This is a genomic window from Nocardioides sp. LHD-245, assembly GCF_030929495.1.
GTDB lineage: Bacteria > Actinomycetota > Actinomycetes > Propionibacteriales > Nocardioidaceae > Nocardioides.
In genome coordinates, this window is the sequence record NZ_JAVFWN010000018.1 from 1 (window position 1) to 115,343 (window position 115,343).

Here is a 115,343-nt window from a genome sequence, read left to right on the forward strand (position 1 = left end):
CATCAAGAACGCGCCCTTGAGGTGCACGCCCATGACCAGGTCCCAGTCGTCCTCGGTCATCTTGAACAGCAGGTTGTCGCGGGTGATGCCCGCGTTGTTGACCAGGATGTGGATGCCGCCCAGCTCGGTCACGACCCGCTCGATCGCGGCCTCGACCGACGCGCCGCCGGAGACGTCGGCGCCCACGCCGACGGCCTTCGCGCCCGCGACCAGCGGCAGCTTCGCTGCGGCCTCGGCCGCGGCGGCCTCGTCGAGGTCGACGATCGCGACCGACGCGCCCTCCTCGGCGTAGCGGGTGGCGGTGCCGAACCCGATCCCGCGCGCGGCTCCGGTGATGACGGCGACTCGCCCGTCGAAACGACCCATCTGCTTACCTCAGCTCTCTCTGCCCGGGTCTGGACCCAGGCGCGCGTCCGATTCGGCCGCAGCCTACGACGCCAGCGCGGCGCGCAGACTGGCGGCGTACTCCGCCGACTCTCCCGCGGCGTACTTCGTGCGCGGCCAGAAGAAGCCGCGCAGACCGTCGCCCTTGGTGCGCGGGACGACGTGCAGGTGCAGGTGCGGCACCGACTGGCTGACCACGTTGTTCATCGCCACGAAGCTGCCCTGGGCGCCCAGTCCCTCGACCACGGCGGTCGCCAGCCGCTGCGCGGCGGCCAGGAAGCCGTCGCGCTGGTCGGCCGGCAGGTCGGGCAGCGTGACGACGTGGGTGCGGGGCACGAGCAGGACGTGGCCCTTGAACACCGGGCGGCGGTCGAGGAAGGCGAGCAGGCCGGGCTCGTCCAGGACGACGTCGGCCTCGGCGTCGCCGGCCACGATCGTGCAGAACACGCAGTCGTCCGTCATCCGTCGTCCCGCCCCACACCGCGCAGGAAGGTGCGCACCGCGACGTCGCCGGCCCGGCTTCGCGGGAGGGTGCCGTGGTTGATGGCCTCGGCCGCCGCGTAGCCGATCGAGTAGAGCGCGGCGATCACCCAGTCCGGGCCGGCCGAGGCGTCGATCGCCCCCTCCTCGGCCGCGCGGACGACGACCTCGCGCAGCTCCGCGCTGTCGTCCTGGTCGTCCGCACCGGAGCCGCCGAAGCGGGCGGGGTCGGCGTAGAGGTAGATGACCGCGTCGCCGACGTCGACGATGGCCCGCAGCAGCGCCGCGAGCTCCTCCGCCGCGCTGGCACAGCCCTGGACCGCCGCGCCCGCGGCCTCGCCGAGCACCAGGAGGGCATGGTCGCGGGCCGCCAGCACCAGGCTCTGCCGGTCCGGGAAGTAGCGGTGCAGGGTGCTGCGGCTGACCTGGGCACCGGTCGCCACCTCGCCCAGGGAGGCGTTCCAGTCCCGGCTCCAGAGCGCCACGGCCGTGTCGACGATCGCGCGGCGGGTGCGCTCGCGGACCCCCGAGAGCGACCCCGTCGCCGCAGCCTGCCCGATCCCGCTCGTCACGATCGCGAACGCTACCAAGATGCCCCATCATGAGACTTAGTTGTTGCAAAATAGTACATCTGTGTCTCATAGTGGTGGACCGTCGTCGCCCGCCCGAGGAGCAGCCGTGGCCTACGCCGTCCCGACCGTCAAGCCCGATCCCGGCGCCACCCCCGAGATGAGCGTGCGCGACAAGCTCACGCTGCTGGGTGGCTACATCGGCCCGCACCGCCGCCTGCTGGCCGTCGGCGTGCTGCTCGGCCTCCTCGGCACCGCGGCCGAGCTCGCCACGCCGATGGTCACCAAGTGGGTGCTGGACGGGCTGTCCGTCGAGGCGTCCCTGCGCACCCCGGTCGTGATCCTCGGCGTGCTGCTGGTGGCGGGCACCTTCGTCGGGCTGGTCCAGGGCATCATGCTCGGCACGCTGGCAGAGCGGATCATCCTCGCCACCCGCACCGGGATGGTGCGCCACCTCCTGGGCGTCCGGGTCCGCGAGCTCGACAACCGCTCCGAGGGCGAGATGGTCGCTCGGGTCACCTCCGACACCCTGCTCATCCGTGAGGCCGCGACGACCAGCGTCGTGTACGGCGTCAACGGGCTGATCAGCGTCGTCGGCTCGCTCGTGCTGATGGCCTATCTCGACTGGAGCCTGCTCCTGGTCACCCTCGCCGTCGTCGTCACGGTCGCGGTGGCCGCGCTGCTGCTCATGCCCAGCCTGGCCCGGGCCTACCAGGAGTCCCAGGCCGAGATCGGCGAGATGGGCGGCCGCCTGTCCGGTGTGCTCCGCGCCCTGCGCACGGTGAAGGCCAGCCGGGCCGAGGAGCGGGAGGCCGAGCGGATCAGCGAGTTCGCCCACCGCTCGGCGGTGTCGGCGGTGCGCGCGGTGCGGCTGGAGACGGTGGCGTGGACCATCACGGGGGCCGGCATCAACCTCGCCGTGATGCTGGTCCTGGGCTTCGGCGCCTACCGGGTCGGCGCGGACGCGCTGGAGGTGAGCGCCCTCATCGCGTTCCTGCTCTACCTCTTCGGGCTGACCTGGCCGGTGATGATGCTGACGATGGCGCTCACCGCGCTGCAGTCGGGCCTGGCGGCGGCGGCCCGGATCGCCGAGGTCACCGGCATGGAGCTGGAGGTGCACCACGCGCGACCCGACGCCGAGCTCCCCACGCCGGACGCCGCCGGCTCCCTGGAGCTGCGTGGGGTCCGGGTCCGGTATGCGCCCGAGGCGCCGTGGGCGCTCGACGGCGTCGACATCGTCATCCCGCGCCGCGGCCACACCGCGATCGTCGGCCCGTCCGGCGCCGGCAAGACCACCGTCCTGTCCGTGCTGCTCCGCTTCCTCGACCCCGACGCCGGGGAGGTGCTGCTCGACGGCGTCCCCTACGACCGGTGGCCGCTGCGCGACCTGCGCCGCCGGATCGCGTACGTCGAGCAGGACACCCCGCTCGTGCCGGGCACGCTGCGCGAGAACCTCTGCTACGCGGCGCCCGAGGCGCCGGAGCCGGAGCTGTGGCGCGCCCTGGAGGTGGTGCGGATGGCCGGCCGCGCGCGGTCCCTGCCCGCGGGGCTGGACACCGAGATCGGCCCGACCACCCTCTCCGGCGGCGAGCGCCAGCGGGTGGCCGTGGCTCGCGCCCTGGTCGCCGACCCCGAGCTGCTGCTGCTCGACGAGGTGACCGCGCAGCTGGACGGGATCACCGAGGCGGCGGTGGCCGAGGGCATCCGGCGCCAGGCGGGGCGCGGCGCGGTGGTCACCATCGCGCACCGGCTCTCGACCGTGCTGGACGCCGACCAGATCGTGGTCCTCGAGGCCGGCCGGGTGCGCTCGGTCGGCAGCCACGCCGCGCTGCTGCAGAGCGACACCCTGTACGCCGAGCTGGTGGCCGCGCTGCGGATCGCCGCCGCCGAGCCGGCGTAGGGCGCAGGCCGGAGATCAGGCCGCGCCCTGCTCCTCGGCCCACGCGTCGCGGGTGGCGACGGCGATGTCGGGGTGGTCGGAGAACAGCGCGTCGACGCCCGCGTCGAGGAACGCGTCGATCTCGCCGGGGAGGTCACCGGGTGCGTTCGGGTCGGTGCCGATGCGGTGGTCGGCCGGCAGGAACTGGTTCTCCAGGCGCATCGTCCAGGTGACGACGCTGAGCCCGGCCGCGTGCGCGTCCGACACGAGGGCGCTCGGCGCGGCCAGGGCGCCGGACGCGTCGCGCGGGACGACCAGGTTCTTGGTCGGCGCCACCCACTCGGCGTACGACGCGATGTCGGCCAGGCCCGCGGGCGTGACGAGGTCGGCGTAGGTGGTGGCGGAGCCGGCGGCTCGCAGGTCGTACGGCGCGCCGCTGCCGTCGACGAGCTGCGCGAGCGGGACCCGGGTCATCGTGTCGAGGCGGCGGAGGTTGCCGGTCTCGAAGGACTGGATGACGACCTTCGCGTTCCTCCGGTCGAGGCCGTTGCGCCGCAGGGTGCGGACGAGCGGCTCCTCGAGCGCGAGCCCGATCGAGTCGAAGTACGTCGGATGCTTGGTCTCCGGTGCGATGCCGATGGTGCGTCCGCTGCGGCCGGACTCGCGCTTGACCAGCTCGATGACCTCGTCGAGGGTGGGCACCTCGAACTGGCCGTCGTAGCGGGTGTTTCCGGGCCGGACCTGCGGCAGCCGCTCCTGGGCGCGCAGCGTCTTGAGCTCTGCGAGCGTGAAGTCCTCGGTGAACCAGCCGGTGACCGTGACGCCGTCGATGGTCTTGGTGGTGCGTCGCCCGGCGAACTCGGGCCGTTGGGCGACGTCGGTCGTGCCGCCGATCTCGTTCTCGTGGCGGGCGACCAGGACGCCGTCCTTGGTCGAGACCAGGTCGGGCTCGACGTAGTCGGCACCCATCCGGATCGCGAGGCGGTACGCCGCCAGGGTGTGCTCGGGCCGGTAGCCGGAGGCGCCGCGGTGGGCGATCACGCTCGGCTCTCCGGCGGCGTGGCGATCGGGGCCGGGTCGGTGGTCGCGGTCCGCGTCCGGAGCCGCGTGGGCGGGGACGGCCGCCACGCCGAGGGCGGCGACGGCGGTGGACGTGACGGTCAGCAGTGCGCGCCGCAGCGCGGGGGTCTTCCGAGAGGTCATGGCCGCCAGCCGACCAGCCGCAGGTGGCCCCGTGGAGAGAGCGGGGTGAACGTCGGTCGGCGAGCAGGAGGATCCCGCCGGGCGACTGTGGCCATGCCCACAAGAGCCTGCCTCCGTTCGGGGGTAGGGCCGCGGGGCGGGCGACCGGGACAATGGGCCGGTGGCGTACTGGCACCGGACTGCACCGCACACCTTCGCCCCCACCGAGCACGTGGGCGGCGCCTGGGACCGCGCGACCCAGCACATCGCACCCGCCCTCGGGGTCCTCGCGCACGAGGTCGAGCGCCACCGCGACGCGCGGCGCTCCGACGGGCTCGTCGTGAGCCGGCTCTCCTACGACATCCTCGGGACGGTGCCGATCGAGCCGATCGACGTCGTGGTTGAGGTGCTGCGCCCGGGCCGCACGATCGAGCTGGTGCAGGCGACCGCGTCGTTCGCCGGACGTCCCGTCGTGCTGCTGCGCGCCTGGCTGGCCGAGCCCTATGACACCACTCCCCTCGCCGGCACCGACCTCCCCTCGATCCCGGGCCCCGACGAGATGGAGCCGTGGGACATGGCGGGCCTGTGGGCCGGCGGGTTCATCGCCTCCCTCGAGGTCCGTCGCACGGCGCTCGGGCCCGGCCGGTCGATGGTCTGGGTCCGCACCCCGCACCCACTCGTCGCCGACGAGCCGGTCAGCCGTCTCGCCTCCGTCGCGGGCCTGGTCGACGTCACCAACGGGATCGCCGTGCGCACCGACCCCGCCGAGGTCGCCTTCCCGAACCTCGACCTGACCGCCCACTTCCTGCACGCCCCCGCCGAGGGGTGGCTCGGGCTCGACACGACCCAGTCGTACGGCGCCGGCGGCATCGGCGTGACCAGCTCGAAGATGCACGACGAGAACGGGCCGCTCGGCACGATCGCGCAGACCCTCACCGTGCGCCCGTAGATTGGTCACATGCGCGTCGCCGTCGTCGGAGGTCACGGACAGATCGCCCGCCTGCTGCATCCACTGCTGGTCGCGGCCGGGCACCAGCCGGTCGCGTTGGTGCGCCGCGAGGACCAGCGGTCCGCGCTCGAGGCGCTGGGCGCCGAGGTCCGGCTGCTCGACATCGAGAACGACGACGTCGACGCCTTCGCCCGCGCCTTCGCCGGCTGTGACGCCGTCGTGTTCAGCGCCGGCGGCGGCCCCGACGGCAACGCCGCGCGCAAGCGGACGGTCGACCTCGAGGGCTCGCTGAAGTCGGCCGCGGCCGCCGCCCTCGCCGGCATCGACCGGTTCGTCCAGATCTCGGCGATCGACGTCGACCGCCCCGTCGCCCCCGACACCGGCGAGGTGTGGGCGGCGTACGTCGCCGCCAAGCGCGACGCCGACGCCGCCCTGCGCGCCGGCCCCCTGGACTGGACGATCCTGCGCCCCGGCCGGCTCACCGACGCCCCCGCGACCGGTCAGGTCGCGCTGGGCCCGGACGTCGCGCGCGGCGACGTGACCCGGGCCGACGTCGCCGCCGTCGTGGCCGCGGTGCTGGACCGCCCCGAGTCCGCCCGGCACCAGTGGAACCTGGTCGGCGGCGACGTACCGGTCGCCGAGGCGGTCGCGGCGGCGCTCGGCTCCTGAGCGGGAACCGGCCCACGGGATTATCCGGTGGGCGGTCCTGGTTGTGGCCCGGTAGACTGGTCGACACAACTCAAGAGGGGCTGATCGGTTTCGACTTGGGACGTTTGTTCCAGGGGAAGCGGGTCGAGAAGCCAGCGTCATCTCGTAAACGATCGCTGGAAACCTATAACTGCCAACACCAATCGCAGTTCCTTCGCTCTCGCTGCCTGAGCAGTGATCGAAGCGTCTGACCGGGCATCCGTCTCCGTCCCGGATCCAGACGTCATCTAGGAGACTTGCTGCGTCGCTCCAGTCGGGAGGGTGACGCGGGACTCAAACCCGGCTGGGCCTGTCGATGACGTGTTCGTGCGAGCATCGGGGCCGAGAAGACGCCACCACGGACTGCACCCGGAGAAGACCTGGCTCGGCGCTCGAGGACCGGGGTTCGATTCCCCGCAGCTCCACGCACGGACGGACCGACGTGGCCCGCGCATCGCGCGGACCACGTCGGTCTCGTCATGTCCGGGCCCGCCCCGGACCTGTCAGTCCAGGAAGCCTGCCAACCAGTCCGCGACCACGGGGATGTCGAGGCGCTGATAGCCGTCGAGGTAGCGGCAGTTCTCCGTGTAGCCGTACGACGTCACGCCGACGACGGCCTCGCCGAGCCACAGTGAGCCACCCGAGTCGCCGAAGCAGGTGCCGCCGGTGCCGAACGGGTCCTTCTCGTTGCCGTTGGTCTGGATGATCTGCGGGGTGATCTTCTGGCCGGGCATGTCGACGTAGCGGCGGATGATCGGATAGCTCATCGGCGTGGGCTTCTGCGGCCCCGTGTCGGCCTGGCGCACCTCGGTGCCGTAGCCCACGGCGCGGAAGAGCGTCTGGCGCGGCTGCCGGATCGCGTCGGCGGTGCCCACCTCGGCGAGAGGTGCGGGCGCGATGTCGGTGACCGGCGCGTCGAGCACCACGACACCGACGTCGTTCCAGTTCCTCAGATCCGTGAAGTCGCTGTAGTCCGGGTGGGTGTGGGCGGTGCCCGACAGGTAGCCGGCCGCGGCCAGCTCGGCGGAGGTGTAGCCGGCCGCCGGATCCGCGGCCACCGGCAGCGGCGACGGCGGCGCCTCCGCGACCACGCTGTCGAAGGTCACCAGCGTCTTGCCGAGCGTGCCCGCCGTGCAGTGGGCCGCGGTGACCAGCACCGTCGGGCTGACCAGCGTGGCCGAGCAGCGGAACCGGCCGTCGGCGTCGTAGAACGCGATCAGGCCGACGTTCGGATGGGTGTCGCCGTCGACGGTGCCACCGGTACTGGCGCCGGCGGGCGAGGCAGGTGCGACGAGACCGAGGCCGGCCAGGGCGGCGACAGCCAGGGTGAGGAGCCGAGTGTGCATTTTCTTCCCCCTTGGATGAGCTCACCGGTGTGAGCTCGACCTCAGTCCAGCACTGCACGGGCCTCGGGGGAAGGCGTCCGGGTCACGAACCTCCGGGGTCCTCGCCGAGCAGCCGGACGGCGTTGTGCCAGCACACGTCCCGCAGCCAGTCGTCGCCGAGACCGAGGCGGGCCAGGCCCTCGAGCTGCGTGACGTACGGGTACGGGATCGTCGGGAAGTCCGAGCCGAGCAGCACCTTGGGCTGCAGGTCCCTCAAGCGGGGCAGCAGCGAGGCCGGGTAGGCGGCGGCCTGGTCGAAGAAGTCGGTGAACACCATCGTGGTGTCGAGGTGGACGTTCTCGTAGCGCTCGGCGAGCTCCAGGAAGTCCTCGTACTCCGGCGCCCCCATGTGCGCGACGAGCAGGCACAGACGCGGGTGGCGGCGCAGGAGACGGGCCACGGAGTCCGGGCCGGTGAACTCGTTGCCGACCGGTCCCGAGCCGGCGTGCACGGTCACCGGCGTCCCGGCCTCCTCCAGGACGCCCCAGACCGGGTCGAGGACCGGGTCGTCGGCGACGAACTCCCCCACCTGCAGGTGGATCTTGAAGATCCGGACGCCGTCCGCGACCAGGCCGGCGACGTACCGCTCCGCCTCGGGCTCGGGGTAGAACGTGGCCGACCACAGCACCTCGGGCACGGTGGCGGCGAACTCGCGCGACCAGTCGTTGAGGTAGGTCGCCACCCCCGGCTTGTGGGCGTAGGGATGGGTGGGGAAGCGGCGGACGCCGAAGGCGCGCAGCTGGGCGATCCGCTCCTCCAACGGGCCGCGGTAGCGGATCGGCCACGGCCGTCCGATCTTCGGGCCAGCGGCGTCGAACACCGCCCAGACCGCGCGCTCGATGTTGGGCGGCAGGAAGTGGGTGTGGAGGTCGAGGAGTCCGGGCAGGTCGAGCCGCTCCCAGAACGCGCGGACCTCGGGAGCCTCGTGGACCAGGTCAGTCACGCATGCCCTTGAGGCGGCGGCCGATGGCCTCCTGCTTCTCCCTGTCGGCGGTGCGCTCGGCGATCGCCTGGCGCTTGTCCCACGACTTCTTGCCCTTGGCGAGCCCGATCTCGATCTTGGCGCGGCCCTTGACGAAGTACAGCGCGAGCGGGATCACGGTGTGCCCCTTCTCGCTGACCTTGCGCTCGATCTTGTCGATCTCGGCCCGGTTGAGGAGCAGCTTGCGCTTGCGGCGCGCGGCGTGGTTGGTCCAGGTGCCCTGGGCGTACTCGGGAATGTGCACGCCGTGCAGCCAGGCCTCGCCGCGCTCGATGTCGACGAAGCCGTCGACCAGGCTGGCCCGGCCGAGCCGCAGCGACTTCACCTCGGTGCCCTGGAGCACCAGTCCGGCCTCGAAGGTGTCCTCGATGTGGTAGTCGTGGCGCGCCTTCTTGTTGGACGCGACGAGCTTGCGCCCGTTCGCGTCCTCCTGCTTCGCACCGGACTTCCCCGACGACTTGGCCATGCCGCCCCCCTTTCCGGCCCAGTCTCTCAGGAGCGCGCAACGCGTTTCCGCGCAGGTGCGCCTCAGAGGTACGGCATCGGGTCCACCGGGTCCCCGTTGCGCATCACGATGAAGTGCAGGTGGCAGCCGGTGGACCAGCCGGTGGCGCCGGAGTAGCCCACGACCTGGCCGCGGGTCACCGTCGCGCCCTTGCTGACGGCGTACTTGCTCATGTGGTTGTAGACGAGGACGATGTCGGCGCCGTTGACCTTGCCGATCGCCAGGTAGAGCCGGTTGCCGTAGACCTCGTCGTAGTAGGCGTCGATCACGGTGCCGGCCTCGCCGGCGCGCAGCGCGGCGCCGCAGCCGGTGCCGAAGTCGGTGCCGTTGTGCAGGCCCCAGTAGCCGTAGATCGGGTGGATCCGGTAGCCGAAGGGCGAGGTGACGGGCCCGGGGCCGGGGCGGGCGAGAAGGCCGGCGGTGTCGCCGTCGTAGCTGCCGCCCTGCTTCTGGGCCAGCTCGATGATCTTCTGCCGGATCCGGGCCTCGCGCTTCTCCAGGCGGCGCAGCGCGGCGCGGTCGGCCTCGCGGGCGGCGACGACCTCGGCGCGCACGCCCTCGGTCTGGGTGACCAGGCCCGCGACCTCGGACTCGGTGGCGGCGGCCTCGTCGACCAGCCCGGAGACGGTGGCGACGTTGTCGTCGGCGGCCTGCTTGGCGTCCGCGACCTGGTCGCGGGCGACGCGCACCTCGGTCCGCTGCTGGGTCATCGCGTCCTCGGCCGCCTTCAGCCGGACCAGGGCGTCGTTCTGACGCCCGACGACCAGCTCGTTGGCCGTCTCCCCCATCAGCACGTCCTCGATGGTGCCGGCCTCGGCGTACGCCGACAGCAGGGCCAGGCGGGCATCCCCCAGCTGGGCGATGCCGATGAGCGTGTCGCGGCTGGCGGCGCGCTGGACGGCGACGTCGGCGCGGGCCTGCGCCAGCGCCACCTTGGCCTCGGCCAGGCGGCCCTGGGCCTCGGTGAGCTGCGTGGCGAGCGTGGCCGCCGCGGCCTGTGCGGTCGCGAGGTCGGCACGAACGGACGCGAGCCGGGTCCGCGCGTCGCCGAGACGGGCCTTGGCCTTCTCGAGCCGCTTGGCGATCTTGGCGACCTGCTGGCTGGCCTCGTGGATGTCGCCCTTGACGCTGGCGATCTCGCCCTTGACGGCGTTCTGCTTGTCCTTGAGGTCGTCGCCGTCGTCGGCATGGGCCAACGGGACGGCCAGCCCGGCCACGGCGATGACGACGGCGACGGCAGTCACCAGCCACTGGGGGTGGGCCCACACAGGCAGTCTGTCGCGCAGATCGGGCAGGGCACGGCGCAGCCACGGGGCGCTGGGGAAGAAGCGCACGGTAAGACCAATCGGTGTTCGGGGAAGAGTTGCTCGGCTTGCTCGCTGACGCTCGCTCACCGAACCCCTCGACCGTATCGGCCGACGATCAGACTTTGACGTATTTGCGGGTCAGCAGGAGTGTCGGGATCAGCGTGAGCGCAGGGCCGAGGATCACGATGCCGGGCGGGAAGAGCCCGATCAGCGCCTGGGTGTAGTCGCCCCAGTCGACCCACGGCAGGAACTGGACGTGGTCGGAGAGCGCCTTCTCCACCCCCCAGTACTGGAAGGCGGCCAGGACACCGGCTGCCAGCGCGACGCCGACGACGGCGGCGACGAGGGCCTCCAGGAGGAAGGGCAGGGCGATGTAGAGGGTCGAGGCGCCGACCAGGCGCATGATCGCGATCTCGCGCCGCCGGGCCAGCGCCGCCAGCCGGATCGTGTTGGTGACCTGGAGCAGCGCCGCGAACAGCAGGAAGCCGGCGCCGATCCACGAGCCGTACTTGAGCACGGTCATGATGCCGAAGATCTGGCCCAGCGCCTTGCGCTGGTCCTTGATGACCGAGACGCCGTCGAGGCCCTCGAGCGCGCTGATGATGCCGTCCGCACGCTCGGGCGTCTTGAGCGTCACCCAGTACGCCGCCGGCCACCGTTCGACGGTCACGACCGGGTCGGGGCCCTCGAAGGCGGCTTGGGTGTTGTTGCGCTGGGCCTGCTCGTAGGCCCGGTCGTAGCCCTCCTGCTTCGACTGGAAGGCGGAGGAGGCGACCTCGTCGCTGTCGGCGATCTCCTTCTCGATCCGCTGCTGCTGGTCGGCGGTGACCTCGCCGCTCGCGCAGTTCGGGCTGTGGGAGGGGTCGTCGTCCGTGCAGAGGTTGACGAGGATCTTGAGCTCGTCGCCCAGGCTGTCGCGGGCGACGGTGGCCTCGCGCTGGACGAGGATGCCGATGCCGGCCAGGGACAGGGAGACGAAGAGGGTGAGGATCACCGCGAGGTGCATCGACAGGTTGCGACGCAGGCCGGTGCGGAGCTCGGTGAAGACGTAGCGCAGCTGCATGAGGAAGGGCTCTCTGGGTCGGGCTGAGTCGATGCCGGGGTCAGTGCTGGAAGCCGTAGCTGCCGGACGCCTCGTCGCGCACGACCTTGCCGTGGTCGAGCTCGATCACCCGCTTGGTGAACTGGTCGACGATGCCGTGGTCGTGGGTGGCCATCACGACCGTCGTACCGGTCTGGTTGATGTCACCCAGGAGGTTCATGATCCCGGCGGACGTGGCCGGGTCGAGGTTGCCGGTCGGCTCGTCGGCGATGAGGATCATCGGCCGGTTGACGAACGCACGCGCGATGGCGACGCGCTGCTGCTCGCCGCCGGACAGCTCGTCGGGCATCCGGTCGCCCTTGTCCTTGAGGCCGACCAGCTCGAGCGTCTCGGGGACCACCTTGCCGATCTCGCGGCGGGACTTCCCGATCACCTGCTGGGCGAACGCGACGTTCTCGGTGACGGTCTTGTTGGGCAGCAATCGGAAGTCCTGGAACACGGTGCCGATCTGGCGCCGCAGCCGCGGCACCTTCCAGCCGGCCATCCGGTTGATCTCCTTGCCGGCGACGTGGACGCGGCCCGTGGTCGGCCGCAGCTCGCGCAGGACCAGGCGCAGCGCGGTCGACTTGCCGGAGCCCGACGTGCCGACGAGATAGACGAACTCGCCCTTGTCGATGTCGAGGGTGACCTGGTCGAGCGCCGGCCGGCCGGGGCCGGGGTAGCGCTTGGTGACCTTCTCGAAGCGAATCACTGACCTGACGGTACGCGACGGCCGATGGCGACCGGCGCACCCGTCCTCGGTGGGTCGCGGCGGCGTCAGGCACGTCACGTCGCCGGGTCCAGACACGGCGTCGGTAGGGTGACGACCGTGCCGACGGTCCTGCGTGCGCTGCTCCTCTCAGCGCTGCTCACGCTCGTGCCCGTCGCCGTCGGGGTGGCCCGTTCGGGGGACGAGACGCTGTCGCGCGATCCCGCCGCCTACCAGGGCACGCCACTGGCCGAGTTCGACACCGCCAAGGCGGTCGTGCAACGGGTGCCGTTCTGCGACCTGGTCCCCGCGGCGGCGGTCGAGGAGGCGCTCGGGCAGGAGGCGGAGCTGACCGCCTACGGCAACGGCGAGACGTCCGACGCCTTCCCCAGCGGTGACGTCGCCCACGAGTACGGCTGCCGCTACTCCCCCGCGGCCACCGACAGCACCGACAGCACCGACAGCACCGGCAGCACCGGCAGCACCGGCAGCACCGGCAGCACCGGCAGCACCGGCAGCACCGACAGCACCGACAGCACCGACAGCACCGGACCCGGCGAGGCCCGTGGCTGGGTGTTCGCCCCGCCCGTGCCCCAGGAGACGGCGCAGCAGCTGGTCGAGACACCGCTCGCCGAGACCTGCACGGCGCTGCCGGCCGCCCCCGCCTACGGCACCCCCTCGGCCGGAGTGCTGTGCCCCGGCGACGGCGCGCAGACGGTGACCTTCCAGGGACTGTTCGGCGACGCCTGGCTCGCGTGCAGCCTGACCCTGCCCGCCGACGTACCCCAGGACGACCTGGTGGACCGCGCCGGGCGCTGGTGCGTGGCGGTCGCGCAGGCGGCCTCGGTTCCACTCACCTGACGGGGCCGAGCCCGCCGATCGGACCGCTCTCCCGGGACCATCGTCCCGACCTGGCCGGCCGCGGCTCAGGGAGGCGTCGCGGAGGCCGATCGGCTCCCCATGCAGCACCTCCTGCGCGCGGGGACCGGCCTCGCCGGCTTGGCCCTCGCGGCCGGGGCGCTGACGCTCCCCCCGGCCGCCGCCGAGTCCGACCCGGGCATCCCCGGGCTGACCGCGGCGGAGCAGCACCTGCTCGCCACCGACGACTCCGTCGACGTCGCCGACGACGGCACGTTGTTCGCGGTCGACGCCTGGGAGCCCCCGGCCGAGGGGACCACCGCTGCCGGCGCGGCCGAGGACGCCGCCGGGCCGGCCGTCGCGGAGGCGCTCGCGGACGTCGCGCTCGCCGACACCTTCGCCCTGCACAGCCGCCCCGGCGCCGCCCGCACGATCTACCTCGACTTCGACGGCGGCGGGCTGCTCGGCTCCAACTCCTGGCTGCTGCAGGGGCTGACCAACCTGCTCTTCGGGGGCTGGTCGCTGGACGGCTCCCCGTTCTTCTCCGACGGCGAGCAGGCCATCATCCGGGAGGTCTGGGCCCGGGTGGCCGAGGACTACTCGCCCTGGGACGTCGACGTCACCACCCAGGAGCCGCCCGCGGGAGCCCTGTGGCGCGGCGCGGTCAGCGACCCGACGTACGGCGCCCGGGTGGCCTTCACCAACGACAGCGCGGTCCAGGCGCAGCTGTGCAGCGGCGGGTGCGGAGGCATCGCCTGGATCGGCACCTTCGACGCGGTGACAGCAGGCGAGACGCGCAGCCCGGCCTGGGTGTTCCCGAACTCGCTGGGCCAGCGGGCCAAGCACATGGCCGAGGCCGCGTCGCACGAGGCCGGGCACACCCTCGGCCTGTCGCACGACGGCGTCGGGAGCAGCGGCTACTACGCCGGCACGACCCTGTGGGGACCGCTGATGGGCAGTCCCTACTCCTCGGCGATCACCCAGTGGTCGAGGGGCGACTACGCCGGCGCCAACAACCGCCAGGACGACCTGGCGGTGATCCGGTCGCACGGCCTGCCGGACCGCACCGACGAGGCCGGCAGCACCCCCGCGACCGCCGCCGCCCTCACGACGCTGCCCGGCAGCCGGGGCGTGATCTCCAGCCCCACCGACAGCGACTGGTACGCGCTGACCGACTGCACGGGCACGCTCACCGCCACTGCGACACCCACGACACTCGGGCCGAACCTCGATGTCGTCCTCGAGCTGCGCGACGCCGGCGGCGGCCGGATGGCGTCCGACGCCCCGGCCACGGTGCGCACGTCCACGGGCACGATCAACGGGATGGGCGCCTCGCTCACCGTCCCGCTCACCGACGGTCCCTACTATCTCGCTGTGTCGGGCGGGGGCTCCGGCCCGGGCGGGAGCAGCGGCTGGGGCAGCGGCGGGTACGACGGCTACGGCAGTGTCGGGTCCTACCAGCTCCTCATGGCGGGCTGCGCGGGCGGCAGCGGCGTGCCCGTGCCGCCGCCCACCGAGATCCCGCTGGACCCGTCCGGCCCCGCGGTGCCGGGCCCGGGGTCCGGAAGCGCCGGGCAGCCGACCTCGCGTCCGGGGACGCCGCACGCCCCCGCCGTACGCAAGGGCGTGCGCGGCGGCCGGCCGAGCATTGGGGTCGCCTGGACTCCGCCGACGGCGGGCGGCGGCGCCATCACGGGCTATGTCGTCAAGGCCTTCCGGGTCGACGCCCGGGGCCGGGTGGTGGCCCGTCGCACGTCCGCCGTGCTGCCCGGCACCCTGACCGGCACCGAGCTGGTCGTGCCGCGCAAGGGGCGCTGGTCGGTGCGGATCAAGGCACGCAACGACCTCGGCTGGGGACGGTTCAGCCCCCGGTCGTCAGCAGCGAAGGCGCGCTGACCACGACATCTCGCGGAGCATCGCCGGTCGCCGGTCGCCGGCTCGGCGACCGGCGACCGGTTGGCCTCACCAGGGCATGAACACTCCGTCGAACCACTGTCCGTGGCCGGTGTTCGAGTAGTCGTCCACGTTGAACGAGTAGGCGCCGTGGTTGCCACCCCAGATGTATCCCGGCACGCCGGAGGGCGCCTGGGTGTCGCAGACATAGTCGTTGGTGCAGATCGACACGACCGGGATGTTGCCGAAGAAGCGATCGACACCCGAGAGCGGTGCTCCCACGAAGTAGGTGAACCACTCACCCGAGACCCCGTTGCCGCGCGGGCCGCCCTGGCGCTTCGGGTCGGCGATCAGCACCGCGTTGACGTTGCCGAAGGTCGTCCAGTTCTCGGTGACCCAGGTGTGGACGACCGCCGCGCCCAGCGAGTACCCCATCATCTTCACGTGCTGCCCCGGACACTGGTTCCGCTGGTTGCGGACCAGGCGGTTGAGCTCGTTGGTGCCCTGCCGAGCACCCCATCCGGTCGGTTCGGCGGGGTAGCCGACGCGCTGGCTGACGTTGCCGTGGAAGACCATCGAGTTGTTGTCGCCGGCACCGCCGACGACGATTGTGTAGGTCCCGGCACACGAGGCCGCCGACGCTGGCTGCGCCAAGGGAAAGACGGCGCCGATCGACGCCAGGAGCACTCCGACGGCGAGTGTTCGTAGGGTTCGCATCATCGTTCTCTTCTTTCGTGGGTGGGTGGGTGGCGCTGTGGCTTGACGCCGGCCACCTCACCTGGTCGAACGGCAGGCAGGACCCGAGGCGAACTGAGGACGCCTCACCACCGGCCAAGCCACATACCGGCGGTCAGGACCATGTCGACATCTCTTCGCGGGTTTCGGGCGCGCCAGGACTGTAACACGCTGTTACGGCATTTGTAACAGCGTGTTACGGACGGGCGCGCCGGACCGCGATGCCGCAAGGGTCGCCAAGCGCGGGCGAGGACGGAACTCCCTGAGCGACGATCCGCGGGTCAGCTCGCGTCGGCGTTCTCCGCGCCGCGGCGCCAGCGGATGCCGGCCTCGAGGAAGCCGTCGATCTCGCCGTCGAACACCGCCTGCGGGTTGCCGGTCTCGTAGCCGGTGCGCAGGTCCTTGACGATCTGGTACGGGTTGAGGACGTAGTTGCGCATCTGGTCGCCCCAGCTGGCGGCGACATCGCCCTTGAGGTCCTTCTTGAGCGCGGCCTCCTCGGCCTTCTTCTTCGCGAGGAGCTTGGCCTTGAGGACGATCATCGCGGCCGCCTTGTTCTGCAGCTGCGACTTCTCGTTCTGGCACGACACCACGATGCCGGTGGGGATGTGCGTCAGGCGCACCGCGGAGTCGGTGGTGTTGACCGACTGTCCGCCGGGTCCGCCGGAGCGGAAGACGTCGGTGCGGATGTCGTTCTCGTCGACCTCGATCTCGTCGGTCTGCTCGAGCTGGGGCACCACCTCGACGGCGGCGAACGACGTCTGGCGCCGGCCCTGGTTGTCGAACGGGCTGATCCGCACCAGGCGGTGGGTGCCGGCGTCGACGGAGAGGGTGCCGTAGGCGTAGGGCGCGTGGATCGCGAACTCGGCCGACTTGATGCCTGCCTCCTCCGCGTAGGAGATGTCGTAGACCTCGACGGGGTACTTGTTGCGCTCGGCCCAGCGGGTGTACATCCGCATCAGCATCTCGGCGAAGTCCGCCGCGTCGACGCCGCCGGCGCCGGAGCGGATGCTGACGATGGCCTCGCGCTCGTCGTACTCGCCGGACAGGAGGGTGCGGACCTCGAGGCCCTCGACGGCCTGCTTGACCTTCCCGAGCTCGGCCTCGGCCTCGGCCAGGGTGTCCTCGTCGCTCTCGTCGGCGGCCAGCTCGGCCAGGACCCCGAGGTCCTCGATGCGCTGCTGGAGGGCACGGAACCGGTCGACCTGGCCCTGCAGCCCGGAGAGGCGGCCGGTGACCCGGGTCGCGTTGGCCTGGTCGTCCCACAGGTCCGGGGCGGCGACCTGGACCCCGAGATCGGCGATCTCCCGCTCCATCTTCGGCAGGTCGAGGACCTGCTCGATGGTGTGCATCGTCGCAGTCAGCTGCTTGATCTCGGAGTCGAAGTCGGGGCCCGCCACAAGGAGCAAGGTTACGGCGCGCGGCGCGAATCACCGAGCCGGGGCGCTCCGGAGGCCGGCGAGAGGACCCGCGCGGCGGGAGCGCGGGTAAAGAAAACGTGAATCCTTCTCACAAAACCTGTATGCGCCCCGTCACAACCTGCTTGAATCCCGGACACTCCCTCCGCCACACGGTCCCCGTGGCCGTCCTTCTCGGGTGGCACCCCTCCTCACGGGACGGTGACGCATGCTCCCTGCGCCGATCGACAGCACACTCCTGCCCGGGGGCCGCCGCCGCGCGGCCCACGCCTTCCGACGACGACTGGCCTGGCTCAGCGTCCTCGCGACCATCGTCGCGAGCCTGGTCGCCGCCGCGCCGCCCGCGCAGGCCGCCCAGGCCAGCGGAGACGACGTCGCCGCCTGGAGCCCCGGCTGGTCGTGGACCTACCAGACGGCCTTCCGCTACACGGGCGAGGCCGCGGACGTCACGATCAACGAGAACGTGACCTACACGGTGGCGGGGGTGGAGACCTTCCAGGGGCAGAGCGCCTACAAGCTCAACATCACCGGCAACATCACCGGTGGCGGGGGCAGCGCCAAGGTCGACGGTGTCGGCAACGCGACCCTCAAGGACTTCTCCGGGTCGGTGAGCGGGACCCGCTACGTACGCCGCTCCGACCTGGCCCTCCTCCAGGAGAAGCAGCACCAGAACCTCAACGCGAAGGCGTCCGTCTCGATCATCACCGTGGGCATCACCGCGGCGGTCGACCTCGAGATGACCCCGCGGGGCGGCTGGCGCGTCATCGACTTTCCGGTGGAGGCAGGACAGACCTGGCAGAACGACGTCGACGTCGACTACACCGGCGGCTTCACCTACGACGCCGGCAGCTACGGCTCGGGGGCCGACACCTTCGAGGGCGTCTTCTCCCTCGACGCGCCCGTCAACGTCACGAACGCGACGATCAACGCCGCGGGCGGCAACGTCGCGACCCGGCGGGTCCACTCGCAGAGCGCGGACGGCGAGCTGGTGAGCACCGACTGGTGGTCGCCGACCCACCGCAACGACGCGCAGCAGTACCTCAAGCTGCCGCTCGACGGAGCCGCGCTGAGCCTGGACCGGAAGCTGACGTCGGCCTCGACGCCGGCCGCGGCCACCACCCTGACCGGCACCATCACCCCGTCGCTGAGCTGTGCCGGCGGTGACGTCACCGTCGCCGGTCGCCTCAGCAGCGGCGCGGCCGGCGTCCCGGTGACCGTCACCCTCGACAAGTCCCCGATCGCACCGGGCCAGGGCGTCACGGTCAACGCCACGACCACCTCCGGCGGCAACTACGCCGCCACCCTGGCTGCTCCGGCACAGGCCGACGGTCTGCAGAAGAACGGTGCCCGCGGGAGCTGGGGCGTCCTGGTGACCGCCGGCGGCGTCACCACGGCCGCCACGCTCGTCGTCACCCCGAAGAACTGCAGCACCCTGACCTACCAGGGCGACGCATCCGCCCCCCAGGGCAGCACGGCGACCGTCCGGGCGGTCCTCGCCGACCTCGCCGGCGGTGGCGTCGGCGGCCGCACGGTCACCTTCACCCTCGGCAGCACCACGGTGAACGCCACCACGAACGCGGCCGGTGTCGCCGAGACCCAGATCGCCGTCGCGGGTCCGCCCCGCACGGCGACCCTCACCGCGTCGTACGCCGGTGACGGCGGGCTCGAGCCGGCCTCGGCCTCGACGCCGTTCACCGTCGGCACGATCGCGACGACGACCACCGTGGTCGCCGACCCGGGCGTCGTCACCATCGGCGACCCGGTCCGGTTCACCGCGACGGTCGCGCCGCAGCACGGCGCCACCCCGGCGGGCACCGTCCGCTTCGTCGTCGACGGCTCCGACTTCGGTGCCCCGGTCGCGCTGAGCGGCGCTCAGGCCACCAGCTCGGCGCTGTCGACGCTCGGCCTCGGCAACCACACCGTCACCGCGGTCTACAGCGGCTCGGCGGACAACACCGGCAGCTCCTCGAGCGCCGTCACCTTCCGGGTCCGCGAGCCGCTGCTGGCCACCAGCACCGCCTCCTCGGTCTCGCCCGCCCAGGCCGTCCACGGCCAGTCGGTGACGCTGTCGGCGACCGTCTCCACGGGCGCCGGGACCCCGACCGGCGACGTCGTCTTCACCGTCGGCGGGACGGAGGTCGGCCGGGCCGGCGTCGACGCCACCGGCCAGGCCGCGGTCGTCGTCGACGACCTGGCCGTGGGCAGCAACCCGGTGGTCGCGACCTACACCGGCGACGACGTGTACGCCGGCAGCGCCGCCTCCCCGCGGACCGTGACCGTCGCCAAGGCATCGGTGGCGGTGTCGCTCGACTCCCCCGCCGGCACCACGGTGAGCGGCGAGGCGATCGGCTACACCGCGACCGTGGCGGTCCAGGCTCCGGGCGGCGGCACGCCGGCCGGCTCGGTCCAGCTGCTGGTCGACGGCGGCGCCGTCGGCGGACCGGTGGCCCTCGACAACGGCGTCGCCGTGTTCCCGCCGCTCACCTCCCTCGGTGCGGGCACCCACACCGTGGAGGCCCAGTACGCCGGCAACGGCCAGTACCAGGGCGGCTCGGACCAGGTCGAGCAGGTCGTCGACCAGGCCGACACCACCACCGTGGTGCAGGCCACCCCGTCGCCGTCCGTTCAGGACCAGAACGTCCAGCTGACCGCGGTCGTCGCCGCCGTCAGCCCCGGCTCGGGCTCCCCGACCGGCACGGTGACCTTCTACGCCGGCTCCGAGTCGCTGGGCGCCGTGCCGCTCGTCGCCGCCCCGTCGGGCAGCGTCGCCACCCTCGACGTCGACGACCTGGCGCCGGGCACCCACCAGATCACCGCACGCTACGCCGGCGACACCGACTACCGCACCAGTGAGGCGGCGGCCGTCGCGCACACGGTGATCCCCGGCGCCGCGGTCGTGGCGACCACGACCACGCTGACCTCGAGCACCAACCCGTCGTCGTACGGACAGCAGGTGAGGTTCCGCGCCACGGTCGCGACCGACGGCGACAGCCCCGTCGGCTCGGTCCAGTTCTCGGTCGACGGCCAGGACCTGGGTGCGCCGGTGGCCGTCGAGGACGGCCTCGCGGTCAGCCCGCCGGTCGACACCGCCGAGCCGGGCGACCACACGGTCATCGCGAGCTTCGAGGCCGCACCGGGCTTCTCCGGCTCGGGCGACATCCTCACCCAGACGGTGACGACCGGCACCGCGGACGTGTCCCTCACGTCCTCGGCACCCTCGTCCGGGCCCGGTGAGGGTGTCCGGTTCACCGTCGAGGTGACCTCGGACGCGGGGATCGGCCCGTCCGGCTTCGTCCAGTTCGCGGTCGACGGCCAGCCCCTCGGTGCTGCCGTCGCCCTCGTCGACGGCGCCGCGACCAGTCCCCAGGTCAGCGGCCTGACGGCCGGCGAGCACACCGTGTCGGTCCTCTACTCCGGCGACCTGCGCTACGGCGCGGGCACCGCGCAGCTGATCCAGACCGTGGTCCAGACCGCGACCACGACCGAGCTGTTCGTCTCGCCGAGCGCGTCGACGTACGGCGACCCGGTGCTCCTGTCGGCGATCGTGAAGCCGGCGCCGGGCGGGCTCCCGCAGCCGACCGGTCCGGTCACCTTCCTCGCCGGCGGCGCTCCGATCGGCACGGTCTCGACCACGCCGGTCGACGGCCCCGGCGACGGCGTCTCCAGTGTCGCGCGGCTGACGGTGGCGCTGCCGGCGGGCACCCACGTGGTGAAGGCGGTGTACGCCGGGAGCGCGCATTTCCAGGGCAGCAGCTCGGCGAACGCCGGTCTCACCGTGGAGAAGCGGGCGACCTCGATCGTGGCGGCACCGGCGGCGGTGAAGCTGCTCCCGCTGATGCTGCCGCTCGGTCAGCTCCGGGCGACGGTGACCGGCACCGGCAGCGGTCCGGTGGCGGGCGTCCCGGTCGAGTTCCGGGCGGGCGCGAAGCTGCTCTGCGTCGCGCCGACGAACGAGTCCGGCATCGCCGTGTGCAACGCGGGCTCGCAGATCCTCGCGCTCACCCTCGCCCTCGGCTACACGGCCACCTTCAACGGTGACGCCAACCACCTCTCCTCCACGGCGCGCGGCGCCCTCCTGAAGTGAGGCCCGCTCCGATGAAAGGAACCTCTGTGCGGCGCATGATCGCGGCCCTCGCGGCCACCACCTTGGGACTCGGGATCCCCGTCGTCCTGGCCTCCTCGGCCGCAGCCGACATCACGGCTCCGGCCAACGGGGCGGCGCTCCGGGGCAATGCCACGCTCTCGGCGAGCGGTGCCTCCGACACGAGCTACTGCAACCTGACCGGGATCGCGGACGATCCGCAGACCACGCTGCAGCTGATCAACGGTGCCGGGACCGTCGTCTTCAGCAATGTCCAGGGGGGCACCGGCGCCAAGAGCGTCGCGGTCGACACCCACGCCTACCCGAACGGCAGCTACACAGCGCGGGCGCTCGAACGGAACCGGAAGTCCAAGAACGTCGTCTCGTGCACCAACGAGACGAAGACGACCAACCGGTCGGTGACGATCGACAACATCACCCAGCTGGCCTACTCCGGTGCCACCGAGGCGCCGCAGAACACGTCGGCGACCGTCAAGGCCACGCTGACCGACCCGCACCTCTCCTCGTCGGTCCTGCCCAACCGGACGGTGACCTTCTCGCTGTCCGGTGGCACGTCGGTCAACGCGATCACCAACGCCAGCGGCGTCGCGACGGCCTCCCTGCCCATCTCCGGGCCGCCCCGGACGGCGACGGTCACGGCGTCGTTCGCGGAGACGCCCTACTATCGGGCGTCGTCGGTCCCGACGCAGTTCGTGGTGCAGAAGAACCCGACGACGACCACGCTGGAGCAGCCCGCTCCTGTCGTCCACGGCCAGGCGGTGTCCTTCACCGCGCAGGTCGCGCCGGTCAACGGCACGAGCACGGCGACCGGCACCGTCCAGTTCACCGTCGACGGTGACGACTTCGGGGCCCCGGTGCCGGTGGCCGCCGGCACGGCGACCTCCGCGTCGACCTCGACCCTCAGCACGGGCGACCACACCATCGGTGCCCGCTACAGCGGCGACGCGAACCTGGTCGACAGCAGCGCGTCGACCAGGCAGCTGAGCGTCGGCAAGGCGCCCACCAGCACCCAGCTGACCAGCACCGGCTCGCCGACGGTCTCCGGCGAGGCGGTCACCTTCACCGCCACCGTCGGCGTCGTCTCCCCCGGTGTCGGCGAGCCCGCGGGCGGCGTCCAGTTCAACGTGGACGGCGAGCCCTACGGCACCGCGGTGCCGCTCGACGGCGACGCCGCCGAGCTGACCATCAGCAACCTGCCGCCCGGCAACCACACCGTGCAGGCGACGTACAACGGCAACACCGACTTCGCCGGCAGCTCGTCGGGCAATGTCACCCACGGCGTCAACCGCGCCGCCACGACAGTCGTGCTGAGCACCTCCAACCCGGACGCCGTCGCGGGCGAGCCGCTCACCTTCACCGCCGACGTCGACGTGGTCGGCCCAGGCGCCGGCGAGCCCGGCGGCTCGGTGCGCTTCTTCGCCGACGGCGAGGCGATCGGCGGACCGGTGCCGCTCAACGGCGGCAGCGCGGTGTCCGCATCGGTCAAGCTGGACGCCGGCGACCACGTGATCACCGTCGACTACGAGGGTGACGACCGGTTCGCCGGCGCCACCGACGCACTCGACCAGGAGGTCGCCGCCGCCGCGACGAAGACCGCGGTGGACGTCTCCCCGAGCCCGTCGGTCGTCGGACAGCAGGTCACCGTCCGCGCGACGGTCACACCGGTCGCGCCCGCCACCGGCGACCCGGAGGGCGCAGTCCAGTTCGAGATCGACGGCCAGCCCGGCACCTTCGTCGACCTGGTCGACGGGGTCGCCGAGCTGTCCACCAGCACGCTGACCCGCGGCGGCCACCAGATCCGGGCCCGCTACTTCAGCGCCGACCCGAACTTCGTCACCAGCACCTCCGCCACCGTGAGCCACACGGTGAACAAGGCCGCGACGAAGACCACCCTCACCAGCAACGCGCCGGTCGCGGTCATCGGCCAGCCGGTCACCTTCACCGCCACGGTCGCCGTCCTGGCGCCCGGTGCCGGGTCGGCGTCGGGCACCGTCACCTTCACCGACGGCGACACCGTGCTCGACACGGCGCCGGTCAGCTCCGCCACCGGAGGGGTCGCCGCGATCACGGTCGACTCGTTGGGCGTCGGCCAGCACGCCGTCGTCGCCACCTACGACGGCGACGACAGCTTCACCGGCAGCAACGGCTCGGTCTCCCAGAAGGTGCAGCGGGCGCAGACCGCGACCCTGGTCACCTCGACGGCCAACCCGTCCCAGCCGGGCGCGGCGGTCCGCTTCACCGCGACCGTCAGCCCGGTGGCGCCCGGCGCCGGCGACCCCGGCGGCACGGTCCAGTTCAAGGTCAACGGAGCCGCCCTCGGCGCCCCGGTGCCGATCGCCGGCGGCACGGCGACCAGCCCCGACTTCGCCAACCTGGCCCCCGGCACCTACCGGATCTCGGCGGTCTACAGCGGCGAGCCGCGGTTCGTGGGCAGCACCGGCCTGCTCGACCAGGGCAACGGCCAGACCGTCGGCAAGGCCGGCACCTCGACCGAGCTCGCCTCCGACGACGCCGAGGCCGACCAGGGCCAGGCGGTGACCTTCACGGCCACGGTCCGCGCGGTCGCCCCGGCCACCGGCAAGCCCACGGGCGTCGTCCAGTTCTGGACGGGCGACACGCTGCTCGGCGCGGTCGGCCTGACGCCGGCGTCGGCGGCCAACACCAGCACCGCGTCGTACACGACGGCGACGCTGGCGGCCGGCACGCACGAGATCCGGGCGATCTACGGCGGCAACGTGACCTTCGAGGGCTCGACCGAGACGACGTCGCAGGTCGTGGGGGCCGGCGTGACCGTGACCGGCCTCGCGTCCAGCGCCAACCCGTCGTCGTACGGCGACCGGGTGACGCTGACCGCGACCGTGACCGACGCGACCCCGACCTCGGGCAGTCCCACCGGCACGGTGACCTTCCGGTCCGGCGACGACGTGCTCGGCACGGCGCCGCTGGCCACGGTCGACGGGAGCCAGCAGGCGACGCTCGACGTCGACGGCCTGGCCACCGGCAGCCACGTGCTGACGGCGACGTACTCGGGGAGCGCGTCGCGGGCCGCCAGCACCTCGCCGGAGCTGACCCAGGTGGTCGACCGGGCCGTCGCACGGCTCGACGACCTGCGCACGGCGCTCGTCCTCGGCTACGTCCGGGACGTCTACGCCACCCTGAACGACGCGCAGGGCCGTCCGCTCGCCGGCCAGCAGCTGGTCTTCCGCACGGCGGCGTCGCTGCCGGGCGGTGACGGTCAGCGGCTGATCTGCGAGACGGTCACCGACCAGAACGGCGTCGGCCACTGCTCCGTCGACTCGCGGTGGCGGTCGATGGTGACGTCGAGCGGGTTCGACGTCTTCTTCGCGGGCAGCACCACCCACCTGCCGACGTCCGACCACGGCGGCCGGTAGCCGAGCAGGAGCGACAGTCACGAGGGGCGGGCCCGATCGGGTCCGCCCCTCGTGGCGGCCCGGGCGCCTCGCCCAGACTCAGCCCCGGCCGGTGATCTCGACGGTCGCGAGCATCTGCTCGATCAGCTGGTCGCCGTCGGGCACCCCGGCCGGCACGACGAACTCGACGCTGAAGAAGCGCCCGCCGGTGACGCCGCCGACGATATAGCGGTGTCCCTCGTCGTTGCGCGCCTCGAGGACGAAGCAGGTGGTGCCGTCGACGACCCGATCCGCCACCCGGGACGGCGGCAGCGGCGTGCCCGCCAGCGAGCGCTCGTAGGAGACCGCCTTGTCCTCCGTGTCCAGTCCCGGCCCGGCCAGGATGTCGGTCACGGTCGCGTTGACGATGCCCGCCCCCTCGACGTAGAGACCTCCGGCGACCGTCGTCCCGAACCGGCTGACCTTCCAGTCCGGGGAAGCCGTGAGTCGCATGCGCACGGACTCGACGCCGATCTCCTTCCCCGTCGCGGGCGCCACCGACGGCGTGACCGGGGTGACCGGGTCCGTCGGCGCCGTGGACGTCGTGGACGTCGCGGTGGAGCCGGCCTCGGGTCCCGGTCGCTCGTCGTCGGAGCAGGCGGCCAGCGCGAGCACCAGCAGCCCGGCCGCCGTCGGTCCGAGGGCCCGACGCACCACCCGAGAGATCATCCGACCATCCTCTCCCACAGCCCGGCGGACGCCCCGACAGTAGCAACCCGGAACGGGGCCGTTTGGCCGGGCGACCCGATGGGTAGCCCCCTGATGTCGCCTGTCCCTCGGGAACCTCAAAGGAACGCGCATGACCATCGGACCGCTCCCCCTACCGCCGATCGCACCGATCTTCCCGTCGCTCTTCAACCCGGCGTTCCTGGCGGGGCTGAAGGACCTCGAGCTGCGGATCATCGAGGCCCAGGTCGCGTCCGTCTACAAGACGCTCGACGAGCAGATCGAGGCCATCAAGGGCCTGAAATTCACCGGCGAGGGCGCGATCCCCGCCGGCTCGTTCGGCCAGGGTGTCGAGTCGACCCGGCTGGCCAACGAGCACACCCGCGCTCACGGCGTGATCGTCGACTCCCTCGTGGAGATGCGCGAGGACCTCGGGGTCTTCCAGGCCGCGATCCTGGCCGCCAAGGGCGTCATCACCGAGGCGGACGAGCAGGCCGAGGCGGACCTCCGGCTGGCCCTGAACCGCACCGTGGGTCTCGACCTCGGCACCGACAACGACGAGGACGGTGAGCTCTGATGGCCGGCGAGCACCTGAAGGACCTGCTCCGCCGCACGACGGGCATGTCCAGCGACGACGTGACCACCGCCCAGACGTCCTGGGCGGCCACGACCACCGCGCTGGGGACGATCTACGAGGCGCTCGACACGGCGAGCACAGCGATCCCGGCCGGCATCGGCGGCCCCGAGACCCGCGACGCGGCGAAGACCGCGTTCACCCAGGCGGCCGCCAAGATCGGCAAGCGGCGCGACCAGATGAGCGGCGTGTCGACCGCGCTCAGTGCCGCCGCGACCGCCATGTCCGAGGCGGAGCTGGCCGCGAAGGGAGCACCCGACGCTCCCCCGAGCTCGAGCCCGACCGCGCCCGAGCTCACCGGCGACCTGGACAAGGACGCCAAGGCCATCGCGAAGTACGCCGACGACGTGACCGACTACAACACCGAGGTCACCACCTACGGCAACGCCGACGAGAAGGCCCGCGAGAAGATCAAGGCCCTCCTCACCCGCTACGACGAGGCGTTCACCGCTCTGGAGAAGATCGAGGGCCAGCCGAAGAAGCCCGGGGAGAACGGCGGCAAGGAGCCCGGCGGACCGGGTATCCCCCACGTCCCGCTAATCCCGGGGCCCAACGGCACCATGCCCGGCCACTGGGTCGGCTCCGACCCGCTGCCCGATGTGCACGGGCCCGACTTCCCGGACCCGACGACCGGCGTGGGAAGCCCGGGCGGCGTCGGCGGCGTACATCCCGCGGGGAGCCCCCCGATCGTGCACACCCTGAACCCCGACCTCCCGCCGCTCGACTACGACCCCGACCTCGGCACCGGCGGCGGTCCCGAGCTCGGGCAGATGGGGCCGGCCGTGCTCGGCGGCGGCCTCGCGGCCGGTGCCTTCGGTGCCCCCGGTCTGATCCGCGGCATCAAGGGCCTCGTCGGCGGCCGGGGGCTCGGCGGCAGCAGCGTCGGCTCGATCGGCGCCAGCTCGCGCGCCGGCGGGCCCGGCTCGCTCGGCCGGGGCAGCGTTGGTGCGGCCGGCAGCCCGGTCAGCCGGGCGGGCGGCCGCGGAGCCGGCGGCCGCGGTGGCGCCGGCGGCCGCGGTGGCGCCGCGGGCGGTGCCGGAGGCCGCGGCCGGCGGCGCGACCAGCGCGAGGGCGAGGACCGGGACCTGTTCGACGACGGGCAGGACTGGGTCGACGACGAGGGCGCCGCGCCCGGCGTCCTGGACTGATCAAGCCGACAGGTCACCCGGCCTCGGGGTCGACCACCGCGGAGCCGACCGCCCGGACCAGCGGCTCGTCCGGGGCGCCCGGCAGGCGCAGAGGCAGGTCCACAGGCGCGGTGAGCTCGACGACGAGCCGATCGCCGTCGACCCGCACCGTGGCGCGGATCCCGGGATGGTCGATCGCCGCGCGACTGTCGCGGAGGTAGGCACGGACGGCCGCCTCGGCCTCCGCGCGCGAGATCGCGAGGCCGCCGGTCGCGAGCCCCCCGTCGTACACGTCGGCGCCCTGGGCGCCGACATCGGCCCCCTGGAGAGCGGCGCCGTCCGCCAGCGCGTCGAGCCGCTGTCGGGCGAGGTAGGCGGCGCTGGCGTCGACGACGACGGCGACGAGCAGCAGGACGAGCGCGGTGAAGGCGATGACGAGCGGCGCGGAGCTGCCACGCTCGCGGCTCATCGAGCCTCACCTGCCTCCTGGTAACGACCGATCGGGACCGTCGCCCGCGCGTCGAGCGCGAAGGTCGGCCGCCCGAGGCCGAACAGGTCGGGCAGCAGGGGCAGGGCGACCGAGGACGTCACCCGGACGGTGACGACCGAGGTGCCGGCGTGACAGCTGCGCGGGTACGGCGAGCAGGTGACCGTGACGTCGACCGGGACGTCGACCAGCCCCTGGTCGGCGAGTGCCTGCCGCGCGACCTCCCGGGCCCGCTGCTCGCCGGCCGCGTCGTTCGGCGCGAGCGCGTAGGCCCGGGCCGCCGCCCGGGCGGCGCCACTGACGCCGAACGAGCCGCGCTGCACCTCGAACACCGACAGGACGATCCACAGCAGGGGCAGCAGGAGCAGGAGTCCGAGCCACACCACCTCAACCAGGCCGCTCCCCCGCTCGCCCATCCGTCGGCGCGGCGTCATCGCGGGCGCTCCTCGACGGCCCGACCGGTGACCGTCAGGCCGATCGCGGGCCCGCCGAGCCCGAGGGCGGGGACCTCCGCGCGCACGACGATCTCGACGCCGGGCGCCCCCTCGACGAGGACCTGCCGCACCTCGACGTCCTCGGCGTAGCGCCCCGCCAGCGCGTCGGCGATCTGCGCCCGGGCCCGGGCCACTCCGTCCCCCGGACCGCGATCCGCGGTGGCCGCCAGCCGGGCACCCTCGGAGGCCGCGGCCGCGAGGGTCGCGCGCACGTGCAGGACGAGCGCGACCTGGAGCAGACCGAGCACCAGCGGCACGAGCACGAGGGTGGCCAGGGTGAAGTCGACCAGCGCCGAACCGCGCTCGCCCCGGCTCACCGCACGGAGTCGAGCGCCGACTGGAGGATGCCGACGAGCTGGGGCTGGGCGATCCCCCACAGCGCCACGCCGATCGAGATCGTCATCAGCGTGATCAGCACCCAGCCGGGCACGTCCCCGCGCTGGTCGGGCCTTCTTCTGGTTCGAGGCGGTCGGTGCACGGTGGTTCCTTCCGAGATTCCGTGGCGGGTCAGTAGCTGAGGGAGAGGCCGATCAGGCCTGGCCAGAAGGCGAAGAGCACCGTCGTGGGCAGGATGAGGAAGACCACCGGCAGCATCATGGCGATCTCCTTGCGCGAGGCCTGCTCGATCAGCTCCCGGCGGCCGGCCTCGCGGACGTCGGCGGCCTGGGCGTGCAGGACGTCGGCCAGCGGGGTGCCGCGCTCCACCGCCACCGCCACCCCGTGGGCGAAGCGGGCCACGACGGTCAGCCCGGTGGTCGCGGCGAGGTCGTCGAAGGCGTCGGCGACCGGCTGGCCGGTGCGGATCCGCGCCAGCAGGTCGCCGAGCTCACGGGACAGCTCGCCGCCGCTGCGCCGCACCACCCGGTCCAGCGCGCCCACCGGCGACTCCCCCGCCGCGACGCTCAGCGCGAGCAGCTCCGCCACGGTCGGGAACTCGGCGAGCATCGCCGCCTCGCGCCGGCGCACCTGGGCGCTGAGCCGGTTGTCGCGCAGCAGGACGCCGCAGGCGAAGGCGCCCAAGCACGCCAGCGCCAGCGGCAGCGGGCTGCCGGGGCTGGTCCAGGTGCGGAGGACGCCGTAGGCGGCGGCGATCGCGAACCCCACCAGCCCCCACTGCACCTGGTGCACGCGGAACTCGTGGAGCGTGAGCGGGCTGCCCGCGCGCGCCAGCCGGCGTCGTACCGACGTGGCTCCGCCGACCACCCGCTCGACCCCGTCGGCCGCCTGGCGCAGGACCGGGGCGAGCACGACGGCGGCCGAGCTGCGGGCGCCGGCCGCGGGCGTCGTACGCCGGGCCGGGGCGAGGTCCCGGACGTAGGGCAGCACCCGGTCCTCCAGCCGCGGGCGGCGGATCGCCACCACCCGCGTCGCGACCAGCCCGAGGCCCAGGGCCGCGGTGAGACCGAGCAGGGCACCCGTGGCCACCGCGCTCACTGAAGGATCCTTCGCTCGGCGGGGAGCCGGCCGAGCCGCATCATCAGTCGGTAGGCGACCGCGCAGGTCCCCGCGCCGACCACCAGGACGACCAGGCCGGCCGCGGACTGGTAGCGCTCGATGACCGTCGGCTGGCTCGACATCACGACCAGTACGATCCACGGCGCGGCGACGGCGACACGGGCGCCGTTGACCGCCCAGGACTGGCGCGCCTCGAGCTCGGCGCGGGTGCGCAGGTCGTCGCGCAGGTAGCCCGACAGGTGGCGCAGCAGCCGGCCGAGCTCGCCTCCGCCGACCTCGCGCGCGATCCGCAGACCCTCCACGACACGGTCACCCACCGGATCGGCGAGCCGGTCCTTGAGCCGGTCGAGGCAGTCGCCGAACCGGCCCGAGACCTGGTAGTCGAGCGCGAACGCGTCGAAGGCCGGGCGCAGCGCGTCGGGACCGCGGACGCCGAGCGCGGCCACCGCGTCCGGCAGCGACATCCCCGCCCGGACCGCCGACGCGAGATCGTCCACCGCCTCGGGCCAGACCTGCGCGAACTCACGGCGGCGCCGGCGTGCCCGACCCGCGACGACCGCCCAGGGCAGGTAGCCCGCACCGACCGCCAGCACCGCCGCGATGGGCACCGTGCGGGTGACGCCGAGGACGACCACGAAGCCGGCCGCGCCCGCGCCGAGCGACAGGAGCGCCAGCGAGCGGGGGGCGACGTCCCGCAGCCCGGCCTCCGCGAGGAGCCGCTGCGTGGGGCCGGCCGCAGCCGCCGGCCGGTCGGCGCGCGGCCATCGGAGGGCCGCCCACACGAGCAGGCTGCCGATCCCGAACCCCAGCCCGACCAGGGCGCCCAACGCTCAGCCCGCCTCGGCGAGCAGCCCGACGACGTCGACGCCGAGCCGCTCGAACCGCTCGAGCCGCGGCGGCAGCCCGATCCCCCGCCGCAGCGCGCCGTCGCGCCACTCGAACACCGGCTCCGTCTCGATGACGTCGCCCTCCATCCGCCCCGGCACCGCGACGATCTCGGTCACCCGGCGCGCACCGCGCGGGTCGAGGGCCAGCTGGACGACGAGGTCGACCGAGGCCGCGACGGTGGGGACGACGAAGCGCGCCGAGATGTTCTCCCCCGCCAGCAGCGGCAGCGTGCAGACCTTCGTCAGCGCCTCCCGGGCACTGTTGGCGTGCAGCGTGCACATCCCCGGCAACCCGGCGTTGAGCGCCAGCAGCAGATCGAGGCACTCCTCCGCCCGCACCTCCCCGACGATGAGCCGCGACGGCCGCATCCGCAGCGACTCCTTGACCAGGTCGCGCAGCCGGATCTCGCCGGTGCCCTCGAGCCCCGCCTGCCGGGTCTGCAGGGCGACCCAGTCAGGATGCGGGAAGCGGACCTCGAAGACCTCCTCGGCCGAGATCACCCGCTCCCCGCCGGGGATCGAGGCGGCCAGGCAGTTGAGCAGGGTCGTCTTCCCGACGTGGGTCCCCCCGGTCACCAAGATGTTGAGCCCGGCCCGCACCGAGGCGTCCAAGAAGCGCGCCGCCGGCGCCGTGAGCGTGCCGAGCTCGACCAGCTCCTCGAGCCGCGACGCACGCACCACGAACTTCCTGATGTTGACCGCCGAGAATCCGCGCGCCACCCCTTGCAGGACGACGTGGAGCCGGTGGCCCGCCGGCAACATGGCATCGACGAACGGCCGGCTCAGGTCGATGCGCCGACCCGTGGACTTCAACATCCGCTCCACCAGCTCGGCCACCTGCGCCTCGCTGAGCACCAGGTTGGTCAGCTCGTGCCGCCCGTGCCGCGCCACGAACACCCGGTCCGGACTGTTGATCCACACCTCCTCGACGGTCGGGTCGTCGAGGAACGGCTGCAGCGGTCCGAAGCCCGCCACGCGCGCCACCAGCTCCGCGACCAGCCCGTCGGGGTCCGCGACCGGCGCCACCACACCCGTCAGGCTGCGCTCGTCGTGCTCGCGCACCAGCGTCGTCGCCAGACGCCGCACGACGGGGACGTCACGCTGCGGATCGATCCCCTCCCGGCGTACGACGGCACGCAGGTCCTCGTCGAGGCGCATCACGACGTCGTCGGACGCCGGCGCGACCACGACCGGTGGCTGCAGCAGGGCCATGACGACTCCCCGAGATAGGACGGCACTGGCTGCCAGCACCGTAGGCCACGGTCGACGAATCGGGAAGGGTGACTTCGCGACCTGTGGAGAACCAGGAAGAGCGGCGAACCAGCGGCGGGGGTGCTCACCGTCAGACCCGGGGTGGGTCGCTCCGGTTCGTCGATGTACCGACGCGGGAGACGCCAGAGCCTCCGCCGAGCACTCCGAGCGGTCGTGAGCCCGCAGCGACTCCTTCGCCACCAGTGCCAGTGAGCTGTCAGCGTCGGGTCATACCGTCGGTGTCTCGAAGTACGTGCTGCGTTCGATGATCAGGTCCTCCTTGACCGTGAAGAAGTCGGCGAAGCCGAGAGTCACACTCGAACCGTCCCGGAGGCGGCCGCTGAAGCGGCCTTCGACGGCGGCTCGATCCGGAGCGCCGACGAGAACACCCAGGAGCTCATGCGTCCCCTCCGCGATGACTCTCCTCCTGTCGTAGAACCCCAGGAGCGCCTCGCGCCCGACCATCGGCTCATAGCCGGGACGGCGGTAGACGGCATCGTTCGCGAACAGGTCCACAACGTCGGCCGGAGTGGGCGAGTCGACGGTCTCGTAGTACCGGCGGACGACCGCCTCGACCTGCTGACGGTTCACCGCGCCGCGCCTCGGGCCTCAATAGCGGAGCACGGACGCGCCGACGCCGGACCGACCCAGCGGGACCGCGCTTCCGGTGCTCTCCGAACCTTCGACATCACAGATGCCCTGGCCGCGACCTCATCGGCAGAGGGGGCGGGCAGTGCGACGCACCCACGTGCACCACCACCGCGGTCAGAGCGCGGCATCGGCTTCCGACGACCGATCGGAGACGAACATGTGCTGGGCGTAGTGCGTGAAGGTGTAGCGCGGTCGCGCCGACTCCACCGCAAGCTGGGGGGTGATACCGCAGCCCCAGAAGACGGGGATATCGCCGTCCTTCATGTTCGGGGCATGACCGAAGTCGACGGCCGACAGGTCGGCGATGCCCAGCGCCGCGGGATCGCCCACGTGCACGGGAGCCCCATGGCCCCAGGGGTAGCGCGACGTCACCTGGACGGCCCGGGCGACCTGGTCGGCCGGGATCGGCCGCATGCTGACGACCATCGGGCCCGAGAACTTGCCGGCCGGCGCACACTGCCGATCCGTGATGTAGACCGGCGCCGGAGTGTCGGCCTCGATATGCCGCAGCGGCAGACCGGCTGCGAGCATGGCCTGCTCGAAGGTGAGGCTGCAGCCGAGCAGGAAGCCGACGGCGTCGTCCTCCCACACGTCCACCAGGTTGAGCGGCTCCGACTCCAGCTCACCGTTGCGGAAGACGCGGTAGCGGGGAAGGTCTGTTCGCACGTCCGCGTCAGCGGCGATCTCCCGCACGATCGGCGAGCCGACGTCGAGCACCTCGAGCAGCGGGACCGGCTTGGGATTGCGCTGGCAGAAGAGGAGGAAGTCGTAGGCGTCCTCCTTCGGGACGATCGCGAGGTTGGCCTGGAGCTGCCCCAGCCCGAGGCCGATCGTCGTGTCCGTCCAGCGCTCCTCGCGGATGACCTGGCGCAGCGCGCCTGCGTCCAGTCGAGCGGCATCGACGCGGCTCAGGCCCAGATCGTCTGATGTGTCGATCAAGTTGTCTGCCATAACGGACAAAATAGGGAAACCCTCGGCCCCGGTCAAGGCCTCCGGAGAAGTGCTCGGGTCGTACCGCGCCGAAGAGCGCGACTGGGCGCCGCTAGTGCTGAACGGCGCTGTGATGGAGATCCATCGTCGCGGGGTACTCCATGATCAGCGCGGCCAGCACGGGGGCCGCGGACAGCGCCTGGTAGCTGTGGGGGACGTCCGCCGGGAAGCTCGCGTAGTCTCCCGGCCCCAGGGTCACCGCCTGGCCGACCGGCCCCGTGCTGAGCTCGCCCTGGATGACGAGCACGTGCTCGTGCACGCCGGAGGGGTGGGTGTGCCCCGGCGTCGCGATGCCGGGCTCCACCGTCAGGTGCAAGAGCTCCAGCACGTTGTGGTTGAGGCGAAAGCGCCTCAACAGGCGCGCGACCAACGTCTCTCCCACGACATTGGGGCCCGACTCCGCCCGGATGACCTGTACCGCCGGGGGCTCGGCCTCGGTGAGGAGCTCGCTCAGGGGCACCTTGAGCGCGTTGCTGACCGACCAGATGGTGTCGATCGTCGGGTTACCGCTGCCGGCCTCCATCTGGTAGAGCGTGGCTCGGGCCAGCCCGGAGGTCCGGGCCAGGGAGGACAGCGAGATGCCGCGGGCGTTGCGGACCCGCTTGAGGTTCCTGGCCAGGACGTCGTCGATGCCCGAAGGCGCCCTCGCCCCCTGCCCCGCGTCGTCACCCGTCACCCGTCGCCCTCCCTGCCCGTTGCCTCGTCACTGATCCGTCTTCGAGTTGGTCATTCTTCCCCAAGGACTCAGAAGAACGTGAAGACACCGTCGACCACGGTGTAACTGTCGTCGACGACCGGGAGGTACGCCCACTTGTCGAAGGCGCCGCACGGGTGGCTGATGCCGCTCACCAACCAGTCACCGACCGCGAGGTCGGACTCAGGCGGCAGCCGCACGAACGCGTGCTGGTCGTTGAGCGCCAACACCTCGAACGCGCCCTCCACCTCCTGCCACCCGTCGACGCCGGGGCGCGAGGTCCGCAGCGGCACCGGGAGCCGGTAGTCGTAGGGGACATCGCGCTTGCCGATGCCGACGATCGCCAAGTCGGGTCGCGGGCGCGACCACACGGTGGCCCAGACCTCCAGCGACTGCGCGAGCAGCCCCTTGCCCACGCCCGGCCGGCCGCCGAGGAAGGAGGTCTCCTCGTACATCTCGACGTCGTGGGTCACATAGCAGCCGCTGCGAAGGATGGTCTGCACCGGGACGTCGAAGGCAGCCGGGCCGACCGTGTCGGTGACGATGTCGAAGTAGGAGCTGCCGCCGGAGGTGACGATGATCCGTTCGCCCTCGCACAGTCCGGCCTCAGCGACCTCCCGCACCAGCCGGTGCAGGTCGTCCATATAGACCTGCACTGCCGCCAGACGCTCCTCGAGGCTGTCGGCGGGCACCAGTCCTTCGAATGCCGAGACACCGCGCAGCGAGACCGCCGGTGACTGCGCCGCTCGCCGCGCGACGGTCAGCGCGTCGGGCACCGACCTGACGCCGCTGCGGCCATTGTCGTATCCCAGTTCGACGAGAACCGGAAGCGGCGTGCGGGAGGCACGCTCGCTCACCACGCCCTCGATGATCTCGATGCCGGCGAGGCTGTCGACGTAGCAGAGGAACTCGAACGGCGCTCCCTCACCGCCGCGCGCGGCATCCAGCTCATCGAGGATCCACGCGATCGCGACCGGGTCGACGAGCTCGTTGGCCATCAGGATCGCCGGCACTCCGAAGGAGCGCATCAGGCGGACCTGCCATGCGGTGGCCGCCGTGATGCCCCAGGCTCCCGCCTCGAGCTGGCGGGCGAAGAGTTGAGGCGCCATGGTCGTCTTGCCGTGCGGCGCCAGGTCGACCCCGTGCTCACGGCAGTAGTCCGCCATCACCTTGATGTTGTGCTCCAGCTCCCGTTCCTTGAGCAGCATCAGCGGGAGGTCGAGGTCCCCCTTGAGCACGTTCCACTTCCGCTCGGCCACCTCGGCCGCGCGCAGCGACTCGCCCGGGTTCAGGAACAGCCCTTTCGTGCGCGCGTCCAGGACCTGGTCGCCCAGCTCCTGGACGCGCTCGCGGACCACGGCGAGCCGCTGCGTCACGCCGGCGCCCCGCTCGCCCTCAACCGGCATTGACGGTATTGAGGGTCTTGATGCTCCCGTCGCTCTGGAACTCCCACTGCTCGTAGGTCGCCTTCGTCGGGTCACCGTTGTCGGCAAGGTCGATCGGGCCGCTGACACCGTCGTAGTCGATGTCCTCGCCCTCGTCGATGAGCTTCTTGCAGTCGGCGAACGTGGTGCACTTCGTGCCGCCCTCGGTCACCGAGACCATGTTGTCTCGGATCTTCTGGGGGTCGGTGCTCTCCGCCTGCTGCGCGGCCAGCGCGACGGTCGTCACGCAGTCGTAGGCCTCACCGGTGAACTGGGTGGCGGAGAGGTCGGGCACCTCGCCGCGGAGCTTGTCGAGGAACGCCGCCTGTGAGGTCGCGGCCGGATTGACCCCGCGCAGGCCCTCGACGGCGGCCTTGTTGCCCGGCTCGACCTGCTCGGCGAGATCGGTCTTCTTCGAACCGGTGCCGACGTAGATCGGGATGTCCTGCGGCCCATAGCCGGCCTCGATGAGGCCGCGCAGGATCGTGGACGTCTCGTCGAAGGCGATCAGCACCATGGCGTCGGGCTTGTACGAGACGATCTTGCGGATCTCGGCGTCGAAGTCCTGCGCGGTGGGATCGTAGAGGATCGGGTCGGACGCATCGGCACCAGCCTTCTCGACCTCCTGCACGGTCAGGTCGCCGAGTCGCTGGGCGTAGTCGTCCGCGCGGCCCACGACCGCGACCCGCTTCCCGCCGTCGTCCACGATGAGCTGAGCGAACACCGGCGCCAGCAGCTCGTCACTCGCGGCCGCGCGGAAGTAGTAGCCGTCGTCGTCGTAGTCGGTGAAGGTCGGACTGGTGTTGGAGGGGGCGCACTGGACGACGCCGGCGGTGACGATCTTGTCGATGATCTTCAACGAGATCCCGGAGCCGGCCGCGCCGATCACCGCCGACACGGTGTCGGTGTTCAGCAGCCGATCGACGGTCTGGGTCGCGACCGAGCCGTCCCCCTCGCCCTCGTCGCCGCCCGTGAGAACGACATCGGAGCCGAGGACGCCGCCGGCGTCATTGATCTCGGCCGTCGCAAGCTTGACTGCACCGATCATCCCGGGCCCGAGGAACGCGATGCCACCGGTCTCCGGGAGCACATAGCCGATACGGAGGGCGTCGGAGTCCCCACCCGCATCATCGGACTGCGCGCAGGCGCTCAGCGCCAGCGCCGCGATGGAGAGCAACGAGCACGCCACCGGCAACCTCTTCGAACTTCTCATGGCCTGACCCTTTCAGATGTGACCGTTATACTAAACTAGTTGTCTTCTTTGGCGGACATCGCAGGGTGCGCCAGTCCCCCGACCCGGGTGACGTCGCGGCCTCGCTACGTGCGGGACGAACGGCTCAGGCTGCCGAGATAGAGCTCGACCACCTTCGGGTCGCCCAGCAGCTCGCGACCGGTTCCCGCGTAGGCGTTGCACCCCTGGTCGAGCACATAGCCCCGGTGGACGATCTCCAGGCAGCGCTGGGCGTTCTGCTCCACCATCACGATGGTCACGCCCTGCGCGTTGATCTGCATGACCCGCTCGAAGGAGTCGCCCTGGTTGATCGGCGAGAGACCCGCGGACGGCTCGTCGAGCAGGAGCACCTTCGGCTCGGTCATCAACGCCCGGCCCAGTGCGACCATCTGCCTCTCGCCACCGGAGAGCAGACCAGCGCGGGTTCGCCGGCGTGCCGCCAGGAAGGGCAGCATCGCGGTGACCGCGTCGAAGCGCTCGGCCCAGCGGTGGCGCTGCTGGTAGAGGCCCATCCGCAGGTTCTCCTCGATCGTCATGCTCGGGAAGACGTTGTTGGTCTGCGGCACATAGGCCACTCCCCTGGCGACGAGGTCACTCGGGGCGCGCCCGACGATGTCCTCGCCGTCGAGACGGATCGAGCCGCCGCGCACGGGCGCCAACCCGAACATGGCCTTCATGAACGTCGACTTGCCCGCACCATTGGGCCCGATCACACCGACCAGCTCGCCGGGGGCCACGGAGAGGGAGGCCCCGCGAATGATGTCGACGCCGCTCACGTAGCCGGCCACGAGCTCATCCACGACGAGAACGTCGGGCCGCGGCTCGGTCATCGCCGTCTCCTTCTTCGTCATCACTGCGCGCCTTCCACATCCGACGGTTCGAGCGGATCGCCGTAGCCGGAGCCGAGGTAGGCCTCCACGACCGCGCCGTCGTTGGCCACGGTGGCCGGGCGTCCCTCCGCGATGACCTTTCCCTGTGCCATGCAGACCACCCAGTCGCTGACGCCCATCACCATGTCCATGTCGTGCTCGACGATCAAGACCGTGGTTCCCTGGGCCGCGAGACTGCGAAGCTGATCCATGATCGTCTCCCGCAGGGCGGGGTTGACCCCGCCCATCGGCTCGTCCAGCATCAGCAGACGCGGCTCCAGCATCAGCGCCCTGGCCAGCTCCAACAGCCGTCGCTGACCACCGGAGAGAGTGCCGGCGTACTCGTCGACCATCCGGCCCAACCCGAACGTCGCCAGCACCGCCCTGGCCCGCTCCTCGATCTCGCGCTCCTGCCGTTTCCACAACGCCGAGATGGGCGCGCACCACAGCCGCTCTCCGACCTGGTGCTGCGCTGCCAGCTTGGCGTTCTCCAAGACGGTCAACCGTGTCATCGACCGGGTCAACTGGAAGGTACGGACCATGCCGGCGCGGGCGCGCTGGTGGGGCTTGGCTCGGCTGATGTCCGAGCCGCCGAAGACGACGGAGCCGGAGTTCGGGATGTCGAAGCCGCTCAACAGGTTGAACAGGGTGGTCTTCCCGGCCCCGTTGGGGCCGATCAGACTCGTCACCAGGCCGGTTTCGATCTCCAGGTGGTCGACGCCGACCGACTGGAGTCCGCCGAACCAGCGCTGCACGTCGTGGGCGACCAGGACGGGGTCGGCTTTGGACGAGCCGGGGGTCTCCTCGAGTGTCGTCATCTCAGTGGTCACCTAGCACCATCTCGTTTCGGTCGCCGAAGATGCCCTGGGGCCGGAAGATCATGAGCGCCATCAGGCCGAAGCCGACGAGCACGAAGCGGTACGCGCCCAGCGCGTCGGCGCTGAACAGCTGGTCCGGCATCGCGCCGGTGTCGGCGAGGGCGCGGATTCCGCTGTCGAAGACGGAGATCAGGAACCAGAACATCACCGCGCCGACAAGCGGGCCCCACGCGCGGCCGACTCCGCCGAGGATCACGGCGGCGTAGGCGAAGAACGTGACCTCGGGGATGAAGGCGTCGGGGGCGACGGCCTGCTGGCTGATGGCCAGCACCGCTCCCGCGCCGGCACCCATGACTCCGCCGAGCACCAGGCTCTGGATCTTGATCGAGACCACGCTCTTGCCCGCGCTGCGCACGACCTCCTCATCCTCGCGGATCGAGAGCGCCACACGACCCCACGGGCTCTTGGCCAGGCGCCAGACGAGAAGCGCGGCCGCAACCGCCAACACCCAGCCGACGATCATGACCCACAACGTCTGGTGGGAGAAGACGAGGTTGCCGAAGCCGTAGCGACCCCGTGGGATCGGGTTGAGCTCGTAGAACTCGTTGGCGAAGCGGGTCAACCCGAAGACGCCGCCGGTGACCTCCTCGGTGGAGTGCGACCGGAAAAGGAGTCTCATCGCCTCGCCGGCAGCCAGCGTCGTGATCGCCAGATAGTCGGCACGGAGCCGCACCGTCGGCAGGCCGAGCAGGAGGGCGTAGCCCACGGCCGCGACGATCGTCAGGATGAGCGCGGCCCACAACGGCCAGCCGAAGGTGCTGACGCCGATCGCTATCCCGTAGGCGCCGACGAGCATGAACCCGACCTGGCCGAAGTTGAGCATCCCGGTGTATCCGTAGTGGAGGTTGAGGCCAACGGCGGCCAGAGCGTACAGCGCGGCTTGGGGGCCCAAGGCCGTGCGCAGGGCATCGATCAGTACGTCCATCGCTTATCCGATCCGCGTCGCGTTGCGAGATCCGAGAATCCCTTGGGGCCGCACCAGCAGCACCACCATCAGGGCGAGGAGAGCCCAGAAGATCCGGAGTTCGGGGGGAGAGAAGAGTGTGCTCAGCTGGCTGACCAGACCGATGGCCAGAGCGCCGACCAGGGCGCCATTGGACTTGCCCAGGCCTCCGAGGATGACGGCCGCGAAGACGACCATCAAGATGGCGAAGCCCATGTCCCAGCTGACGGAGCCGTCAAGTCCGAGCAGCACGCCGCCGACGGCGGCGAGGCCGGAGCCCATCATCCACACCACCAGAATGACCCGCTTGACGCTGATGCCGGACGCCTCCGCGAGGTCGCGGTTGTCGGCGACGGCGCGCATGGCCTGACCGATCGGTGTGCTGTGGATCATCCAGGCGGTCCCTGACACGACCAGCACGGCGGTCACCATGATGCCGAGATCGCGCGGTGTCATCGAGACACCCCAGAAGTTCCAGGAGTCCTGGACGCGGAAGGCCGAGTAGGCCTTGCTCGCGCCGCCGAAGACGATGAGGTAGATGTGCCGCACCGCGAGTGAGAGACCGAGCGAGATTATCAGGAGCTGGAACAGCCCGGTGCGCCGCTTGCGCAGCGGCCGCCACAGGCCGAGCTCGAGCGCGCCGCCGAATCCGGCCCCGGCCACGACGGCGACGAGGGCCGCCAGCCACAGCGGGAGGCCGATGGACTGGAAGTACCAGGCGACGATGGCGCCGAGAGTGATCAGCTCGCCGTGGGCGAAGTTGATCATCTTGGTGGTGCCGAAGATCAGGGAGAGGCCGATGGCGCCGGTCGCGACGATCAGGCCGAACTTGATCCCATCCACGAGGGCCTGCGGGAACTCACTGAGCACCGAGGTCTCGGGGGCGTTGGCACCCACCGCCCACCCCAGCATCAGGAGAGCAGTGGTCCCGCCCAGGACGAGGGGGGCGACACCGAGCCCCGGTCTATTTCGCAAGTCAGGCAAGAGAAAACCCTTCGTTGAACGTGGACGACGTGCTGTCGAGCGACACTCAGTCGAAGCCGTGATCGGCGTGCTCGAGATGGAGAAGGTGTCGCACCAGGGCGATATCGGGAGGAGAGCTCGCCAACTGGCACCGCGCCGGCCCCTCACCCACCGCCGTCAGCGTGACGTCGCCGCCGGGCCTGATCATCGCCGCCTCGTCGACACCGACGCCCCAGGAGCGCTCCCCCTGATCGATGCGAACGGCGCCGGTGTGCACGACGACCATGTGCTCCTGTTGCGGCTCACCGATGGTGACGCACGCACCGGCGTCGAGCTCGGCGAGCCGCACCATCACGGCCTGTCCGACGAGATGCCGGATGACCACCCCGGGGGCCGCCTCGATCGCGGGGACGTCCTCCGCGAGCTTCGCGACCGAGACACCGCCTCGCGTCGCTCCAGACATCGGAGGCCGACCTCAGCTCTCGCCGTACAGGAGTGTCGCCGTCTTGCCCGAGAGCATGAGGTCGATCTCGTCACCGGTCACGCCCTCCTCGAGCAGGAGCTGCACGTAGCTGCGCAGGCCCTCTGCCGGCAGCGGGTTGTGGATCTGGCCCAGGTCGGAGGAGATGACGATGTTCTCCGCGCCGATGATCTTGAGGTTCTCGACCAACTGAGGAACGGCGACCGAGAACCACTTCGGCGTGATCATGCTGAAGGCGTAGTTCAAGATGGCTCCGTGCTCCACCAGCTCCCGCTGCTTCTCCAGGTCGGAGAGCTCGGTGAACGGGAGGTAGGGGTGATCCACCACGACCTTGGTGATCCCGGCCGCTGAGGCGGCCTTGACCAGAGCCAGCGTCTCGGCGGGGCTGACATGACCGACGGCGAGTACGGCGTCGTATTGCTTGATCAGCTTCAAGCAGTGGTTCAAGCCGGGAACGATCTCACCGTTCGAGTCGGTCAGCACGATGGGCTCGGCCTCGCGGTAGAACTCAGGCAGCTCGAAGGACTGCGCCTTCCCGTATCCCCCGATGCCGCCGAAGTGCTTCTCCTGCTGCACGGTGTCGATCGTCGGCATCCAGACCACCTTGGCTCCCATCCGGAGCGCATGGTCGACGGCGAACGGGTTGAGGCCGCCGTGCACCAGATTGAGCGTGATGCTGCCGAACACGTCGATGCCGTCGAACTGCCTCATGGCGTCAGCCGCGCGATCGGTGGTCATCATGTGGTGGCTCTTCAGCACCACCGCGCGCATGCCCTTCTCCTTGGCGTCGCGCACGCACTCCACGAAGCTGTGGCGGTGAAACAGGGAAGGCGCCTGGTGGACGTGGATGTCGATACCGCCGCGCAGCAGGTCCAGATCCAGTCTCCCGCTCATGGTGATCCCCTTGTGTATTGTTTACTGAACAGACATGTCTAGTAAGTCAGACGCTAGTGAGCGCGCCGTTACCAGTCAATAGCAGTCGTGTTACGAGTTTCGTGACCGGTCGAGAAGGTCCGCCACGTCGTCCGCACAGCCCCATGCCGTGGTCATTCCCGCGCCGCCGTGCCCGTAGTTGTGCACCAGCCATCCGGCTTCGGACCTCTCCCGCTCGACCCGCACGCGGGACCGAGCAGGCCTCAGCCCCACCTTCGCCTCGAGCACCTCCGCGCGCTCGAGATCGGGATGGAGCGCACGGCCCCGCAGCAGGATCTGCTCCGACTGAGCAGCGTCCACCACGGTGTCCCAGCTGCACTCCTGGTCGGTGCCGCCCACGATCACATCGGCTCCGCGCGGGATCACATAGGTCAGTCCGTCCGGATGGTGGTAGTCGAGACGGAAGTGCGTGATCCCCGGGTTGGTCAGTCGCAGGACCTGACCGCGCACCGGGTGCACCTCGCCATCAGGCACCAGCTCCCGTGCGGCCAACCCGGTCGCGTTGACCACCCACGGTCGGCTCGCCGTCACCGCGGCCAGGCTCTCCACCCGTCGCCGCACGAGACGGACGCCGCGTTCGGCGAGTCGCTTCAGCAACCAGGGCAGATAGGTCGTCATGACCGCCACCGGCGCTCGGTATGCCAGTGCGTCGACATAGCCCGGCGGCAGGTCAGCGACATCGGCATGTCCGAAGTCGGCGAGCACGCTCCCCCAGGCCGGGTCGACCAGCGGCTCTCTACCCAACTCGAGGCCCGGGACCATCGTGATGCCGGAGCCGGGCATCTCGACCTGCGCCAGGTACACCTCTAGGGTGCGCGCACTCCATCTGACCACGTCCGCCTGGGGCTCCGCGCGATACGGACGCCACAGCGCGGCAGCCACGGCCGAGACCGTGGCGTCGCAGTCCCGGTCCGACCACAGCTCCACGTCCCACCCGTCATCGGCGAGCCGCCAGGCCGTGGTCGCACCGATGATGCCGCCGCCGAGAACGGTCGCCGTGTCGCCCGCCCCGACGGCGACGGACATCAAAGAGCGTCCGCGATCGTGAACGTCACCTGGATCTCGACCGGCGCGTCGAGCGGGAGCACCGGCACCGCGATCGCCGTCCGCGGGTGCCTGCCCGCCTCACCGAGAACCTCTGCCAGCAGGTCGCTGGCGCCATTCGCCACCAGATGCTGGTCGGTGAACTCGGGCGTGCTCGCGACGAACACCTGGACGTGCGCCACCACCAGCCTCTCGAGCGAGCCGGCGGCCCGGGCGCCGGCAGCGAGGGCGTTGAGCGCCGCGACCCCGGCCTGACGCCTGCCCTCCTCCATGCCGACCACACCTCCGAGCTTGCCGGTGACCGGGAGCCTTCCGTCGACGAAAGGCACCTGCCCGGCGACATAGAGAACGTCGCCGACGCGACGCCACGCGATGTAGTTCGCGGCCGGCGCGGCGATGTCCGGCAGCTCGAGGCCGAGCGCCGCCAGGCGCTGCTGCGGGGTCTGAGACTTCTGCGACACGTGGGCCCCCTGGGCTCGATGGACGGGTCGTCTACTGCGCAGGCCCCGACCGGGCCGAGATCCCGACGAGCCCGCTCACTGCCCGGACCGGGCCCGGGAGGGGTGGAGTCACAAGTTGTCTGATTTAGAAGACGATGCGCAGACTAAACCAGACAGTTCGGGTCTGGTCAACGGACCGGTCGAGATCATCTCCCGCTCGTAGCCCGGGGAGACGACGCCGGGCCCGACGCCGTACGGCGTCGGGCCCGGTCATCGACGTAGGCGCTAGCTCTTCGCGGCGGCGACCGCCTGCGCGAGCGCGGCCTTCTGCTTCTTCAGCTTCTTCTTGAGCTTCTTCAGCTTCGTGGCCAGTCGCTTCGCCTTGGCGGGCTGCTTCGCCTTCTTCGCGGCCTTGGCCTTGGCCTTGGCCGAGGCGACCTTCTCCTTCGTGGACGCCACCTTGGCCGCCGCCTGGGCGAGGGCCTGCTCGGCGGCCGTCGGCGGGGTCACGGTGGGCGGGGTGACCGCCGGGGGCGTGACGACGACCGGTACGGCGAAGTCGGCGCGCAGGTGACCCTGACGCAGCGAGAAGCCGTCGGTGTCGCCGTCGTCGGTCCACACGACCTCGACCTTGTCGTCGACGGCGGTGCGCAGCGGCTTGATCGCCATGCCCTCGTTGTTGAGGTTCGGCATCCCGGCCGGGCGGGCCAGGGAGTGCTTGACCACGAAGTCGCCGCCCTCGACCTTCAGCAGGTTCGCGACGCCGCCGCAGCTGTCGTCGCACAGGGCCCAGAGCGCCTGACGGTCGGGGTCGAAGGCGGTGTCCATGGCGAACGGGAAGCCGGAGGACTCCACCTTCACCTCGACCGGTGCCGCGCCGGCGGCGAGCGAGAAGAAGTGCAGGTCGCCGGTGGCCTCGACGGCGGTGACGAACAGGCCGGGGGTCGGGTGGTCGGCGGCGGCGTAGGCCTTGCCGTCGGCCCGCCAGCCGGCGGCGACCAGGAAGCTGTCGGGGACATAGGTGATGCCCTCGAGGCCGAGGTTGGTGCCGGTGGTGACGAAGGAGTTGACGTCCCACTCGTCGGTCGCCGTCAGGTCGGTCGTGGCCGCGGTGACGGCGGAGACGTCGTACCGCTCGATCTTGTTGGCGGAGACGTCCTTGTTGTCGTTGTCGCGCTCGGAGGTGACGTAGATCGAGCCGTCCGGGCCGACCGTCACGCCCTCGGAGTCGACGGCGCCGGCGCCGGTGGCGAAGTGCAGCTTCTTGCCGCCGTCCCAGCCGTCGACGGCGACGTAGGTGGCGCCGACCTTGCGCAGCTTGTGCAGGGTGTTCTTGTTCTGCACGACCCACAGGATGCTCGGGTCGGTCGGGTCGAAGGCCGCGCCGGAGACGTCGCCCTCGCCGTTGCCGTCACCGTCGCCGAAGCCGTTCACATCGTCGACCGTGGTGATCTCCGCCGGGCCGGGCCAGGCCTCCGTGACGACGCCCGGGCACGCGTTGGCCGCACCCCAGGTCGCCGTCGGCGTCTCGACATAGGACACGGTGCCGAAGAGCTCGCAACGGCTGTACGACGCGATGCCGTCCTCGTTCCAGGTGTGCCCGATCGCGCGCGCACCGTCGCTGGGCCGGCGCAGCGTCAGCGAGTCGGCGCTGTCCAGCCCCACGATGCCCTCGGCGACGTAGAACCCGCCCACGGCGAGGCTGGTGCCGGCCGGGACCGTGTGCACCACGGCGTCGCCGGCGTCGAGCAGCTCCCAGCCGGAGATGTCGACCGGCGCGGTGCCGATGTTGAGCAGCTCGGCCTTGCCGGAGACGTTGGAGACCTCGTTGAGGACGACGGTGGTGGCCAGGGGCGGCGCGACCTCGGTCTCGCAGGAGGTCGTGTTGGCGCGGCCGAAGCTGTTGACCGCGACCGAGACGAAGGCGTCCGAGCCGTCGGGGCAGGCGGCATACGACCGCGCGGCGGACTCGAAGCTGTCGGAGACACCGGCCTGTCCGTCGCCGTACGCCTGCTCGTCGACGAGCTGGCGGCCGGCCGGGTCGGCGCCCGGGCCGTAGACCTTGACCGCGTCGCCCTCGCCGGACAGGCCCTTCTTCGAGGAGAACGCGACGTAGCCGCCGGCCGGGATGGTCATCTCGGCGGCGGCCTCGAAGGCGGTGCCGTTCCAGACCTTGAGGTCGGCGAGGGTCAGCGGGGCGGCGCCGGACGCGGCGCCGCTGTCGACCTGGTACCAGCCCTCGATACCGACCGGGCTGCTGCCGGTGTTGTGCAGTTCGACGGCGTCGCCGAAGCCCGGGTTGCCCGGGTCGTCGGCGTTGAGCGAGGCGATCTCGTTGATCTCGACGTCGTCCCAGTTCGGGTCGAGGTCGGGGACCTCCGCGCCACCGCCGAAGGAGTTGGCGGCGCCCGGCGTCGCGGCGGACGACAGCTTCCAGAGCCCGGCGCCCGGGGCGGTGCGCGCCCACGACGGCGACGCGTGGCGGGTCGTCACGCCGTCGGCCTCGTAGCCGACCCACGTGGTGTCGACCAGGGCGCCCTCGTCGTTGCTGAGGTAGAGGTGGTCGTTCTTGTTCAGGCCGTAGCCGCCGCCGGCGTAGGTGAAGCCGTCGACCGGCACCGCGGGCTCGGTCTCGACCACGACGTAGTCACCGGCCGGGATCACCGCGCCGGCACCACCGAGGACGATCTCGTCGCCGACGGCCTTGGTGCCCTCGCCGTCGGCGAGGGTCCAGCCGGTCAGGTCGACGGTGGCCAGGCCGAGGTTGCGGATCTCGACGAAGTCGGTGCCGTCGGAGAAGTACTCGTTGATCGACACACCGGCATCCGCCGCCGAGAGGGCGTTGGAGCCGCCGGGCGTCGCTGCCGAGGCCTGCGCGAAGGCGCCCGTGCCGTCGGTCGTACGCGCATAGCTCGGCGCGGCGTGCGTGTCGGCCGGCAGGTCGACGTACGCGTCGATGACCGTGGCCTGGTCCGGGCTCAGCAGGTGCACCTCGTCGGACTTGCCGAGGCCGAAGCCGTTCGGGTACGACGGGTCGTCGTTGAAGATCACCGCGTAGCCGCCCGCCGGGAGCACGCCGTCGAGGACGATGTCGTCGCCGCCGGCGATGCCCTTGTCGTCGGTCAGGTGGTAGCCGGTCAGGTCGACGTTCGCGGCGCTCTTGTTGTAGAGCTCGATGAAGTCGGTGTTGTCGTTCCAGCCGTTCGTGCTGAACTCGTTGATCACGACGGCTCCGAGTGCGCCGGCGGGGTCAGCGGCGCTGGCGGGAGCAGCGACGGCGAAGAACGAGAGGCCGGAGAGGCCGAGAGCACCGGCGGCAACGACTGCGGCGGCGCGAGAGGGTGATGTCACGACAGGTGTGTCCTCGGGTGAACGGAGATGGGTCGACAAGACCCAACGTCGCGGCACCGGGAGAACGGCCGGTGAACCACGACCGACGACCGGCCGACAGCGGGCCGACCAGTCAGTTGAGGATCACGATCGCGGCGTTGAGGGCCGTCGCGAAGCCCACCCAGAGCAGGTACGGCGCCAACAGCCATGCCGCCGCTCGCGAGACCCGCGCGAACAGCGCGATCACCGCGACGATCGCGACCAGGAGCGCTGCGATGTCGACGAGTGCCCAGCCGTAGCGGTCGGCCGCGAAGAACAGCGGCGTCCAGGCCAGGTTGAGCAGCAGCTGCGCCACCCACGCGGCCAGCCCGGGCACGCCTGCCCCGGCCCGCCAGGCCAGCCAGCCCGCGACGGCGATCATGACGTAGAGGACCGTCCAGACCGGGCCGAAGAGCCACGAGGGTGGCGCGAACGGCGGCAGGTCGAGAGCGCGGTAGGTCTGCGCGGAGGAGCCGGCGGCGAGTCCGCCCAGCACCGCGACGGCCGCCACCGCCGCCACGAACGGCAGCAGGGCGAGCACGTCGCGGGCCGGGCCCGAGGTCGGAGCGCTGGTGGTGCTCATGTCCTCCAGTCTGCGTCGCCGGAGGTCAGCGGGCCTCGCGGCGGGCGGCCTGGCGCCGCAGCTCCGTCTTGGCGAGGGCGTTCTTGTGGACCTCGTCGGGGCCGTCGGCGAAGCGCAGGGTGCGGATGCCGGCGTACATGTTGGCCAGGGGGAAGTCCTGCGAGAGACCGCCGGCGCCGTGGACCTGGATGGCCTTGTCGAGGATCCACTGGACCGTCTCGGGGGTGGCGATCTTGATGGCCTGGATCTCGGTGTGAGCGCCCTTGTTGCCGACGGTGTCCATCAGCCAGGCGGTCTTGAGGACGAGCAGGCGCAGCTGCTCGAGCTTGACCCGCGACTCGGCGATCCAGGTGCGGACGGTGCCCTGGTCGGCGATCGGGCGGCCGAAGGCGACCCGGGACTCGGCGCGCTCGCACATCATCTCGATCGCGCGCTCGGCGATGCCGATCGAGCGCATGCAGTGGTGGATCCGGCCGGGACCGAGACGGGCCTGGGCGACGCCGAAGCCGCCGCCCTCCTCGCCGATCAGGTTCGCGGCCGGCACCCGGACGTCGGTGAAGAGCAGCTCGGCGTGCCCGCCGTGCTCGTGGTCGTCGTAGCCCATGACGTGCATGGCGCGCACGACCTCGAGGCCGGGGGTGTCGCGCGGGACGAGGATCATCGACTGCTGGCGGTGCCGGTCCGCGGTGGGGTCGGTCTTGCCCATGACGATGAAGATCGCGCAGTTGGGGTTCATCGCGCCGGTGATCCACCACTTGCGGCCGTTGAGGACGTACTCGTCGCCATCGCGCACGATGGAGAGCTCGATGTTGGTGGCGTCGGAGGACGCGACGTCGGGCTCGGTCATCGCGAACGCCGAGCGGATGTCGCCGTTGAGCAGCGGCTCCAGCCACTGCTTCTTCTGGGCGTCCGTGCCGAAGAGGTGCAGCACCTCCATGTTGCCGGTGTCGGGGGCCGCGCAGTTCATGGCGGCCGGGGCCAGATGGCCGCTGCGACCGGAGATCTCGGCGAGGGCGGCGTACTGGACGTTGGTCAGGCCGGCACCCTCGACCCCGGGGTGCTCGCCGGGGAGGAAGAGGTTCCACAGGCCGCGCTTGCGGGCCTCGGCCCGCAGCTCCCGGAGGACCGGGGTCGAGTCCCAGGCCCACGGGTCGTCCAGCTCGGCGAGCTGCTCCTCGAAGACCGTCTCGGCGGGGTGCACGAACTCGTCCATGAAGGCGAGCATCGTGGCCCGCAGCTCCTCGGTGCGGGCGTCGAATCCGAAGTCCATCAGTTCTTCCTCCAGGAGTGTGCGTTCAGTGCGGTGAGGCCGGCGTCGAGCAGCGGGTCGATCGCCGCGCCGATGTCCTCGAAGCCCTCCCCGACCGTCTGGCCGGCGAGGAAGCGGTAGTGGATGCCCTCGAGGATCGCGGCGAGCTTGAAGGCCGCCAGCCCGAGGTACCAGCCGAAGCCGGACAGGTCGCGGTCGCTGGCCGCGGCGTATCGGGCCACGATCTCGTCCTCGGCCAGGAAGCCGGGCGCGGTCGAGGCGTCCGCGACGGCGTCGCCGATGGTCTCCGCGAGCCGGTGGTAGGTGAGCATGAGCGCGAGATCGGTGAGCGGGTCGCCGAGGGTCGCCATCTCCCAGTCCAGTACGGCGGTCGCCCGGTCGGGCTCGGTGGCCCCCTCGGCCCCGTCCGCACTGTCGACCAGCACGTTGTCGAGGCGGAAGTCGCCGTGCACGATCCCGGTCGTCGACTCGGCGGGCACCGAGGAGGCCAGCCTGCGGTGCAGCTCGTCGGCCGCCGGGAGGTCCCGGGTGTGCGACGCGTCGAGCTGCTTGCGCCAGCGCGCGACCTGCCGACCGAGGAAGCCCTCGGGCCGGCCGAAGTCCGCCAGCCCCACCTCGGCCGGGCGGACCGCGTGCAGCACGGCGAGGATGTCGACCAGGCGCTCGGAGATCGCCCGGGTCCGCTCGGCGCCGAGCGGGGCCAGCTCACCGGCCCGGCGGTACGGCGTGCCGACGCACCTCTCCATCACGTAGAACTCAGCACCCACGACCGAGGTGTCGGAGCAGAAGGCGTAGGTGCGCGGGACCGGGACCGCGGTGTCCTGGAGCGCCGTCATGACGCGGTACTCGCGGCCCATGTCGTGGGCGGTGGCGAGCACGTGCCCCAGCGGCGGGCGGCGCACGATCCACTCCGAGGTGCCGTCGGAGACGGCGAAGGTCAGGTTGGACTTGCCGCCGGCGACCAGGTCGGCGGTCAGGGTGGTCCCGGCGCCGGGCACCGCGGCGGCCAGCCAGGTGCCGAGCGCGTCGAGGTCGAGGCCAGGCGGGTTCACTCGACCCCTCCGGTCAGCGTGACGCCGCCGTCGACGACGACGGTCTGGCCGGTGAGCCATGCGGCGTCCTCGGACAGCAGGAAGGCGACGACGCCGCCGATGTCGTCGGGCACGCCGAGCCGCTTGAGCGGGTACTGCGCGGCGACCTCGGCCTCGCGGCCCTCGTAGAGCGCGGTCGCGAACTTCGTCTTCACCACCGCGGGGGCCACGGCGTTGACCCGGATGTCCGGGCCGAGCTCGACCGCCAGCAGCTCGGTCATCGAGATGAGCATCGCCTTGCTGGCGCCGTACATGCCGATGCCGGGGGCGGGCTTCACGCCGGAGACCGAGGAGACGTTGACGACCGCGCCGCCGTGCTCCTTCATCCACGCTGCATGCACGCGCTGGGTCCAGCCGAGCGCGGCGAGCACGTTGACGTCGACGACCTTGCGGGCGACGGCGAGGTCGAGGTCGATCATCGGACCGTAGGCCGGATTGATGCCGGCGTTGTTGACCAGCAGGTCGGCGCTGCCGAAGGTCGCGATCGCCCGGCGTACGACGTCGGCCTGGTGCTCCTCGTCGTCAGCCTTGCCCGCGACGCCGAGCGCCCGGTCCGGGCCGCCCAGCGCGGCGACCGCCTCGTCGAGCGCGTCCTTGCCGCGTCCGGTGAGGACGACCCGGGCGCCCTCCGCGACCAGCCGCTCGGCGATCGCGAAGCCGATGCCCCGGCTCGCCCCGGTGACGATCGCGGTCTTGCCGTCGAACCTCGTGCTCACGTGTCTGCCTCGCTCCATCAGGTTACTAAGCGCTTGCTTAGCGTGTAGCCTACCTTGCACGCGCACCGCCCGTGCCGTCAAGGGCGCGGCACCCCAGCACCGGAGGCCCGACGATGAGCACCCCGTCCCGCGCCGAGGCCACCCGCGCCCGGCTGCTCGAGGCCGCCGTGACGGCGTTCGCGGAGAAGGGCTTCCACGGGACGACCACCCGCGACATCGCCGGGGCCGCCGGGATGAGCCCGGCCGCGGTCTACGTGCACCACCGGTCCAAGGAGGAGCTGCTCTTCCTGATCTCCCGCGAGGGCCACCAGCAGGCGCTCGACGTGGTGCGCACCGCCCGGGCGTCCTCGGCCGACCCGGTCGAGCAGGCGGCGGCGGCGGGACGGGCGTTCGCGGAGTTCCACGCGCACCACCACACGGTCGCCCGGATCCTCAACTACGAGCTCGCCGCACTGAGCGAGGAGCACCGCACCGAGATCGACGTCCTGCGCACCGGCATCGACCGCGAGCTGCGCGCCCTCGTCCTCGACGGCGTCGCCGCCGGCGTCTTCGACACCCCCGACCCGGCCCTGGCGGCCACCGCGCTGGCCTCGATGGGCGTCGACATCGCCCGCTGGTACCGCGAGGACGGCGAGTGGTCACCCGCCCAGATCGGCGACTACTACGCCGACCTCGCGCTGCGCCTGGTGGGCGCCGCCCCGGCCCGATAGGCCGAGACGACCGCGCTTCCTCTTGTGGGAAGAGAGTTCTGTTTTAGAATCTGTTCGTGGACCTCGACTCCGGCGCCAGCGCGATCGGCGCGCTCGCCGACGACACCCGGCGCACGCTCTACGCCTATGTCGCCGGCCGACCCGAACCGGTCGGGCGCGACGAGGCCGCCGGCGCCCTGAGCCTGGCCAAGCACACGGTGAGCTTCCACCTCGACCGGCTGGCCGAGGAGGGCCTGCTGGAGGTCGAGTTCCGGCGGCTCAGCGGGCGCTCGGGCCCCGGCGCGGGCCGGCCCAGCAAGCTCTACCGCCGCGCCGACCGCGAGTTCGCGATCACCCTCCCACCGCGACGCTACGACCTCGTCGGCGACATCCTCGCCGCCGCCGTCGGCAGGGCCCGGTCGGCGCAGGACCTCGACGCCGCACTCGCCGCGTCCGCCCACGCGGAGGGGCGCGCGGTGGCCGACGCGGCCGGCGGCGTCCCCGCCCCCGCCGGACTCCCCGAGCTCGCCGCGGTGCTGGCCGGCCAGGGCTACGAGCCTGCCGTCGAGCCGGACGCCGTGCTGCTGTCGAACTGCCCCTTCGACGCGCTCGCGGAGAAGCACACCGAGGTCGTGTGCGGCCTCAACCGCTCGTTCGTCCAGGGTGTCGCCGACGGACTGGGCTGCACCGCGACGACGGCGCACCTGGAGCCGGCCGCGGGTCGCTGCTGCGTCGCCGTACGGCGCGACGTCCCGCGCGGCCATGGACAAGCGCCGCCGGGCGGAGAATGATCGGCGGCGTGGCCATGTTCGAGGTCGCCGCCGACGCCTACGTCCGCTTCATGGGGACCTTCTCCGGTCCCCTCGCGGGGCTGTTCGCCGACGTGGGCCTGGCCGGCGTCGACCCGACTGCGCCCGTCCTCGACGTGGGCTGCGGTCCCGGCATGCTCACCGCCGAGCTGGTACGGCGCCGCGGCGCACCGGACGTCGCGGCGGTCGACCCCGTCGCCTCCTTCGTCGCGGCCACGGCCGCCGCCCACCCCGAGGCCGACGTGCGTGCGGCGTCGGCAGAGGCCCTCCCCTTCGCCGACGCCGCCTTCGGGGCCACCCTCGCCCAACTCGCCGTGAACTTCATGACCGACCCGGCGGCCGGCACGAGCGAGATGCGCCGGGTGACCCGGCCCGGGGGCCGGGTGAGCGCCTGCGTCTGGGACCACGCGGGTGGGCGCGGACCGCTGTCCCCCCTCTGGGGCGCCGCCCGGGCGCTCGACCCTGCCGTCGGCGGCGAGGGCGCGTTGCCGGGCGCCCACGGTGGCGACCTGACGGCCCTGCTCGGTGCCGCCGGGCTGCGCGAGGTCACCGAGGTCGAGCTGACCGTGGCCGTGAGGTTCGCCCGCTTCGCCGACTGGTGGGAGCCCTACACCCTCGGCGTCGGTCCGGCCGGCGCCTACGTCGCCGGCCTCGACGACCCGACGCGCGAGCGCTTGGAGTCCGACCTGCTCCGCGAGCTCGGCCCCGGACCGTTCACGGTCGTCGGCACGGCTTGGGCGGCCTCCGGTGTCGTCTGACGGCCGCGCCGCGCTCGACCGCTGGATCATCTCCGGCGGCCACTGGGAGGTGGTCGGCGAGCGTGACGGCACGGCCACCGTGGCGCTGCTGACCTGCGACGGCGGCCAGGAGATGGACCGGGTGACCGTGCCCGTCGCCGCCCTTCCCGCCGGCTGACGGACCCGCCCATTTGTCCCGCCAGCGGGACACAAATGCCGGAAGTGACCTCCCGCACACCTGCTCCGCGCGCCCAGGATGACTGGCACGAAGCGTCGAGAGCAGGAGTTCCGCATGACAGCCGTGTCCCCCGTCCGCACCCTCCGATCCCCGCATGGCAGCGGGCTCTCCACCCTCGGGTGGGAGCAGGAGGCGGTCTACCGGATGCTCCACAACAACCTCGACCCCGACGTCGCGGAGAACCCCGCCGACCTCGTCGTGTACGGCGGCTCGGGCAAGGCCGCCCGCGACTGGACGTCGTTCGACGCGATCGCGCGACGGCTCACCACCCTGCGCTCCGACCAGACCCTGCTCGTGCAGTCGGGCAAGCCGGTCGGCGTCCTGGACACCACCCCCGAGGCGCCGCGGGTGCTGATCGCCAACGGCAACCTGGTCGGCGACTGGGCCAACTGGGACGAGTTCCGCCGGCTCGACGAGCTCGGGCTGATCATGTTCGGCCAGATGACCGCCGGCTCCTGGCTCTACATCGGCAGCCAGGGCATCGTGCAGGGCACCTACGAGACGTTCTCTGCCGTCGCCCGGCAGCGCTTCGGCGGCGACCTCGCCGGCACGATCACCGTCACCGCAGGACTCGGCGGCATGGGCGGCGCCCAACCGCTCGCCGTGACCATGAACGGTGGCGTCGCGATCTGCCTCGACGTCGACCCGGCCAAGGTCGCCCGCCGGGTCGAGCTGGGCTACCTCGACACCGTCGCCGACAGTCCGGAGGCCGCGCTGCGGATGGCCGAGGAGGCCGCCGCGGCCCGGCGTCCGCTGTCGATCGGAGTCTGTGCCAACGCAGCCGAGGTGCTGCCGGCGTACCTGCGCAGCGGGGCGCCGATCGACATCGTCACCGACCAGACCTCGGCCCACGAGCCGCTCACCTACCTGCCGGCCGGCGAGGACCTCGACGGCTGGGCCGAGAAGGTACGCCGCGACCCGGCCGGCTGCCATACGCAGGCGCTGGCCTCGATGGCCGCGCACGTCGAGGCGATGCTCGGCTTCAAGCGCGGCGGCGCGGTGGTCTTCGACTACGGCAACTCGCTGCGCGCGTTCGCCGCGCAGGGCGGCTGCTCCGACGCCTTCGAGATCCCCGGGTTCGTGCAGGAGTACGTCCGCCCGCTCTTCAGCGAGGGCCGCGGCCCGTTCCGCTGGGTCGCCCTGTCCGGCGACCGGGCCGACATCGCCCGCACCGACCGGGCGGTCGCCGAGCTCTTCCCCGACGACGACGGCCTGCAGCGCTGGCTGCGCCTGGCCGGCGACCGGGTGCCGCAGCAGGGCCTGCCGGCCCGGATCTGCTGGCTCGGCCACGGACAGCGCGACCAGGCGGCGCTCGCCTTCAACGACCTCGTACGACGGGGCGAGGTCGCCGCGCCCATCGTGGTCGGCCGCGACCACTTCGACGGCGGATCGGTCGCCTCGCCGTACCGGGAGACGGAGGGGATGCTCGACGGCTCCGACGCGATCGCCGACTGGCCGCTCCTCAACGCCCTGGTCAACGTCGCCTCCGGCGCCTCGTGGGTCTCGATCCACCACGGCGGCGGCGTCGGCATGGGCAAGTCGATCCACTCCGGCCAGGTCTGCGTGGCCGACGGCACCGACCGGGCCGCCGCCCGCCTGGCCCGGGTGTTCCGCAACGACTCCGCGACGGCCGTGCTGCGCCACGCCGACGCGGGCTACCCGATCGCCCGGGAGTGCGCCGAGCGCACCGGGCTCGAGATCCCGATGGGAGACGCCCGATGAGCGCGCGTGCCGTGGAGGTGTTCGCGCTGAGCTTCGTGCCGGCCACCGAGTTCCCCGACCTCGCCGTCCACTACGAGAAGTCCGGCTGGCACGGCCTCCTCGCCGCCGACAGCCAGAACCTCACCGGTGACCCGTTCGCCGCGATCTCGGTCGCGGCGACCCGCACCGAGCGGATCCGGCTGGGCACCGGCGTCACCAACCCGGTCACCCGGCACGTCGCCGCGCTCGCGTCCGCGGCCGCGACGGCGCACGCCTTCTCCGGCGGGCGGATGGTGCTCGGCATCGGCCGCGGGGACTCCTCGCTGTCCCACATCGGCCGGGGACCTGCGCCGGTGCGCGACTTCGAGCAGGTGCTGACCCGGCTCCGCGGCTACCTCAACGAGGGCCGCACGCAGATCGACGACTTCGAGAGCCGGATGGACTGGGTCGCCGAGACCGGCCTGCCGCCCGTCCCGATCGAGGTCGCGGCGTCCGGGCCGCGGGTGATCAAGCTCGGCGCGTGCCTCGCCGACCGGCTCGTGCTCACCGTCGGCGTCGAGCCGGAGCCGATCGCGCAGGGCCTCGAGACGGCCCGCAAGGCCCGCGCCGACGCGGGTCTCGACCCCGACGGCATCCGGTACGGCGCGTACCTCAACGTCGCCACCCACCGCGACCTCGACGTCGCCAACCAGCTCGTCTCGGGCAGCCTCAGCGTCCTCGCCAGGTTCGCGGATCGCGACCAGCGCTCGAAGCTCCACGGCGACTACCGGATCGACACCCATGCGAACCTCCGCACGACGCCGAGCGAGGAGGACCGGATCCTGCGGGAGCGGTTCGCCATCGTCGGCGACCCCGACCACTGCGTCGCGCGGATCCAGCCCCTCATCGACCTCGGGCTGGACTTCGTGATCGTGGCCGGTCATTCTCGCGACGCACGCCGGCAGGACCTGCTGGACAGCGCCGCGCTCCTGGGCGCGGAGGTCATCCCCGCGCTCCGACCCGCAGCGCACCCCTTCACCAGTGAGGTCCAACCGTCATGACCACAGCACCCGTCCCGTCCGCCGGGCTGCGCCGCACGGCGCCGCGCTCGTCCTGGCGCTCCGTCGTCGCTGCCGGCCTCGGCAACGTCATGGAGTGGTACGACGTCATCATCTACGCCTACATGGCGCCGGTGCTGGCCGTCCTCTTCTTCCCCAAGTCCGACCAGACCGCCGGCCTGATCAGCACGTACGCCGGGCTGCTCATCAGCTACCTCATCCGCCCCGTGGGGGCGATGGTGATCGGCAACCTGGCCGACAAGCACGGGCGCAAGGCCGCCCTCACCCTGACCATCGGACTGATGACGATCGGCGTCGCGATCATCGCCGTCACGCCGACGTACGCGACCATCGGTGTGGCCGCCCCGGCGATCCTCATGGTGTCGCGGCTGATCCAGGGGTTCTCCGCGGGCGGCGAGTTCGGCGCCGCGACGACGTTCATGGCCGAGAGCGCGCAGGTCGGGCGCCGGTTCCTGGCGAGCTGGCAGGCCGCCACGCAGGGCATGGCGATGATCCTCGCCGGCGTCTCCGGCTGGCTGCTGTTCACGACCGTCGACACCGAGACGCTGCACTCGTGGGCGTGGCGGCTCCCGTTCGTGTTCGGCATCCTGATCGGCCCGATCGGCCTGTGGATCCGCAACCGGATCCCCGACACCGAGGAGTTCCGCGCGACCGAGCCGATCGCGAACCCGCTGCGCACCACGTTGCGCGACCACTGGGGACGCGTGCTCGTCGGCACCCTCTGCGTCGGCATGGCGGGCATGGGCGTCTACCTGATCACCTTCCTCGCCGCCTACGCCCTGCGGCTCGACCTCGCGCAGTGGTCCGGGTACGCCGCCGCGGCGACCGCGGGCACCGTGATCGCCGTGCTGGCGCCCTGCTTCGGCCGGCTCGCCGACCGGATCGGCGCCGTACCTATCCTGCTGACCGCGGCCGTCGTCGGCTTCGTCAGCATCTACCCGCTGTTGTCGTTCCTGCTCAGCCACCGCACCACCGGGGCGCTGATCCTGGTCGAGGCGTTCATCGGCGTGATCATCGCCGCCTACTTCGGCACCCTGACCGGGCTGCTGGTCGAGCTGTTCGACACCGAGGTCCGCACCACCGGCATCGCGCTGTCCTACAACGTCGGCATGATCTTCATGGGCAGTCTCGGGCCGCTGCTGCTGACCGCGTGGAGCGACGTGACGCTGCGCGCGCCGGCGTACTACTTCATGATGATCGCGCCGCTGTCGGTCATCGGCGTGGTGCTCGCGCGCAAGCTCTACCGGCAGCCCTGAGCGGCCGATCGCGTCAGTGCCGCACTCGCTCGCTGAGCCGCGCCGCGGCCTGGACGACGAGTGCGGCCAGTGCGGGCAGCGTGTCGAGGTGCTCCTCGGGGAAGGTCAGCGTGAACGAGCCGAGCGGCAGGCCGTTGTCGTCGACCGCGGCAGCCGAGACCGAGGCCAGGTCGGGCATGATCCAGCCCTGCTCGAAGGCGTAGCCGTCGCGTCGTACGGTCGTCAGGGCGCGGCGCAGCTCGGTCGGCGACTGCGGCCCGAGGCCGCGGCGGGTGAAGAACGCCTCCTTCGACGGGAACAGCGCCCGCACCTGCGGCACCGGGAGCCGGGCGAGCAGGGCGAGACCGCTGGCGGTGAGGTGGGCGGGCAGCCGCACGCCCACCTCGCTGATCAGCACCGGGCGTCCCGGCGCCCGCTCCTCGATCAGGTAGACGACGTCGCTGCCGTGCAGGATCGTGAAGTGCCCGTTGTGGCCGGCCTCGTCGACCAGGCGGTTGATGATCGGCTGGGCGATCCGGCGCAGCGGCGCCTGGCGCTGGTACGCCGACCCGAGCTCGTGCGCCGCGATGCCCAGTCCGTAGCGCCGCCGCTCGGCGTGGTGGCGCACGTAGCCGTGCTCGACGAGCACGTCGAGCAGGTAGTAGGTCGTCGACCGGGCCAGTCCCAGCTCGCGCGCGATGTGGCTGGCCGACACCGGCTCGACGCTCCCCGAGATCACCCGCAGCACGTCGAGGGCCTGGGCCGCCGCGGGTGCTCGTCGCTCCATGGTCGCCATCCTTCCAGTCCGTGCGGGTCTTCTCGACGGCGGGAAAATCGACCACGCCCGGAGCATCGGCGTCCTACCCTTGGCCGCGTGCCAGATCGTGGGGATACCGTGCCGCTGCGTCTGCTGGGTCCCCTCGAGGTGTTCGACCAGCGCGGCGCACCGGTCGACATCGGCTCACCGCGGCACCGTGAGACGCTCGCGGCCCTCGCCGTCGACGCCGGTCGGGTCGTGTCCACCGACACTCTGCTGGACCGCGTCTGGGGCGAGAGCGCGCGCGGCGGCACCCTGGCCAACCTGCAGGCCGTCATCTCCCGGCTGCGCTCGCGGCTGCGTGGGGCCGGCGTCCCTGCCGACATCGCTACCGCGCCGCCGGGCTACCGCCTAGACCTCCCTCCCGGCGCACTCGACACGGACCGGCTGGCCGCCGGCATCGAGGCGGCCCGCGTCGCCCTCGCCGCCGCGGACCCGCTCTCCGCGCAGGAACACCTGGACGACGCCCTGGACTGGTGGCGCGGCGAACCGTTGGCCGACATCTCCCAGCCCTTCGCGCGGACCGAGGCCCTGCGGCTCGACGGTCTGCGCCTCACGGGCGAGGAGCTGGCGGCCGGAGTCGACATCGCCCTCGGCGATGCCGGGGCGGCGGTCGCCCGACTGACCGGGCTCGCGCGACAGCATCCCCTGCGCGAGTCCGTCCGTGGACAGTTGATGCGGGCGCTCTACCTCGCGGGCCGCCAGGCCGACGCTCTCGCGGAGTACGCCGCGCTCCGGGGCCAGCTCGTCGAGGAGCTCGGGGTCGACCCGGGGCCTGCCGTCCAGCGGCTGTACCAGCAGATCCTGGAGCAGGACCCGGCCCTGCGTCCGGCGACCGTCGACAGGCCAGCGGCCGCGGCGACCCCGGTGCGGACGATCCGGCCCAGTTCGATCCCGCCGACCGACCTGCTCGGGCCGCTGCTCGGCCGCGAGCGCGACGTGACCCACCTGGTCGACGTACTCCGCTCACCGGCGTCGCGGCTGGTCACGATCACCGGTGTGGGCGGCTGCGGCAAGACCCGGCTCGCGTTGGCAGTCGCCGCGGCCGCCGAGCCCTCCTTCATCGACGGCGTCGCCCTGGTGCCGCTCGCTCCCCTGCACGACCCCTCCGCGGTGATCCCCGCGATCGCCCACGCCGTCGGGGTCGCCGAGGGCGGTGACCCGTTCGCCGCCCTGCTCGACCTGCTCCGCGGCGACACCGCCCGACTGCTCCTGCTCGACAATGCCGAGCACCTCCTCGACGCGTGGCCCGAGGTCGCCACCCTGGCCGCCGCGTGCCCCGCGCTGCGGATCCTGGTGACGAGCCGGATCTCGCTGCGGGTGCGCGGCGAGGTGCTGTTCCCGCTCACGCCGCTCGACCTGCCCGCCGCCACCGAGCTGTTCGTGGCCCGCGCGACCGCGACGGGGGCCGCCGGAGCGCTGTCCGCGGACGACCCCGTGGTCGGCCAGCTGTGCCAGCGACTGGCGGGCATCCCGCTCGCCATTGAGCTGGCTGCCGCCCGGATCCGGCTGATGCCACCGGCCGAGATCCTGACCCGGCTCCGCGACGTGATGGCCGCAGAGGGCGCCCGCGACCTGCCCCCGCGACAGCGCACCATGCGCTCGGCGATCGACTGGAGCTTCGCGCTCCTCTCCCCCGGCGAGCAGGCGGCGTTCCCCCGCCTCGCCGTGTTCAGCGGCGGCTTCGGACTCGACGCGGCGGCCGCCGTACTGGCGGACCTGGTGGCGCCGGCCGACGTCCTCGCGCTCCTCGAGTCGCTCGTCGACCAGTCGCTCGTGGTGGTGGTGCCCGGGCCCCGGTTCCGGCTGCTGGAGCCGGTGGCGCAGTACGCCGTGAGCCGGCTCGATCCCGGCTCCGAACGGGTGGCGCGGGACGCCCACCTGCAGCACTTCGGCGCCCTCGTCGCCCACTACGAGCCCTCGCTTCGCGGCGAGGGCACCGCCGACACGCTGGTCCGGATCGAGCAGGAGCACGCCAACCTGGTCGCCGCCGTCGAGTGGTCACTGGTCTCCGGGCAGGCCGACCTCGGCGGCTGGCTGGGCTGGCACCTGTGGCTGTACTGGTGGATCCGCGGGGCGCTGCGGGAGGGCCGCCGGCTGATGCAGGGGGTCCTCGACGCGGAGGTCGACGACCGGGTGCGGGTGCGTGCCGGGTCGGTCGTCGGCGCGCTCGCCTTCGCGCAGGGCGATCTCGACGGGGCCGCGGTCTGGGAGGAGAGCGCCGCCCTGGCCCGGCGGATCGGAGACACCGAGGGACTGCCCTACGCCTACGGTGGCGTCGGGCTGATCGCCCTGGCCCGCGACGACCTCGACCTGGCTGCGTCGGTCATCGGCGAGACCATCGAGCTGTGCGAGGGCGCCGGGCTCGGCGGCGAGTGGCTGTGGACGCTGTCGCACGTCTGGCTCGGCACGGTCGAGCTGCTCCGCGGTGACGCCGACGGCGCCGGCGCGCTGGTCGACCAGGCCCTCGCTGCCGCGCGCCGCCGCAACGACCCGCTCGCCGTCTACATCGCGCTGTTCACCGCGATCCAGGTCTCCATGGCCCAGGGCGCCCCGGACCGGGCTCGCCGCCAGATCGCCGAAGGGGTGCGGCTCAGCCGCGACACCGGCGACCACGCCAACCTGGCCTACCTCCTCGACGCGCTCAGTGTGGTCGAGTCACTCGGTGGCGACCTCGCCCGGGTCGGCGTCCTCCGCGGCGCCGCCAACGAGCTCCGGGCCGGTGCCGGCGGCAACGTCTACGGTTACTACCGCCCCGACGAGGACCTGATCGCCCGCGCCGGTCAGGTCGCCCGCGACGCGCGCGGGGCGGCGTACGACGCCGACGTCGCCGCGGGGCAGGCCTTGAGCGTGGACGAGATGGCGGCGCTGGCGACCAGCTAGCGCGGAGGCCGGTCGATGCACGGGCGGTGGCCGGGCTGCACGGGTCGACTGACTCCACGGGCCGCGGGGTGCGCGCCCGTGGATTCGGCCGTCCGATGGGATGCTCCCTGCGTGCCGCTCGGAGAGGACGTGCCAGCGTCCCCGCGACCGGTGGTTTCGCGGGGTGCGGGGCGGGGTGGCTACTGGTCCGGTGGGTGCGTGGTGTGGAAGGGGTGGGTGCCGCGGTGGTCGACCCGGAACCGGAACCCTGCCGGGCTGGTCCAGACGTAGGTGGCCGGGGCCGGGGCGTCGTAGCGCCAGGTCGAGTGGGTCTTGGCGCGATGGTGGCGTCGACACAGCGGCACCAGGTTGCACGGACAGGTCGGTCCGCCCTCGCTGTGGGGACGGGCGTGGTCGACATCGCACCGCTGCGCGGGTCGGGTGCAGTGCGGGAACCGACAGGTGTGGTCGCGCAGGATCACGGGGGTCTTGTGGCGGTCGGGGATCTCGTAGGACCCAACGGGGACATGGTCGGCCAGGTCGATCACGGGTCGCACGATCACGGTCGTGTGGTGAGTCCGGAGCCACTCTCGGATCTGGATCGAGGTGATGGGGCAGTGGCCCTCGTCCCACCGACCCACCGGGTTCACGAACGGGTTGTCCCCGGTGGCTGTCGATCCGGCCAGGGTGGTGTCGGTGATGTGGACATTGAGCACGACCTTGCGTCCCGGAACCGTGTCCACGACCTCCCCGGTCTCGGGGTCCGGGATCAACAGGTCCAACGCGAGGTCCTGGCGGGCGAGCTCGGCGGCGGCCTTGGACCGCCGCACGTCGAGCGTCGAGTCGTCTCCGAGCCGACCCAGGACCTCGGCACGCCGTCCGACCGCGAGGTCGAGGTCGTGCCCGTCGGCAGCATCCATCAGCCCGTCGAGGTGGACCAGCCCGTGCTCGTCGACAGCCCCGACATCGAAGTGCCGCTGGTCGGCGGCCTTCACGCGCTCTGCTTCCGCCTTCTCCGGGTCGAACCGCAGCATGGCTTCGGCGACGAGTCGTTCGAGTTGGGCCCACCCGACTCCGGAGGCGTCGAAGAGTTGCCGGTCCACGAAACCCGCCGCCTGCGCGTTGAGAGCCCGGGTGAGGTCGGCGATCCGCTCGGCCCGCCACGGCGCCAACCGCCCCGCCACCACCGCCTCATACACCTGAGGCAGCCGCCACGCGCACTCGATCACCCGCCCGACATACGCCTTCCCGCCATCCGGAGACCGACCCAGCACCGCGACGAGCTCCATCAACGCGAACTCGCTGACCAGTGGTGCACCCGGCCCGGCGATCGGGACCCCGGTGTCGAGGTAGCCCTCGGTGATCGTCGCGACCCCTTCCGGCCCGGCGATCACGTGGTCGCTGGCCCAGGCGGTGATGTCCTCCCACTCCTCGACGATCAACGTCTCGCGGGACCGGATCCGCTCGCCGACACGCGACAGCAGCGAGGCTGTCGAACGGGCGTCGGTGGCGAGATCCATGACTGGATTCTCCCACCGACCCACGACACTTCAAAGTGTCGGAAACCCGCCTGTGGACAGGCGAAACTCTGATCCGGGGGTGTGGAGAATCAACGTCACCGACTGCGACACAAGCACCCGAAAGCCCGTCCGCGAACCGCAACCCGACCACCGAACCCGGCCACCTCCCCAACGCTCTCGTCGCTGCTGCTTGAAACGCAACCGACAACGCAGCCGAAGCCCACGGACAGCCCCCAGCACCACCACCGCTCCCTCACCCGGCCGACGGGCCCCCACCTCCACCACCGACACACTCGTCCATGGAACGACTAGAGGCGCCATCACCGTCCTGACCCGCTAGCGGCCCCGACCCCACCGCAAGCGACCCGCAAGGTCACCACAAGCACGGACGGCGACGCTCACTCCATGAGCACCGCACCCACCCCCTGGCTGCCCACCGCCTGGGCCCACCCGACGCGGGTCGCCGTGACCGACGGGCACCACCTGCGCCCGATGGGACCGGCCGACGTCGACCTCGACCTGCCCGCGGTGCGGGCCTCACGGGACCGCCTGTGGGAGATCTACGGTCAGGCCTGGGGCTGGCCGCCCGCGGAGCTGAGCCGGGAGGCCGACGTCGACGACCTCGCCCACCACGCTGCGGAGATCGAGGCGCACGAGTCCTTCCTGTACGGCCTCTTCGACGCCGACGAGTCCGCGCTCCTCGGCTGTGTGTACGTCGACCCGCCGGCCAAGGTCGGCGCGGACGCGGACATCTCCTGGTGGGTGGTGGAGGGCGCCGTGGGCAGTGCCCTCGAGGCGGCCCTGGACGCCTTCGTCCCCGCCTGGATCGCGGCGGGCTGGCCGCTCGAGCGCCCCCGGTACGTCGGGCGCGACCTGACCTGGCAGCAGTGGCTCGCCCTGCCCGACCTCGTGAAGGAGAACTCATGAGCACCCGCACCCTCGCCCGGATCGCCCTCGGCACCGTCGCCGTCGCGCTCGGCCTGGCTCCTGTCGCCGTACCGACGGCGGCGAACGCCGGTCAGGTCGGCGTGACCATCGCCATCACCGGCGCCGGACGCGTCGAGGTCGTCGAGGGATCGATCGAGGACGGCGGCGCACTGGCCTGCGACCGCACCACCAACCTCGATCACCGGGTCACCCTGAGCTGCGGCCGGATCCGCAACGAGGAGCTCTTCGAGGCCTGGGTCTGGCTGCGCCCCTCGTTCTTCGGGGTGCCGGAGGGATGGGAGTTCGTGGAGTGGCAGGGCTGCGACCAGACCCGCGCCAACAACAACGGCACCCGGGACTGTGCCGTCCACTCGGCCATCACGGGCAGCGTCGAGAAGTTCCCGACCGCCGTCTTCCGCGACGTCCAGCTCCCCACGATCTCCGGCATCAGCGCCACGCAGGTCGTCAACGAGCAGGGCCGGTTCAGGTTCGCCTGGTCCGCCGGCGGCGCCGTGCGCAGCCAGTGCAAGCTGGACAGCGGCGGATGGGAGACGTGCACGTCGCCGCGCACCCTGACCCTGCCGGAGGGGTCGCACAGCTTCGCCCTCCGCTCCGAGGACGCGTCGGGCAACCTGAGCCACAGCTGGTCCACCCAGGTGCACTCGGTCGACACCGCGTTCACCGCGACGCCGCCCCGGCTCACGAACAGCCGGAACGCGAACTTCGCCTTCGCCTCGGTGGGCGGCAACGCCTTCGACTGCACCCTCGACGGCTACCAGTTCACCTGCGACAGCGGAGCGGGGTTCTTCTCCGACCTGGCCGACGGCGAGCACACGCTGACGGTCGCGGCCCGCAACGGTGCCTGGGTCGACCCGGTCCCGGTCCGCTGGGACTGGAGGGTCGACGCGACCGCCCCGGAGACGACACTGACCGGCGGTCCCGCCGAAGGCTCGGCGACCACGGACCCGACGGCCGCGTTCACCCTCGACGCCCCAGGAGCGGTCGACTTCTCCTGCACCATCGACGGCGCGCTCACCCCGTGCGCCCGCGGCGTCGTCCGGCTCGACGGGCTCGCCCCCGGCCTCCACGTCTTCACCGCGGCCGGCCGGGACGATGCGGGCAACAGCGACCCGACCCCCGCCACCCGGACCTGGACCGTGACAGCGCGCGACACCACCGTGCCCGACACGACCGCACCGGACACCACCCTGACGGCAGGCCCGGCCGACGGGTCCATCGTCACCTCGCCGGACGCCTCCTTCGAGGTCGGTACGACGGAGGCCGGCGCGGCTCCGACCTGCACGCTCGACGGCGCGGACCTGCCCTGCGCGGGCGGACCGGTCTCCCTCGTGGCCCTCACGCCCGGCACCCACGTGCTCACAGCCACCTCCACCGACGCCGCCGGCAACACCGACACCACCGCCGCGACCCGGACCTGGACCGTCCCCGCGCCGGCCTCCGCGTTGAAGGGACGCAAGGGCTGGAAGCTCAAGCCCGCCACCGGCACCTACGCAGGCGCGGCCCTCACGGCCAGGCGCAAGGGCGCCGTGGCGACGTACGCCATCACCGACGCCCGGCGGCTCGCGCTCGTCGTCAGCCGGGGCAAGGCGCTCGGCAAGGTCAAGGTGTACGTCGGCAAGCGGCTGCTCCGCACCGTGTCCCTCAAGGGCGGCGCCGCCACCCGGCAGCTCGTCGCGGTGTCGACCTTCGACGCCGGCTTCACCGGCACCGTCCGCATCGTCGCCGCATCGGGCAGGACGGTCCGCATCGAGGGGATCGCGGCCCCCACCCGCTGACCTCCGAGCGCGCGACGCCGCCGATCGTTAGTGGACGACGATCGGCGGCGTCGTCGCGTCCGTGCTGCCGACGCAGGTGATCCGGTAGCTGCCGGGCGGGCCGGCCACCCAGGTGACGTCGGCGACGAAGCGCAGTGCCCGGTCCCGATGCCAGGCGATCGTCGTGGACGGCGAGGCATCGTCGGCGACCGGCAGCCAGGCGTCGCCGTCGCGCCGCTCGACGCGCAGGTAGGTCGCCCGCAGCTCCGTGTTCGGATGGTCGGTGCCGAAGGTCGCGGTGACCACCTCACCGGTGCGGGCGGTGGCCGGGGCGCGCCGCACCCCGAGGCGGCCCGGCCGCGCCAGCAGCGGCGACCCGACGGGCAGGGTCCACCGCAGCCGCCGTGGCCGCGGCGGGCGTCCCGGATCGATCGCGCGTCCGCCGCGCAGAGCGGCGGCGAGCTCGACGACCGCGTCCTGGAGCACGGCCAGCTGGTGACGGCCGAAGACGGTCGAACCCGCCTCGTAGAGCTGCTCGTCGTACTCCTCCGGCGTGGTGACGTAGTGCCCGTAGCCGTTGGCGTAGCCCTGCAGGACGACGTCCTCGACGTCGACGCCCAGCTCCGTCGCGACGGCCCGCCGCAGCCGCCAGCCGGCGACGACGGTCACCTCGAACGGCAGGCAGACCAGATGGAGGTGCCCCCAGCGGACCAGCTGGAGCAGATAGGTCTCCTGCACCCACCGCAGGCTGCCGACCGGCAGGAACAGGTCCTTCGGCGCGTGCGCCGCCGCGAGCGCGGGGCGATGCCGGTAGAGCCAACGGCTGAACCGCTCCGGCACCGGGTTGCGGCGCCCCTCGTCGAAGAGCGGCGAGCCCGGTCCGTCGGTCAGCTTGCCCGCCGCGAAGCTCGCGCCGAGGATCGCGCGACCGGTGCGACCGGTCCGCCCGGACCCGGCGGACCGGTCGGCGAGCCTCACCCACCGATGGCGTACGTCGACCAGCGGCTCCACCTCGACGCCGGGGTCGGCCGCGAGCCGGCGGGCGGCGGCCAGCTGGCGCTCGCCGATGATCCGGGTGTTGTCCCGCTCGTCCTCCGTGGGCCCGGTCGCGGGCCGCAGCTGCAGGTTGGGGCTGAGGTCGCCGGCGTTGGTCTGGGCGAACGCCGCGACCAGGTCGCCGTCCTGCTCCCACCGATGGGCGGCCCAGCCCTTGTTGTCGGCACTGATCAGCCGGTTGCGGTTGGACATCGAGGTGTTGTGGACGGGGAACCAGCTGATGGCGCCGCTGAGCCGCCCGTCGCGCTGCAGGCGCAGCAGCGTCATCCGCGGGTCGATGCCGTCCGGGAAGAGGGCCCGCTCGTCGGCGGGATCGCGCTCGAACGCCGCCCGGGCGCGGTTGGCGCTCGCGTCGCGCAGCTCGCCACGGCTGAGCACCAGCGTGGCCGGCGCCAGGTCCGCGTCGGCCCGGGCGATCGCCTCGACCACGCCGTCGACCAGCCGCGCGAAGGTCCGCGGCCGGAAGCCGCCGGTCGTGATGTTGTAGAGGATGTCGTGGCCGTGCCCGCCGGGCCCGCAGTGGGTGTGGGTGGCGGTGAGCACGACATTGCCGGCGCCGTACCGGTCGCCGAACCGGGCGGCCAGTCGCTCGTGGATCGCGGCCACGGTCGCCTCGAAGAACATGCCGATGTCGGCCACGACGAAGGCGGCCCGGCGCCGCCCGTCGTCGAGGACGAACGCCCGGGCGTACTGACGCGACAGGATCCCGCGCGTGCGCTGGTCGGGCATGCCGTAGCCCATCATCCCGACGCCCCACGGCTCGCCGGTGACGTCCGCTCGGCCGCGACCGGCCCGCCAGCCCCGCTGCCCCGGCCGGTCGGTGGTCACCGTCGCCGCCGCGCGGCGTCGCGCAGCGCCTGCTCCGGGTCCGTCCCGGCCGCGCGGGCCTCGGCGACCAGCGCCAGCAGGCGCTCGCCCAGGTCCGGCGAGTCCGCCACCACGTCGAGCGGCAGCCCGGCCCGCTCCCGCCGCCCGAGCACCTTGTCGGCGTACAGCAGGGCGGGGAGGGCGGAGGGCGGATCCTGCGGACCGGCGCCCTCGGGCCGCTCCGCCGCCTTGATCCGTTGCCAGCGCGCGTCGACCTGCTCGGCCGTCAGGTCCTCGTCCGGGGTGTCGCCGAAGACGTGCGGGTTGCGGCGCCGCATCTTCGCGGTGATCCCGCGCGCGACGTCGTCGAGGTCGAAGTCGCCGCGCTCCTCCGCGATCACCGCATGGAAGACGACCTGCAGCAGCAGGTCGCCCAGCTCCTCGGCCACGTGGGCGAAGTCGCCGGTCGCCTCGGCCTCGTCGATCGCGTCGACCGTCTCGTAGGTCTCCTCGAGCAGGTAGCGCACCAGCGAGCGGTGGGTCTGCTCCTGCTTCCAGGGGCACTCGGCGCGCAGCCGCCGCATCACCGCGACGAACTCGGCGACCGCGCCGGCCGCGGGCTCTCCCGACTGCCCGGGCACGGGCTCAGCCCTGGGGTGCGACCGCCGCGGGGGCCGCGGCGGGCCCACAGCGCTGTTCGGCGGGCAGGTCCGCGACCTGCTCCGGGGTGAGCGCGGTCATGTCCGCGGCACTCGTCGCCTCGGCACTGACCGGGACGGAGAGCGGGTCGCCGCCGAAGACGCCCGTCTCGGCGTCGTAGGAACCGAAGACCGGGTTGAAGGTGACGTCGTTGTCGTCGAGCCACTGCGTGATCAGGTCGATCCCGGCGGCCACGGCCTCCTGGCCCTCGGCACCGGCCTCGTCGGCGCCGAGCTGGGCGACGGGGTCGCTGAGCCGCTGCTGGATCCAGGTCAGCCACTCGAAGGTCTCGTAGTTGTCGTCGTCGATCGTGCCGAGCGGCTCCCAGGCCTGCTGCACGGCGGTGCGGTCGATCGCCTCGGAGGGCAGCGTCACGCCGTGCTCGCCCGCAAGCGCGTCGACGGCGACCGCCTGGGTCCAGCCGACGACGAACTGGGCGCGGATCAGCGCGGTCGGCGCGGCTGACGCCTGCGGGTTGGCCGCTCGCAGTGCGCAGTAGTCCTGGACGGCCTGGTCGACCTTGCCCAGCCGGAGCTGCTGCCCCTCGACCTCGGCGGCGACGCCCGGCTTGACGCCGTCGTCGGAGACGCCGCAGCCGGCCGCCAGCAGGGCGGTCGCGGACAGCGCTGCCACGGCCGGCAGGAACCTCGGCACGAACGCAGGCACGAACGAGGGGCGCACACTCACTCCTTGGGGTCGATGACCGAGTCGATGACGAGTCTGGCCCATTCAAGCAGGGCGACCCCCTCCAGGGGGGTGCCCGTCCGTCCCGGGATGCCGGGACGCGGCACCAGGATCGACTCGAGCTGGTGCTTGACGATCGACTTCGGGTAGAGCCGGTTGAGCCGGATCGTGCGCGACTCGGGCAGCACCACCGGGTGGAAGCGCACGTTCTTGCCGACCGTCGTGACCTCCTTGACCCCGGCCTGCCGCACCCGCGCCCGGAACCGGGCGACCAGGAGCAGAGCGGTCACCTGCTCGGGCGGCTCGCCGTACCGGTCCTCGAGCTCGGCCACGACCTCGTCCACGTCGGCGTCGGTGCGGACCTCGGCCAGCCGCCGGTAGATCTCCAGCCGCAGCCGCTCACTCGGGATGTAGTCGTGCGGCAGGTGGGCCTCGACCGGGAGCTCGATGCGCACCTCCTCCAGCACGTCGGGGGCACCGCCGTCGTCGCGGAAGTCGCGGACCGCCTCGCCGACCAGGCGGACGTAGAGGTCGAAGCCGACGTCGGCGATGTGGCCCGACTGCTCGCCGCCGAGCAGGTTGCCGGCGCCACGGATCTCGAGGTCCTTCATCGCGATCGCCATGCCGCCACCGAGGTCGGAGTGCTGGGCCAGCGTGGCGAGCCGTTCGTGCGCGGTCTCGGTGAGCGGCTTCTCGGTCGGATAGAGGAAGTAGGCGTAGGCGCGCTCCCGCGACCGGCCGACCCGGCCGCGCAGCTGGTGCAGCTGGGAGAGACCGAGGGTGTCGGAGCGCTCGATGATCATCGTGTTGGCGTTGGAGACGTCGATGCCGGACTCGACGATCGTCGTGCAGACCAGGACGTCGAACTCCTTCTCCCAGAAGTCGACCATCACCTGCTCGAGCTGGTGCTCCCCCATCTGGCCGTGGGCGGTCGCGACCCGGGCCTCGGGGACCAGCTCGCGGATCTTGGCCGCGGCCTTCTCGATCGAGCTCACCCGGTTGTGGATGTAGAACACCTGGCCGTCGCGGAGCAGCTCACGGCGTACGGCGGCGACCACCTGGCGGTCCTCGTACCCGCCGACGTAGGTCAGGACGGGGTGGCGCTCCTCCGGTGGCGTGGTGATCGTCGACATCTCGCGGATGCCGGTGATCGCCATCTCCAGGGTGCGCGGGATCGGCGTGGCGGACATGGAGAGCACGTCGACCGAGGTGCGCAGCCGCTTCATCGCCTCCTTGTGCTCGACGCCGAAGCGCTGCTCCTCGTCGACGATGATCAGGCCGAGGTCCTTGAACTTCGTGTCGGCGTTGAACAGCCGGTGGGTGCCGACCACGAGGTCGATGCTGCCCTCGGCGAGGCCGGCGATGGTCTCGGCCGCCTCCTTGTCGGTCTGGAACCGGCTCAGCGGCTTGAGGACGACGGGGAAGCCGCTCATCCGCTCGGAGAAGGTCGCGAGGTGCTGGTTGACCAGCAACGTGGTCGGCACCAGCACGGCGACCTGCTTGCCGTCCTGGACCGCCTTGAACGCCGCGCGCACGGCGATCTCGGTCTTGCCGTAGCCGACGTCGCCGCAGACCAGGCGGTCCATCGGGACCGTGCGCTCCATGTCGGCCTTGACCTCGTCGACCGTGGTCAGCTGGTCGGGGGTCTCGTGGAACGGGAAGGCGTCCTCGAGCTCACGCTGCCAGGGGGTGTCGGGGCCGAAGGAGTGGCCCTGGGTGGCCTGCCGGGCGGCGTACAGCTTGATCAGCTCGGCGGCGATCTCGCGGACCGCCTTGCGGGCCTTGTTCTTGCGCTTGGTCCAGTCGCCGCCGCCGAGCCGGTCGAGGCTGGGCTGCTCGCCGCCGACGTACCGGGTGACCTGGTCGAGGGTGTCGGCCGGGACGAAGAGACGGTCGGGCGGGCCGCCGCGCTTGGACGGGCCGTACTCCAGGACGAGGTACTCGCGCACCGCGCCCTGCACCTCGCGCTGCTTCATCTCCACGAACCGGCCGACGCCGTGCTGCTCGTGCACGACGTAGTCGCCGGTCTTGAGCTCGAGCGGGTCGATCTGCCGCTTGCGGCGCACCGGCATGGCGCCCTTGTCGCGGGTCGAGGCCTTGGTGCCGACGATGTCTTCGCCGGTGAGGATCGCGAGACGACGCTCGGCGTCGACCAGGCCGTGGCCGAGGTTGCCGCAGGTGATCGTGACGACGGCGGGGTCGAGCTCGTGACCCGGCGGGAGGTCCTCGACCAGCCGCGCGGGCACGTCCTGCTCCCCCAGCGCCTCCACCATGCGCTGCGCCGGGCCGTGGCCGACGTGGACGACGGCGACCGTGTGCCCCTCGGCGCGCCACCGGGCGATGTCGGCGAAGGCCTTCCCCACGTCGCCGCGGTAGGACGGCGCCGCCGATACTCCCTGCTCAAAAGCACCGGTTTCCGGGGTTTCCTCGTGCTTTTGCCCCGGGACTATCGCTGCGTCGAGGCCGAACGGGCTGAACGTCCACCACGCCTGCCCGCGCTCGCGGGCGTGGGTGCGCACGTCGGCCAGCGACTGGTACGACGCCGCCTGCAGGTCGATGGGCGCCTGGCCGCCGCTCGCCGCGGTGGCCCAGGACGCGGCGAGGAACTCCTCGCTGGTCGCGACCAGGTCGTGCGCGCGGGCCCGGGCGCGCTCGGGGTCGAGCACCAGCACCCGGGTGTCCGCCGGCATCAGGTCGACGAGCAGCTCCAGCTCGTCGACGAGCGCGGGGATGAGCGCCTCCATGCCCTCGACGGCGATGCCCTCGCTGAGCTTGTCGGTGATCTCCAGCAGCTGGGGGTGGGTCCGGCCGAGCTCCGCGGCCCGGGCCCGGACCTGGTCGGTGAGCAGCAGCTCGCGACACGGCGGCGCCCACAGCCGGTCGACCTTCGCGATGGTGCGCTGGTCGGCGACCGCGAACGAGCGGATCTCGTCGATCTCGTCGCCGAAGAACTCCACCCGCAGGGGATGCTCCTCGGTCGGGGGGAAGACGTCGACGATGCCGCCGCGCACCGCGAACTCGCCGCGCTTCTCGACGAGGTCGACACGGGAGTACGCCGCGCCGACCAGGCCGCGGACGACGTCGTCGATCTCGGCGCTCGCGCCCACGGCCAGCTCGACCGGCGCGAGGTCGCCGAGGCCCTTGACCTGCGGTTGCAGGACGCTGCGCACCGGGGCGACCACGACCTGGACCGGTCCGGTCGCGACGTCGGTCCCCGGGTGGCACAGCCGGCGGAGCACCGCCAGCCGTCGGCCGACCGTGTCGCTGCGAGGACTCAGCCGCTCGTGGGGCAGGGTCTCCCAGCTCGGGTAGTAGGCGACACCGGCCGGGTCGACCAGGTCGCCCAGCTCGGCGACCAGCTGCTCGGCCTCGCGCGTGGTGGCGGTGACGACCAGCACGGGCCGCCCGGCCCGGACCAGGCCGGTCACCAGGAACGGCCGCAGGGCCTCCGGGCCGGTCAGCTCACCGGTCGGCTGGGTGCCGTCGACCGCGCCCGCGAGCGCGGCGGACAGGGTCGGGTCGGCGAGGACGGCGTCGGCGAGGCCGGCGAGACTCACGAGGTGCACCTTCGGTCGGGGACAGCACGAGCGCCCCCGATCTGGGACGACCGGGGGTGCGGCGACCAGCCTACGGCGTACCGCCGACACTCAGCCGAAGCGGCCGTTGACGTAGTCGTAGGTGCGGGAGTCCTGGGGGCTCTGGAACATCGCCTCGGTGTCGCCGTGCTCGACGATCACGCCCGGCTGTCCCTGGGAGGCGAGGAAGAAGGCGCATCGGTCCGAGACCCGCGCGGCCTGCTGCATGTTGTGGGTGACGATCACGATCGTCACCTCCCGCGCGAGCTCGAGCATGGTCTCCTCGATCACCCGGGTCGAGGTCGGGTCGAGCGCGGAGCACGGCTCGTCCATCAGCAGCACCCGCGGCCGGATCGCGAGCGACCGCGCGATGCACAGGCGCTGCTGCTGGCCTCCGGAGAGCCCGCCGCCGGGGGCGTCCAGGCGGTCCTTGACCTCGTTCCAGAGGCCGCCCTTGACCAGGCAGGACTCGACGAGGTCGTCCTTGTCCGATCGCTTCAGCCGGGTGCCGGTGAGCTTGAGGCCGGCGAGGACGTTCTCCTGGATCGACATCGCGGGGAACGGGTTCGGCTTCTGGAACACCATGCCGATCGACCGGCGGGCGTCGATGAGCCGCCTGCCCGGGTCGTAGATGTCCTCACCGTCGAGCAGCACCTCACCGGCCAGCTGCGCCGACGGGACCAGCTCGTGCATCCGGTTGAGGATGCGCAGGAAGGTGGACTTGCCGCACCCGGACGGCCCGATCAGGGCCGTGATCCGGCCCGCGTCCATGGTGAGCGAGACCCGGTCGAGCACCTTGTGGTCACCGAACCAGGCGGTGATCTCCCGCGCCTCCAGCTGCGCGAGCACGCCGGGGGCGGGTACGCCGCCGGGGGCGACGGTGGCCTCGGGCGCGGTCGTGGCCTCGGGGACGATCGTGGCCTCGACGGCGGGCAGGACGGTGGTCTGGTCGGCTGCGGAGTCCATGGGCTCTCTTCTCATCGGGAGGTGCCGGGCGGCCCGTGGGCCGCCCGGCACCGGTGCTGCGGGTGCTGCGGAACTGCGGGGGTGTCGCGTCAGGACGCGGCGGCGACCGCGGCCTTGGCGGTCTTGACGGACTTCTTGGCCTTCTTCAGCTTCTTCGTGAGCTTGACCTTCTTGGCGCCCGTGGCCTTCTTGACCTGCTTCTTGAGCTTCTTCACCTTGGCCTGGGCCTTGTCGAGCTGAGCCTGGGCCGCGGCGAGGGCCGGGGACGGGCCGGTCGACGGAGCGGTCCAGGTCAGGGTGACGGACCCCTCGGACACCAGGTACTTCGTGTTGGTCGGCTTGAAGACGGCCTTGTAGGTGTGGGCGCCGGCGCTCGGCGTGCGAACCAGGAGCGGAGCCTGTCCGGAGACCAGGGGGACGTTCGCCTGCAGCAGGGTCGCGCCCTCGTAGAAGGAGACCGATCCGGTCGGCTGCGAGGAGCCCGACACCTTGGCCGACAGGTTGATGCCGGCGGCGGTGCTGGTGCCGGTCAGCGCGGTGGCGGTCTCGACCAGGTCGTTGGTCGCGAAGTTGGTGGTGCTCTCGACGTTCGTGCCGCAGGCGCCGCCGTTGGCCGGCGTGGCCAGCTGGGTGAGACCGCCCTGCGCGATGGCCAGCGTCGCTGCGTCGGAGCACAGGAAGCCGGCCGAGCCGAAGAACTTCTGGATGTCGGTCTTGCCGACGTCGGCCTTGCGGACCGCGTTGTAGACGGCGCGCTTGAACGCGACCTCGCCGCCGATCAGCCGGACGGTGTTGCCGGGGATCAGGCCGGCGCGGCCCTGGGAGATCGGCACGATGGCGTCGGGGTCGTTCTTCACCGGACCGTCGGTGTGCTCCTGGATCGGCACGCCGCCGACCTCGGACTTGACGCAGGACCCGTAGTCCGCGCCTCCCGTGAGGACCTTGGACTTGAAGAACTTCTCCGTGCCGGATCCGCTCTGCGGCACGAAGGGCTTGATCGTGCCGGCGGAGCCGCCGACCGCGCTCCAGTTGGTGATCTCGCAGGTGTAGATCTTCTTGAGGTTCTCGGCCGAGAGCGTCTGCGGGGCGTGGGAGGCCGTGCTGTTGGAGACGGCCATCGCGACCGTGTCGAGGGCGAACGGGATCGCCCACAGGTCCGCCGCTTCCGCGGCCTTGAGCGCGTCGGAGGACCGTGCGAAGTCGAGGTCGGTGAAGTTGGCGTCCGAGCGCATCTTGTCCTTGCCGTCGCTCGAGCCGTTCGGGCGGTTCTGGTCGCCGTTGGTGGGCAGCTTGATGGTGCCGCCCGCGGGCTGCGGGACGGCCGCGAAGCTCGCGACGTCGAAGGTCTGGCCGTAGTCGGCCTTGGCGCCCTCGTTCCAGACCTTGGCGGCCTGGAAGAGGGAGAGCATGGTGGTGTCGGAGCCGCCACCGATCAGGTCAGCGGCGACCGGCGTGGCCTTGCTGTCCTCGGGGTGCGGCGTGTAGACGGCGTGAGCGGGAGAGGCGATCAGCGTCACCGCCGACGTGGCCACCGCGGCCGCGAACGCGGCCGTGAGGGACTTGCGTACGGACATTGCGTTGTTCGTCTTTCTGTGAGGGACGCACGGCTGCCGGTGCAGTCGTGTGGAGGCCGCCGCGACGCGGCGGTCAGGTCAGGTTGGGCAGGAGCCGCATCACTCCGTCGGTCGTCACCCACGCCAGGGCGAGCGCGAGGGGGGTCGCAACCACCCACACGTGCACCAGCGACCATCTCTGACGGGCGGCGATGACCCCGAGGGTCAGCGCCAGGAGCAGCGCGAGATCGAGGGCGAGCAGGGGCAGCACCCCTGTGTCGAGGCCCATCGGCTTCTCCGACTCGGGCACCGTCGGCGGCAGGCCGGCCGGTGCGGGGAACGCCGAGGAGGCCTCGGCGTCGACGTACAGGGTCTCGCCGGGCGCGATCGCGCTCAGCCGGCCCTGACCTTCGGCGGTGACCAGGGTCAGCCGGGACCGCCCGCTCGCGAGGGGCTGGGGCAGCGCGTCGCCGCTGCGGCGCAGCCCCTGCACGGTGAACACGACGCGGCCCTGGCCCACGGTGACCTCGATCCGGTCGCCCGGCTCGAGACGGTCGACGTCGGCGAACGGGCTTCCGTACGTCGCCGCGCGGCCGAGCACCACGGAGGTCCCGGCCTGCCCGGGGAGGACCGTGTTGCGGAGGTGGCCGGGGCCGGCGAGGAGGTCGCCGGAGGCGGTGCCCTCGACGACGACCTGCTGCATCCCGAGGCGCGGGATCTCCAGCAGCGCGACCGGTGCGCCCGGCTCCGTGACCGGACCGACCGGCGCGGTCGCCGCGGCGACCTGGGCCCGGAACTCCTGGTAGAGCAGCGTCTGGCTGCGCTCCTGGGCCACGCCGCCGAGCACGAGCATCTGCAGCGCCATCCACAGCGTGACCAGGGCGACCATGGTGGTCGATGTGCTGATCACCGAGCCCGCCGTCTCGACCCGGTTGGGCGGCCCGACCGGGCGTGCCGGGCGCACCGGACGCGGTGCCCGGCGCCGGGGCAGCTGCCGTCGGAACCGGGAGCCGTGACTCCGCGGCGCCGGCTGCCCGTCGGTCACGACCGGCGCCTCGTCGAGCGTGGTCATCGGCGGCTCCGCAGGACGACGACCCGCGAGACCGCGCTGACGACCGAGAAGACCAGGCCCAGCATGAGCAGCACCGGCAGCAGGCGGCCGCTCCACTCCGAGGAGACGGCCTTCGTCGGCGGCATGGTGAGCGCCTCGGGCGCGGGGGCCGGACCCGCGGCGGGAGCGGCGACGGCCGGGTCAGCGGCGGGAACGGCCTCGGGCGCTCCCGGCGTCACGGTCGCGGGGCCCGCCTCCGGGGTCGTGGCCGGCACCTTCTGCTGCTCGATGGCCCGGGCGACCGCCTGGGCGCGGGCGTACAGCGCCTGGGTGGCGCCGCTCTTGCGGATCGGCACGAAGCCGCCGGGCAGCTGGCCGTTGCCGCTGCCGGGCCGCTGCCCCTCCGAGGTCGCGGTGCGGACGAACTGGGCCACCTTGGCGGCGTCCTTCTTGTCCAGGTTCTGCAGCCGAGCCGCGGCGTAGACGAGCATGGTGCCCGGATAGGCCTTGCCGGCCTTGCGGAGCTTGACCATGTCCATCTCGAACGGGCCGCGCTGGCCCTCCGGCCGAGCCAGCTTCACGGCCGCCGTCAGAGAGTCGGTCGTCGGCGTGACATACCGGCCCTTCCCGGTCTCCAGAGCGGCCGTGCGCAGGCCGTAGCGCTGGGCGTCGCCGAGGCTGACGATGCCGAGCATGAACCGGTCTCCGTAGTGCTGGCGCTCGACCCGGCCGAGCTTGTAGATCGGCGGCGTCACGCTGAGATCCGTGTCGCAGCGGGTCTGCACATTGGGCCATGCGTCCAGCAGGGCCTCGGCGATCTTGCGCATCGTGGAGACGGGGGCGGCGAGGTCGTTGAAGTAGGTCGACGGGTTCTTGGCCTTGCACTCGGTGCCGCCCTGCGGCACGAAGTCGTCGAGCAGCGGCCACTCGTCGCGGGGGAGCTTGATCTTCTTGTACGACGGGTTGATCCGCATGCCCCACGGATCGGGCTTGCCCTTGACGAAGTCCATGGCCACCTTGTCGCTCGCGATGTACTCGGTGAGCCGGCGCACCACGTCCGAGGAGTTCGACAGCGAGAGGAGGGTCGCGGCGGCCTCGCTGGCCTCGTCGGTCAGCCCCGGGTTGAGTGCGACGAACTCCGGGTCCTTCGTGATCGCCCAGGGATTCTGCTCCATGCCCGGGTGCCCGGCGCCGAAGCTCGATCCGGTGTAGGACTGGGTGATCAGCTTGGCCAGCAGCCGAGCGTTGAGCCGCAGGTCGGCGAGCTCCCCCGCGTTCCCCGGCCGGTCGACGATATAGCCGACGCCGAAGCCGGTCAGCGCGACCGGCGCGTAGCCCACCGGGTCCCCGGTCGCCTCGTACTTCGAGGAGACCAGCGCCGCGGCGCCGCCACCGGAGGCCATCAGCGAGAAGCCGGCCTGGTCGGGCATCTGGTTGTGCTGGAACTTGAACCTCTTCTTGTTCAGGCAGTACGCCGGTGCCCACTGCAGCGCCGCCTGCGCGAGCAGCTCCGAGCCGTAGAAGCCGGTCGGCGCGCGGGGATCGAGGATGTCGCAGGTGTCCGGCGGATCGCCGAAGGTCACCGGGATCACGAACCTGTTGCGCCAGTTGGACTCCGCCCACCACAGCGACGGCGACACGGCCTGGTCCCCCGCCACATTGGTCGCATTGCCGGAGCCGGGCGCGAACTGGCCGGTGCGCCGGCAGGACTTCTCGGCGACCGACATCTCCTGGTCGACGAGGGACGAGGCCGTGGCGCAGCTGATGCCGACGATCGGGATGACCACGATCGAGCAGGCCACCAACTTGTTGCACCCCAGCGACTCGTTCTCGACGTCGGTGCGGATCTCGAACTGCACCGAACCGCTGCCGTTGCCGTCGGTGAAGGCAGCGATCTCATTGGCCGGCAGCGCCGCCTCGGCCGCCGCCTCGGGCGGCATGGTCTTGCCGTCGCAGGCGGGATAGACCTGTCCCTTCGCGCTCACGAAGGGGACCAGACGGGTGTAGAACTCCTCGCCCTCGACGATGTCCGGGCACACGTCCTTCCCCGGCACCTCGCCGAGTGCACTGCTGATCCTCGCCGTCGCCGCCTCGGAGGCATGGAGGTCCTCGGTCCAGGCGGCGTCGTTCTCCGACCTCGACACCTGGGAGCGCTGGTTGAACGACGACGTCCAGCAGGTCTCCGGCCGCACGTCGTCGCCGGTGCCCCGGCACTGCAGCACCACGACCGGGTACTCCTGGCTCATGCCTCCCGGGCCGAACGGGTCGTTGGCCCGGCCGGCGCTGGGCTGGGCCCCGCTCCACGTGATGCCGACCCGCTCGCGGCCGCGCAGGTTCTGGGTGTGGTCGACGTTGACGCTGACCTGCCATGGACTGCCGGTGCTCGGGTCCGAGATCGCCGTCGACGTACCGTCGGCGGCGACGAACTGGCGCTCCATGGACTTGGTCTGGCTCCAGGCGTCGCCGGCGACGGCGGCGCGCGGGGTCACGGGCTGCGGCCGGTCCGCGAGCGCCGGTGCGGTCACGCCGGTGGCCGCGCTCGCGCCGACGACGAGGGCGACCACGCCGAGCCGGAGCACCCGGGCGAGCCGCGGTGCGGGCCTCATCGGGCCGCTCCCCGCGACGTCAGCCGGCGGCGGAGTGCGGTCGCGAGCAGGCCGGGCAGCAACACGAGGGCGAGCAGCTCCACGACGATCAGCCAGCCGAACGGGCGCCGGTCGCCGGCCCGGTCGGCCGAGAGCGTGTCGGGCGAGGCGTAGACGTCCTGGGTGCCGCCGGAGACCGGGACGGTGCCGCTCTCCGCGACGGGGACGTCCTGCCCCGTCGCCGGGTCGACCGCGGCCGGCGGAGCCTCGCCGGCGGGCGGTGCGTCCGCCGGTGGTGGTGCGGCGTCGTCCGTGGCGGGCTCGCCGGTGCCGGTCTCGGTGCCGCAGGGGCCCGCCCCCTCCTTGTCACACTCCGGGGGCTTCGGCGCCCTCTGAGCGAGCAGGTTCTTGGTGGGGTTCTTGCCGTCGAAGGTCGGGTTGTTGCAGCTTTTGACGTCGCGGTTGGTGAGCTCGACGGCCGGGTCGGCCGCCTTCAGCTTCGCGATCTGCTCGAAACCGGCCTGGACCAGGTTGAGCGGCAGCGAGGAGTAGCCGTAGGCACCGGCCTTGGTCTGCCCGGTGCACAGCGAGTAGTACATGAAGTCGGCCAGGGTCTGCCGCTTGGCCGTCGACATCCGCTGGTCGCCTCCACCGGTGGGCAGCAGCATGTAGGAGTACGACGAGATGGGGTAGGACCGCGGGTCGTTGTAGGTGTAGACGCCGTCGAGGTTCTGGGTCAGGTAGAGCTGCGACGTCGTATCCATGTTGATCTTGGCCTGGGTCAGCGCCACCGCGGTGTTGTACTGCGTCGGCTCGACGAAGTAGCCGGCCGCGTTCTTGACCTTCACCACCGGGTAGTTGGCGTTGATCGCGTAGGAGTACTCGACGTAGCCGATCATCCCGTTGCCGGAGAAGCCCTTGATCGTGTTCATCACCTGGTCCGAGCCGGCCTGGCTGACCATCCGGCTGCCCGACTTCTTCGGGTAGTACGACGTCAGGCCGGAGCGGCCGAAGTAGGGGCGCCAGATGCTGGGGTGCTGCTTGTCCATCCAGGTGGTGAACTGGGCCGTGGTGCCCGAGCCGTCGGAGCGCACGACCGGGATGATCGGCAGCGACGGGAACTTCCGGCCGTTGTTGTCCTTGGCGATGGCCGGGTCGTCCCAGTTGGTGATCTGGTTGGTGAAGATCTTGGCGAGGGTCTCGCCCGAGAGCCGCAGGTTCTTGACCTGCTGCTTGCCGATCTTGAGCTGGTAGGTGAACGCCGTGCCGCCGGCGACGATCGGCAGGTACGCGTAGTCGCGCCCTTGGCTGGTGTCGGCCTGCCCCTGCTCGTCGGTGCCCTGGTAGGGGATCTCGGAGATCGCGAAGTCGACGCTGTTGTTGGCGAAGTCCTTGCGCCCCTTGGTCGAGCCGCCACCGGTGTAGACGACCTTCATGCCGTTGGCGTTCACGTCGGCGATCCACTGCTGGACGATCAGCTCCGACCAGGTCGACCCGGTGCCCTCGATCTGGGCGTAGGGCACCGCGGCCTGGGCTGCGAGCGGCAGGCTGACACCACACACGAGTGCCACCAGGGCCGCCACGAGGCGCTTCACGAGATCTCCTTCACGGGACGGGAACCCGTCGTCGGCGGTCGGGACTTCTTCGCCTTCTTCGGGCGGGCCACGACCCGCGCCAGGACGAACAGGAACAGCACGAGCGCGAGCAGCACCGTCGCGGCGGCGAAGGCCCGCGTGATCGCCTGCGGCTCGCCGCTGCGCACGGTTGTGTAGATGTAGAGCGGGAGGGAGTTCATGACGCCGTCGGTGGGACCCACGACCATGAATGCGGCCGCGCCGGAGGTGAGCAGCACCGGCGAGGTCTCGCCCACGCCCCGGGCGACGCCGAGGATGACAGCGGTGGCGAGGCCGGGACGGGCCGTCGGGAGCACGACGTGCCACACGGTCCGCCACCGGCTCGCGCCCAGGGCCAGCCCGGCCTCGCGCAGGTTGCCGGGTACGACCCGCAGCACCACGTCCGCGGCCCGGGCGACGATCGGCAGCATCATCACGGCGAGCGCGAGCGCGGCGGCCAGGCCCGAGCGCGGCCAGCCGGCGACCACGATCACCGTCGTGTAGACGAACAGCCCGGCCACGACCGACGGCAGCGCGGTCATCGCCTCGACGATGGTACGCACCAGCACGGCGAAACGGCCGCCGACCTCGGTCATGAAGATGGCCGTGCCGATGCCGAGCGGCAGCACGATCACCAGCGCGATCCCGATCTGGATCATCGAGCCGACCGTCGCGTGGGCGATGCCACCCATGTCGAACGCGTCCTTCGGCCCGACGCCGGCCATGTCGTCGAAGAAGAAGTTGCTGTGCAACAGCGGGCGCCAGCCCCGCAGCACGATGAACGCCAGGGTGCTCACCAGGGCCGCGCCCACGATGAGCGCACCGCCGGTGACGACGGCGGCCACGACCCGGTCCCGCACCTCCACCATCGAGACCGTCAGCGCCGACAGCACGGCGGTGACGACCAGGCCGAGGGCGAACCAGACGACCAGGAACCACGCCGGCCCCGGCAGCGGGAGCAGCCGCTGGGTGACCAGCCAGGTCAGCCCCAGCGCGGAGGCCCAGGAGCCCCAGCGCACGAACCGCTCGTCGAGACTGGGCCGGCCCAGCGCGGGACGCGGCAGGGCGGGCGGCGCGTCGTCGTCGTACGACGGCAGGACGGTGCTGCCGCGCGGCGCGGCCTGCGCCGGGGAGGCGACCGCGGAAGCGACCGGGGAGGCGGTCATGTCAGGCCTCCGCCCCGGCACCCGAGCGGCTGCGGTTCACGACGATCGCGGCGAGGGTGTTGACGCCGAGGGTGATGACGAAGAGCACGAACCCGGCCGCGAGGAGTGCGGAGAGCTGGCTCGCGCTGGCGTCGCCGAAGCGACCCGCGATGAGCGCGCTCACGCTGTTGGTGCCGATCTCGAGCGGGCGGAGCTTCAGGTCGAACGCCGGCGAGATGATGAGCAGGACCGCGATGGTCTCGCCCAGCGCCCGGCCGAGCGCGAGCATGGTGCCGCCGATGATGCCGCCGCGCCCGAACGGCAGGACGACGGTGCGGATCATGCCCCAGCGGGTCGCACCGAGCGCGAGCGCGGCCTCCTTCTCCCCCGGCGGGGTCTGGCTGAAGACCTGGCGCATCACGGCGCACGCCATCGGCAGCACCATCATCGCCACGGCGATGCCGGCGCAGAAGGCGCTCGCGGTGTAGCGGCTGGCGTCCCAGATCGCGGCGTCCGGGTCGGTGTCCTTCACGTCGAAGATCGGGATCCAGCCGAGGTGCCGCTGGAGGAAGGTCGCGAACGCCGCGGCGTGGGGCATCACGAGGAAGAAGCCCCACAGGCCGTAGACGATCGACGGGATCGCGGCCATCAGGTCGACGAGCGAGACCAGGGTCGAGCGCAGCGACGCGGGCGCGTACTCGGAGATGAAGAGGGCCGTCAGCAGCGCGAGCGGGAACGCGATCACCATGGCGACCAGCGCGATCTGCAGGGTCCCGGCGAGCACAGCCGCGATGCCGAGCACGTCGGCCTCGGGCAGCCACTCGGACTCCGTGAAGAACCGCCAGCCGTAGCGCTGGAGCGTCGGGAACGCCTGCCAGCCGAGGAACAGGCCCACCCCGCCGGTGATGACCAGCACCGAGGCGCCGATCGCCCGCGAGACGTTGACGAAGACCGCGTCGGCACCCGTGGCTCGACGGGAGATCCGGCGCGGCCGCGCTTCCGGCGCGCTCGGATCGACAAGGGGCAGGCTGGTCACACGTCGTCCTCAGTCGTGGCCACCCGAGAAGGCCGGCTCGCGGCAGCGCGGAACCGCGCAACCACGAGGAACGGTGGCGGTGGTCCGCGACCAATCGGGGTGAGGACGGTGAACGGGGCGGGAACGGTGCTGGCGACTTTGCTTAAATCCACCGGCGGGAGAGGGCCGGGAGGGCCGGCCCACCGTCAGGCCGTGGGATCCGTCACGCGGCCGACGAAGAGCGGGGTGTGGTGCTCCACGTCGTGGACGACGAAGAGGAAGGGACGGTCGACGACGATCTCCTCGGTGACGACCGCGCTCTCGGTGCGCATCACCACCGCCGTCGCCGCGGCGGCCTCGGTGCCCTCCTCGTCGACCGCGATGAAGCCCTGGTGGAGGACCGCGGAGATGTAGAGGAAGAGGTCCTCGTCGGTCATCGCCGAGAAGTCCGCGCGCTCGTCGTCGAACGCGGTGGGCATGCCGAGCTCCTTCAGGACGTCGCCCAGCGGTGCCTGGGTGCGGAAGCTCCACCGCGGCAGGGTGAGATCGATAGCGGCGGGCGCCGCACCCGCCAGGAGGCGGGCGAAACCGTCGCCGGCGACGGCGGCCTCGACCGTGCCGAACGCCCCGTCGTCGGGCAGGACGACGCTCATCGCGAGGCGCTGCCCGGCGTACGGCACGACCGCCGCGCGGAAGCCGTCTCCGGTGACCAGCCCGCCGGTCAGGTCCGGGCGGCGCATCCGGTCCACCTCGACCTCGCTCCCGTCGCCGCGCCGGAAGACGCCGGGGGCGGTCAGCTCCTTCTCGAAGGGCTGCTCCCACGGCGCCTTGAGGTAGATCGCGTTGACCAGCACCAGCCGGGTCAGGTTGTCGAGCGCGCCCTCGGGCACCAGGTCGACGATCCGCTCGCGGGTCCGCTCCTCGACCCAGCTGTTGATCAGGACGCGCGCCCGCTCGGTCGCCGCCTCGAAGTCGACCGCGCGGATCGGCGCGGCGTACTCCTTGGCGAGCAGGTCGAGGAAGTCGGCCGACCAGCCGACACCCCGCTGGCCGAAGATCTGGTTCGCGGTCTCCAGGTCCAGGTCGGCCGCCGAGCCGTCGGCGCGCCGTTGCCGGCCCGCCAGTCCCTCGACGTGCGCGGTCAGGGCGTTCACCCCGCGGTGCCACCGGTCGCCGAGATCGCCGACGCCGAGCACGGACCGCATCTCCTCCGCGGTCGCCCCCGCCGCGCCGGTCAGGGTCATGCCCAGCGCGACGAGGACCGAGTACGGCGAGAGCACCAGGTTGCCGTCGGTGGTCGCCAGGGCGCCGTACAGCCGGCCCGCGAAGCGGTCGAGCCCCGCGACGACCGGGGCGACCAGGCCGGGGTCGCCCGCCGCCCGGCGGACGTCCGAGGAGACCAGCTCGATGGCGTCGGCCCCGGACCCGGAGCCCGTGTGCGGTCCGTCACCTCGCCCGTGCCCACCGCCGGTGCAGGCGGCGAGGGCGCCGGTGCCGAGGGCCGCGAGGCCGAGCTGGAGGGCGTTGCGTCGGGCGAGGGCGGTCATGCCCGGTACGACGTGCTCCCGCCCCGGTCGGTTCCCCGCGGAGGTGCCTCCGCCGGGAGCCGGTCAGGAGGTGGGCGGACCGACCAGGAGGGCGAGGGCGGTCAGGCCGCCGACGGCGACGGCGCCCATCGCCAGGCCGCGCAGCGGGTTGGCGATCATCCAGCCGACGCAGCGGTCCGGGAGCGAGCGGGTCGTGCCGGCCGGCAGCCGCCACGCGTCGCCGAGCCAGCCCTTGCGCACGGCCCACCACTCGAGCGGCAGGGTCGCCAGCGGCGGGATCGCGGCGAGCAGCGTGAGCAGTCCCCGGCCTGCCGACCAGCGCCGGTCGACCCAGAGCACGACGGCCGTCACGACATAGGCGACGAACACGACACCGTGCAGCATCCCGAAGACCCGGACACCCAGCTCGGTGGTCTCGGTGACGTACTTGAGGAACATCCCGAGGAGCAGTCCCGTCCAGGTGATCGCCTCGGCGATCGCGACGGTGCGGAACAGGCGGGTGGGAGTGGTCGCACTGGGCTTGCTCACAGGGCCCGAGGGTACCCGTGTGAGCCAGGTCGCTCCGCCCTCGCCGGCCCTAGGACCCGAAGCGGCGCTCGCGCTGGGCGTAGGCGCGGATCGCCCGCAGGAAGTCGACGCGCCGGAAGTCGGGCCAGTAGGCCTCGCAGAAGTAGAACTCCGAGCGCGCGCTCTGCCACAGCAGGAAGCCGCCCAGCCGCTGCTCCCCCGACGTGCGGATGACGAGGTCCGGGTCGGGCTGGCCCTTGGTGTAGAGGTGCTCCTCGATGTGCTCGATGTCGATCACGTGGGCCAGCTCGTCGAGCGAGGTGCCCTTGGCGGCATGCTCGGTGAGCAGCGAGCGGACCGCGTCGGCGATCTCCCGGCGCCCGCCGTACGCCACGGCGACGTTGACGATCATCCCGTCGACGTCGGCGGTCGCCTCGGCCGCGGTCTTGAGCCGCTTGGCGGTCCCCGCGGGCAGCAGGTCGAGGGCACCGACCGGGTGCAACCGCCAGCGCCGCTGGTCGGCCAGCGAGTCGACCGCGTCGGCGATGATCTCCAGGAGCGGCTCGAGCTCGCCGGCGGGACGGTTGAGATTGTCGGTCGAGAGCAGCCAGAGCGTGACCACCTCGATGCCGACCTCGTCGCACCAGCCCAGCAGGGGCTCGATGTTGGCCGCGCCCGCGCGGTGCCCGTGGGCGGTGTCACGCCCGACCGCCTTGGCCCAGCGCCGGTTGCCGTCGAGCATCACCCCGATGTGCTTGGGCAGATTGCCGGGCATCCGGCGAAGCATGCGCGCCTCGTACGCGGGGTAGAGCACCCTGCGCACACCGCGCTTCCAGTCCGCCACATTCCGATGTTAGCCGGGCTACCGGCCTTCCGACGTGGCTGACACGATGAGCACCACACCACGGCCCCCCGGGTCGCGGCCCCCGAACCCGATGACAGATAGGACGACCATGACTGCAGCCGCTTGGCACCCGGACCCGACCGGCCGCCACGAGCTCCGCTACTGGGACGGCTCCCAGTGGACCGATCACGTGTCCGACCAGGGCGTCCAGTCGACCTCCCCGCTCTACCCGAGCGCCGAGCCCGCCGCCGACGCGGGCGCCGACGCGGGCACCGACGCGGGCGCCGGCTCCGACAGCGCCACCGGCGACGTGTGGGTCGGGAGCCACGAGGCGGCGCAGGCCACGGAGAGCCCGTCGAGCGAGGTCAGCGCCGAGCCGGCGTTCTCGTTCGACGCCGAGACGGCCGTGGCGCCCCGGGCCACCGAGCAGCAGGCGCCGGAGGCGGTGACCCAGTCGTACCAGCAGCAGGCCCCGTCGTACCAGCCGGCGCAGCCCTACCAGGAGGCCCAGCCGACGAGCCAGCCGGTCGGCGGGTACGCCGCCGGCCAGGCGGTGCCCGCCGACGCGTTCACGGGCATCTCCGGCGAGCTGATCGACGGTCGGTTCAGCGAGGTGGCCGGCGCCGGCGCGGTCCTGCAGAACAAGCGCCTGCTGCGGGTGCGGATCACCGAGCCGTTCATGGCCAAGCAGGGCTCGATGGTCGCCTACCAGGGCAACGTCAACTTCAACTACCAGGGCGGCGGTGCCGCGAAGTTCCTCAAGAAGGCGTTCACGGGCGAGGGCCTGTCCCTGATGCGGGTCGAGGGCCAGGGCGACGTCTTCCTCGCCGACGGCGCCCACGAGGTCCACATCCTGCACCTCAACAACAGCGGTCTGTCGGTCAACGGCCAGAACGTTCTCGGCTTCTCGGCCTCGCTCGAGTGGAACGTCGAGCGGGTCAGGGGCGGCAGCATGGCCGCCGGCGGCCTGTTCAACACGACGCTGCGCGGGACCGGCTGGGTGGTCATCACCACCGACGGCGACCCCGTCGTGCTCAACCCGGGCGAGGCGCCGACCTTCGCCGACGCCAACGCGCTGGTCGCCTGGTCGACGCACCTGCAGACCTCGATCCGCTCGACGATGTCCGCGGGCGCGCTCATCGGCCGCGGTTCCGGGGAGGCCTTCCAGGTCGCGTTCCAGGGCCAGGGCTTCGTGATCGTGCAGCCGTCCGAGGGCAACTCGGTGCCGCCGCACTCGCACTGACAGCGGACGCTCCGGGGCGTCGTACGGCCGGACGAGCGAGGCGGATCACGCTCGTCCGGCCGGCCTCGCATTCGGGACCGGCCGGTACCCTCTGTTCATGAACCAGGCCCTCCACCACGCGAACGACAAGGTCCGCGCCCGGCTGGACGACCTCGGGGATCAGATCAGCGAGAAGGTCGCGGACATCAAGCCCCGACTCCGCGGCTGGATCCACCTCGTGTCGACGCCGATCGTGCTCGCCGCCGGCATCGTGCTCATCGTCCTCTCGCCGACCGCCACCACCAGGGTCGGCTCGGCGCTGTACGCCGGCTCCGCGCTGCTCCTCTTCGGCATCTCGGCGCTCTACCACCGCGGCACCTGGTCACCGAAGGTCTGGACGATCCTCAACCGGTTCGACCACTCGAACATCTTCGTGTTCATCGCCGGCTCCTACACGCCGTTCGCGCTGATCCTGCTCGACGGTCCGTCGCGGGTGGTGATGCTCACGGTCGCGTGGAGCGGCGCCCTGCTCGGCATCGGGTTCAAGCTGTTCTGGCCCACGGCGCCGCGCTGGCTGTCGGCACCGATCTACATCGCGCTCGGCTGGGCGGCGATCTTCTTCATCCCCGCCTTCTTCGAGGGTGCGACGGCGATGGGGCTGGGCCTCGGCATCGCCATCTTCGTGCTGATCGCCGTCGGCGGCGCGCTCTACACCATGGGCGGCCTGGTCTACGGCTTCAAGTGGCCCAACCCCTCGCCGCGGGTCTTCGGGTTCCACGAGATCTTCCACGGCTTCACGATCGCCGCGTTCGTCGCGCACTACGTCGGCGTCTCGCTGGCGACCTACTCGCTGCGCTGATCCCCGCGCTCCAGCAGCACCAGCACCTCCGCATGGGGGGTCTGCGGGAACATGTCGAGCAGCCGCCCCCGCACCGGCCGGTACGACGTCAGGTCGGCCAGGTCGCGGGCGAGGGTCTCGGGGTTGCAGCTGGAGTAGAGCACGTGCGCCGCACCGGACTCCTGGAGCCGCCGGGCGAGCGCGGGGCCGAGGCCGCGCCGGGGCGGGTTCACCACGACCAGGTCGGCCTCCGCGAGCAGCGCGGCATGCTCCGGGGCGGTGGCATCGCCGACCGCGAAGTCGATCTCGCCCGGCAGTCCGGCCTCGTGACGGGAGCGTTCGGCCGACGCGATCGCGTCGGCGCTGATCTCGATGCCGCTCACCCGCCGGCCCGGCGCGGCGAGGTGCAGCGCGAACCCGCCGACGCCGCAGTAGAGGTCGACCACCCGGTGCGGCGCGAGGTCGGCGACCCAGGCCGCGGCCTCGCGGTAGAGCGCAGCGGCGACGGTGGTGTTGGTCTGGAAGAAGCTGCGCGGGCGCAGGTGCAGGGTGATCCCGCCCAGCCGCATCGGCAGCGTGTCGGCCTCGGTCAGCACGATCTCGCGCTCCCCCTCGAGCACCGCGCTGTGCTCGGGCTGCACGTTGATCGTGACCACCCGCAGACCGGGCAGGGCGCCGAGCAGCCACGGCAGGTGCTTGCGCACCCGGGCCTCGGTCGCCGTCGAGCGCAGGACCAGCCGCACCATCAGCTCGCCGTCCGGAGACTCGGTGACCAGCACGTGCTTGAGCTCGCCGCGCCCGCCCACCGGGCCGCTCCCCGCGACGTCGTACGGCGTCAGCCCGGCCCGGCCGACCAGTTCGGCCAGCGTCGGCAGCGCGGCCACGATCCCCGGCAGGTGCAGGGCGCAGTCGCGCAGGTCGACCCCGGCGCCGTCGGGCCCGAGGATCCCGAGCGTCGGATCGGCCGCGGTGCCGGCCACGACCATCTTCGCCTTGTTGCGGAACCCGGCCGGCGGCCCGGACACCGACGGCAGCCAGACGAGGCCCGGCCGATCGATGAGAGCGCGCGCCGCGGCCTGCTTCGCGACCAGCTGGTCGTCGTACGGCTGTCCGAGCCAGGTGCAGGACCGGCACTCCCCCGCCGCGAAGTGGGCGCAGTCGAGCACGGCGAGACCCATGACTCCCATCGTAGGGCGGCCACGGCACCATCCTTGCTCGCACCGACTTAGTCCATTAGACTTAGTCCATGAGTGGCACTGTCGTGAACGTCCACGAGGCCAAGACCAACCTGTCCCGGATCCTCGCGCGCGTCGAGGCCGGAGAGGAGATCATCATCGCGCGGGGCGGGAAGCCGGTCGCTCGCCTCGAGCCCTTCTCCGCACCCGAGATCCAGCTCGGCTTCCTCGACCTGCCCGAGATCCCGGACGACTTCTTCGCGCCGCTCGACGACGACGAGCTCGCGGAGTGGAGCCTGTGACCCTTCTGCTGGACACCCACGCCTTCTACTGGTGCGTCCGCCGGGGGGCTGACATTCCCTCCCATGTCATCGAGGCACTGCACCAGGCGCCGCGGCGCCTCGTCTCGGACATCTCGGCCTTCGAGGTTGCATTCAAAGTGCGACTCGGCAAGTTCCCGGGAGCCGCCGGCCTGCGCGATCGCTGGGCCGAGGCGCTGACCCAGCTCCCCGCGATCGCTCTTCCCATCACGACAGCGCACGCACTGCGGGGCGGCACGCTCGACTGGGACCACCGTGATCCGTTCGACCGGCTTCTGGCCGCGCAGGCGCTCACCGAAGGGCTCACTCTGGTGACGGCTGACGCAGCCTTCGCCTCCGTACCTGGTCTGTCGATCCTGCGCTGGTGAGCACCCGACTCCTCTAGGCTGCCGCCGTGCCGTCCCCGCTCGAGAAGGTCCAGGCCGCGCCGGTGCTGGCCACCGTGCGCCGGCTGGAGCAGCGGATCGAGGCGCGCTTCCCGGGCCGCGGGCTGCACCGGGTGGCCGGGGAGCTGGCGAGCCTCGTGGACACGGTGGCGTCCTCGACGGCGACCGCACGCGGCCGCCGGTCCTGGCTGCGCCCGCTGTCGCGTTTCGGCATCGTCGCGGTCCTCCTCGTCACGGCCACCGTGATGGTGCTCGCCGTCCGGGCGGCCCTCACCGACGCGCCGGACGACGGCCTGACCTGGATCCCGCTGCTGGAGAGCGCGGTCAACGACCTGGTCTTCGCGGCGCTGGCGATCTGGTTCCTCTACTCCGTGCCGGAGCGGCTGCAGCGCTCGAGTCTGCTCGAGTTGCTGCACCGGTTGCGGTCGATGGCCCATATCGTCGACATGCACCAGCTCACCAAGGACCCCGAGCGCCTGCGCTCGGAGTTCACCCCCACGGACGCGAGCATCCCGATGGACCTCACCACCGACCAGCTCGAGCACTATCTCGACTACTGCTCGGAGCTGCTGAGCCTGATCGGCAAGACCGCCGCACTGTGCGCCGAGGCGTCCCGCGACCCGGTGGTCCTCGACACGGTCAGCACCGTCGAGACGCTGACCGTCTCGCTGGAGCGCAAGATCTGGCAGAAGATCACCGTGCTCAACCACCACCGCGGGTCGTCACCCGCGAGCTAGAGGTCGAAGCCCTCCAGGAACGCGCGGTGGGGCTCGAGGTCGAGGCCCTGGTCGCGGAGCCACGCGTCGTTGTAGTACGTGTGGGCGTAGCGTTCGCCGCCGTCGCAGAGCAGGGTGACGATGCTCCCGGTCCGGCCGGCCGCGCGCATCCGCTCGACCAGCTGCAGGCTGGCCCACACGTTGGTGCCCGTGGACCCGCCGACGGTGCGGCCCAGGACACCGGAGATCCAGCGGGCCGCGGCGACCGACGCCGCGTCCGGGACGCGGATCATGTCGTCGACGACGCCGCCGACGAACGACGGCTCGACCCGCATCCGGCCGATGCCCTCGATCCGCGAGGGCACCGACGTGGTGGCATCCGAGGTGTCGCGCTCCCAGCCCTCGAGGAACGCCGAGTTCTCGGGGTCGGCGACCAGGACCTGGGTGTCGAAGCCGCGATAGCGGACGTACCGGCCGATGGTGGCCGACGTGCCGCCGGTGCCCGCGCCGACCACGATCCAGGACGGGCACGGGTGCGGCTCGGCGCGCATCTGCTCGAAGATCGACTCGGCGATGTTGTTGTTGCCGCGCCAGTCGGTGGCCCGCTCGGCGTAGGTGAACTGGTCGAGGTAGTGGCCGCCCGTCTCCGACTCGAGCCGGCGAGCCTCGTCGTAGACGGTGGCCGCGTCGTCGACGAGGTGGCAGCGACCCCCGTAGAACTCGATCAGTGAGATCTTCTCGGGGCTGGTCGCCGCCGGCATCACGGCGACGAAGGGCAGCCCGATCAGCCGGGCGAAGTAGGCCTCGCTCACCGCGGTCGACCCGCTGGAGGCCTCGATGATCGTGCTCCCGCGGCCGATCCACCCGTTGCACAGCGCATAGAGGAACAGCGAGCGCGCCAGCCGGTGCTTCAGGCTGCCGGTCGGGTGGACCGACTCGTCCTTGAGATAGAGGTCGATCCCCTCCACCCCGAGCGGGACGACGTGCAGGTGGGTGTCCGCGCTTCGCGTCGCGTCGGCGTCGAGCCGCCGGACCGCCTCGGCGATCCAGGCCCGCTGCCCGCTGCTCTCTCTAGCCATGAGGCATCGAGCCTACGGGGTCGGCCTGCCAGCGGACGTTGCACACGAGCCCGTCGAGGAGCACGTGCGGCTCGGGCGGCGCGACCGCCCAGTCGATGGCGACCACACCGGCGTTCCCCTCACGCAGCCGGACGGTGAGGTCCCCGTCGGTCACGGCCGCGATGCCGGCCATGCTCTCGTCCGGCGAGAGACCACAGCGGACGAGGAGCTCCCGCAGCCAGAGCGGGTCCGGCACCTCCAGATCCAGTGAGCTGATCACCGGCCCGTCGACCGGTCCTCGGGGCATCCCCGACTTCCACCGGATCAGGAACGGGACGAAGGGGTGCAGGACGTGCCCGGCGATCTCGCACGTCTCCCAGACGTAGGTGTCGCCGTCCGGCGCGACCCGACTGCTCCCGACCGGGTCACCCGTCTCCAGGCCGAACTCGAGGAGTCGCCGGCGGCAGGTCTCCAGGTCGGGGACGCTGATCGCCCAGGTGAGCGGTCCCGGCCGGGCACGCACCGCATGCGCCGTGGCGTGGTCGGACTCCTCGACGACGTCGATCAGCTCCAGGTACGCGTCCCTCGGTCCGCGGACGAGCGCGTTCGCCGTACCGGTCGGGTGACTTCCACCGGGCGTCGCGGCCAGGCCCGCGCGGCTCCACCGGCTGATGGCCTCGTCGAGGCCACGCACCGACACGACGACATGGTCGACCTTGCTCGGCCGACCCACGGGATCGGGATCGGTGCCCCTCACCGGTCGGGCGCCACGATGATCTTGCCGAGGACCTGACGCTGCTCGAGCAGGTCGAAGGCGCTGCGGACCTCGGAGAGGGGCAGGACCCGGTCGATCGGCGGGCGGAGCTTGCCGACCCGCACCAGTTCGATCAGGGCGTCCAGGTCCGAGCGGAGCCAGCCGTCGGAGCCGCGGATGTCGAGCTCGTAGGACCAGACGTAGCGCAGGTCGGTCTCGACCGCGAAGCCGGCGGTCGCGCCGCAGTTGAGCAGCCGGCCGCCCTTCTTCAGCGAGCGGATCGAGGGCGCCCAGGTGTCGCCACCGGTGAAGTTGACCACGACGTCGAGGCCGCCCGACCCCGAGACCCGGGGCTTGCCGTGGCGCTCGTGCACGACCTTCATGAAGTCGGTCTCGCGGTAGTTGATGCCCTCGTCGGCGCCGAGCGCGGCCAGCTGCTCGAGCTTGGCATCGGTCGACGCGGCCGCGATGACGTGGGCCCCGGCCAGACCGGCGAGCTGCACGCAGCCCGTGCCGACGCCGCCGGACGCGCCGAGGACCAGGACCTTCTCCCCCGGTCCGACCTGGCCCCGCGTGACCATCATCCGGTACGCCGTGCCGAAGGCCACCGGCAGCGCCGCGGCATCGGTGAACGACACGTCGTCCGGCAGCCGGATCAGCGTCCGCGCCGGTACGGCGACCAGCTCGGCCAGTCCGCCGTCCACGGTCTCGCCGATCAGCTTGTTCTCGACCGCGTCCCAGGGGTCGACGAGGACCCGGTCGCCGACCTGCCAGCCCTCGACGTCCGCACCGACCTCGGCGATCTCGCCGGCGATGTCGATGCCCATGATGAGCGGGAACGGGATGGTGATCCCGGGCATCCCGCGCAGGGTGAACAGATCGTGGTAGTTCAGCGCACAGGCCTTGACCCGGACGACGACCTGGCCGGTCGCGGCGACCGGGTCGGCCCAGTCGTCGTGGACCGTGATCAGGTCCGACGTGCCGTGCTCGCTGATGACTGCAGCCCTCACGCTGCTTCCTTTCCGTGGATGGTGCAGATGCCGGGGTGATGCACGCGCTAGCCGGTGGCGGTGCTCAGGGTGGCGCGGCCGATCGCGGTCAGCCGGCCCTGGTCGTCGGTGACGTCGACGTCGGCGACACCGACGCTGCGGCCGGCCCGGCGTACCGTCGCGGTCGCGACCAGCCGGGTGCCGCTCGACGGGCGCAGGTAGTCGACGCGGAGGTTGACCGTGGGCGGCACGACGCCGCTCACGAGGATCGTCGCGAAGACCGCGGTGGTGTCGATCAGCGACGCCACCGGGCCGCCGTGGAACTGGGGCTCGCCGCCGATGCGCTCCAGCTCGGGGCGCAGGGGCATCTCCAGGACGAGGCGGCCGGCGTCGGCGTCCGCGAGCGTGCAGGTGAGTCCGAGGAACTCGTTGTACGGCGAGGTCCGCAGCAGGGCGTTCAGCCCGGCCGTGCTGGTGTCCACTGTCTCCGTGCTCGTCATGCCGACCATCCTTCGCTCGTCTCCAGGCGCTCCGCGATCGCGTGGAGCGCGCGCTTGTCGATCTTGTTGGTGCCGGCCAGCGGCAGCTCGTCGACGACCGCGACCCGCCGCGGATACAGGTACGCCGGCGCCTGGTCGATCACGAACGCCTTCACCTCGGCGGCCGTCAGGTCGGTGTCCGCGGTCGTGACCAGGAACGCGACCGGGATCCGGCCCCGCTCGTCGTCAGGGAGTGAGACGACGGCCGCGTGGGCGATGGCGGGGTGCCGCTCGAGGATCGTCTCGAGCTCGCCGGGGTAGATGTTCTCGCCGCCGCAGACGAACATGTCGTCGGCGCGGCCCACGAAGTAGTAGAAGCCCTGCTCGTCGCGCCGCATCACGTCGCCGCTGGAGTACCAGCCGTCCGTGAACGCGGCGGCGGTCAGGCCCGGCAGCCCGCGGTAGCCGTCGGTGACGGCCGGGTTGCGCATCTCCAGCACACCGTGGTCGTCGTCGGGACCACCGGCGAGCCGAACCTCCGACCCGGGCAACGGGTGGCCCAGCGCGAGCGGCGGCCGAGGGATCCCGTCCGGGTGCGCGCCGAAGATCGCGGGTCCGGTCTCGGTCGTGCCGTACGAGACGACGACGACGGCGTCCGGGATCGCGGCGGCGATCCTCGCGACCTGCTCCTCGGTGATCGGCGCCGAGCCGAGCGACAGCGATCGGACGGACCGGAGTCGCGACGGGTCGTCGCCGACCACCCGCAGGACCCGGATCCACATCGTCGGCACCGCGGCGACGGCGGTCACGCCGTACCGCTCGATAGCGTCGACATAGGCCGCCGCGTCGAACCGCGGGCAGAGCACCGTCGTGAAGCCCAGGGCCAGGCCGCGGCCCAGGGTGACCAGGCCGTTCATGTGGAACAGCGGCTGCGCGATGATCTGGGTCTCGATCCGCGGGGGCGGCTCGGCCGAGATGGTGCGCAGCGCCCACAGCTGGCCCTCGTGCGTCAGCGGGACGCCCTTCGGCAGGCCGCTCGACCCCGACGTGTAGAGGATCTCGGCCAGCCCGTCCGACGCCGGCTCCTGCCCGGCGACGACCGCGGCGTCCGCCTCCGAGGAGGCGGCGGCCAGACCCGGCAGGAACGGGTCCTGCGGATCGTCGAAGTCGACGTACGGCGTCCGCCCGGCCAGCGCCTCGCGGCCGGCGGCGTCGACGAACGTCAGCACCACACCGGCGTCCTCGATCACGTGGTCGAGGACGTCGCCGCCGGCGCGCACGTTGATCGGGACGGCCACCAGGCCGGCCTTCATGATGGCGAGGTACGCCACGACGTACTCGACCCGGTTGGCCGACATGATCCCGACCCGGTCACCGCTCGCGTACGAGCCGCCCGCCAGCCGGGCCGCGAGCGCGGTGACCAGCCGGTCGACCTCGGGGTAGGTGTACCCGACCGGGGCGTCGGGGACCCGCAGGTCCACGAACGCGAGCCGGTCCGTCGATCCGGCGTGCACCCCGACGAGATCGCCGAGGTTGGCGACCGTCTCCATGAGCCCTCCTCCGTGCGGCTCACCGCGAGCCGTGACCGTGTTGTTCCGGATGACACCGGTGTGCCGATCCTCCCGGGGAGGACCGGCACACCGGCGGTGCTGCGCGCCGCTACTTCACATAGAGCGGGTACGGCGAGCCCATCGCGTACTGCGAGAAGCCGTCGAACGAGAGCTTCGGATCGTGCGCGAACACCGCCTGCTGCGTGTAGATCGGGATGTAGGCGGCCTCCGACGCATTGGCCTTCAGGGCACCGACGACGGCGTCGAGCTGCTCGGCGCTCTGCGCCGGCACCGTGCTCGCCGTCCGGACGGCGTCGTCGAGACCGGGTACGTCGAGGTTGGCGTAGTTGGAGCCGCCGACCGGGATGCCGTCCGCACGCATCAGCGTGTTCGGGTAGAAGTTGGGGTCCGGCGACAGGCTCGAGTACGTCGACACCGTCATCTCCGTCGTGTGGTTGCTCGAGTTCGTCAGCCACTCGGCACCGGGCAGGCCCTTGATCTCGATCTCGAGCCCGATCTTGGCCGCCTCCTCCTTGAGGATCTCGGTGGCCCGCACGAAGGACGGGTAGGTCGAGATGACCTCGGCGACGATCTTGTCGCCGGGCGCGTACGCCGACTGGTCGAGCTCAGCCTTCGCGGCGTCGACGTCGTAGTCCAGGGTCTCGATCTGGTCGTAGGCCGCGGAGACCTGGTCCTCGGGAAGGTCGGTCCAGACCCGTTCGGAGACCATCTGGGTGGCCGGGTCGCCGAAGCCCTTCAGCGCCGACTTGATGATCGCCTCGCGGTCGACCAGGTGGGCGAGGGCGCGGCGCACGTGCACGTCGGCCAGGGGGCCCTTGTCGGTCAGCAGGGTGATGTAGCCGAGCGTCTCGGTGGGCGCCTTGGTGAGCTCGACGCTCGAGCCGGACGAGAAGGCCGTGCCGTCACCGCCGACGACGCCGTCGACATCGCCCGCACGGACCGCGGCGGCACCCGGGACGGCCGCGGCGAAGACCAGCTTGACCGTCTTCCACGACTCCTCGAAGTCGTCGCCGGCCTCGGCGGCACCCCACCAGGCCTCGTTCTTGGCGAAGGTCATGCCGGCGCTGGAGTTGAAGTCCTTCGGCTGCCACGGACCGGTGCCCATGGTCAGCACGCCCGGACCACCGAGATCCTTGTCGTGCTCCTCGGCGAACTTCTTCTCGACGATCTGACCGGCGTACGCCGGGGTGTACTGCCACGACGAGTCGGGCTGCTTGAGGGTGACGGTGACCTCCATCGGTCCCGTCGCCTCGATCGTGTCGACCGACGCGTACTTGCTCGCGGTCTGCGCGGTCTCGTCCTGGTAGCGGGTCAGCGAGTACACGACGTCGTCGGGGGTGACCTCGGCGCCGTTCCAGAACTTCACGCCCTCACGCAGGGTGTAGACGTAGGTGAGCGGGTCGGGGGTGTCGACCTTGGTGGCGAGCGCCGGCTGCACCTTGCCGTCGCTGTCGAGCTTGATCAGGCCCTCGAGTGCGAGCCCGTTGACCCAGAGCGCCGGCTGATCGTACTGACGGGCGGGGTCCATGCTGCGGATCCCGCTGGTCGCGATCGTCAGGGTGCTGTTCGAACGGTCACCACCACCGGCGGCGTCGTCCGAGGACGAACCACAGGCGCCGGCGACCAGGATGACTCCCAGGGCAGCGATGCCCATGCGGAGCGTGCGGACGGATCTATTCATGCCTTACCCATCTGTGAGCGCTTCCCCAGCCAGTCGGATGACGTTCTGGGCACTGCCTCGAGCAGCTGTTTCGTGTATCCCGAGCTCGGTGAGTCCAGGACCTGCGCGGAACCCGTCTCGACGACCCGGCCCTTCTCGAGCACGTAGACGGTGTCCGCGACCTGGCGGACGACCGCCAGGTCGTGGGTGATGAAGAGGAGCGCGATGCCCGTCTCCCGGCGGATGTCGTTGAGCAGGTTGAGGACCTGCGCCTGCACCGACACGTCCAGGGCGGAGACCGGCTCGTCGCAGATCAGCAGCTCGGGGTTGAGCGCCAGGGCCCGCCCGATCGCGACCCGTTGCCGCTCGCCGCCGGAGAGCGCGGACGGACGCCGCGCGGCGTACTGCGCCCGGAGCCCGACGCGCTCGAGGACCTCCTCGACCGACAGCACGGGGGCGTCGCCGACGAGGGCCGCCTGACGGCCGGCCTCCGCGAGCGTCTGCCCGATCGTCATCCGCGGGTTGAGGGAGGAGTAGGGGTCCTGGAAGACGTACTGCACCTTCGAGCGCCAGGTCCGCACGTCTGAGCGCGGCAGCTTCGCCCCCCGGGTGATGTCGATCCCGAAGACCTCGGCGGTGCCCCGGGACACGGACTCGAGCCCGACCAGGCAACGGCCCAGCGTCGTCTTGCCCGAGCCCGACTCACCCACCAGCGCGACGGCCTGTCCCTGCCGGATCGTCAGCGAGACGTCCTCGAGCGCGGCCACCGCGCCGTTGCCGTGGCCGTACGTCTTGGAGACGCCCTCGAGCGCGACGATGACCGGCGCCGACAGGTCCTGGTGCGCGGCCTCCACGGCACCGTGCTCGACGGTCTCGAACCGGGCCGCCAGCTCCCGCCCGATCTCGTCGACCCGGAGGCACGCCGAGGACCGGTCGTCGCCGATCGGCGCCAGCCGGACGCGCTCCTGGGTGCAGTCCGGGGTCGCCCACTCACAGCGCTCGGCGAACCGGCAGCCGACCTGCTGGTCGCGCACGCTCGGCAGCTCGCCCTGGATGACGGGGAGCCGGGCGAGCCGACGGTCGAGCGGCGGCTCCGAGGCGAGCAGGCCCAGCGTGTAGGGGTGCCGCGGCGAGCGGGAGAGCTCGTCGGACGGACCGGCCTCCATCATCGCGCCGGCGTACATCACGTAGACGCGGTCGCAGGCCGCGAACGCGACGCGCAGGTCGTGGGTGATCATGATCATCGACATCCGCCGCTGCCGCTGGATCGAGATCAGCAGCTCGAGGATCTCCTGCTGCGTCACGGCGTCCAGCGCCGTCGTCGGCTCGTCGGCGATGATCAGGGCCGGGTCGGTCGCCAGCGTCGCGGCGATGCCCACCCGCTGCCGCATGCCGCCGGAGAGCTGGAACGGGTACCGGCGGGCCACGCCGGGGTCGGTGATCCCGACCTCCTCCAGCCGCCGCTGCACCTCGGCCCGCCGCTCGGGCTTCGACATCGCCCGGTACTCCGGCTTCTCGCGCAGCACCTCCTCGAGGTGCCGCCCGACCCGCATCAGCGGGTTCAGCATCGTGAACGGGTCCTGCAGGATCATGCTGGCCTGCCGGCCGCGCACCCGGCGCATGTCGCGCTCGGACGCCGTCAGCACGTTCACGCCGCTGAGCTGCGCGGCACCCGTCGCGGTGAACCCCGCCGGCAGCAACTGCAGCAGGGACCGCACCGACAGGGACTTCCCGCTGCCGGACTCGCCGACGATCCCGATCGTCTCGCCGAGGTCGAGGTGCAGGTCGACGCCGTCGACCAGGATCCGCTGCTCCCCACCGGTGCGGACGCCGATGGTGAGGCCGGCGACGTCGAGGAGCCGGGAGGCGTGCTCAGTCATTGCGGCCTTCCTTCGTGGACAGCCGGTCGAAGACGTAGTCGCCCAGGATGTTGACGCTGACGGCGGCGAAGATGATCGCGAGCGCCGGACCGATCGCGAGGAGCGGGTTGTCGAGCAGGCTCGCCTGGCTCTCGGCCAGCATCGTGCCCCAGTCCGGGCTGCCCGGCGTCGAGCCGAGCCCCAGGAACGACAGCGCCGACAGGTTGATGAGGGCGAAGGCGAAGCTCAGGAAGGCCTGCGAGACGGCCAGCGGGAGGACGTTGGGCAGCAGGTGCCGGAACATGACGCGGGATCGCGACAGGCCGAGCGTCCGGGCCGCCTCGACGTACGGGCGCCCCTTCTGCTCGATGGTGACCGCGCGGACCAGCCGGGTGTCGTAGGGCGCGGAGAGGATCATGATCACCGCGACGGCGACCCAGTAGCCGCCGCCGAGGACGCCGATCGCGACGATGGCGACCAGGACGCCGGGCAGCGCGTACATCAGGTCGACCCAGCGCATGATGATCCCGCCCGGGATGCCACCGATGTAGCCGGCGGTGAGCCCCAGCACGCAGCCGATCACGAAGGCGCCGAGCGCGATGAGGAGCGGTCCGTACAGGGCCGTCCGCGCGCCGAGCACCACCCGCTCGAAGATGTCGCGGCCGAGGTCGTCGGTGCCCAGCCAGTGCTGGGAGGACATCCCCTGCAGGCTGTCGGTGAGCGACTGCACGTTGGCGTGCGGCACCAGCAGGGGGCCGAACACGCCGGCGACGACGATGCACGCGAGGTAGGCGATGCTCAGCAGCACGGCGACCGACGGGAGCCGGCGACGGCGACGCCGCGCGGCGCGGAAGGTCCGCAGGGCCGGCGTCTCGGCGCCGGCGGTGGTCTCGATGCTCATCGGCTCGCTCCGTCCACCGCGATCCGCGGATCCACCGCGAGATAGGCGAGGTCCGTGACCAGGTTGATGAGGAAGACGGCTGCCGCGATCACCAGCGTCACGCCCTGGACGATCGGGAGGTCCTTCTGCTGGACCGCGCTGACCAGCAGGCTGCCCAGGCCCGGCAGGGCGAACGTGGCCTCGACCACGACCGCGCCGACCATCACGAAGCTCAGGACGACGCCGGCCGCCGTGATGACCGGCACCAGGGAGTTGCGCAGGACGTAGTTGAACAGCAGCCGGGACGGCTTCACGCCGCGGGCCCGGGCCGCGATGATGTAGTCCTGCCCGGCGACCTCGATGACGGCGGTCCTGGTGTAGCGGACCACCAGGGCGATGGTCGCGGTGCTCAGCGCCACCGCCGGCAGGATCAGGTGCCGCAGGCGGTCGGCCCCGCCCTCCCCCGCGCCGATCGACGGCAGCCAGTTGAGCTGCCCGGCGAACACGATGATCAGCAGGATGCCGACGGCGAACGACGGCGCGCTCACCGAGAACATCGCGAGCTGCGAGACCACCCGGTCGGCGAACCGGCCGCGCCGCAGTCCGGCCACCATCCCCAGCGGGATGCCCAGCGCCATCGTGATCAGGAAGGTCAGGAGGCCCAGCTGCACGGTGACGCCGGCGCGCTCCAGGATCGCCGACGAGACGTCCTGACCGGTCAGGACCGACTGGCCCAGGTCGAGGTGCAGGGCATCGGTCAGCCAGTTCCAGTACTGGACGAAGAAGGGGTCGTCCAGGTTGTAGCGCACGCGGATGGCGTCCATCGTCTCCGGGGTCGCCGGGAGATTGCCCAGCAGCAGCCGCACCGGATCGCCGGGCGCGAGGGCCAGCAGCGAGTAGATCCCGAAGGAGTAGACGACCAGCAGGATGGCCGCGCCGCCGAGACGTCCGAGGACGTATCGGAGGGTGGAGCGCAGGGTCATGGGTCGCTCTCTCTTCCGTGGACGGGGGCGGCTCGCGCCGCGGCGACGTCGTGCGAACGTACTAGCATGTTAATAAACATGTCAACGGATCGGACGACAGAGAACAGGCCCGACGGCGGGGACATCGGAGAAGCCGAGCAGCCTGCCTGGTCACCCCGCGCACCCGGCAGCCGACGGGGCGGACGCCGGGGTCGGGCCGGGTCGCGCTACTGCTTCTCGGCCGTGGCCGTGGCCGCGAGCCACCGCGGATCGTCGGCGACGTCGCCCAGCGGGTCGACCGACTCGTCCGACGGCGGCTCGTCGGGGAACAGGGAGTCGAAGAGGGTGCGCAGGTTGTCGCGGAGGTGCCGGACGACCGAGGCACGGGCCCGGGCGGCGTCCTTGGCCGCGATCGCGTCGTACATCTCCTGGTGCTCGGGGTCGTTGAAGAAGACGTACGAGCGACTGAGATAGCCGGGCACCAGGGCCCAGAAGCGCTGCATCTCGTCCTGGAGCGTGCCGATCATCGTGGTCAGGCGCCGGTTGCCGGACAGGCCCGCGACCATCTGGTGGAACTGGCGATGCAGCCCGCTCATCGTCTCGACGACCTCCGGGTCGTTCGGAGAACGTCCGTCCAGGCGCTGCACCTCCGCCATCGCGTTGGCGTGGGCGAGCTCGAACTCCGCCGCGTGCGCCGGCGTGAAGGCGGCCGCCGCCAGCTCGGCGGCCAGGCACTCGAGCCGCACGCGGATCTGGAACAGGTCGCGGATCTCGTCGAGGTTGATCGGCGTGACCGTGTAGCCCACGCGCGGCTGGGCGACGAGGTAGCCCTCGGCGACCAGGCGCTTCAGCGCCTCGTGCGCGGGCGTCCGGCTGACGTCCATCTCCTGCGCGATCTGGTGGGCGGCCAGCACGTGGCCCGGCCGTACCTGACCGGTCAGGATCCGGGCCTTGATGTCGGCGTAGACCATGGCCGCGAGGCCACCGTGCGCGGCGTCCTTCATCGTGCCCTCTCCCACTTTCGACGTACGAGCGCGCTCATCATGTCAGCGTCTCCTCCAGGAAGTCGACGAATGCGGTCCACGCGGCGACCCGCGCCCGCGCCGTCCCCGGCCGGGTCCCGCCGTAGGCGTAGGCCACGCCGTTGACCGGGTGGACCATGCCCGTCACGACCGGCGTGAAGGGCAGCCCCAGGTTGTGGCCGGCGCCCGGGAACACCTCGCGCCGCGTCGGGGCCGACGTGCCCGCGGCCCGCCGGCGCAGCAGGACCTCGCTGAGCTCCACCGAGTCCCACATCAGGTCGTCACCCCCGCAGAGCAGGAGGAGTGGGCCGTCGAGCCGCTCGATCGGGATCGTCGCCCGGTCCAGGTCGTCGGGCGCGGTCGCCTCGATCGCGGCACGGAACCCGGGCGCCGCGGCGATCCCGCTCGCCGTCTCGACCGACCGGCCGGGGACGATGCCGTCGTCCAGGACGGCGGGAACCGGCTCGCCACCCAGCGTCCAGGCGGCTCCCTCCCTGCCGTCGGAGGTGAACGAGCCCCAGACGTAGCCGGAGGGAACGACGGCGACCACCGCCCGGACGCCCGGGACGTGGGCTCCCACCAGCAGGGCGAGCTCGGCGCCCCGGGACTGGCCCTTGACGGCGATCGCCCCTGGCTGGACCTCGTCGCGGGCGGCGAGCCACGTGGCGGCCGACGCGACGTACTCGACGGGCAGCTCGAGGAGGTCGTCGGGCCGGCCCGGGTAGTTGAAGCAGGCCAGGGCGAGGCACACGAACCCGCGGCTGGCGAGCAGCATCGCCTCCTCGTCGTTGATGCCGCCCCCCGACCCGGACAGGGTGATCACCGCGGGTCTCGGCCCGGGACCGGGCGGGAGGTACAGCCGCCCGGCGAGGGGCGCCGACAGCTCGTGGGCGCTCACCCCGCGTCCCCGGAACTCGCGGACGTAGTGCTCGGTGGCGGAGCGGTCGCCCTGGCTCACCCGGAGGGTCCAGCCGAGCTCGTCGTCGGCCGGCACCGGCTCGGCGGCGACCGGTCGGGGCTCCAACGACCACAGGAGTGCCGTGGGGTCGGGCTCGGCGAACCCGTCGAGCGCTGTGGTGGCGAGGTCCACGGTCCCGTGCGCGTTCGCGGTCGCCGTGAAGGTGCCGGACCAGTCGGCGCCCTGGAAGCCGGGGAGCTCGACCGTGAAGGTGACGGGCTCGTGGGGAGCAGCTCCGGTGACCCGGAGATCGAACGGCGTGTCCGCGAGCGACCGGTGCGCCGGACCGTCGATCGCGAGGCTCATGCGGGCTCGCTCCGGTCGTCGGAGCGCGCCGGCAGGGTGGCGTCGAACCAGTCGATGATGGCCTCGAGCCGCAGCCGGCGATGGCTGGGCAGCCCGCTGTCGTGGAACATGTGGCTCGCGCCGGGGAAGGACAGCAGCTCGGTGTGCCGGCCCCTCCTCCGCAGCGCGGAGTAGAACCGGCGTCCCTGACTGGGCGGGCAGCGCAGGTCCTGCTCGGCGACCACCACCAGGACGGGGATGGAGACGTCCTCGGCATAGGTCAGCGGGGATTTGAGCCGCTGGGTCTCCGGGTCGGTCCCGATGTAGAGATGCGTGTAGTCCACGTCGTCGTCGATGTCCGCGTCGCTCCACTCCACGGTGGCGCGGTCGACGATCGCCGACGCGAACCGGTCGGAGGTCGCCGCCAGCCACGCGGCCATGAATCCTCCGTACGACGCGCCGACGACTCCTACCCGCGCGGGGTCCCCGTCGAAGTCCTCGACCGCGATGTCGACGAGCGCCGTGAGGTCCTGGACGTCGACGTCGCCGAAGGCATGGCGCACCGCGCGACCGTGCTCGGCCCCGTAGCCGGCCGAGCCTCGTGGATTGCCCATGACGACGACATAGCCGGCCTCGACGCACGCCTGGGCCTGGTCCAGCAGCCGCCACCCGAAGGAGCGGAACGGGCCGCCGTGCACGGCGAGGATCACCGGGAACGGGCCGGTGCCCGCGGGGCGCAGGATCCACCCGTGCACCGGGTGGCCGTCGGCCGCGGCGCCCGCCACCTCGTGCATCGGCGCGAGCGGTACCGCGGCGGCCAGGGTCGCACCGAAGGCCGTGAGCCGCCGCGGCCCGGTCGGGGTGACGCGGCAGAGCTCACCGGCCTCGGTGTCGCTCGCCACCGTGGCCACGACCACGCCCGCGGCCACGGCGTACCCCAGGACCTGGGTGGGCCCGGCGACGAGGTCGACGGGGACACCGGGGACACCGGGGCGGACGGCGTCGTCGGCCGGGCCGTCGTCGGCCACCCGCACGAGATCGACGGCGCCGCGGCGCACGACCAGGGCCAGGACCCCCTCGTCGGTCACCGTGAGCGCGGGCCCGGTGGCCGGCGGCACCAGGTCGATCGTGTCCGCGTCGGTCAGCCGCCGCGGCGGGACCGGATCGGCGGCGTCGAGATCGACGCCCCAGAGCGAGGTCGGGTTCAGGTAGGTCTCGTTGAACTCGTCGCCGATCTCCGTGCCGAGGAAGTAGACCCGGTCACCGTGGGCGCCGAAGACCGGATGGCTCACCCGGAGGCTGGTCCGCGTCACCTGCGTCGTGCGGCCGTCGGTCCTCGACAGCACGAAGACGTCGCTCGCCGGCACCGTGTCGCGATCGGGATGGCGGGCCGCGACGAACGCCAGCCTGGTGCCGTCCGGGCTCCAGGCGGGGAACCCGTGGTCGGCGTTCTCGGCGGTGTGCTGGGTGATCGCACCGTCGGCCACGTCGATGGTGAAGATCTGCTTCGGCCGGTCGAGCGTGTAGCCGACACCGTCCGCGCGGTAGCGCAGCCCGGTGATCCGGCGGGGCGGCTCCGCGGCCGCGGTCTGCGCGATCGGCGCGACATAGCGACCCGGCTCCGGGACCCGCGCGACGTAGGCGAGGGTCGCCGAGTCCGGGGACCACCGCGGTGAGCCGACGCCCAGGGGGTGACGGGTGAGCAGCCGCGGCTCCCCTCCCGCCGCCGGCAGCAGGTGCAGCTGCGGGCCGGAGCCCGGCACCGAGCGTGTGAACGCGAGCCAGCGACCATCCGGTGACCAGCACGGCTCACTGTCGTGCTCGCCGGTCGTGAGCCGGGTCGGACCGTCGTCGCCGTCGACGGGGACCAGCCACAGGTCCGCGTAGTAGCGGTCGTCAGCCAGGTCCGCGCGCTCGACCGCGACGACCGCGCGGCGCCCGTCCGGCGACAGCGACGGCGGGCCGACCACCTCGATGAGCCCGAGATCCACTGCCTTCATCGCCGGCCCTCCGCGTCGCTTGCCATGTTGATGAACATGTTAGCGCAGGGCATGCTCCAGGTCCGCGATCAGGTCGCGGGCCGACTCGAGCCCGATCGAGAGGCGCACCAGGCTCTCCGGCGGCCGCGCCTCGGCGCTGACGGGGCGATGGGTCAACGCCGCGGGATGCTGGATCAGCGAGTCGATCCCGCCGAGCGAGACCGCATGGGTGAACAGCCGGACGCGGGAGGTGAGCCGCTCCGCGGCCGGATACCCACCGGTCAGCGCGACGGCCAGCATCGCGCCGGTGCCGCGCAGCTGCGAGGTGAGCAGGCCGCGCGGATCGCCGTCCAGGCCGGGATAGTGGACGCGCTCGACCTCGGGCTGCTCCACCAGCCAGGCCGCGATCGCGGCGGCGCTGGCCTGCTGGGCCCGGATCCTGACCGGCAGGGTGCCCAGCCCGCGGTGCGCCAGATAGGCCGCCAGCGGATGCAGCACCCCACCGGTGATGGCGCGGACCTGGCGCAGCCGGCGGGCCTCGGCCTCCCCGCACGCGATCACCCCGGCAACGACGTCGCCGTGGCCGCCGAGGTACTTCGTCGCGCTGTGCAGCGACATCGCAGCCCCGTGGCGCAGCGGGTTCTGGAGCACCGGAGTGGCGAAGGTGTTGTCCACCAGCACGGGTACGTCGCCCGCACTGTCGACGACGCCGGCGATGTCGACCAGCTCGAGCGTGGGGTTGGCCGGCGTCTCGACGACGACGAGGGCCGTGTCCGCCCGGACCGCCGCCCGGATCTCGGACTCGGCACAGAAGGTCACCTCGACCCCGGCCACCGCTCCCGAGGCCAGCAGGTGGTCGGTCCCGCCGTAGAGCGGCCGGACCGCCACGACGTGCCGGGCGTCCCGCGACGAGGCGAACGCGGAGATCGCGGCGGTCATCGCGGCCATCCCCGAGCTGAAGGCGACCGCCTCCTCGGCGTACTCCAGCTGTGCGAGCGCCGACTCGAAGCGCGCGACGGTGGGGTTCCAGAGCCGCGCGTAGACCGAGCCGCCGTCGGCCAGCGGCCGCCCCCCGGTGGCGAGGGACTCGTAGGAGTCGCCGCCTCGCGCGATGTCCGGGAGCGGATTGGTGGAGGAGAGGTCGATCGGCAGGGCGTGGACGCCGAGCCCGACCAGGTCCTCGCGGCCGGCACGCACGGCCAGCGAGTCGACGTCGGCTCCGAGATCGGTCCAGATGTCAGTAGTCACGCATGGAGACTAGTGATTCCACCGAAGGTCGCCCTAGCATCTGCCGAACCACCAATGCAGACGCGGTTTTCTGACATTTCGGACCGTTCTGCCGCCACAGGAGGCAGCCTCCGTTGCAGAGAACGCAACCGCCGCAGCTCGACGACATCGACCGGAGCATCCTCGACCTGCTCCACCACGACGCGGAGCTGACCAACAAGGCCCTGGCCGCGCGGCTGGGGATCGCCGAGTCCACGTGCGCGTACCGGATCCGGGCGCTCCGCGACGCCGGGACGATCACCGGACGCCGGCTGACCGTCGATCTCGGACACCTCGGTCGTCCCCTGCAGGCGGTGGTCAAGGTCCGGCTGGGCACCCACGACGCCACCAGCGTGCGCGAGCTCTACGACGCCCTCACCCGCGCGCCGGGGGTGATCCAGGCGTTCCACGTGGCCGGCGAGGACGACTTCCACCTCCACGTGGCGGTCGCGGACGCGGCGGCGCTGCGCGACTTCGTGCTGCAGCACGTCACGGTCCACCGGGTCGTCCGCCAGACGGAGACGCAGCTCATCTTCGAGCACCGCGGCGGGACCAGCCCGCACGTCGCGGACCGGTGACCCGACGCTCACCCACCCGCTGACGCGGGCAGCTCGCCGAGGTCCCACAGCAGCCCGGCCATGATGCCGAGGGCCTCCCGCGCGAGGCTCGCCAGCAGGTGCTCGTCGGGAGCGTGCTGGGCGCATCCGGGGTAGGAGTGCGGGACCCACACCGTCGGGATGCCCAGGACCTCGGCGAAGCAGTCGTTGGGGAACGTGCCGCCCAGGTTCGGCAGGATCGTCGGCGCCTTGCCCGTCGTCCGCTCGACCGACGCCGCGGCCCAGGAGACCCAGGCGTCGTCGGGATCGAGCCGGGTCGCGGCGGTGCCCTCGTCCACCTCGACGTCGATGGAGCCGAACCCGTGCGCGTCGAGGTGGGTGCGCACGGTCCGCTCGAGGACGGACCAGTCGGTTCCGACGACGAAACGGAGCTGGCACCGCGCGGCCGCCGTACCTGGGATCGCGTTCTGGGGGCCCGTCGCCGTGCCGGCGTCCAGGCCCAGGACCTCCAGGGTGTTCCAGCCGTAGAGCCTCTCGGCGGCGCTCAGGCCGGGCTCGCCCCAGTCCTCGACGGCCGGCGCCGTCGGGCCGCCGTCGATCTCGATCCGGCGCAGGATCGTCCGGACCGGCTCGGGGATCGCCGGGGGACGCAGTCCCTCCACCAGGATCCGGCCGCGCGCGTCGACCATCGTGGCGAGCGCGTTCGCGAGCAGGACCGCAGGGTTGCCGAGCAGCCCGCCCCAGTTGCCCGAGTGGTACCCACGGGGGCGCAGGGTCGCCCGCAGGGTGAAGGACACCTCGCCCCGGGTGCCGAGGACGAGGGTGGGGCTCCGCTCCGAGACCCGGGTCCCGTCCGAGGCCAGCAGCACGTCCGCGGCGAGCTCATCGTCGGCCAGCGCCGTGCAGACCTCGCGCAGTCCCGGCGATCCGATCTCCTCACCCATGTCCATGAGGACGGTGACGTTGAACCCGAGCCGCCCCTCCCGCGCGAGCAGCACCTGCTCGAGCGCGGCGAGGTTGATGGCGTGCTGCCCCTTGTTGTCGCAGGAGCCGCGGCCGTACCACCGGTCGCCGTCCACCACGAGACGCCACGGCGACCACGGCTCGCTCCAGCCGGCGGCGTCGCCCCGGACCACGTCCCCGTGGCCGTAGACGAGCACCGTCCGCAGTGCCGGGTCCTCGACCCGGCGGGCCAGCAGGAAGGGCGGCATCCCCGCCACCGGGTTCTCGACGAGGCGCCACGTGAACCCGCAACGGCGGAGGCCCGGGACGATCTCGTCGCGCAGGTAGCTGCGGTGCGCCTCGTCCCGGTCGTCGGCCTCGCTCTCGGTCGGGTAGGCGACCTTGCGGGTCAGCTCGCGCAGCAGGTCACCCGAGTCCAGGTGAGCCTCCGCGAGCTCGATCGCGCGCGCACGCGTCACAGCAACCTCCATCGGCCCGAACGCGACCGGGGTCGTACACCGGTCGTCGCCGACCAGCCAAGCGCACGCGGCGGCCGGCGACCATCGCCGTTTCCGGAAGGCTGCGTTGCCGATCCGGGAACGCGCCGGGGGCGCCGCGCGGGCGAGAACTACTGTGTGCGCGTGCCTCTCGTCAGCGACTCGCTCCGGTACTTCCTCGAGGTGGCACGCACGGGCTCGATCGCGGAGGCCTCCGCGAACCTCCGCATCGCGGCCTCGTCGATCAGCCGGCACATCGCCCGGCTCGAGCAGTCCACCGGGGCGCCGCTGTTCGACCGCCACCCCCGGGGCATGGTCCCGACGGAGGCCGGCCGGCTGCTGGCCGACCACGCGCGCCGCAACCTGCTGGAGGAGGCCGACCTCCTCGAGCGGATCCGGGACGTCGACCGATCGGGCCGGTCGCTGATCACCGTCTCGTGTGCCGAGGGCTTCGCCGAGGACTTCCTGCCCGTCGAGATCGCCCGCTTCCGCGAGCATCATCCGGCGGCCCGGGTGCACCTCACGGTCACCGAGCCGGCAGCGGCCACCCAGTCGGTCGCCGTCGGGACGGCCGACCTCGCCCTGACCTTCAGCCTGGCCCCGGCGTCCGGCGTCCGGGTCGCGTACTCGTGTCAGGAGCCGATCGTCGCACTGGTGCCGTCCGGCCATCCCCTGGGCGAGCTGGACGGCGTCTCGCTGGCGGACTTGCAGCACCATCCCCTCGCCCTGATGGCGGGCGGGAGCACCCTGCGTGAGCTGGTCGACGTCTGCTGCGCCGCGGAGGGCCTGCACCTCGAGCCCGTGCTGACCAGCAACTCCTCCACCGCGCTCAACGCCCTCGCCCGGCGGACCGGCGCGGTGACCCTGACCGGACTGCTGAGCTCCCGGCACCTGGTCGCGGACGGCTTCCGCATCGTGCCCCTGACGAACCCCGAGCTGCACCGCCGCAGTCTCCAGGTCCACACCATGGCCCAGCGCACCCTGCCCGCACCCGTCGACGCGTTCGTGCGGCAGCTCGTCGCCTCGATCGAGGCCACCGGGCTCGGCTGAGCCCCCGACGGGCTACCCGGCCTGCCGGCCGATCGCCCGCTCGACGACCCGCGCGGCCCCCGGATAGCCGGCGGGCTCGGGCCCGATGAAGGTCAGCCGCAGGTACGGCGCCGCCGGCTCGGCCGGGAACCACTCGTCGCCGGCCGCGACCCACACCCCGTCGGCCATGCAGTCGCGCACCAGGCGCTCGCCGTCGACGCCGTCGGGCAGCCGCGCCCACAGGTGCAGTCCGCCCGCCGGGACGACGTCGAGGTGGAGGGACGGGGCGTAGTCGCGCACGGCGGCGACGAGGAGGTCGCGGCGCTCGCGCAGCTGGCCCCGGAGCCGGCGCAGGTGAGTGCGCCAGCCGGGGTCACTGACGACCTCGAGGGCGGCCTGCTGGAGCAGGCCGCTGACGTACATCGACTCGGCGGCGCGGTCGCCGAGGATCCGGTCACGGGCCGGGCCGCGGGCGATCACGGCCGCGACCCGGAGCGCCGGGGAGACGCTCTTCGTCAGCGACCGCAGGTAGACGACGTGACCCGCATCGTCGCGGGCGGCGAGCGGCGCGACCTCCGTGTCGATGCCGAAGTCGTGCGCCCAGTCGTCCTCGACGAGGAAGGCGCCGTGGGCGCGGACGACGTCCAGGATCTGCTCCGCGCGCTCGGCGCTCCAGCGGGCCCCGGTCGGGTTGGCGAAGCTGGGCTGGGCGTAGAAGGCGCGGGCCCCGGTCTCCCGCAGGGCCCGCTCGACCTCCGCCGGGTCGGGACCGTGGACGTCGCTGGGCACGGGGACCAGCTCGACGCCGGCCTGGCGGGCCGCCTGGATCGCCCCCCAGTAGGTCGGCGACTCGAGGAGCAGCGGCTGGCCCGGCGCCACCAGCGCCCGGAAGATCGAGGACAGCGCGCTCTGCGATCCGGGGGCCACGACCACGTCGTGCGCCGTCACCGCGCCCAGGTGGGCGGGCGTCGCGTCGGCCAGCTCGGTGGCGAACCAGGCGCGCAGCTCTGGCAGGCCCGCGGCGGGCGGGCGCGAGGTGGCAGCCGCGCCGCGCGCTGCCCGGCCGAGCGCGGCACGGACCAACCGCTCGGGCAGCAGGTCCGGCCCCGGGTAGCCCGCGTGCAGCGCCTGCGCCTCGGGCGGCGGGGTCTGCAGCGGTCCGGCGACCCGCGGCAGCTCGGCGCGCGGCGTGCGCAGCGCGCCGCTCTGCCAGCCGAAGTCCGGACCCCGGGCCGGCCGGACCGCGCGCACGAAGCTCCCGACCCCGGGGCGGCTCTCGACCAGGCCCTCGGTCACCAGCCGGCGCAGCGCCTTCTGCACGGTGACCGGGCTGGCGGCGTACTCGGTGACGAGGCGGCGGGACGCCGGCAGCTGGGCGCCCGGCGGGGCGTCCCGGATCCAGGCACGCAGCCCCGCGGCGATCCGGGTACTGCTATCGTTGCTCATGTCAGCACAGAGTAGCGCTATCGTCTCCGCTCGGCACCCGCTACCGCGTTCAGGAGCGCCGGTCGCCGGGCTGGCCTGGGGGCTGCTGGGTGTCGTGGCCTTCTCGTTCACCGTGCCGCTCACCCGGGTGGCGGTCGGCGGCCTCGATCCGCTGTTCATCGGCGCCGGCCGGGCCGTGGTCGCGGCGCTGCTGGCGGCGGGGGCCCTCACCCTCACCCGCCAGGCCCTCCCCCGCGGCCGGCAGTGGCTCCGACTCGCAGTGGTCGCCGGCGGCGTGGTCGCCGGGTTCCCGCTGCTGACGTCGTACGCCCTGACCGAGGTCCCGGCCAGCCACGGCGCCGTGGTGATCGCGATGCTGCCCGCGACGACCGCCGTGATCATCGTGCTGCGCACCGGGGAGCGGCCGGTCCGCGCGTTCTGGGTCTTCGCCGCGCTCGGGGCGGTCGCGGCGGTGGGCTTCGCGGTGCTGCAGGGCGGCGGCGCCGGGCACCTGCAGCGCGCCGACCTGCTCCTCGTGCTCGGCGTGCTCGCCTGCGCGATCGGGTACGCCGAGGGCGGCGCGATCTCCCGCGAGCTCGGCTCGTGGCAGGCGATCTCGTGGGCGCTCGTGCTCGCCGCGCCCGCGATGGCGGCACTCACCGCCGTGAGCGTCGCGCGCGAGCAGCCGTCGGCGACGGCGACGCAGTGGCTGTGCTTCGCCTATCTCGCCTGCGTGAGCATGTTCCTCGGCTTCTTCGCCTGGTACCGCGGCCTCGCGATCGGCCCGATGGCGCAGGTCAGCCAGGTCCAGCTCGCCCAGCCGGTGCTGAGCATCGCCTGGGCGGGCCTGCTGCTGGGCGAGCAGATCGGCTGGCTGACGGTGCTCGGCGGTCTCGCCGTCGTGGCCTGCGCGGCGGGCGCCAGCTCCTCCCGCCGGCGGGCGCCCGTCGTACCGGACAGAACGGCTGTGAAATCACCGATTTGACGACCGTTTTGTCCGGTACGACAGGACGACGGTGCGCCGGGGCTAGCTCTTCCCGCGCCCGTACAGCCCGCGCACGACCTTCGTGAGCTGCTTCTCCTCCTTCGCCGTGCGGCGGAAGGTGGTGAGCGCGATCGCCGGCTTGAACCGCTGGCGGGCGATCGCGTGGGGGTAGGTGAACTCGCGCAACCCGTCGGGCCCGTGGATCCGGCCGAAGCCCGAGTCGCCGACGCCGCCGAATGGCAGGGTCGGGATGCCGGCGAAGGAGATGACACCGTTGATCGCGGTCATCCCGGCGCGGAGCCGCTCCGCGATCTCCATGCCCTGGCTCTTCGAGAACACCGTCGAGCCGAGGGCGTAGCGAGTGCCGTTGGCGCGCTCGATCGCCTCGTCCATCGTCGTCACCCGAGACACGGTGACGGTCGGGCCGAAGGTCTCCTCCTGCACCGCCGCCGAGTCCTCCGGTACGTCGACCAGGACGGTCGGCTGCACGAAGCGGGCGCCCTCGGGCACCGGGCCGCCGACCAGGGCGCGGCCGCCGCGGGCCAGCGCGTCGTCGATGTGGCGCCGGATGATGTCGACCTGGGACGGCATGGTGATCGGGCCGACCTGGCCGCCGGGGCGGGCCTCGAGCTCCTTCGCCTGGGTGACCAGCTCGTCGAGGAACCGGTCGTAGACGCGGTCGTGGACATAGACCCGCTCGACGCCGGCACAGGTCTGGCCGGCGTTCGCCGCGGCGCCCCACAGGGCCGCCTCGGCGGCCTCGGCGACGTCGGCGTCCTCGGCGACGATCAGCGCGTCCTTGCCGCCGGCCTCGATGACGACGGGGGTCAGCGTCTCAGCACAGGCCGCCATCACCCGCTTGCCGGTGGCGGTGGAGCCGGTGAACGCCACCTTGTCGACACCGGCCTTGGTGAGCGCGGCCCCGGTGTCGCCGTACCCGGTGACGACCTGGAGCACCGGCCGGCCGACGGCCTCCTTGAAGGTCGCGGCGAGCCACTCGCCGACGCCGGGGGTGTACTCCGACGGCTTGAAGACGACCGTGTTGCCGGCCGCGAGGGCGTAGGCGATCGAGCCCATCGGGGTGAAGACGGGGTAGTTCCACGGGCCGATGACGCCGACGACGCCGAGCGGGCGGTACTCCACGCTCGCCGCCTGGTTGACCATCAGCAGGCCCGGGGAGACGCTGCGTCGCTTGAGCACCTTCTCGGCGTGGCTCGCGGCCCAGGCGAGGTGGTCGATCGCGAGGGCGGTCTCGAGCAGCGCGTCACCGTCGGGCTTGCCGGTCTCGCGCGCCATGAGTGCGGCGAGCTCCTCCATCCGCCGGGCGATCACCTTGCGCCAGCGGACCAGGGCCTGCTTGCGGCCGTCGAAGCCGAGCGCGCGCCACCACTCAGCCTGCTTGCGGGCGGTGGCGACCGCGGCCTCCACCGCGGCGGCGTCGTGGATCGGGTGGGTGCCGACGACCGCGCCGGTGGCGGGGTCGAGCGAGGTGAAGGTCTGGGCGGGAGCGTCCGTGGTCGTCACGAACCCGAACCTACTCGCCGGTCACCTTCAGCGGAACGGGCCGACCAGCAAAACGACCAGGACCAGACTGGCGGCGATCACCACGCCCGCGATCACGACAGCCGCGACCGGCGTACGCCGCGCGACCCACTCCGCCGCCTGGTAGGCGAGGGTGATCAGGGCGAGCACGACGGTGACGTGGAGGAGCACGGCCAGGGCGACGCCGGTGACCACCCCCGCGATGGCGAAGCGGCCCCAGGTCAGGCCGAGCAGGAGGGGGACCACGACCGCGCCGGCCAGACCGCCGGCGAGCTCCGTCGCGAAGGACCGCTCCCCCATCCACGGCACGTCGTCGATGACGTCGAACAGGTCGAGCGTGGCGAGCACGCCGAGCACCGCGACGACCACGACGGTCGCCAGTGCGGCCAGCCGGTAGCGCAGGTGCCGGGCCGGGGACCACGAGGCGGAGCCGTGCCAGATCGTCGACAGGGTCACCGCCGACCAGACCAGCCAGCTGCGCACCGGCCCCGTGTCGGTGTCGCGCATGGCCGCCCGGAACACCCGGTCCGCGGCCACCCGGTCGAGCACGTGTCCCTCGACCGAGAGGTAGGTCGGCGGCTCGCTGCGGTCGTGGACCAGTCCGTCGTGCAGCAGCGCCGGCGGGAGATGACGGCCGGTGCGCGGCACCAGCCAGGTGAAGATCGTCGGGACCGAGGTCAGGTCCGTCTCGAAGGAGCCGAGGTCGGCGGGGACCAGCAGGTCGCCGTACTCGCGGTCGCGGTAGGCGATCCGGTGCAGCATCCGGAAGCTCTCGGTACGCCGGTGGACGTCGCCGGACTCGACCCGCTCCAGGACGATCCGCGGCGGGTCGGCCGAGCCCTCGTCGTGGAAGCGCTCCGGCTCGGGCCGGACGGACGTCCAGGGGCTCATCGGCACTTCCCCCTGCCCAGCAGGGCGAGGCCGTTGAGGTCGCCCTGCCCGAAGTCGAGCTGGCCCACGTTGTCGGCGAACATCAGCTCGGCTGTGGAGTCGACGTGGTCGAGGCCGACCAGATGGCCGAGCTCGTGCAGGAGGATCGCGCGCTGTTGGTCCTCGCCGTCGCGGTCCTCCGCGATCCGGTCGAAGGCGTCGGCGTCGAGGGTGACGCCACCGGTCACGAACCAGAGCCAGGCGTCGCCGTCGTACGACCGGGCGGTCGCGCCGCCCACACCGGCGACGGCGCCCTCGAGCTCCTCGACCTCGTCGTCGGTGGCCCAGGCGATCAGGACCGGGTCGGGCCGGGCGGTGAGCAGGCCCCGGCCGCCGTGGTCGGGCCGCCGGTCCGTGCGGCCCTCGTAGGCGAAGCGCAGGCCGGTGATCGCCGCGACCTCGGCGACCCCGTCCTGGACGAAGGCGACCGTCTCCTCGGCGTCGTCGGGGGCCTGGTCCGGGTTGATCTGGTAGCGGATCTCGCGGCAGGGGTCCCAGGTGACCGGCTCGTCAGCCTGGCCGGGCTGGTGCTCGAGGAACGCATGCACGCCGCCCGGCGCGACATCCGCCGGCGTGCCCAGCGGGTCCTTGCCCAGGCCGATGATCCGCCGCAGGGCCGCCATCTCGCTGCCGGGCCCGATCGCGACGACCCCGACGAAGAGCACAGCGCTCAGCACCAGCACCAGTGCCGACCGCCAGCGCTCCATCAGCCGATGCCGTCGGGCTCGGTGACCGGCCGCTCGCAGACGAAGCCCCGGCACACGTACGCCGCCGGCAGGCCGTCGACCGGCGTCCGACCGGCCATCAGCGGGATGCCGTCGGTCGCGAGGTCAGCGGGGTCGGCGGCGACCACCACCGCGCCGGGGAGCGCGAGGGCGCGGGCGACCAGCGCGTCGCGCCGGTCACCGGGCGGGCCGACGACGGCGACCTCCAGCGGCCCGTCGAGCATGGTCACCGCCGCCGCCAGCGACCAGCCGGCGAACCGTGGGGCCTTGTCGGCGAGCACGCTGACGGTCGCGAGCGCGGTCTCGGCGGCGTCGCGGTAGCGGCCCACCCCGGTCAGCGCGTGCGCGTCGACCAGGGCATGGACCAGGCTGCTGAGCCCGCTGGGCGACGCGTTGTCGCCGGGGTCGCGCGGGCGCGCGACGAGCACCTCCGCGTCGGCGCTGGTGTCGTAGAACCCCCCGTCCGGGGCGGCGAAACCGGCGAGCGCGGTGTCGAGCAGCCCGGTCGCCAGGGCCAGCCAGCGCGGGTCGGCGGTGGCCTGGGCGAGGGCCAGGAAGCCGGTGGCCACGCAGCCGTAGTCCTCCAGCACGCCGGCGTGGGCTCCGGCGATGCCGTCCCGCGAGACCCGCAGCAGGCGGCCTTCCCGCAGGTGCAGCCGGGCGAGCAGCTCCCCCGCCCGGGTCGCCGCCGCCAGGTAGTCGGGCCGGCCGAGCCGCCGTCCCGCGTCGACGAGTCCGCTGATCGCCAGCCCGTTCCACGCGGCGACCACCTTGTCGTCACGCGCCGGACGCGGACGCTGCTCCCGGGCGGCGAGCAGGCGGCGTCGTACCTCGGCCAGGCGGGTGCGGTCCGCCTCGTCGGCCGGGTAGTGGCGCAGCTGCAGCGTCGACATGCCGTCCTCGAAGGTGCCGCCCTCGGTGACATTGAAGAGCTCGGCCGCCCAGGCCCCGTCGGCCGGCCCCAGCACGGCCTCGAGCTGGTCGGGCGTCCAGGCGTAGAACAGCCCCTCCTCCGCGTGCCCGCCCGGCTCGGCCGGGCTGTCGGCGTCGAGCGCCGAGGCGAACCCGCCCTGCTCCGTCAGCAGCTCGCGGAGCAGGAAGTCGGCCGTCTCGGTGGCGATCCGGTCGCCCAGCTCGCTGCCGAGGCGGGCGTAGAGCCCGAGCAGCTGGGCGTTGTCGTAGAGCATCTTCTCGAAGTGCGGCACCACCCAGGCGCGGTCGACGGCGTACCGCGCGAACCCGCCGCCCACCTGGTCGTACATCCCGCTCCCGGCCATCGCCGCCACCGTGCGCGCCAGCATGTGCCGCGCCTGCTGCGCCGCCTCGCCGCGGTAGCGCCGCAGGAACTCCAGCACCATCGTCGGCGGGAACTTCGGCGCACCCCCGAACCCGCCCGCCATCGCGTCGAACTCCTGCGCCAGCGTCGCCACCGCCCCGTCGATCCGCTCCCCCGTCAGCGCGTACGACGGCAGGCTCGCCTCCTGACGCAGGTGCTCGGCCACATTCGCAGCGGTCTTCCGTACGTCGTCGCCCCGGTCGGTCCACGCCCCGCTCAGCGCCCGCAGCACCTGCGTGAACGACGGCGACCCGTGCCGCGGCTGATCCGGCAGGTAGGTCCCCGCGAAGAACGGCGCCCCCTCGTGGTCCATCACCACCGTCATCGGCCACCCGCCCTGCCCGGTCATCGCCGTCGTGGCCTGCATGTAGACCGCGTCGACGTCCGGGCGCTCCTCCCGGTCGACCTTGATGCTGACGTAGTGCTCGTTAACGTAGTCCGCCGTCGCCTGGTCCTCGAAGGACTCGTGGGCCATGACATGGCACCAGTGGCAGGCGGCATATCCCACTGACAGGAGGATGGGGACGTTCCGCCTGCGTGCCTCGGCGAAGGCCCCCGGTCCCCACTCCCACCAGTCGACGGGGTTGTCTTTGTGCTGGAGGAGGTACGGCGACGTCGCGGCACCGAGACGGTTCATGCGTCCATCATCCCTCGCGCCGTCCGCCTGGCTCTTCGAACGGTCCCGCGATGCAAGCTCACCCCCGAGAGTGATGCGAACTCGGCCCGTACTGGCTCCCGGCGACAGGGGCCAGCGGGCCGCACCTGCTCCACTTTGGAAGCCGTCCTGCGCCGAGCCGCCTCCGAGGAGGAGGCGCGCAAGATCCTCGCCCCGGCCGAGGCAGCGCTCGACAGAGAGACAGAGACTCCGGTCGGCGCGGCCACCCGCGCATCGCGC

101 protein-coding genes and 1 other RNA gene are annotated in these 115,343 nt (G+C 72.2%); 28 read left to right on the plus strand and 74 right to left on the minus strand.

All coding sequences use genetic code 11. The features are described 5' to 3' along the window. The 3 genes from RB608_RS23540 to RB608_RS23550 form a co-directional block, all read right to left on the minus strand. On the minus strand, positions 1-366 hold a 366-nt coding region (locus RB608_RS23540; RefSeq protein ID WP_308090513.1), incomplete at its 3' end, for an SDR family NAD(P)-dependent oxidoreductase. Positions 367-429: 63 nt separating this feature from the next. Continuing rightward, positions 430-846 (minus strand): HIT family protein, encoded by a 417-nt coding sequence (locus RB608_RS23545; RefSeq protein ID WP_308090514.1) that lies wholly within the window; start codon positions 844-846, stop codon positions 430-432. After that, positions 843-1,436: a TetR/AcrR family transcriptional regulator gene (locus RB608_RS23550; protein WP_308090515.1), complete on the minus strand. Its 594-nt coding sequence runs from the start codon at positions 1,434-1,436 to the stop codon at positions 843-845. Before RB608_RS23550 ends, RB608_RS23545 begins: the two co-directional genes overlap by 4 nt. A 106-nt stretch (positions 1,437-1,542) precedes the next feature. Here RB608_RS23550 and RB608_RS23555 point away from each other — a divergent pair, with 106 nt between their 5' ends. Continuing rightward, positions 1,543-3,333, plus strand: coding sequence for an ABC transporter ATP-binding protein (locus RB608_RS23555; RefSeq protein ID WP_308090516.1), 1,791 nt, complete (start codon positions 1,543-1,545; stop codon positions 3,331-3,333). Between the two features lie 15 nt (positions 3,334-3,348). On the opposite strand, the gene RB608_RS23560 is transcribed toward RB608_RS23555, so the two are convergent. Next, positions 3,349-4,515: a glycerophosphodiester phosphodiesterase gene (locus tag RB608_RS23560; protein WP_308090517.1), complete on the minus strand. Its 1,167-nt coding sequence runs from the start codon at positions 4,513-4,515 to the stop codon at positions 3,349-3,351. A 160-nt stretch (positions 4,516-4,675) separates the two neighbouring features. On the opposite strand from RB608_RS23560, the gene RB608_RS23565 reads away from it, so the two are divergent. The 3 genes from RB608_RS23565 (at position 4,676) to ssrA (ending at position 6,558) form a co-directional block, all read left to right on the plus strand. Further along, positions 4,676-5,443 (plus strand): thioesterase family protein, encoded by a 768-nt coding sequence (locus tag RB608_RS23565; RefSeq protein ID WP_308090518.1) that lies wholly within the window; start codon positions 4,676-4,678, stop codon positions 5,441-5,443. A gap of 9 nt (positions 5,444-5,452) precedes the next feature. Continuing rightward, a complete protein-coding gene (locus RB608_RS23570) occupies positions 5,453-6,112 on the plus strand; it encodes an SDR family oxidoreductase (protein ID WP_308090519.1) in 660 nt (219 codons plus the stop codon). A 76-nt stretch (positions 6,113-6,188) separates the two neighbouring features. Beyond that, positions 6,189-6,558: a transfer-messenger RNA gene (ssrA, locus tag RB608_RS23575) on the plus strand. Between the two features lie 75 nt (positions 6,559-6,633). Here the strand turns inward: ssrA and RB608_RS23580 are convergent. The 6 genes from RB608_RS23580 to ftsE all read right to left on the minus strand — a co-directional run bounded on the left by RB608_RS23580 (position 6,634) and on the right by ftsE (position 12,102). Then, positions 6,634-7,476 carry a trypsin-like serine protease gene (locus RB608_RS23580; RefSeq protein WP_308090520.1) on the minus strand — a complete coding sequence of 281 codons (843 nt, stop codon included), beginning with the start codon at positions 7,474-7,476 and terminating at the stop codon, positions 6,634-6,636. Between the two features lie 82 nt (positions 7,477-7,558). Continuing rightward, entirely contained in the window at positions 7,559-8,458 is a 900-nt protein-coding gene (locus tag RB608_RS23585; protein WP_308090521.1) for an amidohydrolase family protein, read from the minus strand. Beyond that, on the minus strand, positions 8,451-8,963 hold the full coding sequence (smpB, locus tag RB608_RS23590) for an SsrA-binding protein SmpB (protein WP_308090522.1): 513 nt from the start codon (positions 8,961-8,963) through the stop codon (positions 8,451-8,453). The genes RB608_RS23585 and smpB overlap by 8 nt, the downstream gene beginning before the upstream one ends. A 62-nt stretch (positions 8,964-9,025) precedes the next feature. Beyond that, entirely contained in the window at positions 9,026-10,336 is a 1,311-nt protein-coding gene (locus tag RB608_RS23595) for a peptidoglycan DD-metalloendopeptidase family protein (RefSeq protein ID WP_308090523.1), read from the minus strand. A gap of 88 nt (positions 10,337-10,424) precedes the next feature. Continuing rightward, a complete protein-coding gene (gene ftsX / locus RB608_RS23600) occupies positions 10,425-11,372 on the minus strand; it encodes a permease-like cell division protein FtsX (protein ID WP_308090524.1) in 948 nt (315 codons plus the stop codon). 40 nt (positions 11,373-11,412) lie between these two features. Continuing rightward, entirely contained in the window at positions 11,413-12,102 is a 690-nt protein-coding gene (gene ftsE / locus RB608_RS23605) for a cell division ATP-binding protein FtsE (RefSeq protein WP_282400695.1), read from the minus strand. A gap of 117 nt (positions 12,103-12,219) precedes the next feature. Between ftsE and RB608_RS23610 the strand changes: the two genes are divergently transcribed. Together RB608_RS23610 and RB608_RS23615 are read left to right on the plus strand one after the other, a co-directional pair. Then, positions 12,220-12,960: a hypothetical protein gene (locus RB608_RS23610; protein WP_308090525.1), complete on the plus strand. Its 741-nt coding sequence runs from the start codon at positions 12,220-12,222 to the stop codon at positions 12,958-12,960. Between the two features lie 99 nt (positions 12,961-13,059). Further along, positions 13,060-14,853: a zinc-dependent metalloprotease family protein gene (locus RB608_RS23615; protein WP_308090526.1), complete on the plus strand. Its 1,794-nt coding sequence runs from the start codon at positions 13,060-13,062 to the stop codon at positions 14,851-14,853. A 66-nt stretch (positions 14,854-14,919) separates the two neighbouring features. On the opposite strand, the gene RB608_RS23620 is transcribed toward RB608_RS23615, so the two are convergent. Continuing rightward, positions 14,920-15,570 carry a cutinase family protein gene (locus RB608_RS23620; protein WP_308090527.1) on the minus strand — a complete coding sequence of 217 codons (651 nt, stop codon included), beginning with the start codon at positions 15,568-15,570 and terminating at the stop codon, positions 14,920-14,922. A gap of 296 nt (positions 15,571-15,866) precedes the next feature. Then, a complete protein-coding gene (prfB, locus tag RB608_RS23625; RefSeq protein WP_308090528.1) occupies positions 15,867-16,985 on the minus strand; it encodes a peptide chain release factor 2 in 1,119 nt (372 codons plus the stop codon). 226 nt (positions 16,986-17,211) lie between these two features. On the opposite strand from prfB, the gene RB608_RS23630 reads away from it, so the two are divergent. Then, entirely contained in the window at positions 17,212-21,087 is a 3,876-nt protein-coding gene (locus RB608_RS23630; protein ID WP_308090529.1) for an Ig-like domain-containing protein, read from the plus strand. 35 nt (positions 21,088-21,122) lie between these two features. Continuing rightward, the gene (locus tag RB608_RS23635) at positions 21,123-24,497 is read left to right on the plus strand and encodes an Ig-like domain-containing protein (protein ID WP_308090658.1); all 3,375 of its coding nucleotides are present in this window, start codon (positions 21,123-21,125) and stop codon (positions 24,495-24,497) included. Between the two features lie 78 nt (positions 24,498-24,575). Here RB608_RS23635 and RB608_RS23640 read toward each other — a convergent pair whose 3' ends face one another. Beyond that, positions 24,576-25,184, minus strand: coding sequence for a hypothetical protein (locus RB608_RS23640; protein ID WP_308090530.1), 609 nt, complete (start codon positions 25,182-25,184; stop codon positions 24,576-24,578). A 130-nt stretch (positions 25,185-25,314) separates the two neighbouring features. Between RB608_RS23640 and RB608_RS23645 the strand changes: the two genes are divergently transcribed. Together RB608_RS23645 and RB608_RS23650 are read left to right on the plus strand one after the other, a co-directional pair. Further along, complete coding sequence (locus RB608_RS23645; RefSeq protein WP_308090531.1) at positions 25,315-25,758, plus strand: hypothetical protein; 444 nt, start codon at positions 25,315-25,317, stop codon at positions 25,756-25,758. Further along, positions 25,758-26,963, plus strand: coding sequence for a hypothetical protein (locus RB608_RS23650; RefSeq protein WP_308090532.1), 1,206 nt, complete (start codon positions 25,758-25,760; stop codon positions 26,961-26,963). Before RB608_RS23645 ends, RB608_RS23650 begins: the two co-directional genes overlap by 1 nt. Positions 26,964-26,976: 13 nt before the next feature. On the opposite strand, the gene RB608_RS23655 is transcribed toward RB608_RS23650, so the two are convergent. The 25 genes from RB608_RS23655 to RB608_RS23775 all read right to left on the minus strand — a co-directional run bounded on the left by RB608_RS23655 (position 26,977) and on the right by RB608_RS23775 (position 50,086). Beyond that, positions 26,977-27,411 (minus strand): pilus assembly protein TadG-related protein, encoded by a 435-nt coding sequence (locus RB608_RS23655; protein ID WP_308090533.1) that lies wholly within the window; start codon positions 27,409-27,411, stop codon positions 26,977-26,979. Beyond that, on the minus strand, positions 27,408-27,863 hold the full coding sequence (locus RB608_RS23660; RefSeq protein WP_308090534.1) for a hypothetical protein: 456 nt from the start codon (positions 27,861-27,863) through the stop codon (positions 27,408-27,410). The genes RB608_RS23655 and RB608_RS23660 overlap by 4 nt, the downstream gene beginning before the upstream one ends. Next, positions 27,860-28,240 (minus strand): TadE/TadG family type IV pilus assembly protein, encoded by a 381-nt coding sequence (locus RB608_RS23665; RefSeq protein WP_308090535.1) that lies wholly within the window; start codon positions 28,238-28,240, stop codon positions 27,860-27,862. The genes RB608_RS23660 and RB608_RS23665 overlap by 4 nt, the downstream gene beginning before the upstream one ends. Then, on the minus strand, positions 28,237-28,401 hold the full coding sequence (locus tag RB608_RS23670) for a hypothetical protein (protein ID WP_308090536.1): 165 nt from the start codon (positions 28,399-28,401) through the stop codon (positions 28,237-28,239). Before RB608_RS23670 ends, RB608_RS23665 begins: the two co-directional genes overlap by 4 nt. 29 nt (positions 28,402-28,430) lie before the next feature. Continuing rightward, on the minus strand, positions 28,431-29,357 hold the full coding sequence (locus RB608_RS23675) for a type II secretion system F family protein (protein ID WP_308090537.1): 927 nt from the start codon (positions 29,355-29,357) through the stop codon (positions 28,431-28,433). Then, the gene (locus tag RB608_RS23680) at positions 29,354-30,205 is read right to left on the minus strand and encodes a type II secretion system F family protein (protein WP_308090538.1); all 852 of its coding nucleotides are present in this window, start codon (positions 30,203-30,205) and stop codon (positions 29,354-29,356) included. Before RB608_RS23680 ends, RB608_RS23675 begins: the two co-directional genes overlap by 4 nt. 3 nt (positions 30,206-30,208) lie before the next feature. Next, positions 30,209-31,477: an ATPase, T2SS/T4P/T4SS family gene (locus tag RB608_RS23685; RefSeq protein ID WP_308090539.1), complete on the minus strand. Its 1,269-nt coding sequence runs from the start codon at positions 31,475-31,477 to the stop codon at positions 30,209-30,211. A gap of 267 nt (positions 31,478-31,744) precedes the next feature. After that, entirely contained in the window at positions 31,745-32,107 is a 363-nt protein-coding gene (locus tag RB608_RS23690; RefSeq protein ID WP_308090540.1) for a nuclear transport factor 2 family protein, read from the minus strand. A gap of 174 nt (positions 32,108-32,281) precedes the next feature. Then, entirely contained in the window at positions 32,282-33,154 is an 873-nt protein-coding gene (locus RB608_RS23695) for a putative hydro-lyase (protein WP_308090541.1), read from the minus strand. 55 nt (positions 33,155-33,209) lie between these two features. Beyond that, positions 33,210-33,833, minus strand: coding sequence for an XRE family transcriptional regulator (locus tag RB608_RS23700; protein WP_308090542.1), 624 nt, complete (start codon positions 33,831-33,833; stop codon positions 33,210-33,212). Between the two features lie 68 nt (positions 33,834-33,901). Further along, entirely contained in the window at positions 33,902-35,257 is a 1,356-nt protein-coding gene (locus RB608_RS23705; protein WP_308090543.1) for an alanine racemase, read from the minus strand. After that, positions 35,247-36,488 (minus strand): ABC transporter substrate-binding protein, encoded by a 1,242-nt coding sequence (locus RB608_RS23710; protein ID WP_308090544.1) that lies wholly within the window; start codon positions 36,486-36,488, stop codon positions 35,247-35,249. The genes RB608_RS23705 and RB608_RS23710 overlap by 11 nt, the downstream gene beginning before the upstream one ends. 104 nt (positions 36,489-36,592) lie before the next feature. After that, the gene (locus RB608_RS23715) at positions 36,593-37,357 is read right to left on the minus strand and encodes an ABC transporter ATP-binding protein (protein WP_308090545.1); all 765 of its coding nucleotides are present in this window, start codon (positions 37,355-37,357) and stop codon (positions 36,593-36,595) included. Continuing rightward, positions 37,357-38,205 (minus strand): ABC transporter ATP-binding protein, encoded by an 849-nt coding sequence (locus RB608_RS23720; protein WP_308090546.1) that lies wholly within the window; start codon positions 38,203-38,205, stop codon positions 37,357-37,359. The genes RB608_RS23715 and RB608_RS23720 overlap by 1 nt, the downstream gene beginning before the upstream one ends. Further along, on the minus strand, positions 38,195-39,178 hold the full coding sequence (locus RB608_RS23725; protein ID WP_308090547.1) for a branched-chain amino acid ABC transporter permease: 984 nt from the start codon (positions 39,176-39,178) through the stop codon (positions 38,195-38,197). Before RB608_RS23725 ends, RB608_RS23720 begins: the two co-directional genes overlap by 11 nt. A gap of 3 nt (positions 39,179-39,181) precedes the next feature. Beyond that, entirely contained in the window at positions 39,182-40,180 is a 999-nt protein-coding gene (locus RB608_RS23730; protein ID WP_308090548.1) for a branched-chain amino acid ABC transporter permease, read from the minus strand. Positions 40,181-40,226: 46 nt separating this feature from the next. After that, positions 40,227-40,622 carry a hypothetical protein gene (locus RB608_RS23735; protein WP_308090549.1) on the minus strand — a complete coding sequence of 132 codons (396 nt, stop codon included), beginning with the start codon at positions 40,620-40,622 and terminating at the stop codon, positions 40,227-40,229. A gap of 12 nt (positions 40,623-40,634) precedes the next feature. Further along, positions 40,635-41,534: a DUF6282 family protein gene (locus tag RB608_RS23740; RefSeq protein ID WP_308090550.1), complete on the minus strand. Its 900-nt coding sequence runs from the start codon at positions 41,532-41,534 to the stop codon at positions 40,635-40,637. Positions 41,535-41,624: 90 nt separating this feature from the next. After that, a complete protein-coding gene (locus RB608_RS23745) occupies positions 41,625-42,599 on the minus strand; it encodes an FAD-dependent oxidoreductase (protein ID WP_308090551.1) in 975 nt (324 codons plus the stop codon). Continuing rightward, complete coding sequence (locus RB608_RS23750) at positions 42,599-43,078, minus strand: RidA family protein (protein ID WP_308090552.1); 480 nt, start codon at positions 43,076-43,078, stop codon at positions 42,599-42,601. Before RB608_RS23750 ends, RB608_RS23745 begins: the two co-directional genes overlap by 1 nt. A gap of 264 nt (positions 43,079-43,342) precedes the next feature. After that, a complete protein-coding gene (locus RB608_RS23755; RefSeq protein ID WP_308090553.1) occupies positions 43,343-46,408 on the minus strand; it encodes a lamin tail domain-containing protein in 3,066 nt (1,021 codons plus the stop codon). Positions 46,409-46,520: 112 nt separating this feature from the next. Beyond that, the gene (locus RB608_RS23760; protein ID WP_308090554.1) at positions 46,521-47,009 is read right to left on the minus strand and encodes a TspO/MBR family protein; all 489 of its coding nucleotides are present in this window, start codon (positions 47,007-47,009) and stop codon (positions 46,521-46,523) included. 25 nt (positions 47,010-47,034) lie between these two features. Further along, positions 47,035-48,279, minus strand: coding sequence for an acyl-CoA dehydrogenase family protein (locus RB608_RS23765; RefSeq protein WP_308090555.1), 1,245 nt, complete (start codon positions 48,277-48,279; stop codon positions 47,035-47,037). Next, on the minus strand, positions 48,279-49,331 hold the full coding sequence (locus RB608_RS23770; RefSeq protein ID WP_308090556.1) for a phosphotransferase family protein: 1,053 nt from the start codon (positions 49,329-49,331) through the stop codon (positions 48,279-48,281). The genes RB608_RS23765 and RB608_RS23770 overlap by 1 nt, the downstream gene beginning before the upstream one ends. Next, positions 49,328-50,086, minus strand: a complete 759-nt coding sequence (locus tag RB608_RS23775) for an SDR family oxidoreductase (protein ID WP_308090557.1) — start codon at positions 50,084-50,086, stop codon at positions 49,328-49,330. Before RB608_RS23775 ends, RB608_RS23770 begins: the two co-directional genes overlap by 4 nt. A gap of 113 nt (positions 50,087-50,199) precedes the next feature. On the opposite strand from RB608_RS23775, the gene RB608_RS23780 reads away from it, so the two are divergent. The 7 genes from RB608_RS23780 (at position 50,200) to RB608_RS23810 (ending at position 56,574) form a co-directional block, all read left to right on the plus strand. Next, entirely contained in the window at positions 50,200-50,796 is a 597-nt protein-coding gene (locus RB608_RS23780; RefSeq protein WP_308090558.1) for a TetR/AcrR family transcriptional regulator, read from the plus strand. 56 nt (positions 50,797-50,852) lie between these two features. Beyond that, on the plus strand, positions 50,853-51,566 hold the full coding sequence (locus RB608_RS23785) for a transcriptional regulator (protein WP_308090559.1): 714 nt from the start codon (positions 50,853-50,855) through the stop codon (positions 51,564-51,566). 14 nt (positions 51,567-51,580) lie between these two features. Beyond that, the gene (locus RB608_RS23790; protein ID WP_308090659.1) at positions 51,581-52,342 is read left to right on the plus strand and encodes a class I SAM-dependent methyltransferase; all 762 of its coding nucleotides are present in this window, start codon (positions 51,581-51,583) and stop codon (positions 52,340-52,342) included. Then, positions 52,332-52,499 carry a hypothetical protein gene (locus tag RB608_RS23795; protein ID WP_308090560.1) on the plus strand — a complete coding sequence of 56 codons (168 nt, stop codon included), beginning with the start codon at positions 52,332-52,334 and terminating at the stop codon, positions 52,497-52,499. The genes RB608_RS23790 and RB608_RS23795 overlap by 11 nt, the downstream gene beginning before the upstream one ends. Before the next feature lie 114 nt (positions 52,500-52,613). Then, entirely contained in the window at positions 52,614-54,281 is a 1,668-nt protein-coding gene (gene hutU, locus RB608_RS23800) for a urocanate hydratase (RefSeq protein ID WP_308090561.1), read from the plus strand. After that, complete coding sequence (locus RB608_RS23805) at positions 54,278-55,300, plus strand: LLM class flavin-dependent oxidoreductase (protein ID WP_308090562.1); 1,023 nt, start codon at positions 54,278-54,280, stop codon at positions 55,298-55,300. Before hutU ends, RB608_RS23805 begins: the two co-directional genes overlap by 4 nt. Continuing rightward, the gene (locus RB608_RS23810) at positions 55,297-56,574 is read left to right on the plus strand and encodes an MFS transporter (protein WP_308090563.1); all 1,278 of its coding nucleotides are present in this window, start codon (positions 55,297-55,299) and stop codon (positions 56,572-56,574) included. Before RB608_RS23805 ends, RB608_RS23810 begins: the two co-directional genes overlap by 4 nt. Before the next feature lie 13 nt (positions 56,575-56,587). Here the strand turns inward: RB608_RS23810 and RB608_RS23815 are convergent, their stop codons facing one another. Beyond that, entirely contained in the window at positions 56,588-57,340 is a 753-nt protein-coding gene (locus tag RB608_RS23815) for an IclR family transcriptional regulator (protein WP_308090564.1), read from the minus strand. Between the two features lie 87 nt (positions 57,341-57,427). On the opposite strand from RB608_RS23815, the gene RB608_RS23820 reads away from it, so the two are divergent. Further along, positions 57,428-60,253 carry a BTAD domain-containing putative transcriptional regulator gene (locus tag RB608_RS23820; RefSeq protein WP_308090565.1) on the plus strand — a complete coding sequence of 942 codons (2,826 nt, stop codon included), beginning with the start codon at positions 57,428-57,430 and terminating at the stop codon, positions 60,251-60,253. Positions 60,254-60,432: 179 nt separating this feature from the next. On the opposite strand, the gene RB608_RS23825 is transcribed toward RB608_RS23820, so the two are convergent. Beyond that, positions 60,433-61,752 (minus strand): DUF222 domain-containing protein, encoded by a 1,320-nt coding sequence (locus tag RB608_RS23825; protein ID WP_308090566.1) that lies wholly within the window; start codon positions 61,750-61,752, stop codon positions 60,433-60,435. Between the two features lie 405 nt (positions 61,753-62,157). On the opposite strand from RB608_RS23825, the gene RB608_RS23830 reads away from it, so the two are divergent. Further along, positions 62,158-62,679 (plus strand): hypothetical protein, encoded by a 522-nt coding sequence (locus RB608_RS23830; protein WP_308090567.1) that lies wholly within the window; start codon positions 62,158-62,160, stop codon positions 62,677-62,679. Then, entirely contained in the window at positions 62,676-64,475 is a 1,800-nt protein-coding gene (locus RB608_RS23835) for a hypothetical protein (RefSeq protein WP_308090568.1), read from the plus strand. The genes RB608_RS23830 and RB608_RS23835 overlap by 4 nt, the downstream gene beginning before the upstream one ends. Before the next feature lie 27 nt (positions 64,476-64,502). Here the strand turns inward: RB608_RS23835 and RB608_RS23840 are convergent, their stop codons facing one another. From RB608_RS23840 to RB608_RS23905, 14 genes are all read right to left on the minus strand, one after another. Then, positions 64,503-66,338 carry a neutral/alkaline non-lysosomal ceramidase N-terminal domain-containing protein gene (locus RB608_RS23840; protein WP_308090569.1) on the minus strand — a complete coding sequence of 612 codons (1,836 nt, stop codon included), beginning with the start codon at positions 66,336-66,338 and terminating at the stop codon, positions 64,503-64,505. Further along, complete coding sequence (locus RB608_RS23845; RefSeq protein WP_308090570.1) at positions 66,335-66,958, minus strand: MazG family protein; 624 nt, start codon at positions 66,956-66,958, stop codon at positions 66,335-66,337. Before RB608_RS23845 ends, RB608_RS23840 begins: the two co-directional genes overlap by 4 nt. A gap of 4 nt (positions 66,959-66,962) precedes the next feature. Beyond that, positions 66,963-67,697 carry a hypothetical protein gene (locus RB608_RS23850; protein WP_308090571.1) on the minus strand — a complete coding sequence of 245 codons (735 nt, stop codon included), beginning with the start codon at positions 67,695-67,697 and terminating at the stop codon, positions 66,963-66,965. Between the two features lie 2 nt (positions 67,698-67,699). Continuing rightward, a complete protein-coding gene (gene mfd, locus RB608_RS23855) occupies positions 67,700-71,257 on the minus strand; it encodes a transcription-repair coupling factor (protein WP_308090572.1) in 3,558 nt (1,185 codons plus the stop codon). Positions 71,258-71,347: 90 nt separating this feature from the next. Beyond that, positions 71,348-72,124, minus strand: a complete 777-nt coding sequence (locus tag RB608_RS23860) for a phosphate ABC transporter ATP-binding protein (RefSeq protein WP_308090660.1) — start codon at positions 72,122-72,124, stop codon at positions 71,348-71,350. Between the two features lie 206 nt (positions 72,125-72,330). Continuing rightward, entirely contained in the window at positions 72,331-73,815 is a 1,485-nt protein-coding gene (locus RB608_RS23865) for a substrate-binding domain-containing protein (RefSeq protein WP_308090573.1), read from the minus strand. A 73-nt stretch (positions 73,816-73,888) separates the two neighbouring features. Further along, positions 73,889-74,866 (minus strand): class E sortase, encoded by a 978-nt coding sequence (locus RB608_RS23870; protein ID WP_308090574.1) that lies wholly within the window; start codon positions 74,864-74,866, stop codon positions 73,889-73,891. Further along, positions 74,863-77,451 carry a hypothetical protein gene (locus tag RB608_RS23875; protein WP_308090575.1) on the minus strand — a complete coding sequence of 863 codons (2,589 nt, stop codon included), beginning with the start codon at positions 77,449-77,451 and terminating at the stop codon, positions 74,863-74,865. The genes RB608_RS23870 and RB608_RS23875 overlap by 4 nt, the downstream gene beginning before the upstream one ends. Beyond that, positions 77,448-79,025, minus strand: coding sequence for a phosphate ABC transporter substrate-binding protein PstS (locus tag RB608_RS23880; protein WP_308090576.1), 1,578 nt, complete (start codon positions 79,023-79,025; stop codon positions 77,448-77,450). The genes RB608_RS23875 and RB608_RS23880 overlap by 4 nt, the downstream gene beginning before the upstream one ends. Further along, positions 79,022-80,209, minus strand: coding sequence for a phosphate ABC transporter permease PstA (gene pstA, locus RB608_RS23885; RefSeq protein WP_308090577.1), 1,188 nt, complete (start codon positions 80,207-80,209; stop codon positions 79,022-79,024). Before pstA ends, RB608_RS23880 begins: the two co-directional genes overlap by 4 nt. 1 nt (position 80,210) lies before the next feature. Then, a complete protein-coding gene (gene pstC / locus RB608_RS23890) occupies positions 80,211-81,224 on the minus strand; it encodes a phosphate ABC transporter permease subunit PstC (protein WP_308090578.1) in 1,014 nt (337 codons plus the stop codon). A 185-nt stretch (positions 81,225-81,409) separates the two neighbouring features. Next, positions 81,410-82,750 carry a serpin family protein gene (locus tag RB608_RS23895; protein WP_308090579.1) on the minus strand — a complete coding sequence of 447 codons (1,341 nt, stop codon included), beginning with the start codon at positions 82,748-82,750 and terminating at the stop codon, positions 81,410-81,412. A gap of 63 nt (positions 82,751-82,813) precedes the next feature. Next, positions 82,814-83,278, minus strand: coding sequence for a DUF3817 domain-containing protein (locus tag RB608_RS23900; RefSeq protein ID WP_308090580.1), 465 nt, complete (start codon positions 83,276-83,278; stop codon positions 82,814-82,816). A gap of 49 nt (positions 83,279-83,327) precedes the next feature. Continuing rightward, on the minus strand, positions 83,328-84,101 hold the full coding sequence (locus tag RB608_RS23905) for an isoprenyl transferase (RefSeq protein ID WP_308090581.1): 774 nt from the start codon (positions 84,099-84,101) through the stop codon (positions 83,328-83,330). A 109-nt stretch (positions 84,102-84,210) separates the two neighbouring features. Between RB608_RS23905 and RB608_RS23910 the strand changes: the two genes are divergently transcribed. Both RB608_RS23910 and RB608_RS23915 read left to right on the plus strand, forming a co-directional pair. After that, positions 84,211-85,344: an AIM24 family protein gene (locus tag RB608_RS23910; protein WP_308090582.1), complete on the plus strand. Its 1,134-nt coding sequence runs from the start codon at positions 84,211-84,213 to the stop codon at positions 85,342-85,344. 97 nt (positions 85,345-85,441) lie between these two features. After that, on the plus strand, positions 85,442-86,182 hold the full coding sequence (locus RB608_RS23915; RefSeq protein ID WP_308090583.1) for a hemolysin III family protein: 741 nt from the start codon (positions 85,442-85,444) through the stop codon (positions 86,180-86,182). Here RB608_RS23915 and rlmC read toward each other — a convergent pair. Then, the gene (gene rlmC, locus RB608_RS23920) at positions 86,167-87,339 is read right to left on the minus strand and encodes a 23S rRNA (uracil(747)-C(5))-methyltransferase RlmC (RefSeq protein WP_308090584.1); all 1,173 of its coding nucleotides are present in this window, start codon (positions 87,337-87,339) and stop codon (positions 86,167-86,169) included. The two genes, RB608_RS23915 and rlmC, sit on opposite strands and share 16 nt — an antisense overlap. Before the next feature lie 68 nt (positions 87,340-87,407). On the opposite strand from rlmC, the gene RB608_RS23925 reads away from it, so the two are divergent. From RB608_RS23925 to RB608_RS23935, 3 genes are read left to right on the plus strand one after another with little or no spacing between them, the layout of a single operon-like run. Next, positions 87,408-87,638 (plus strand): type II toxin-antitoxin system prevent-host-death family antitoxin, encoded by a 231-nt coding sequence (locus RB608_RS23925; protein ID WP_308090585.1) that lies wholly within the window; start codon positions 87,408-87,410, stop codon positions 87,636-87,638. Continuing rightward, positions 87,635-88,024 (plus strand): type II toxin-antitoxin system VapC family toxin, encoded by a 390-nt coding sequence (locus RB608_RS23930; RefSeq protein ID WP_308090586.1) that lies wholly within the window; start codon positions 87,635-87,637, stop codon positions 88,022-88,024. Before RB608_RS23925 ends, RB608_RS23930 begins: the two co-directional genes overlap by 4 nt. 26 nt (positions 88,025-88,050) lie before the next feature. Continuing rightward, entirely contained in the window at positions 88,051-88,779 is a 729-nt protein-coding gene (locus RB608_RS23935) for a hypothetical protein (RefSeq protein WP_308090587.1), read from the plus strand. Here RB608_RS23935 and RB608_RS23940 read toward each other — a convergent pair. The 13 genes from RB608_RS23940 to RB608_RS24000 all read right to left on the minus strand — a co-directional run bounded on the left by RB608_RS23940 (position 88,776) and on the right by RB608_RS24000 (position 104,462). Then, entirely contained in the window at positions 88,776-89,837 is a 1,062-nt protein-coding gene (locus RB608_RS23940; RefSeq protein WP_308090588.1) for a PLP-dependent cysteine synthase family protein, read from the minus strand. The two genes, RB608_RS23935 and RB608_RS23940, sit on opposite strands and share 4 nt — an antisense overlap. Continuing rightward, positions 89,830-90,573 (minus strand): VOC family protein, encoded by a 744-nt coding sequence (locus tag RB608_RS23945; protein WP_308090589.1) that lies wholly within the window; start codon positions 90,571-90,573, stop codon positions 89,830-89,832. Before RB608_RS23945 ends, RB608_RS23940 begins: the two co-directional genes overlap by 8 nt. Then, positions 90,570-91,580, minus strand: coding sequence for a zinc-binding dehydrogenase (locus RB608_RS23950; protein ID WP_308090590.1), 1,011 nt, complete (start codon positions 91,578-91,580; stop codon positions 90,570-90,572). The genes RB608_RS23945 and RB608_RS23950 overlap by 4 nt, the downstream gene beginning before the upstream one ends. Before the next feature lie 47 nt (positions 91,581-91,627). Then, entirely contained in the window at positions 91,628-92,059 is a 432-nt protein-coding gene (locus tag RB608_RS23955) for a PaaI family thioesterase (RefSeq protein ID WP_308090591.1), read from the minus strand. Then, entirely contained in the window at positions 92,056-93,588 is a 1,533-nt protein-coding gene (locus RB608_RS23960) for a class I adenylate-forming enzyme family protein (RefSeq protein ID WP_308090592.1), read from the minus strand. Before RB608_RS23960 ends, RB608_RS23955 begins: the two co-directional genes overlap by 4 nt. 109 nt (positions 93,589-93,697) lie before the next feature. Further along, positions 93,698-95,290 (minus strand): ABC transporter substrate-binding protein, encoded by a 1,593-nt coding sequence (locus RB608_RS23965; RefSeq protein WP_308090593.1) that lies wholly within the window; start codon positions 95,288-95,290, stop codon positions 93,698-93,700. Continuing rightward, the gene (locus RB608_RS23970; protein ID WP_308090594.1) at positions 95,287-97,149 is read right to left on the minus strand and encodes an ABC transporter ATP-binding protein; all 1,863 of its coding nucleotides are present in this window, start codon (positions 97,147-97,149) and stop codon (positions 95,287-95,289) included. Before RB608_RS23970 ends, RB608_RS23965 begins: the two co-directional genes overlap by 4 nt. After that, entirely contained in the window at positions 97,142-98,029 is an 888-nt protein-coding gene (locus tag RB608_RS23975) for an ABC transporter permease (protein ID WP_308090595.1), read from the minus strand. The genes RB608_RS23970 and RB608_RS23975 overlap by 8 nt, the downstream gene beginning before the upstream one ends. Next, complete coding sequence (locus RB608_RS23980) at positions 98,026-98,991, minus strand: ABC transporter permease (protein WP_308090596.1); 966 nt, start codon at positions 98,989-98,991, stop codon at positions 98,026-98,028. Before RB608_RS23980 ends, RB608_RS23975 begins: the two co-directional genes overlap by 4 nt. 206 nt (positions 98,992-99,197) lie before the next feature. Then, entirely contained in the window at positions 99,198-99,974 is a 777-nt protein-coding gene (locus RB608_RS23985) for a GntR family transcriptional regulator (protein ID WP_308090597.1), read from the minus strand. 37 nt (positions 99,975-100,011) lie between these two features. Then, complete coding sequence (locus RB608_RS23990) at positions 100,012-101,256, minus strand: acyl-CoA thioester hydrolase/BAAT C-terminal domain-containing protein (RefSeq protein WP_308090598.1); 1,245 nt, start codon at positions 101,254-101,256, stop codon at positions 100,012-100,014. Then, a complete protein-coding gene (locus RB608_RS23995) occupies positions 101,253-103,235 on the minus strand; it encodes a S9 family peptidase (RefSeq protein WP_308090599.1) in 1,983 nt (660 codons plus the stop codon). Before RB608_RS23995 ends, RB608_RS23990 begins: the two co-directional genes overlap by 4 nt. 39 nt (positions 103,236-103,274) lie before the next feature. Next, positions 103,275-104,462, minus strand: coding sequence for a PLP-dependent transferase (locus RB608_RS24000; protein ID WP_308090600.1), 1,188 nt, complete (start codon positions 104,460-104,462; stop codon positions 103,275-103,277). 113 nt (positions 104,463-104,575) lie between these two features. Here RB608_RS24000 and RB608_RS24005 point away from each other — a divergent pair, with 113 nt between their 5' ends. Beyond that, positions 104,576-105,058 carry an Lrp/AsnC family transcriptional regulator gene (locus RB608_RS24005; RefSeq protein ID WP_308090601.1) on the plus strand — a complete coding sequence of 161 codons (483 nt, stop codon included), beginning with the start codon at positions 104,576-104,578 and terminating at the stop codon, positions 105,056-105,058. An 8-nt stretch (positions 105,059-105,066) separates the two neighbouring features. Here the strand turns inward: RB608_RS24005 and RB608_RS24010 are convergent, their stop codons facing one another. Then, on the minus strand, positions 105,067-106,458 hold the full coding sequence (locus tag RB608_RS24010; protein ID WP_308090602.1) for a M20 family metallopeptidase: 1,392 nt from the start codon (positions 106,456-106,458) through the stop codon (positions 105,067-105,069). Between the two features lie 162 nt (positions 106,459-106,620). Here RB608_RS24010 and RB608_RS24015 point away from each other — a divergent pair, with 162 nt between their 5' ends. Then, positions 106,621-107,526 (plus strand): LysR family transcriptional regulator, encoded by a 906-nt coding sequence (locus tag RB608_RS24015; RefSeq protein WP_308090603.1) that lies wholly within the window; start codon positions 106,621-106,623, stop codon positions 107,524-107,526. Positions 107,527-107,538: 12 nt separating this feature from the next. Here RB608_RS24015 and RB608_RS24020 read toward each other — a convergent pair whose 3' ends face one another. Continuing rightward, positions 107,539-108,951, minus strand: a complete 1,413-nt coding sequence (locus RB608_RS24020) for a PLP-dependent aminotransferase family protein (RefSeq protein WP_308090604.1) — start codon at positions 108,949-108,951, stop codon at positions 107,539-107,541. On the opposite strand from RB608_RS24020, the gene RB608_RS24025 reads away from it, so the two are divergent. Continuing rightward, a complete protein-coding gene (locus RB608_RS24025; protein WP_308090605.1) occupies positions 108,950-109,915 on the plus strand; it encodes a DMT family transporter in 966 nt (321 codons plus the stop codon). The two genes, RB608_RS24020 and RB608_RS24025, sit on opposite strands and share 2 nt — an antisense overlap. Before the next feature lie 42 nt (positions 109,916-109,957). Here RB608_RS24025 and RB608_RS24030 read toward each other — a convergent pair whose 3' ends face one another. Genes RB608_RS24030 through RB608_RS24045 form a run of 4 tightly spaced genes read right to left on the minus strand, consistent with a single transcriptional unit; the run spans position 109,958 to position 115,085 of the window. After that, positions 109,958-111,439 carry an aldehyde dehydrogenase family protein gene (locus tag RB608_RS24030; RefSeq protein WP_308090606.1) on the minus strand — a complete coding sequence of 494 codons (1,482 nt, stop codon included), beginning with the start codon at positions 111,437-111,439 and terminating at the stop codon, positions 109,958-109,960. A gap of 27 nt (positions 111,440-111,466) precedes the next feature. Further along, on the minus strand, positions 111,467-112,348 hold the full coding sequence (locus RB608_RS24035) for a DUF1353 domain-containing protein (protein WP_308090607.1): 882 nt from the start codon (positions 112,346-112,348) through the stop codon (positions 111,467-111,469). Continuing rightward, positions 112,345-113,094, minus strand: coding sequence for a hypothetical protein (locus RB608_RS24040; protein WP_308090608.1), 750 nt, complete (start codon positions 113,092-113,094; stop codon positions 112,345-112,347). The genes RB608_RS24035 and RB608_RS24040 overlap by 4 nt, the downstream gene beginning before the upstream one ends. Beyond that, positions 113,094-115,085, minus strand: coding sequence for a thioredoxin domain-containing protein (locus RB608_RS24045; protein ID WP_308090609.1), 1,992 nt, complete (start codon positions 115,083-115,085; stop codon positions 113,094-113,096). Before RB608_RS24045 ends, RB608_RS24040 begins: the two co-directional genes overlap by 1 nt. Between the last annotated feature and the right edge of the window lie 258 nt (positions 115,086-115,343).

What these genes read in the sequence shown, in the direction of transcription:
- RB608_RS23545 (WP_308090514.1), bottom strand. Translation starts at nt 846, where the DNA reads ATGACGGACGACTGCGTGTTCTGCACGATCGTGGCCGGCGACGCCGAG.
- RB608_RS23560 (WP_308090517.1), bottom strand. Translation starts at nt 4,515, where the DNA reads ATGACCTCTCGGAAGACCCCCGCGCTGCGGCGCGCACTGCTGACCGTC.
- RB608_RS23570 (WP_308090519.1), top strand. Translation starts at nt 5,453, where the DNA reads ATGCGCGTCGCCGTCGTCGGAGGTCACGGACAGATCGCCCGCCTGCTG.
- RB608_RS23580 (WP_308090520.1), bottom strand. Translation starts at nt 7,476, where the DNA reads ATGCACACTCGGCTCCTCACCCTGGCTGTCGCCGCCCTGGCCGGCCTC.
- smpB (WP_308090522.1), bottom strand. Translation starts at nt 8,963, where the DNA reads ATGGCCAAGTCGTCGGGGAAGTCCGGTGCGAAGCAGGAGGACGCGAAC.
- ftsX (WP_308090524.1), bottom strand. Translation starts at nt 11,372, where the DNA reads ATGCAGCTGCGCTACGTCTTCACCGAGCTCCGCACCGGCCTGCGTCGC.
- RB608_RS23615 (WP_308090526.1), top strand. Translation starts at nt 13,060, where the DNA reads ATGCAGCACCTCCTGCGCGCGGGGACCGGCCTCGCCGGCTTGGCCCTC.
- RB608_RS23620 (WP_308090527.1), bottom strand. Translation starts at nt 15,570, where the DNA reads ATGATGCGAACCCTACGAACACTCGCCGTCGGAGTGCTCCTGGCGTCG.
- RB608_RS23630 (WP_308090529.1), top strand. Translation starts at nt 17,212, where the DNA reads ATGCTCCCTGCGCCGATCGACAGCACACTCCTGCCCGGGGGCCGCCGC.
- RB608_RS23635 (WP_308090658.1), top strand. Translation starts at nt 21,123, where the DNA reads ATGATCGCGGCCCTCGCGGCCACCACCTTGGGACTCGGGATCCCCGTC.
- RB608_RS23640 (WP_308090530.1), bottom strand. Translation starts at nt 25,184, where the DNA reads ATGATCTCTCGGGTGGTGCGTCGGGCCCTCGGACCGACGGCGGCCGGG.
- RB608_RS23645 (WP_308090531.1), top strand. Translation starts at nt 25,315, where the DNA reads ATGACCATCGGACCGCTCCCCCTACCGCCGATCGCACCGATCTTCCCG.
- RB608_RS23650 (WP_308090532.1), top strand. Translation starts at nt 25,758, where the DNA reads ATGGCCGGCGAGCACCTGAAGGACCTGCTCCGCCGCACGACGGGCATG.
- RB608_RS23655 (WP_308090533.1), bottom strand. Translation starts at nt 27,411, where the DNA reads ATGAGCCGCGAGCGTGGCAGCTCCGCGCCGCTCGTCATCGCCTTCACC.
- RB608_RS23660 (WP_308090534.1), bottom strand. Translation starts at nt 27,863, where the DNA reads ATGACGCCGCGCCGACGGATGGGCGAGCGGGGGAGCGGCCTGGTTGAG.
- RB608_RS23685 (WP_308090539.1), bottom strand. Translation starts at nt 31,477, where the DNA reads ATGGCCCTGCTGCAGCCACCGGTCGTGGTCGCGCCGGCGTCCGACGAC.
- RB608_RS23705 (WP_308090543.1), bottom strand. Translation starts at nt 35,257, where the DNA reads ATGCCGGTTGAGGGCGAGCGGGGCGCCGGCGTGACGCAGCGGCTCGCC.
- RB608_RS23710 (WP_308090544.1), bottom strand. Translation starts at nt 36,488, where the DNA reads ATGAGAAGTTCGAAGAGGTTGCCGGTGGCGTGCTCGTTGCTCTCCATC.
- RB608_RS23715 (WP_308090545.1), bottom strand. Translation starts at nt 37,357, where the DNA reads ATGACGAAGAAGGAGACGGCGATGACCGAGCCGCGGCCCGACGTTCTC.
- RB608_RS23725 (WP_308090547.1), bottom strand. Translation starts at nt 39,178, where the DNA reads ATGGACGTACTGATCGATGCCCTGCGCACGGCCTTGGGCCCCCAAGCC.
- RB608_RS23735 (WP_308090549.1), bottom strand. Translation starts at nt 40,622, where the DNA reads ATGTCTGGAGCGACGCGAGGCGGTGTCTCGGTCGCGAAGCTCGCGGAG.
- RB608_RS23740 (WP_308090550.1), bottom strand. Translation starts at nt 41,534, where the DNA reads ATGAGCGGGAGACTGGATCTGGACCTGCTGCGCGGCGGTATCGACATC.
- RB608_RS23745 (WP_308090551.1), bottom strand. Translation starts at nt 42,599, where the DNA reads ATGTCCGTCGCCGTCGGGGCGGGCGACACGGCGACCGTTCTCGGCGGC.
- RB608_RS23760 (WP_308090554.1), bottom strand. Translation starts at nt 47,009, where the DNA reads ATGAGCACCACCAGCGCTCCGACCTCGGGCCCGGCCCGCGACGTGCTC.
- RB608_RS23765 (WP_308090555.1), bottom strand. Translation starts at nt 48,279, where the DNA reads ATGGACTTCGGATTCGACGCCCGCACCGAGGAGCTGCGGGCCACGATG.
- RB608_RS23780 (WP_308090558.1), top strand. Translation starts at nt 50,200, where the DNA reads ATGAGCACCCCGTCCCGCGCCGAGGCCACCCGCGCCCGGCTGCTCGAG.
- RB608_RS23790 (WP_308090659.1), top strand. Translation starts at nt 51,581, where the DNA reads ATGTTCGAGGTCGCCGCCGACGCCTACGTCCGCTTCATGGGGACCTTC.
- hutU (WP_308090561.1), top strand. Translation starts at nt 52,614, where the DNA reads ATGACAGCCGTGTCCCCCGTCCGCACCCTCCGATCCCCGCATGGCAGC.
- RB608_RS23805 (WP_308090562.1), top strand. Translation starts at nt 54,278, where the DNA reads ATGAGCGCGCGTGCCGTGGAGGTGTTCGCGCTGAGCTTCGTGCCGGCC.
- RB608_RS23810 (WP_308090563.1), top strand. Translation starts at nt 55,297, where the DNA reads ATGACCACAGCACCCGTCCCGTCCGCCGGGCTGCGCCGCACGGCGCCG.
- RB608_RS23815 (WP_308090564.1), bottom strand. Translation starts at nt 57,340, where the DNA reads ATGGAGCGACGAGCACCCGCGGCGGCCCAGGCCCTCGACGTGCTGCGG.
- RB608_RS23825 (WP_308090566.1), bottom strand. Translation starts at nt 61,752, where the DNA reads ATGGATCTCGCCACCGACGCCCGTTCGACAGCCTCGCTGCTGTCGCGT.
- RB608_RS23830 (WP_308090567.1), top strand. Translation starts at nt 62,158, where the DNA reads ATGAGCACCGCACCCACCCCCTGGCTGCCCACCGCCTGGGCCCACCCG.
- RB608_RS23835 (WP_308090568.1), top strand. Translation starts at nt 62,676, where the DNA reads ATGAGCACCCGCACCCTCGCCCGGATCGCCCTCGGCACCGTCGCCGTC.
- RB608_RS23865 (WP_308090573.1), bottom strand. Translation starts at nt 73,815, where the DNA reads ATGTCCGTACGCAAGTCCCTCACGGCCGCGTTCGCGGCCGCGGTGGCC.
- RB608_RS23870 (WP_308090574.1), bottom strand. Translation starts at nt 74,866, where the DNA reads ATGACCACGCTCGACGAGGCGCCGGTCGTGACCGACGGGCAGCCGGCG.
- RB608_RS23875 (WP_308090575.1), bottom strand. Translation starts at nt 77,451, where the DNA reads ATGAGGCCCGCACCGCGGCTCGCCCGGGTGCTCCGGCTCGGCGTGGTC.
- pstA (WP_308090577.1), bottom strand. Translation starts at nt 80,209, where the DNA reads ATGACCGCCTCCCCGGTCGCTTCCGCGGTCGCCTCCCCGGCGCAGGCC.
- RB608_RS23895 (WP_308090579.1), bottom strand. Translation starts at nt 82,750, where the DNA reads ATGACCGCCCTCGCCCGACGCAACGCCCTCCAGCTCGGCCTCGCGGCC.
- RB608_RS23910 (WP_308090582.1), top strand. Translation starts at nt 84,211, where the DNA reads ATGACTGCAGCCGCTTGGCACCCGGACCCGACCGGCCGCCACGAGCTC.
- RB608_RS23915 (WP_308090583.1), top strand. Translation starts at nt 85,442, where the DNA reads ATGAACCAGGCCCTCCACCACGCGAACGACAAGGTCCGCGCCCGGCTG.
- rlmC (WP_308090584.1), bottom strand. Translation starts at nt 87,339, where the DNA reads ATGGGTCTCGCCGTGCTCGACTGCGCCCACTTCGCGGCGGGGGAGTGC.
- RB608_RS23925 (WP_308090585.1), top strand. Translation starts at nt 87,408, where the DNA reads ATGAGTGGCACTGTCGTGAACGTCCACGAGGCCAAGACCAACCTGTCC.
- RB608_RS23940 (WP_308090588.1), bottom strand. Translation starts at nt 89,837, where the DNA reads ATGGCTAGAGAGAGCAGCGGGCAGCGGGCCTGGATCGCCGAGGCGGTC.
- RB608_RS23955 (WP_308090591.1), bottom strand. Translation starts at nt 92,059, where the DNA reads ATGACGAGCACGGAGACAGTGGACACCAGCACGGCCGGGCTGAACGCC.
- RB608_RS23960 (WP_308090592.1), bottom strand. Translation starts at nt 93,588, where the DNA reads ATGGAGACGGTCGCCAACCTCGGCGATCTCGTCGGGGTGCACGCCGGA.
- RB608_RS23965 (WP_308090593.1), bottom strand. Translation starts at nt 95,290, where the DNA reads ATGAATAGATCCGTCCGCACGCTCCGCATGGGCATCGCTGCCCTGGGA.
- RB608_RS23970 (WP_308090594.1), bottom strand. Translation starts at nt 97,149, where the DNA reads ATGACTGAGCACGCCTCCCGGCTCCTCGACGTCGCCGGCCTCACCATC.
- RB608_RS23975 (WP_308090595.1), bottom strand. Translation starts at nt 98,029, where the DNA reads ATGAGCATCGAGACCACCGCCGGCGCCGAGACGCCGGCCCTGCGGACC.
- RB608_RS23980 (WP_308090596.1), bottom strand. Translation starts at nt 98,991, where the DNA reads ATGACCCTGCGCTCCACCCTCCGATACGTCCTCGGACGTCTCGGCGGC.
- RB608_RS23985 (WP_308090597.1), bottom strand. Translation starts at nt 99,974, where the DNA reads ATGAAGGACGCCGCGCACGGTGGCCTCGCGGCCATGGTCTACGCCGAC.
- RB608_RS23990 (WP_308090598.1), bottom strand. Translation starts at nt 101,256, where the DNA reads ATGAGCCTCGCGATCGACGGTCCGGCGCACCGGTCGCTCGCGGACACG.
- RB608_RS23995 (WP_308090599.1), bottom strand. Translation starts at nt 103,235, where the DNA reads ATGAAGGCAGTGGATCTCGGGCTCATCGAGGTGGTCGGCCCGCCGTCG.
- RB608_RS24025 (WP_308090605.1), top strand. Translation starts at nt 108,950, where the DNA reads ATGTCAGCACAGAGTAGCGCTATCGTCTCCGCTCGGCACCCGCTACCG.
- RB608_RS24020 (WP_308090604.1), bottom strand. Translation starts at nt 108,951, where the DNA reads ATGAGCAACGATAGCAGTACCCGGATCGCCGCGGGGCTGCGTGCCTGG.
- RB608_RS24035 (WP_308090607.1), bottom strand. Translation starts at nt 112,348, where the DNA reads ATGAGCCCCTGGACGTCCGTCCGGCCCGAGCCGGAGCGCTTCCACGAC.
- RB608_RS24040 (WP_308090608.1), bottom strand. Translation starts at nt 113,094, where the DNA reads ATGGAGCGCTGGCGGTCGGCACTGGTGCTGGTGCTGAGCGCTGTGCTC.
- RB608_RS24045 (WP_308090609.1), bottom strand. Translation starts at nt 115,085, where the DNA reads ATGAACCGTCTCGGTGCCGCGACGTCGCCGTACCTCCTCCAGCACAAA.